This window comes from Methylobacillus caricis (genome assembly GCF_020532705.1).
Taxonomy (GTDB): Bacteria; Pseudomonadota; Gammaproteobacteria; order Burkholderiales; family Methylophilaceae; genus Methylobacillus; species Methylobacillus caricis.
The window spans coordinates 113,908-229,250 of the sequence record NZ_JAJAVD010000001.1 but is presented as its reverse complement, the minus strand read 5'-3'; the positions used below and the strand labels follow the sequence as shown (position 1 = coordinate 229,250).

Genomic DNA, 115,343 nt, shown 5'->3' with positions numbered 1-115,343 from the left:
CTAATGCGCGCGCCTTGTCCGTGATCATCGGGCGGATAGTCTGCTCCATGTATTCACGATGGAGGGCATCCAATTCGTTACGTTTGTGCTCGCTCAAAGGCTTGAGCTGGAAATCAAGAAAAGCATAGATATCGAGGTTGCCAGCCTTGTAATCTTCATAGAACCCGAGATTCTTGGCCAAGTGATCTTCAGCGTTAAGCAGTCCCTTCTTGATAAGGAACTGACCCCATTGAAAATCACTGTCTCCAGCCAGAAGGGTATTGTCGAGATCAAAGAGAGCGAGTTGCAAATTGTTTCTCCATCCACTGCAAAAATTGCTAGAGTTTAGCTTATGAAACCGAAGTTCGCGATGCTGAATATTGCTGGCTGGCAGATATCCGCCTGGAGACTCCGGTCATGAATCTGCCGGACTACCTGATTCCGGCAGCATGGCAATGGCCAGCCAACATCCTGGCATTAGTCCTGCTGGCATACGCCGTCACCAAGGCTCCATGGAAACATCTCGCTGACCCTGGCCTGCAACATGTTTTCCTCGGCTCTATCGTTACATTGCTCGTAATCTGGAATATCAAGGCAGGCATCAAGCCGGGGCTGGATATCCATTTGCTTGGCGCTACCGTGCTTTGCCTGATGTTCCGCTGGCAACTGGCACTGGTTGCCATGGCAACCATCTTCCTCAGCAATGCAGCATTCAGCATGACGGGCTGGCATGCGCTGGGGATCAACTTCCTGATTATGGCAGTCATCCCGGTAGCATTCAGCTATAACGTTTTCCGACTGGTGGACAGTAAATTGCCCAACCACCTGGTGATTTATATTTTTGTCTGCGGTTTTTTCTGCGCAGGAGTCACCATCAACGTTTGCGGTCTCAGTGCCGTGCTTGCCTTGGTCGGCATGGAGGCATACCCGGGGGCATATTTGCTCAGCAACTACCTGCCTTACTACATCCTGATTGGCTGGTCAGAGGCGCTATTAACAGGCATGGCCGTCACATTGATGACAGCCTTCCGCCCCCAGTGGCTAATGACTTTCAGTGATAAACGCTACCTGAAAACCAGGCATTAGCAGCCCTCACCTTACCGCTGATGACAGCAATAAACCCAACTCAAATGCCAAGGCATATATCCGGCGCGGCCTATCATCTCGTTGGAAAAAATGCCCCAGCATGACTCGCCGAATTTACAAACCTATAGCTGTAGCAAGTACCGGACGTACTGTCTAAAATAAAAAGAAGATCTATAAGCACGGCTTTGCTTTATATATCCAGCAATAACAAAAAAGGCGCCTAGATACAGGCGCCTTGGCACACGATTCAAATATTAAAGGTGAAAATCCCCAGCTGCTTCTGGCTGATAACTGATCTCAAGGATTTTGTATTGACGCACACCACCCGGCATTGCCCAATTCACCACATCTCCTACACGGTATCCAAGAATGGCCGTGCCCAATGGTGCCACCACGGAAATACGGTTTTCGGAAGCATTGGCATCTGCAGGAAATACCAAGGTGCAGAGCATGTCATGCCCGCTGGCTTCATCGCGCAATAATACGCGGGAGTTCATGGTGACCACATCTGCAGCCACCTGCTCTGCAGCCACCTCTTCGCTTCGCGCAAGCTCTTCCTCCAGCTTGCTCAGATTGCCATCTTCGCGGAAACCGCTCTTGCGCAACTGCTCTATCATGGAAAACAATCGGTTCATGTCGAAACTTGTAACCTGGATAGCACCTTGCAACATGGAAAACTCCTTTTTCATTTAACTTTTAAGTACGCTTAACCCAGCATTACCAAGTTAAGCGTTACTACATTCATTACCCTGTAATACACCCAGCAACAGCGATACTGATCGCGGGCGTCACCACTAGACTTGGGGATGTGCACGTTCTGCATTTGCATGCAGCTTGTTCAATCCATTCAGGTAAGCCTTGGCCGAGGCAATCACGATATCGGTATCTGCCCCCTGCCCATTGACGATACGCCCCCCCTTAGACAGGCGTACAGTCACCTCACCCTGTGCATCAGTACCGCTGGTAATATTGTTGACAGAGTAAAGCTGCAACTCGGCACCACTCGCTACAATCTGCTCAATGGCCTTGAATGCCGCATCAACAGGGCCGCCACCATCAGCTTCCGCCCGTCGCTCTACGCCGTTTTCTGTCACAGTGACTACCGCATGCGGGATTTCGCCAGTTTGCGAAGCCACTTGCAAATAAGCCAGCTTGAAACATTCCTCACTGATCACGTTATCACTCACCAGGGCCTGAATATCCTCGTCAAATATCTCGGACTTCTTATCAGCCAGTTCCTTGAAACGCGCAAAAGCTGCATTGAGTGCATCGTCACCTTCAAGCGTGATGCCCAGTTCGGTCAGACGGGTACGGAATGCATTCCGGCCAGACAACTTGCCCAGCGTCAGCTTGTTCGCTCCCCAGCCCACATCTTCTGCCCGCATGATTTCATAGGTTTCTCGGTGCTTCAGCACCCCATCCTGGTGAATACCGGATTCATGCGCAAACGCGTTGGCTCCCACCACTGCCTTGTTGGGTTGCACGGGATAACCGGTAATCGTGGAAACCAGCTTGGAGGTGGCCACAATCTGGGTGGTATCTATGCTGGTTTCAAGCTGGAAAATGTCACGGCGTGTCTTGACCGCCATCACGACCTCTTCCAGGCTGGCGTTTCCTGCCCGCTCGCCCAGCCCGTTGATAGTGCACTCCACCTGCCGGGCACCGGCCAGCACGGCAGCCAGGGAGTTGGCTACAGCCATCCCCAGGTCATTATGGCAATGGGTAGACCAGACCACCTTGTCAGACTCTTTCACGCGCGCAATCAGTTGCTGCATGCGCTCGCCCCACTGGACAGGCACAGAGTAACCCACGGTATCGGGCACATTAATCGTTTTGGCTCCAGCGGCAATCACCGCATCAAACACCTGGACCAGGAAATCCATATCGGAACGCACCGCATCCTCGGCTGAGAACTCCACATCTTCGGTATATTCCAGTGCCCACTTCACTGCCTGCACCGCACGCTCCAGCACCTGCTCAGGTGTCATGCGCAGCTTGTTCTGCATGTGAATGGGGCTGGTCGCAATAAAAGTATGGATCCGGCGTTTCTTGGCAGGAGCAACGGCTTCGCCGGCGCGGCGAATATCGTTTTCGTTGGCACGCGCCAGGGAACAGACGGTAGACTCGGTAATCACCTCGGCAATTGCGCGTATCGCATCAAAATCTCCCGGGCTGGCAGCCGCAAAACCCGCCTCGATCACATTGACGCCCAGCTTCTCCAACTGGCGCGCAATCCTGAGCTTTTCGTCCTTGGTCATTGCAGCACCAGGACTTTGTTCACCATCCCGCAAAGTGGTATCGAAAATGATCAACTGCTTATTTGTCATGGCCTTTGTTCCATCAACTAAATTTAATATGGGGGTTTAGGAGTGAGTTTGCGTCATGGTACAGATGACGACTGTATAACTGGCGAGAAGTCTTCTAGCGCGTAATACGCAGCAACAGACCAACCCGGGCCAGGCTGGCCGCTAGAACAGGAAAGTCAGTATTGTGTCTGGGGGATTGCATAGGGCTTTGAATATAATTCTTTTCCTCGACCAAGGCAAGTCAAGCAACATAACATCGCATGATATGCCGAAGAACCATCACATTTCCTTGAACTTTTGGCCCAATTTAAGGCAGGATGGTCAACATGAATTTAACGCCAGAACCCACTCCGATGAAAAAAATAAACCGCGCCTTGCACACTTTCTTTGTTCGCGGCTTCAGAAGTGCCTTTTTCCTCAGGGTATCAGCCACCGATCTTCATATCGGGCCACTGGCACTGTTGGTCATGGTGATACTTACCACGGTGGCTTCAATCCTGATGAGCCGCACGGTCATCGCCGGGCCTGCCGAGTTTTACCCCAAAGCCATTTTATGGGGCTGGCTAATTACCATACTCCTCATCTGGATCTGCTGGTATCTGACAGATTGCGCAAAGCGGCAAGGCCGAAATACCCAGGCAGCCTCGCTATTTGCCCTTGGCGTAGGACAGGTATTTACCCTGGACGTCATCAGCACACTGGCTTACCTCTTGTTCATCCAGCCTCAGGGACTTGACGGCTCAAACTGGCACTGGGCACTTTATATCGGCATGTCCGCATGGGGAGCCTTGGCTTACTGGTTACTGCTGACACGCGTCACCCAGTCCAGGGGAAGACTAATAGTACTTGCCGGGATTTTTGCCATTGGCATGCCTTTGCTTGTGCATTTTTCTCAAGCTCCCATGTTTTGGCTGCCCCAGCAGACGGACAATGCTGAAGTGGAGAACAGTTTGCAACTGACACAGGAGAAACTGGAAACCCAACTCCAACTGGCCATCAAGCAGCGCACAGCACTCAAGCCAGAGCGGCCAGGCGTGATAGATTTATTCAGCATTACCTATGCACCTTATGGTGAGGAAGCTGTATTCCTGCGTGAAAGCAGTATGGTCAACGCAGTAATCGAGGAACGATTTGACGCAGCTGGCCATATGCAAGAGCTGGTAAATCATCCTGCCACACTGGAAAATCTGCCCTGGGCCAGCCTGGAAAACCTGGAGCGTGCCATTAACCGTGCAGCAGACATCATGGACAGGGAGCATGACATCCTCTTTATATACCTGACCTCGCATGGCGCAAAAGATGGTGAGTTGAGTGCATCACTATGGCCGCTGGAAACTGATCCGCTAACACCGCAAACCCTTAACCTGTGGCTTGACAAGGCAGGCATCAAGAATCGCATCATTGCAGTATCTGCATGCTTTTCCGGCAGTTGGATAGAGCCATTGAAAACCCCCAACACCCTGATCATGACAGCAGCAGACAGCACACATACCTCGTATGGTTGCGGTAGTCGCTCCGAACTCACATTCTTTGGCCAAGCCGTATTTGATGAAGGCCTGCGCAACACATACTCTTTCGAGGAAGCCTTCAGGCAGGCATTGCCAAAAATACGCCAGCGTGAGCAAGAAGCTGGCAAGGATGATGGGTTCTCCAACCCGCAGATTTACCTAGGCGACGGCATCCGTCCATTGCTCAAGGAGCTGGCAAAAGAACGGTAACTCCATCCCTGCCCATCGGGCCAGTCCCTCGTGATTACTCGACAGGCTTGTCGCTCACACTGTCTTGCGGCGGCTGGCTCGCAGGTACCCTGGGTTTGCGTTTTTGCCATATCCACAGCACATAACCTGATATGCCATAGACCAGGAACACGGCAAAAAGAACCTCTGGCGGGCTATAGGAAATCAATACAAAGGCCAGCACTATCAGGAGAATCACGACAAATGGCACACTGCGACGCAGGTTGATATCCTTGCCACTGTAATAGCGCAAGTCGCTTACCATGGACAAGCCAGCAAACAAGGTAATGGTCCATGCTACCCATTGCATTTTGACCCAGCCAAAAAACACTTCAGCGCCACTTACACTGTTTTCATGCGCCACCCATACCAGGCCAGCCAGCAATGCCGCTGCCGCCGGACTGGGCAGACCCTGGAAATATCGCTTGTCACTCTCATCCAGCTTTGTATTGAAGCGCGCCAGGCGCAATGCTGCACCCGCACAATAAATAAATGCCGCAATCCAGCCCAGCTTGCCCAGGGGTTTCAATGCCCATACATAAAGCACCAAAGCCGGCGCAACACCAAAGGACACCATATCCGACAAGCTATCGTACTCCGCACCAAATGCACTCTGCGTATTGGTCATACGCGCCACCCGGCCATCAAGCCCATCCATGACCATGGCAATAAAGATAGCCACAGCGGAATACTCAAACTTTCCGTTCATTGCCTGAACAATCGCATAAAAACCAGCAAATAATGCAGCGGTGGTAAACAAGTTAGGGAGCAGGTAAATACTGCGCTCACGCAGCCCCGGCTCTATGAGCGAACCGGGACGACGCGGACGAAGAGGGGATTCAGCCATACCAGGATTTCCTTGATTGTCATGATGGCACAGGTCATCTGCGCACAATTGCGCACAGTATAACAAAGCGCATGGCTTACACTCCATGTCCATATTCAAGTCCAGTCCGTGATAGTATCGCGGCTTGAAATTTGGTTCAGAATCATGGAATTTACCCTAATCAATCAAGACGGTGCTGCCAGGCGCGGCACAGTTGGCCTCGCACATGGTGAGGTACAGACCCCGGCCTTCATGCCTGTAGGCACTTATGGCTCTGTGAAATCGCTGTCTCCAGTAGAGGTACGTGAGATCGGTGCGCATATCCTGCTTGGCAACACCTTCCATCTCTGGTTGCGCCCCGGGCTTGATGTTGTAGCTGCGCACGGCGGCCTGCACAAGTTCATGGGTTGGGATGGCCCCATACTCACCGACTCTGGAGGCTTTCAGGTCTGGAGTCTGGGTGATCTCCGCAAGATTACCGAAGAAGGCGTGCGTTTCCGCTCTCCCATCAATGGTGACAGCTGTTTTCTCACGCCTGAGGAATCCATGCGCATACAGAAAGTGCTGAATTCAGACATTGTCATGATTTTTGATGAATGCACACCTTATCCTGCTACTCATATAGAAGCCCGCGACTCCATGCGCCTCAGCCTGCGCTGGGCAGCGCGCAGCAAAGCCGCCCATGCCGGGAACCCCAATGCATTGTTCGGCATCATCCAGGGCGGGATGTACGAGGACCTGCGTGACGAATCACTACATGGACTGACCGAAATTGACTTTGACGGTTACGCCATTGGCGGCCTTTCCGTAGGCGAGCCCAAAGCAGACATGTTGCGCATGCTGGCCCACACCGCGCCGCGAATGCCGACCAATAAGCCGCGTTACCTCATGGGAGTTGGCACACCGGAAGACTTGGTCGATGCAGTTTCCCATGGCATTGATATGTTCGATTGCGTCATGCCCACCCGCAACGCACGTAATGGCTGGCTGTTCACACGCAACGGCGACATCAAGCTGAAGAATGCGCGTCATCGCCAGGACACCAGGCCACTGGATGAAGACTGTGCTTGTTATGCCTGTCGCAATTTCAGCCGTGCCTACCTGCATCACCTGCACCGGACTGGCGAGATACTGGGCGCCCGGCTTAACACCATCCACAACCTGCATTATTACCAGGAATTGATGGCCGGCATGCGCCTAGCAATTGAACAAGGCGAGTTTGCAGCTTTCGTCAACACGTTCAAGCAAAATCGTCAAAACATCCAGAAAGAAGCATAAATCACACTATGTTAGAATTTTGGGCTAATATTTTGCGCTTCAAGCAATTCACTCTATAAGTAAAGGAAGATTACCTGTGTTTATCAGTTCCGCTATCGCTGCAGAAGCAGCACAGTCTGCTCCAGACTGGACCAGCTTTATCCCCTTGGTCGTGATCTTTGTATTGTTCTGGTTCATGCTGATCCGCCCTCAAATGAAACAGGCCAAGGAACAACGCAAACTGATAGAAGCCCTGCAAAAAGGTGATGAAGTCACCACCACATCAGGCATCGTCGGCAGAATCACCAAGGTGGGCGAAGGCTATGTCAGCCTGGAAATTGCACCTGAAACCGTAATCACCGTTCAAAAGCACACCGTACAAACCTTGCTGCCCAAGGGCACCATCAAGGCCTTGTAACAGTCCGCTGCCACTATTGAAATCCGACTTTAAAAATATCGAAACACTGAAATGCGAGCTGCTTCATGAACCGCTACCCTTTATGGAAATACCTGCTAGTGCTGGTCGTTGTTGTGCTGGGGCTGCTCTATGCGGCGCCTAATCTGTTCGGCGAATCGCCAGCTGTCCAAATCACTGCAGCTAAGACCAATGCCAAAGTGGACTCTGCGTTGCTTGCCAACACGGAAAACATCCTCAACCAGGAAGAAATCCAGTTTGAGGCTTTGTTTCTCGACACCAACGGCGTCAAGGTGCGGTTTGCGAATACAGATACCCAGCTGAAAGCCAAGGATATCTTGCAAAGCCGCCTGGGCAAGGATTACGTGATTGCGCTCAATCTGCTTTCCCGCTCCCCGGAATGGCTGCGCAGCATCGGTGCCCGCCCAATGTACCTGGGCCTGGATTTGCGTGGCGGCGTACACTTCCTATTGCAGGTGGACATGAAGGCTGCGCTGGACCAGGCAGCTGAGCGCTATGTGGGAGACTTCCGCAGTGCATTGCGCAGCGCGCGCTTGAGTTACCTTGGAGTCTCGCGTGAAGGCCAAGCCGTCAAGATCCGCTTCAAGGATACAGCCCAGCTCACAAAGGCAGAAAAAACACTGTCAAAGGAATACCCAGACCTGACCTTCAGCACAGAAGATCATGGTGACGACAAGGTCCTGAAAGCTGTGCTGAGCCAGCCTGCGCAGAAGCGCATTCAGGAGTTTGCACTCAAGCAGAACATCCAGACCCTGCATAACCGGATCAACGAGCTGGGCGTTGCCGAGCCCGTGATTCAGCAACAAGGCCTGGATCGTGTCGTGGTACAGCTTCCAGGTGTGCAGGATACTGCCAAGGCCAAGGAAATTCTGGGGCGTACTGCTACCCTGGAAATCCGCATGGTGGATGAAGACAAGAGCAATGCATTGACACTGGAAAGTGCCGCCAAGGGTCAAGTCCCTTTCGGCACCGATTTCTACACCGATCGAAATGGCCAGCCCATGTTGGTGAAGAAAAATGTGGTCCTGACCGGTGACTACATCACCGATGCAGGACCAGGCATGGATCAACAGGGTGGCGGTGCCGTGGTACACGTGACCCTGGATGGCCGCGGAGCACGCATCTTCAAACAGGCCACCCGCGAAAACGTGGGCAAGCGCATGGCCATCCTGCTAATTGAGAAAGGCCAGGCCGAAGTCATTACCGCCCCGGTCATCCGCGAGGAAATCGGTGGTGGCCGCGTGCAGATATCCGGCATGGCCAATACCCAGGAAGCCACCGATATTTCCCTGCTCCTGCGCTCCGGTGCACTGGCAGCACCAATGGAAATCATAGAAGAGCGCACCGTGGGCCCAAGCATGGGTGAAGCCAATATTGAGCGCGGAATGCATTCCACACTGTGGGGGTTTGTCGCAATTTCCGCATTCATGCTGGTCTACTACATGCTGTTCGGTAGCGTATCGGTACTGGCGCTGAGCATCAACCTGCTGTTGCTGGTGGCCCTGCTGTCTCTGCTGCAAGCCACCCTGACCCTGCCAGGCATTGCTGCCGTCGCGCTGACATTGGGGATGGCGATTGATGCCAACGTACTGATCAACGAACGGATTCGTGAAGAAATACGCAATGGCAATACTCCGCAGGCATCTATCCATGCCGGCTATGACCGTGCGTTCGACACCATCCTGGATGCCAACGTCACTACCCTGATTGCCGGTGTCGCCTTGTTCATGTTCGGAACCGGTCCGATCAAGGGCTTTGCCGTGGTACACGTATTGGGCATTCTGACCTCGATGTTTAGCGCCGTGGTGATTTCAAGGGCTGTGATCAACTTGATCTATGGCTACCGCCGCAAGATCAACAAGTTGTCCATAGGCTAAAAGCCATACTGAACATTGCTATCAACCAGGCATAAAGACTAGAGTAAATATCATGGAATTTTTCAGAATCAAAAAAGATATACCGTTCATGAGTTATGGCCGTCTGACAACGACCATTTCGCTGGCAACCTTTCTGCTTGCGGTATTCTTCCTGTTCACTAGAGGTTTGCATCTGGGAGTCGACTTCACTGGCGGCACCATGATGGAAGTGAGCTACCCGCAAGCAGCCAATCTGGAAAGCATCCGCAAATCCGTGGACGAGATCGGCCTCAAGGATGCCACAGTGCAGAACTTCGGCACCAGCCAGGACGTACTGATCCGCCTGCCAATCAAGCCAGGCGTTTCCATTGCCCAACTGTCCGATCAGGTATTGTCGGCACTGGCCAAGGCAGACCCCTCAGTCAAGCTGCACCGCGTTGAGTCTGTAGGTGCACAGGTTGGCCAGGAGCTGTACGACAAGGGAGCACTGGCGATGCTGTTTGTCTGTGCCGGCATCATGGCCTATCTTGCCTTGCGCTTCGAATGGCGCTTTGCGGTGGCAGCTGTCATCGCCAATATGCATGACGTGGTCATCATTCTCGGCTTCTTCGCCTTTTTCCAGTGGGAATTCAACCTGACCGTACTTGCGGCAGTGCTGGCGGTACTGGGTTACTCGGTAAATGAATCCGTGGTTGTTTTTGACCGCGTGAGAGAAAACTTCCGCAAGATGCGCAAGGCCAGCGTACCGGACGTGATCAACAATGCGATTACCCGTACCATGTCACGTACCATCATCACTCACTTCTCAACCGAACTCATGGTCTTATCCATGCTCTTTTTTGGTGGTGAGGTGCTGCACAACTTTGCCCTGGCACTGACCATCGGCATCCTTTTCGGCATCTACTCCTCCGTGCTGGTGGCAAGCCCGATTGCCATGTATCTGGGTGTATCCCGTGAGAACCTGATTGGCGGCGGCGCTAGCGAAAAGAAAACCGAGGCAGAAGCACTGCCTTGACAAGGCGGGCGCTTCGCGCCGAAACTATCGGTATCTCTTAATCGATAGCTACCGTTGGACATTCCCTTATTATGGCAGCTGGGCATACTCGCCCTGCTGCTTTTTATTTCCGCATTTTTTTCCATGGCCGAGACCAGCCTGATGATGCTCAATCGTCATCGGCTGAAAATACTGGCAAAAGAAGGGCTACGCAGTGCCCACCTCGCCTCCAGGCTACTACATGAACGTGAACAGTTTCTTGGTGCCATACTGCTAGGCAACACCTTGGCCAATGCCGCTGCGTCAACTCTGGCGGCATTTATCAGCATCAGGCTTTTCAATCTCGGTGAGCTGCTCATGCCAGCCTCTACGCTCATCATTACTTTCGCCATCCTCGTGTTCAGCGAGATTACTCCCAAGGTAATTGCTGCGCGCCACGCAGAACCATTGGCGCTGGCATTCAGCTATGTACTCCTGCCCCTGGTAAAGGTTGGCTATCCCTTGATCTGGCTTGCCAACCTGTGTGCCAATAGCCTGCTCCGCCTGCTGGGTATGAAAGTCAGCTTTACCGAAAGCAGCCACACCGCCAGCATTGAGGAATTGCGCAGTATCTTCAGCGAATCTACCAGCCCCATCCCGCAGAAACATCGCGAAGTGTTGCTCAACCTGCTAGATCTGGAGCAAACCACGGTCGATGACATCATGACCGTGCACACACAGCTTGAAATTGTGGATTTTGATGCACCAATGGAAGATATTTTGCAGCAAATCACCCATTGCCATCACACCCGCCTTCCAGTACGCAAGGGACCGACTGAAGAAATTATCGGCATGCTGCACATCCGCAAGATTATCAATGCATTGCGCCAGCAAGACCTGACCCAACGTATATTGACCCAGAACATAGAGTCAGCTTACTTTATTCCTTCAGGCACACCGCTCTATACCCAGATGCAGGAGTTTCAGCAGAATCAGCAGCGCATTGCCCTCGTTGTTGATGAATATGGTGAACTCAAAGGCCTTGTGACACTCGAAGATATCATCAAAGCTATTATTGGTGATTTTGCCAGTGAATCCATGGTGCCGGAGCAGGCTTACCGTAAGGAAAGCAAAGGTAGCTGGCTGGTAGATGCCAGCAGCAGCTTGCGCGACATCAACAAAAAGCTTGGCATCAGCCTGCCTGTGGACGGCCCGCGCACGCTCAATGGCCTGATTATCGAGCACTTTGAAGACATTCCCGAATCCGGCATTGGTCTGAAAATTGGCGACTTCAAGCTTGAAATCATCAAAACCCAGGACAGGACAGTAAAAACTGTCAGGATTTATCCGTAACAGTACTGACAGGCAGAAATTTTGATTAAATCTAGAGTAGAGCAAATAACCCTACTCATTTCAGACTTGAAAAATTCTGCATTCGGCTCAAAATAGACTACAAGATATGGCTAGCATCAAACATCAGGACAGCATTGTCGAAAAGACCGGCGCCACCAAACCCAGGCCGCCCGCCATGTACAAGGTCATTCTGCTGAATGATGACTACACGCCTATGGAATTTGTAGTCGATGTTATGCAGCGCTTTTTCCAGAAAAATCGTGAACAAGCAACGCAAATCATGCTCCAAGTACATACTGAAGGTGCAGGCGTATGCGGCGTATATCCGCACGGCATCGCCGAAACCAAGGTGAATCAAGTTATTAGCTATGCCCGCGAGCACCAGCACCCGCTGCAATGCACGATGGAAGAAGCCTGAAGAAAGCTGAGGAAGCTTAAATGATTGCGCAAGAACTCGAAGTATCCCTACATATGGCGTTCATGGACGCCAGACAGAAACGACACGAGCTTATTACCGTGGAACATCTGCTGCTGGCCATGATCGACAACCCGACAGCAGCCGATGTACTGCGGTCTTGTGGCGCCAATCTGGACAATCTACGCAGCGAACTCAACAACTACATTGAAGAGCATACGCCGACTGTTGAAGGCAGCGAAGAAGTCGACACGCAGCCTACCCTTGGTTTTCAGCGTGTCATCCAGCGCGCCATCCTGCACGTCCAGTCCTCGGGCAAGAAAGAGGTCACTGGTGCCAATGTGCTGGTGGCCATTTATGGCGAGAAAGACTCACATGCCGTGTTCTTCCTGCATCAGCAGGGCATTACCCGCCTTGACGTGGTCAACTTCATTTCTCACGGCGTGGCTAAGGTGGCAGACGGAACCTCCAAGCGCAGCGAAACAGAGCAGGAAGTGGAATCCGAAGCCACACCAGCCAGCGCGCTGGAAAGCTACACGCAGAACCTTAACCAGCAGGTGCTGGCAGGCAAGATTGATCCTCTCATAGGTCGCGCCCAGGAATTGGAGCGCGTGGTGCAGACACTTTGCCGTCGCCGCAAGAACAACCCATTGCTGGTTGGCGAAGCCGGTGTGGGCAAAACCGCGATTGCCGAAGGCTTGGCGCGCCGTATTGTAGAAGGCACCGTACCCGACGTGCTGGAAAATGCCGTTATCTACTCTCTTGATATGGGAGCCCTGCTCGCTGGTACCAAATACCGTGGAGACTTTGAGCAACGGCTGAAAGCCGTGATGAAGAAACTGGCTGAGCAGCCTGACGCTATTTTATTCATTGATGAGATCCACACCCTGATTGGCGCAGGTGCTGCCAGCGGTGGTACACTGGATGCTTCCAACCTGCTCAAGCCGGCACTGTCCAATGGCTCGCTTAAATGCATAGGCGCCACCACATACCAGGAATTCCGTGGCATCTTCGAGAAGGATCATGCATTGTCACGCCGCTTCCAGAAAGTGGATGTAGTAGAGCCGACTATTTCCGAAACCGTGGAGATACTCAAAGGCCTGAAGTCGCGTTTTGAAAAACATCATAGTGTCAAATACACTGCCTCTGCCCTCAATACGGCAGCTGAGCTTTCTGCGCGCTACATCAACGATCGTCACTTGCCAGACAAGGCGATTGACGTCATAGACGAAGCAGGCGCCGCTCAGCGCATATTGCCCAAATCCAAGCAGAAAAAGGTGATTGGCAACAAGGAGATCGAAGATATCGTCGCCAAGGTGGCACGCATACCTCCCAAGAATATCTCCAGCGATGACAGGAATACCCTGAAAACCCTGGAACGGGATCTCAAGGCTACCGTATTCGGCCAGGACAAAGCTATTGAAGTACTGGCCAGCGCCATCAAGATGGCGCGTAGTGGCCTTGGCAGCAACAACAAGCCTATAGGCTCATTCCTGTTTTCCGGGCCTACCGGTGTCGGCAAGACTGAAGTTGCTCGCCAGCTCGCCTATACACTGGGTGTTGAATTGATCCGCTTTGACATGTCCGAATATATGGAGCGTCATGCCGTGTCACGCCTGATCGGTGCCCCTCCCGGCTATGTCGGCTTTGAACAAGGGGGCTTGCTGACAGAGGCTATTACCAAGACGCCTTATTGCGTATTGTTGCTGGATGAGATCGAGAAGGCCCACCCTGATATCTTCAACATCCTGCTGCAAGTGATGGATCATGGCACGCTGACAGACAACAATGGCCGCAAGGCTGATTTCCGTAATGTCACCATTATCATGACCACCAACGCAGGCGCTGAAGCCATCAGCAAAACCAGCATCGGCTTTACGCTGGCAAGCAGCTCCGGCGATGAAATGGCAGATATCAAGCGCCTGTTCAGTCCTGAATTCCGTAACCGCCTGGATGCCACAGTATCGTTTGCTCCGCTGTCACAGGACATCATCATGCGCGTAGTGGACAAATTCCTCATGCAGCTTGAAGACCAACTGCATGAGAAGAAAGTGGAAGCCACCTTCAGCGATGCACTCAAGGCTTACCTGGGCAAGAAAGGTTTCGATCCGCTCATGGGTGCACGTCCGATGGCCCGCCTGATCCAGGACACCATACGCCGTGCCTTGGCTGACGAGTTGCTGTTTGGCAAACTGGCCAATGGCGGACATGTACAGGTGGACCTTGATAAGGAAGACAATATCAAGCTGAGCTTTGACAAGGAAACCCCAGAAGACAAGCCCGCGCTCGAAGCTGACGTCGCAAATTAAACCACTGCGCAAGCAACTTGAAACGCCGCTGCGATCCATCCAGCGGCGTTTTTATTTGCCTCTCAACCCCTACCCTTGCTGATTCTGTCCGTCATACAAGGGCTGTTTCTGCATGATGTCCTTAAACAGTGGGGAATCAAGCAGCCCCGCCAGCCAGACTTTCAGTCTCGAATAGGCCGCCTGCTGAAACCAGGCCTCATCCACCATGCAGAACTGGCGGATGAAAGGAAAAATGGCAATATCCGTCAAGCCTATACCATGTGGCAACAGACTCAGCTGTTGTTGCAGGCGATCTTCGAGCTCATGGAGAAAGTCCTCTCCATGCTCGCGATAAGTTTCTGGTAGGTTTTCCGGGAAGCGACTGGCGTATTTATACTGATCCAATGCCTGCTTGAAAGGCCCGTCATTCCGTGCAATCAATGGCAATGAAGCCGCCTTGTTCTCAAGCCAGCCATCAGGATCATGCTGAAGAAGCGCCCACTCCATGATGTCCAGGCTTTGATCTATGACTGCTCCATCACCCAACACCAGCACAGGTACCGTTCCCTTGGGGGAAACCGCCAGCATATGGGCAGGCTTGGCCTTGAGTGAAATTTCTCGGACTTCAACCTTGATACCTGCATAATGCAGCGCCATACGTGCACGCATGGCGTAAGGGCAACGGCGATATGAATAGAGTATGGGCAGAGCCATACAAGCTAGCCCAGCTTACGACAGACTTCGTCGATCAGCACCGGACCACGATATACCAGCCCACTGTAGAGTTGTACCAGGCTGGCTCCAGCCTCAATCTTGGCGACAGCATCATCACCGCTCAAGATGCCACCGACCCCGATAATGGGCAAGGCACCCGCCAAATGGCCTGCCAATGCCCTGATCACTGCTGTGGATCTCTCCCGCACCGGCGCCCCGGAAAGACCGCCCGCCTCTTCCGCATGCGGCAAGCCCTGTACCTCATCCCTCGAAAGCGTGGTATTGGTGGCAATCACGCCATCAAAACGATACTGCATCAGAAGCCCGGCGATATCGGCAATCTGAATTGCGTCGAGGTCAGGGGCAATCTTGAGCGTAACCGGCACATATCGGCCAACCCGGTCGGCTAGTACCTGCTGTTCCAGCTTGAGCGCCTGCAAGAGGCCAGCGAGCGCCTCTTTTTCCTGTAATTGGCGCAGGTTTTTGGTATTGGGCGAAGAGATATTGACGGTAATGTAATGCGCGTGTGCATATACCTTGCGCATACAGACCAGGTAATCATCTAATGCCCGCTCGTTGGGCGTATCAAAGTTTTTACCTATATTGATACCGAGTACGCCTTGATACCTGGCGGCGGCAACATTCTGCAGCAGAGCATCCACCCCCAGATTATTGAAACCGAACCTGTTGATGACTCCCTCCGCCTCCGGAATACGGAACATGCGAGGCTTGGAATTGCCAGGCTGAGGACGTGGTGTAATCGTACCTATTTCGATAAAACCAAATCCCAGGGCTGCCAACCCATCTATATAAGCCCCATTCTTATCAAGGCCTGCTGCCAGTCCCACCGGATTGGGGAAGCTGATACCCATCACCTGGCGTGCCTTACACTTGGCAGGACGCGGATAAAGGTTCAACAGTCCGGACCTTTCAGCCCGCTTCAGGTTCCTGAGGGTGAAATCATGGGCGCGCTCCGCGTCCAGTTTGAACAACAATGGTTTGGCAAGTGAATAAAGCATGAGACGGATTTTACCGGAAAACCCCTCTCATGCCGCACCCATCCACTGCTGCCATTGGATAAATACTTAGAAAGCCTTGCCTATCAATACCGAGGCAGCCCAGATAAAACCCACCGTGGTTACGATAAAACTAAGCGCGGTGTAGACCTTGACCCACATTACCTGCCAAAAGTCAGGTTTAAATGCTGCAATGACAAATACACCAGGATTGGTAAAACCTCCAATCGCAATCAGCCAGCAGGCCAATACGGGAATCTCAACCCCTGCTGCTTTGGCAGCAGCATAGATGCCCAGACAATACAGCGACATCAGGACAAAATCGATATGCGCCTTGATCAACACGCCATAGTCCTTGACCAATCCGCCATCTATACCAGCAATCACAAACCAGCGCGCAAAGGTACCCAGCCATGCCATGCTCAAGACTGCAATGATCATCCCACCTGCAGCTACCAACAAGATATCCATATTTCCCCCTCAATTTTAATATCGGCCATATCGCCACACTCCATGCCTGAACCCACTGAGACTTGGGATCAAGCATCCAAATAATATACAGATCTGTATATTATTTCAATATTATTTAAGGGTGCTGATTTTACTTATTATTTCCTCTACTTTAGCGCTATCCACCTTGTGCCATATCTTTCCTTCCGGCAAAAGCCTCACATTAGGCCCTTGCTGACAATAAAGCAGACACTTGACTGGCTCGACTATGACCGGCACTGCCGCCGCACTAACAGCATCAGTCAAGACCGCCAGCAAATGATCGCCATGATACTTGCCGCAACTTGCGCCAGGGCCAGGCCTAGCCATTACACAAACCTGAAGCTTATGCATCACAATCCAATTACTTATACAATTAAGTATAATTTATACGAATTCTGTACAAAGCACCACCATAAAAAAAGGCTCCAGATGGAGCCCCTTAATTTTGCAAATAACGAATCGCCTTGATCAGCAATCCAGGACAATCACCTGCTCTGAAAGCCTGATCATACGTTCGACATTCGTCACCCAGACGATCCCGTCACCGATCTGGGCGGTATGGCCAACTTCCACCAGCACTTGCAGAATGCCCTCCACTAACTCGTCCGGCGCAACAATCTCCACTCGAACCTTAGGGCTGTAATCCGTCAGCTCTTCACGTATTCCCTGTGTAGGACGTGCCACATGGTGACCGCAGCCCTCCACCTTGCTGACAGTCATCCCGGGAAAACCCTTGATGTTACGCAGGGCTGAGCGAATTTTGGGCAAGCGTTGCGGCGGTATTACTGCTTTAATCTCTTTCATTTCAATTCCCTCAGGCTTCTATTCGTTTTTCTTCAAACTTGCGATACAAAGTAGGCACAACCACCAACGTCAACAACGTAGAAGTAATCAGGCCGCCAATCACCACAATCGCCAATGGCCGCTGAATTTCAGAACCCGGCCCGGTAGCAAACAAGAACGGCACCAGGGCCAGCAAGGCAACAGTTGCCGTCATCATCACAGGGCGGAAACGCTGCGTACATCCTTTCACAATAGCCTCGCTCTGGCTCATTCCCTCATCCCGCAGGCTGCGGATATAAGAGACCAGTACGACACCATTCAACACAGCAATCCCCCACAATGCAATAAACCCAACCGAAGCCGGCACCGAGAGATATTCACCGGTCAGGAATAATGCGATGATACCGCCGATGGAGGCAAATGGCAGCACCATGATGATCATGGCGGCATAACGCACGGAGTTAAACAGCAGGAACAGCAGGAAGAAAATTGCTCCTATGGTTACCGGAATAATCACCATCAAGTGCCCCATGGCACGCTCCATATTCTGGAACTGGCCGCCAAACTCCAGGTAATAGCTTTCCGGCAGCTTCAATTGCTTGGTCAATACCTGCTGCAATTCGGCTACAAAACCGCCCAGGTCCCTATCCTTCACGTTAATGCCGACCACAACACGGCGCTTGGCCAGTTCCCGGCTGATCTGTGCCGGACCGTCTTTCACCTCTATCTTGGCCAGATCTTCCAGCGCTACCCGTGAGCCATTGGGTGAAGTAATGAGGATATTCTTGATAGCTGCGATATTGTCACGGAAACTCGCCGGGAAACGTACCGCAGCGCTGAATCTACGTTGCCCTTCATAGATTTCAGTCGCAATCTTGCCCCCAATAGCGGTTTCGATCACGTCATGCACATCAGAAGCATTGATGCCATGGCGTGCAATCGCATGCCTATCCACCGTGATGTTGAGGTACTGCTGGCCCGAGACTTTCTCTACCTTGATTTCCGTCGCCCCTGTCACGCCGCCTGCAATACGCGAGATTTCATCGGCCTTGGCCTTGAGCAGATCCATGTCCTCACCAAAAATCTTCACTGCCACATCAGCACGAACGCCTGTCAACAGCTCATCAACACGGTCAGAAATTGGCTGGGCCATGACGATCTGCACACCTGGCAAGGATTCCTCCAGCACGGTACGCATTTTTTCCGCGATATCATCCTGGGTCCAGCCTTCCGGCCACTCATCACGCGGCTTGAGGCTGATAATGGGCGTAGACTCGTTCTGGCTTTGTGGATCAGCCGGGCTTTCACCACGGCCAACACCGGATACCGCTGATTTGACACCCGGCACCTTCTCCATGATCAGGCGCATGGCGTCGTTTTCCATCTTGATAGATTCCTCAAGCGAAATATTCGGCACCCGGTTGATCCCCGGCACAATCGATCCTTCCTTCATTTCCGGAATAAAAGACGTTCCCAGGAAAGGTACCAAAAGTATGGTACCGATAAAGACCAGGGTAGCCGTAATGATCGTCAGCTTGTCGTGCTTGAGCGCCCAATTCAGCATGCGCAGGTAGGGACGCTTGATCGCCTGGATCAGGCGGGTATCTTCTCCGCTGCCCCCCTTGAGAATATAGGAGCACAGGACAGGTGATAAGGTGAGGGAGATGATCAGCGAAATAAACAGGGCAATGGCAATGGTCAACGCCAACGGAGCAAACATCTTGCCCTCCATCCCTTGCAGGGTCATCAAGGGCAGGAACACCAGGATAATGATGCCTACGCCAAACAGCACTGGGGTGCCAACCTCGGTAGCAGCCTCCAGCACCACCCTGATTTTGCTTTCGCCAGGCCGATGCCCCAAATGGTGGAAGGCATTTTCCACCACTACCACGGAGCCATCAACCATCAGGCCAATCGCAATGGCCAACCCGCCAAGCGACATCAGGTTGGCAGAAATGCCGTAATAGTTCATCGCCATGAAGGTAATCAGCGGTGTCAGGATCAATGTGGACACCACGATCAGGCTTGAGCGCACATCACCAAGGAACAGGAACAGGATGATGATCACGAGGATAATGCCTTCAATCAGCACCTTGGTCACGGTCTTCAGTGACGCATCCACCAGCTCGCTTCTATCATAATAGGGCACGATTTGCAGGCCGCTGGGCAACATGCCCTGCTCGTTGATTTCCTTGACGCGCGCCTTGACCCGGCTTACAACCTCTTTCGCATTCCCGCCACGCATCATAATGACAATACCGCCGACAGATTCGGTATAGCCATTCTTGACCACAGCGCCGACACGCACTTCATACCCTAGCTGCACCTCGGCGACATCCCGCATGTAAACAGGTACGCCACCTTGCTCCTTGAGCACGATATTACGGATATCTTCCAGATTCTGGATCAGGCCAACACCACGGATCAAATACTGTTCGGCATAGTGTGGCAGAACCCCGCCGCCGCTGTTTGCGTTGTTACGTGCCAATGCCATATAGACGTCATGCAACTTGAGGCCATAGTGATTCATCCTGTCAGGATTGACCAATGCCTGGTACTGCTTGACATACCCCCCCTGGGAATTGATTTCAGCAATGCCGGGGATACCTCGTAACAACGGGCGCACTACCCAGTCCTGAATGGAGCGACGCTCGGTCAATTCCTCCTGGGATAACTCCTTGTTACCATCGCTTGGTTTTTCCAGCGTGAATTGATACACCTCGCCCAAGCCGGTTGCCACGGGCCCAAGAATCGGCGTCACGCCTTCAGGCATGCGTTCCATCACTTCCATCAACCGCTCCATGACCAGTTGACGAGCAAAGTAGACATCGGTCTTGTCGGTAAATACCAGGGTAATCAACGACAGGCCGTTACGGTTCAGCGAACGCATTTCCTCCAGGCCGGGCAAACCTGTCATGGCAATTTCCAGGGGTACCGCAATAAACCGCTCAACCTCCTCCGGGGAACGCCCGGTGGCCTGTGTAGCAATCAGCACCTGCACATTGGTAACGTCCGGAAATGCATCAACAGACAGCTTCTTCACAGCAAACACCCCCGCGGCCATCAGGGCAATTGCCACGACGACCACTATGAGGCGCTGCTTGAGCGCAGCTCTAATCAGGGATTCAATCATGGCTATTCCAATTCCTTGCGCTTGCGTTCGTTATTCAAGTGGAAAGCGCCTTCCGCCACGATCTTCTCACCTTCATCCAGCCCAGCAGTCACGGCAACAAACTCCTGGTACTCCGTTCCCAGCTCTATCTCACGCATGCGGAATTTGTTAGGAGCAATCTCGACAAACACATGATCCTTGTCATTCTCGCGTACCACGGCACGGCGCGGCACGGCAATTTGCGCAATTGCCTTGGATTGCACCAGCATGGAAACCAGCATATCCGGCTTGATAGTGTGGTCGGTATTGACCAGGTCGGTACGCACCGTTACCGTGCGGGTCAATGGATTAACCACATCTCCTACAAAGATGAGCTTGCCGGTAAATTTGCGATTGCTCAGTGCAGGGATTTCAATATCTACATCCTCCCCTTCTTGCACCAGCTCTGCCTGCTGCTCAGGCACCTCTGCCACCGCCCAGACACGTGACAGGTCGGCCACGATAAACAACTCTTCGGCTGGTTGCACCACTTGCCCCAGATTGACCTTGCGACTGATCACCGTCCCGGCAAGGCGTGCATAGACACTGCTATAGGAGCGCATCTGCCCGGACTTGGCGATCTGAGCAATCGCCTGGTCAGACATGCCCAGTACATGCAATTGCTCCTTGGCGGTATAAAGATCTGCCTGGGCAGAGCTCAGTTCAGCTTCACGACGCTGCAGTTCTGCAGCGCCAATTACATCTGCCTCCAATAATTGGCGCGCGCGTTCAACCGCCTTGGTTTGTAATGCAATTTGCTGCCAGGCCTTGATGTAAAGCAACTGATTCTGTGCCAACTCAGTACTATTCAAGGTAGCCAGCACTTGCCCCTGTTTCACATCCTGGCCAAGCATTACATCAATATCAGTAATTCGCCCAGTCACCGATGCTCCAATACGCGCAACGCGCTGATCATCCACCTGGATGCTGCCGGGTACCCGCAATATCTCGCGAATATCGGATTTACCCACTGTTGCCAGCTTGACCTGCTCCTGCAACAGCTTGGACAACTCGACCACATTAGGGTCATTAGGCTGCTTTTCAGCCTCATCCGCATTTTCTGTCGCAGGCTTGCAGGCAGAAAGGAACAGCGCCAGCATCACACCGGACAATACAAATTTGAATGGGATTGCGGCAGGGGATTTTTTATTCAAAGAATTCAGGAACATTACGGCTTAACCTCCAAAAGTTCAGTACCGAGCAGGCGCTCAATTTCCAGCATGCTGCTGACATAATCAAATCGGGCGGCAAGGTAATCCTTGCGCACTGCGCGGAAAGTCCGCTGCGCATCCATATACTCCAAGATGCCGCGTTCACCGAAACGATAAGCCGCCTCCGCCACTTTCAATACCGACTCGGCCTGGCTGAGCAGGCCATTTTCAAATGCAGACAATTGCTGCTGTGCGATCAAATAACGCTGATAGGCTGCCTCCATGTCACGACGCAACGCCAGTTCCCGGTCACTCAACACTGCCTGACTCTGCCTGACATCAGCGGCTGCTGCTGCAATCGGGCCTTTACGCTGATCCCACAACGGCAACGGAATCGCCACGCCAAAACGCATCTGGGTCAAGTCAGGATCTTGCTCTATGCTTGCCTTGAGGGTGAGGCCCGGATTACGCAAGCGCTCCTCCAACCGAAGCCTGGCATCTGCAGTCTCCGTGGCTGCACGCGCCTGTGACAATTGGGGGCTTTGCACGACCTGCGCACGCAGGCTATCCAATGACGGCAAGCTGTCCGACAGGGGAAGTTCCCCTTCCAAATCGTACTCAACCGGGATGCTGGAACCTACCAATCCACGCAAATAGGCCTTGCCCTCTGACACTCGCACCAGAGCGGACTGGTAATCACGCTCTGCAGCCAAGGCCTCTGTATCCGCCTTGATCAATTCATACCTGGGCGACTCGCCCACATCCACCCGCAACTTCACGCGCTCGCGGATCTGCTGCAGCAGATTACGGTCACCCTCAACCAACTTGAGCACGGCCTGCCGCTGCAATACATCGTAAAATGCATTCTTGACGCGGGTCCTGAGCTCAATCCGGATCAACTCCGTCCCGGCATCAGCAACCTTGGTGCCGGATTCGGCCACCGCCAGCCTGGCATTACGTACACCAGGAAAATCCAGAGGCTGCGAAAGACCTACATTCCAGTTACGGTCCCCGCCCTGCCCACCTGGAGTACGGTAACGGCTCGGCCCCATGACCGCCTCGATTTGAGGGTTGCTATAAGTGCCAGCCGTAGTGATGGCAGCTTCAGCAGCCTCTTTCTGGGCAGCCGCAATGCCCACTGCGGGATTATTTTGCAAGGCCCCCTCTATGATGTCAGACAGCGTATAAGCCGCCATTGCTGGCTGTATGCAGCAAAAGGTCAGCATAAGAGGCAAAACTTGCTTGGTAAGTATGCGCAGCACAGCAGCTCCTGCCAATGCACTACCTTTGTGCCGATATGAATCTATTTTTATCTTCATGTCACTCTAACTGATTGATTGAACGCAATCCTACGTGCGCACTGGACTATCTGACATATCCAGTACTCGCAGGCAATTCGAGCCTGAATATCAATACTGTTAAGACTATAGACTATGCCTTCGGTGTTAAAACCAAAATACTAAAGAGCAAAGGTCGGGCCAAGCAATGAAGAATATCCAGACTACAAAAACCGGTAAACCTCCCGAGTCGTATTAACATCACTGCTCATGAAGTCGCATGGTAGCAGCATGCCTCGGCAACAGTTTCCGGACGCAATCAGGCTATAGGGGGGCGCGTGATCAGGAAGAGATCTGGCTGGTGATAGGTTGGCGCCAGAATGGCAGCCTTGAGGTCAAAAAAGAAGGCAGGACGTACAAGCGGCAAATGCAATACCAAGATTGGCTCGCTAGCCTCCCGGTCATTATCCATCTCGAAATGCGTGTCGTGCGAGAAAGAAACGCCGTCAAACTCCATGGCATATGCCTGCTCTGCTTGTTGCGCAAACAAACACAAACAGACAACTACACTGAGCAAGGCAAATAGCCGCTTGGCAAAAGACATGGGCACATTATAGCCACAAAGCTTACTGCTGGGCAAAACTATGCGCGCCTCCAGTTGGTTCCTTGAGGCGTATCTTCCAGCACCACTCCCTGCTCTGAAAGCAATTGCCGGATGCGATCCGCTTCGGGAAAATTTCTGGATTTTTTAGCCTCAAGCCGCTGGTCAATCAACTGCTCAATCCCTTCAGCAGATAATCCTGTGGTGACATCACCTTGGAAAAACTCCTCAGAACTCCGCTCCAGCAACCCAAGCTGGGCCGCCAGGGACTTAAGAATGACAGCCTGCTCAAGAGAACGGCTGCGATTGACCTCATTGGCCAGTTCAAACAATACGGCAAACGCTTCAGATGTATTGAAGTCATCATCCATGGCAGCTTTAAAGCGCGCCGCCGCAGATTGCTGCCAGTCTATGGTTGCGGGCTGCACATCCAAGCCGCGCAAGGAAGTGTAAAGCCTGGTCAATGCCTGCTTGGCGTCATCTAGGTGCTGATCGGAATAATTCAATGGACTACGGTAGTGCGCGCGCAGGATAAAGAATCGCACGACCTCAGCATCGTACTGCTCCAGCACCTGGCGTATCGTGAAAAAATTGCCGAGAGATTTGGACATCTTCTCGTCGTCTACCCGAATAAATCCGTTGTGCATCCAGTAGTTCACGAACGTACAGCCATGTGCGCCTTCACTCTGGGCAATTTCATTCTCGTGATGCGGAAACTGCAGGTCCTGGCCACCGCCATGAATATCGAAATGCTTTCCGAGATGCCGCTCTCCCATCGCAGAGCACTCAATATGCCACCCTGGGCGCCCCTGCCCCCAGGGCGAATCCCAGCTTGGCTCGTGAGGTTTGGCCGCTTTCCACAGCACAAAATCCATGGGATCGCGTTTATGCACATCCACCTCCACACGCTCGCCCGCCCGCAGATCCTCCAATGACTTGCCAGAAAGCCTGCCGTAATTGGCAAAACTGGACACCGAGTAATAAACGTCCCCGTTATCGGCCGCATATGCGTGCCCTTTGCTGATCAAGGCGCTGATCATATTGATCATCTCATCAATATAAGCTGTCGCCCGGGGTTCTACATCCGGCCGCAGTACGCCCAGCCTGGCAGCATCTTCATCCATCGCTGTAATAAACCGATGAGTCAATGCAGTGATGGTTTCGCCATTTTCATTGGCCCGCGCAATAATCTTGTCATCAATATCAGTAATATTGCGCACGTAAGTCACATCAAAGCCCGAAGTACGCAACCAGCGGTTCACCATATCGAACACCACCATGACACGCGCATGCCCCAGGTGGCAATAGTCATATACCGTCATTCCGCATACATACATGCTTACCTTGCCAGCAATGATAGGAACAAATTGCTGCTTCTCGCGAGCGATCGAGTTATAGATTTTCAGCATGATATTGTGTGGAAGTTGATCAGAAATTGAGTGGGACGAATGTAATGTAATGATATTGTGTAATCCAAGAGCCTTTAATTATCAATAAAAGTCGTGAATAGCCACTACGACACTGGAGCTTGGATTAGCTTGTTGATAAAATTGGCGCCTGAATAATTTGCCAAAAAGTATATCACAATGCCTGTATTCCGCGCTTTAAGCCATGGTCTGCTCATACTGATCCTATTAGTTGCAACCAGTGCACAGGCTGACGAACTCAAAGACATTGCCCAACTCGCCAATCAGGGGCAGGCTTCACAGGCATTGGAACGCATCAATACCTATCTTGCAGCAAAACCCAAGGACATTCAGGCCATTTTCCTGCGCGGCGTATTGCTTGCTGAAACCGGCAAGCGCGATGAAGCCATCAGGATATTCACCGAACTGACGGAAAAACACCCCACTCTGCCAGAACCCTACAACAACCTGGCTGTGCTTTATGCAGAAAAAGGGCAATACGACAAAGCACGAGCCGCCCTGGATGCTGCCATCAAAACCCATCCGAGCTACGCCACCGCCCATGAAAACCTAGGCGACATTTATGCGCGCATGGCCTCAGACGCCTACGGCAAGGCGTTACAGTTGGATACTGGCAATACCCGGGCTAAAAGCAAGTTATCCCTGATCAAGGATTTGTTCGCCGCACCCACCTCTCCGGCACAGCCCACCGCCAAGGTTGATATCCAAAAAGAAGTACAAATTGCAGCAGCGCCAACTTCACCTTTACCTGCGAAGGCTGAGGTCAAGCCTGCGCCATCCCAGCCTGCCCCCGAGGGAACCAAGGCGATGCCTGCCACATCAAGCGCCGACCAGGCCATCAAGGATGCGGTATATCAATGGGCCCAGGCATGGTCGTCACAGCACGTGGATCAATACCTGGCCAGCTATGCCAGCGACTTTAAAACACCCAATGGCGAGAGTCGCAAAGCATGGGAGGCCTTGCGCCGGGACCGCGTCAGCAAGCCATCCAAGATTGAGGTCAGCCTGAACAAGTTAGAAATCAGCGTTGAAAATGAAAATAACGCCAAGGTTCGCTTCATGCAATCTTATCGATCTGGCAGCCTGTCTCAACGCACATCAAAACTACTGGTGCTGACGAGGCAACAAGGCAAATGGCTCATCCAGCAAGAACTGACCAACCGCTAACTGCCAGGCCATGAAGAAACGCATCATCAAGTTAGTGATAAGTGGCCTGCTGCTAAGTAGCCACCTGCTGCCATGGCATGCCACCGCTGACAAAACCGGCGCCATGCCCTCCGGCATCACGGCCTTTAGCAGCAACCAAGCCGAACTCCTGTTGGTGCAGAGCCTGCTGGAGATCAATGACGGCAAGCTGCAGCAAGCCCTGTCCACAATAGACCAGCTATTGCAGGCGGTGCCCAACTTCCGCCTTGCTCATCTGGTTCGTGGTGACCTGCTAATGGCCTTTGCCCAGCAATCGCCAAAACTGGATACCACCAGCGATCCGGCCCTGGTTGATTTCCGTGAGGAGGCCAAGGTCAGAATTGAGCGCCATCGCGCCAGCAACTATGCCGACAGGATTCCTGAACCCCTTTGGCAAATGGCACCTAATCAGCGTTATGCGATCGTAGTGGATGCAGCAAAATCGCGATTGTATGTCTATCAGAACCGTGACAATCAAATGCAATACCTGGTGGATTACTACATCACCATGGGTAAGAACGGCAATGAGAAGTTTGTCGAGGGGGATAAGCGTACTCCGCTAGGGGTATATACCGCCGGACAGAAAATGGCGCGAAAGCTCCCCGACTTTTATGGGGATGCAGCCTATCCACTCAACTACCCCAACCCCCTGGATCGCCAGCAAGGCAAGAAAGGTCATGGCATCTGGCTGCATGGCACGCCTAAAAACGTCTACAGCCGCCCTCCCAGGGCCAGTGATGGCTGCGTGGTGATTTCCAACCCTGACCTGCAAGCACTGGTTCCAGTATTACAGGATGGCAATACTCCATTTATCATCGCCAATGATTTGGCCTGGATAACCCCGGACAAGGCTTCCACTGCAAAATTGAACACACTGAAGGAGCAGATTGAAGAATGGCGCAAGGATTGGGAGTCACAAGACACCGAGCGTTACCTGAGCCACTATCACAACAATTTTTTCAGTGCGGATGCCGACCTGCAACGTTGGAGCACTGAAAAACGCCGCATTCAGTCTGCACGGTCAAAAGTCAACATCGGCCTATCCAACCTGAGCCTGTTCCGTTATCCTAGTAGCCCTGAAACAATGGTTCAGGTTACCTTTGATCAGGATTACAAAAGCAATGTCCTTGAAAACCGCATGCGGAAACAGCAGTACTGGATCTGGGACAAACAACGCTGGAAAATTATGTACGAGGGCCCTGCATGATAATAGGCCAGTTTTTGGAGGATTCCCAAATGCACATCATTAAACGTGGATTTTTATTGCCACTACTGTTTTTATCACTTGTATTGTCTCCCATGGTGGCTCAGGCGGCAGATAATTTGCCGCAACAAATTGAGATTCAGACCAATCAGGGCAGCTTCATCATCGAGCTTTACCCCGATAAAGCTCCCAAGACCGTTGCCAACTTCATCCAGTATGTCACCAGTGACTTTTACACAGGCACCACATTCCACCGCACCCTTGATCGCTTCATGATCCAGGGCGGTGGACTGACAGCAGAAATGCGGGAGAAATCCACATTCTCACCGATTGAGAATGAGTCGAATAACGGCCTCAAGAATGAATATGGCTCCATTGCCATGGCGCGTGCATTTGCGCCAAATTCAGCCACCTCACAATTCTTTATTAACCTGGCAGACAATAAATTCCTCAACTTCCACAAACCGGAAGCGGCCTATATCGGCTATTGCGTTTTTGGCAAAGTCATCAAGGGCATAAACGTTGTGGAACGCATAGGCAAGAGCCCCACCAAGGTGGTAGGAGCACACCTGAATGTCCCTGTAGAGCCGGTCGTCATTGAAAGCGTGGCGTTGCTTGACCAGCCAATCAATATTGCCGATCGCCTGGATTACAAGAAAAACAAGATCGCACAAACCGAGACAACCAAAACCAAAGGAAAGAAACCTTGATTAAACTTCACACCAATTTCGGCGAAATCACTCTGGAACTGGATGCCGAAAAGGCTCCCATCACTGCGGCCAACTTCCTGCAATACGTGCAGGAAGGCTTTTACGACAACACCATCTTCCATCGTGTGATTGATGGTTTCATGATCCAGGGCGGTGGCTTTACCAGCGACATGTCGCAAAAACCCACCAACCCAGCGATCAAGAACGAAGCCGATAATGGTCTGCAAAACAAAACCTATACCATCGCCATGGCCCGTACACCGGCGCCTGACTCTGCCAGCAGCCAGTTCTTCATCAATGTTGCCGACAATGACTTCCTGAATTTTACTGCGCCTACTTCACAAGGCTGGGGTTATGCGGTATTCGGCAAGGTAGTGGATGGTACCGAAGTCATCGACAAGATCAAGAAGGTCAAAACCGGCAGCAAGAACGGGCACCAGGATGTCCCACTAGAACCTGTTGTCATTGAACGCGCAGAAGTCGTTTAAGTTTCACGCATGGTTGCAGGTATCGGAAATACGCAAGCACACTCCCTGTTCATTTCCGACCTGCATCTATGTAGTTCAAGACCGGCTATCACTGCCCAATTCCTCGAGTTTCTCCAGCATATAGCCTCACAGGCGGAAGCGCTCTACATACTGGGCGACTTTTTCGAATACTGGGCTGGCGATGATGACCTGGCCCAGCATCAAACCATTATCAGGGCATTGCACACCCTTGTTGATAAGGGCACCCATACATTTTTTATGCATGGCAACCGCGACTTCCTGATTGGCAATGATTTTGCCAAGGCCGCTGGCATCACATTGCTTGAAGACCCCACATTGTTAGAAATATACGGCAAGCGGATACTACTCAGCCATGGCGATGCCTTGTGCACCGATGACGTTGCCTACCAGGCGTTTCGCCAGCAGGTACGCAACCACGACTGGCAACAGGCATTTCTGCAGCAAACGCTTGCCTCGCGTAAAGCGCAAATTGAAGCTTTGCGCAAACGCAGCGAAGAAGAAAAATCCGGCAAGCAGGAAAACATTATGGATGTGAACCAGGATGCAGTACATGCCCTCATCCGCCAGTTTGAATATCCCCAGGTGTTGATCCATGGACATACGCACAGGCCTGCATTGCACAAACTGGTAGTCGATGGCCATGAAGTTGAGCGCTGGGTGCTGGGTGACTGGTATGACCAGGGCAGTTGCTTGCGCCTGGATCATTCCGGATTGAGCAACCAGCTTCTATAAGCTCAAGCCAACCACTTGGCATACGGTATAGCTAGACTTGGGATAAGCCATAGCCAGGAATTGTCGCCTCATCGACCTCATCAATCTGGTCAGGCTGCAGATACTGTTTCGCATATCGCAAATAGACTTTCTCACGGATGAACACATCAAACAGATCTGGATCAACATGATGATCCAGCTTCATGTTGCCAAGTATGTGCAAGGCCTCGGACAAGGTCTTGGCTTTCTTGTAAGGCCTGTCGCCTGAGGTCAATGCCTCAAAAATATCGGCAATAGTCATCACTCGCGCCGGAATAGACATTTGCTCCCCTGTCAGGCCTCGCGGATAGCCTTTGCCGTCCATACGCTCATGATGCCCGCCGGCATACTCCGGAACACGCCTTAAATCGGGCGGATAGGGCAGAGACTCCAGCATTTCTATGGTCACCACGATATGGTGATTGATGATTGACCGTTCCTCATCAGTCAGCGTGCCTCGCTCTATGGTCAAGTTGTAAACCTCATCTTCGCTCAGGAATGAGGTCGGCTGTCCATTAGCATCCTCAAGTACATATTTCGCAATTTGACGAACCCGCTCTTGATCGTGCACGGGCATCAGTTCGCTGCCTATATTGGCATACCGCAGAAAAACACGGTCTTCTTCCAATTGCCGCATCAGGGCGGAAAACGCGCTTTCCAACTTAGGCTGATCGACCTCGTGCCCTTGCTGCAGAGAGGTCAACTGGTCTTTCAGGAGCCTGCATTCCGCCTGTTTTTTCAATAACTCGAAGCGCTGCTCGATCAACTCGATACGATCAAAAATCTTTGATAATTTGGTCGGCTTGTCCATGATCGCCTCTGGTGTCGTGACCTTGCCGCAGTCATGCATCCATGCTGCAATTCTGAGCTCATCCACCTCCTTGCTGCTCATGCTGAATTCGCGGAGCGGGCCAAAATTGGTCCGGCTTGCCGCTTCAGCCAACATCATGGTCAGTTCCGGCACCCTTCTGCAATGCCCTCCTGTATAAGGAGACTTGGCATCAATCGCGCCTGCAATCAATTGGATAAAAGCCTCAAACAAGCTTTTCAGCCCGGTTATCAACTGCTGATTGGTCAATGCAACTGCCGCTTGCGATGCCAGCGATTCCACCAGCCGCTGGCTGGCAAGGGAAAATGGCATAATTTCACCAGTATCAGGATGCTGCGCATTGATCAGCTGCAATATGCCGATAATCTCATTTTCATGATTTTTCATGGGAACAGTGAGAAATGAACGCGAACGATAGCCTGTAGATTTATCAAATTCGCGAGTTCCGGAAAAATCGAACCCATCAGCCGCGTAAGCATCCTCAATATTGACAGTGCAATCATTGAGGCTGCTGTAGGCAGCCACCATATGATGATTAGGACTTCCATCGGCAAGATAAAGCGGCAATGGGGGAAATGGGATTTCAATGCCAGTCGTACCGCCCATGGCAATATTGAGCGATTGGGTACGCATGATTTCAAAGCGCAGCTGCTGGTCCTCGGTCACCGTGTACAATGTACCGCCATCCGCATTGGTCATCTGCTTGGCGCTGACCACGATCATTTCGAGCAGGCGCTTGTGATCATGCTCAGAGGAAAGGGCAATGCCGATCACATTAAGTTGTTCTAACTGCTGCAGAAGAATGCTCTGATCCGTCATGCCCACCCCTTGAGGTAATCATTAGAAAATCTACAGGGTCAATGAAAACTCCATCTTCACCCCTGCCAGCTCTATAATATCTCCATGTCCCAATGCATGAGCCTGAACCCCTACGGCATTGCCATTGAGCACTGGACGCCCTTCGCCTTCCACATGGGCAAGAAAGTAGCCTTGAGGGCGCCTGGTGATGACGGCCACCTGCACGCCACTTTTGCCCAGCGTGGTCAATGTCTTGTGTATCACCAACTCCTTACCGGCACTCGCCCCGCTCAATACTTGTATCTTTGCAGCAATGGGCATGCTTGCTGGTTCAGGCGCCGGGGTTGACTCTGATGCCTGAGACTGATGCGCCTGATTATCCAGAGGTGTGAGAGCATGTTCAGCCTGCTCGGTTGGCAAGGCGGCAACCGTAGCCATCGTCCTGACTTCCTTCATCAATGGCATCACCATGATGGTTCTTTCAAAACCGCGGCTGGCAGCAATATCTTCTTCACGATATTCAATCTGGTGACGGCCAAGTCCTATTACATCCCCATCCTGCAGCAAATGCCTGTTGATCGCCTTACCATTAACCAGCGTACCATTGGTACTATTAGCATCTTCAATATACGATTCACCATCAGTGGTGCTAACAACGGCATGTTCACCACTGATTGCCAGATTTTCGAGGCGGATGTCGCTGTTAGGGCGCCGGCCTATCGTCAAGCGTCCCTGATCCAATGGAAACTCGGCAAGAAAATCGCCTTCCAGCGTCAGTACCAGTTTTGCCATAGATCCTACCTGCTTAAAAACCTCGAACAAGAACCACGATGTCCAGGTAGTTTAAAAACGGCTGCCATACACAGCCAGATGCGATATTTCATAAAAAAACCGATATTGTTATTTGTGGCTCATTACACGGAATATGACGAATCTTTGTCGATATTACAAGCAGTTACTGACAAAAAAATAGCCAGCACATAGCTGGCTATTCATCGCTCTGAACAATGACGAACTACCTCTTATTCCGCTGAAACTCATCCGGACGAGCCTCAGCCGCAATCTTGTCCAGCACCCCGTTCACATATTTGTGTCCATCAGTGCCGCCATAAAGCTTGGCCAGCTCCACCCCTTCATTGATCGCAACGCGATAAGGAATGGTGACGTCATAAATCAACTCATACGCTGCAATACAGAGAATAGCATGCTCGATCGGACTTAATTCTGATACCTGGCGGTCCAGTGAGCCCACCAGTCGCGCATCCAGCTCGCCCATATTGGAAGCTACGCCTTCCAGCAACTGACGGAAATACTCGTCATCCGCCTTGTCAAAATCAGGGTCATCTGCCAATTCACGCATGATGACACGCACTTCCTTCTGGTTCATCAGGCCGAGGTAAATTCCCTTGAGCACCAGCTCACGTGATTTCCGGCGACTGCGCGCCGCCTTCACTGGTTTCACCCGCCCAGCAGTCTCAGGCTGGTTCTTATCAATATCGCTCATAGCTGCTTCAGTAAGTTGATCATCTCGACTACCACATCAGCAGCTTCTGCACCCTTCACTGCCATGCGCTCTTCAGCCTGCTCATCATTTTCCGTGGTCAGGATGGCATTCGCCACAGGGATGCCAGTGCTCAGTTGTACATCAGAAATACCACGGGCGGACTCGTTGGAAACCACTTCAAAATGATAGGTCTCACCACGAATAATCGCACCCAGAGCCACCAGCCCATCAAATTGCTCGCTATCTGCCATTTGCAGCAGAATGGCAGGGGTTTCCAGCGCACCAGGTACAGTAGCGAGGGTAATATCCTCATCTGCCACACCAAGCTTGTGCAATTGTGCAACGCAGGCCTGCAGAAGGCCTTCGCCGATATTACTGTTGAAGCGCGACAGCACAATCCCTATACGCAAATCCTTGCCGTTCAAATCTACTGCTATTTTCTTCATGGTCTCGTTCCATCCGGTACGCGGCACCTGCCGCGTCATTGAAAATGACTCAGGGCCTTCCCTGATTAATCAAGGTATTTTACCACGTAGCGACTTCATGCATGTGCCGAGATTTCGGCATAACGAAAACAATCAATGGTGTGATCATTGACCATACCGGTTGCCTGCATGAATGCATAACAGATCGTGGATCCAACGAACTTGAATCCACGCTTGGCGAGCGCTTTGGACATCTGGTCGGACACTGCCGTCCTTGCTGGCACCTGGGAAACATCTGCCCATGTATTGTGCATGGGCTTTCCATCAACAAAACTCCAGAGATAGTGGCCTAGGCTTCCATACTGTGCCTGTATTTCCAGGGCAATACGGGCATTGCCAATTGCTGAAGCAACCTTGAGCCGGTTGCGCACAATGCCTGCATCTGCAAGCAGAGCATCCACCGTGGCCTGGTCGTAAGCCGCCACCTTGGCTATCTCAAAATCATCAAACACCTTGCGGTAATGTTCCCGCTTTTTCAGGATTGTGCTCCAGCTCAGTCCTGCCTGGGCTCCTTCCAGAGTGAGAAATTCAAACAAGGTGCGGTCATCATGCACGGGCACGCCCCACTCGTGATCATGGTAAACAATATCAAGCGGAGCCTTGGCCCATAAACAGCGTGGACGAGAGTGATCACTCACATCAATACCTCAAAGAACTCAATGGAACAGGATAAAGGCCTTCTGCAAGGTATTCCATATGCCATAGCTAATGGGAATACCAACCGCCACCCAGACCACGGTCGTCAGGAAGGCACTACTTTTGTGAGCGCCTTCCTGACTGGCAGCAGAGAGTGATTTCTCATGCGATATTCTCTTTTCAGCCTCAAGTTCAGCTGATGTCATGTAGTGTTTCTCCGCCACTGGCCGCACCAGCAAATTGCACACTAGGCCGATCAATAATAAAGCGGCCAGCACATACATGATTACGTTGTAAGCATGATCCGCAGGAACGCCGTGGTCCAGCTGGTAGTCGCGCAGGTAATTCACAGTAACCGGCCCCAAGACGCCCGCCGTAGCCCAGGCTGTCAGTAACCGGCCGTGGATAGCGCCCACGTGCTGGGTGCCAAAGATATCGGCAAGGTATGCGGGAATGGTGGAAAAGCCGCCGCCATACATGGTGAGGATAATGCAGAACAATCCTGCAAACAGGGCCACGCTGCCTATGCTTCCAGCCCATGGCGAGAGGATATAAAGCACGAAACCCAGCGCAAAAAAGATGATATACGTCAGCTTGCGGCCAAGAAAGTCCGAACATGAAGCCCAGCCTATACGGCCCAGAATATTGAAGAAAGACAGCAACCCTGCAAAACCAGCCCCTATGGCAGCCACCTGCAGTTTTTGATCCGGGCCCAAGTCAACCAGCTTGATGCCCTCTCCAATCAGCAGGCCGCCAAACACTTCCTGCAACATTGGCGAAGCCATGCCAATCACGCCAATGCCAGCACTGACGTTGAGGCAGAGTACACTCCAAAGCAGCCAGAACTGAGGGGTCTTGTGCGCTTCATTGACATGTACATGACGTGAAGTGATCATCGCCTTGCCATTATTGGCAGGGGGATTCCAGCCTTCAGGCTTCCAGCCGTTGGCAGGCACACGATATCCGAGCGAACCTATCATCATGGCGATGAAATACAACACCCCCATGGTAGCAAAGGTTTCCCAGACACCAATCGATACCGGCGTTGCAAAATAATTCATCAAGGTATTGGCCAGCGGGGCGCCTATCATGGCACCGCCGCCAAACCCCATGATCGCCATGCCTGTCGCCATGCCCCTGCGGTCAGGAAACCATTTGATCAGGGTTGAAACCGGAGAGATATACCCCAACCCCAAACCAATCCCCCCGATCACCCCCGAACCCAGCCACATCAGCCAGAGCTGGTGTGTATAGACCCCTATGGCCGAAATCAATAACCCGCCACCCCAACACAATGCTGCCACTGCTCCTGCCTTGCGTGGCCCGGCATGCTCCAGCCAGTGACCGAATACTGCCGCTGAGGAACCGAGAAAAACAAAAAACAGGGTATACATCCATCCCAGATCACTGACCTTCCAGTCACAACTGGTTGTAATGGCGCGCATCCAGAAACTGATGTCTTCGCCGCAAACAAGCGGCTCCGTAATACCAAGTGCTTTGGACAATGGCAACCAGAACACGCTGAAACCATAAGCCATGCCAATGGATAAATGCACTGCAAGTGCCGCTGGCGGCACCAGCCAGCGGTTATACCCAGGCGCAGCTGTAATGCGCTCCTTTGAAAAAAAACCAGACATCAGACTCCCCTCAATCCAATAAAAAATCAGCTGCCATTTATCGCCGCTGCCGAGATAGAAACAATTTGTTACAAATACTCATATAAATCGGGGAAAACTGCAATCCTAAAGTCTATTTAATCTTGTTCATCAATCTGTCATATTAGCGTCATATATTGCTCGTCATTCAACCACCCAAGGAAACCTCGAAATGCCAGCCAATATACTGGTAGTAGAAGACGAACCGGCAATCCAGGAACTGCTCGCCCTGAACCTTACCCAGGCGGGGCACAACCCAGTACGCGCATTAAGCGTGGAGCAGGCGCAAATGCTGATCCGCGAGACTCTGCCCGACCTGATCCTGCTCGACTGGATGCTGCCAGGCATGAGCGGCATTGAATTTGCCCGCAAGCTGAAAGGTGATGACCTGACAAAGTCCATCCCCATCATCATGCTCACTGCACGTGGCGAAGAGGCCGACAAGGTACGTGGACTGGAAGTGGGAGCAGATGATTACGTGACCAAACCATTCAGCCCGCGTGAACTGAATGCCAGGATAAAGGCGGTATTGCGTCGCCGCGCGCCGCAAATGACGGATGACCCCATTGAAGCTGGCGGTCTCAGGCTGGACCCGATGACACACAGAGTTTCCGGCAATGGCAAGACCCTGGAGCTGGGGCCAACAGAATTCCGTTTGCTGCATTACTTGATGTCCAATCCGGAACGCGTGCACTCACGCACCCAAGTACTGGATCGAGTATGGGGGGATCGTGTGTTTGTGGAAGACAGGACAGTGGATGTGCACATCCGCCGCCTGCGCCGCGCACTCTCGGAATCGGGCCATGAAGAATTTATCCAGACTGTGCGCGGTGTTGGCTACCGTTTCTCTGCTCAGTAGATCATAATAAGCACTGATTCTTACAAGACCACCTTTGTGCAAGATATTCGATGGAAAGCCCTGTGGCTTGGTTTGGCCACAGTATTCATCTGCCTGATCATCTGGGCAGCTACGGACGCCATGACTGCACTTGCAGTCTTTTGCGCAGCGATTCTTCTTTACCTGATCAGCCATTTGTTCTGGCTGCACAAACTATTGCAGTGGTTCAAGAAACCAGATCTCAACTCCATGCCTATGGGCGCCGGTATCTGGGAAGACGTGTTTGCCGCCATCTATTATGAGAAACGCCGGCATAGTCGCAGCCAGGCGCAAATCAGCTCGGCCCTGGATCGTTTCCGACATGCCGCCAGTGCATTGCCGGATGGCGTGGTATTGCTGAATGGTAACGACCAGATTGAATGGTGCAACCCGACAGCCGAACACCAGCTCGGCCTGTCCATGAAACAGGATGCTGGTCAGCCGATCAGCTACCTGGTCAGGCCTGTGGATTTCATTCAGTACCTGCATCGCCAGGATTACTCAGAACCCATCAAGCTCAAGTCATGGCGCAATGTAGGAGCTACGCTGGAGATACAGCTGGTTCCTTTTGGCGTCAATCAGAAATTATTGCTTTCCCGGGATATCAGCCAGGTGGAAAAACTGGAAACCATGCGCCGGGACTTCATTGCCAACGTTTCCCATGAGATGAGGACCCCGCTGACTGTAGTGGGCGGCTTTATTGAAACACTGATGGATATGGAAGGTGCCGTGCCTGAAAGCACCCGCAGTTACTTCGGCATGATGCAGGAGCAAACCAACCGTATGCGGCGCTTGATTGAAGACCTGCTTACCCTGTCTCAGCTGGAGAATAGCCCGGAGGCGCCACAGGAAAGTGAAATTGATCTTTCCGCGCTGCTGAACATGCTGCTGCATGAGGGCAATAGCCTGAGCCAGAACCGTCATCAGATAAGTCTGGAACCTGTAGAACCGGGTCTCTTTATCAAGGGGGCCCCAGAAGAGCTTCACAGCGCACTTGGCAACTTGGTCAGCAACGCTGTCCGCTACACCCCCAAGGGAGGTTCCATTTCGCTGAAACTGCTGCTGCGTGGGACAAATGTGATCTTCAGCGTATCTGACACCGGCATTGGTATTGAACAGCAACACATAGACCGCCTCACCGAACGCTTTTACCGGGTCGACCGCAGTCGCTCGCGCGAAACCGGCGGTACTGGCCTCGGGCTTTCCATCGTCAAGCACATACTGACACGCCATCAGGGCCATCTGGAAATAGAAAGTGAAGCTGGCAAAGGCAGCACCTTCAGCGCCGTTCTGCCGCAATCCCGCCTGGTCCGCAAACACGTCGAATCAGTTGCTTCCCAGCCGTGACTCCAGTTGCTCCCATCCCTGCCGGTAGACCCGTATATCAGCTCCCTTCATGCGGGCCGCATTGAATAACTTGCGCGCGCGCATTGAGTCCAGCCGGATACCGTAGCCGGCATACATGAAGTCTGCCATGGGCGCGCTACTTTTACGGAAAAATGTCCATTGAGGCGAGCTGCTGTAAAAACTTTCCACGAAACTGGTCACTCCCATCACTGCATAATGCCCATCTCCCAGATCAGCCAGCCACGGGCCGCCTGAATCGCCCAAAGTCGGCATGGGCAAATTGGGATTGTATTCATCGTCACCATCCAACCGATTCACGGCAAGCAGTGCATCCAGAGCTGAGACAGCACTGGCCTTGCTTTCGAACTGGGTACGATACCGGCCATAGAATAATGGATCCAGGCTTTCATAATATGCGGGCACAAACGAGGAAAACTCTGCTGTTGCCTCATGCAATTCTTTGCTGGCACACCGCAACACTTCTGGAGGGTTATCAGCTGCGCCGAAACCATAACCGCACAGCAATGCTTGACCTTGTGGACGATCGAGCAGGACTGGGGCAACCAGCCTGGTGTCGTTGAGCTGTAGATCAAACACCAGGATTGCCAGGTCATCGATCAGGTTGCCACGAACCTTGTCAAATTCAGGGAAGATAGCCTGCTTGAGCCTGGCAGACTCCATCGCCGGCTGGTCTGCCCGGGCAATACGTACCAGGGGCAGGCGATTGCCTTCATCCAGGCTAACCTCACGCAGGCAATGGGCGGCCGTCAGCAAGGTTAATGGGGAGATTCCAACCACCACCGCGCTACATTGGCTATGGCTGATTTTCCATTCCTGGGAATATTCACGCCAAGTTCGGTACTCAAACACCAGTTGAACCGTCGACACATCGGAAGCAGGCATACCATACATGATGGCATTTGCCCCCGCAAAAGGCAGCATCAAACCAGCCAAGACGCATATCCTTAGGACTGCCGAAGTAACCAACGCTTTCATTTCAATCTCCTTGCATTACCTGCCTGAAGACCACACCTATAACTGCTTTATTTCACTCCATTGCATCAGACCAAGCAAGCTATCGCGGTGCAAACATGATAATCATCATGCCAGTGATTGCCACTGCCACGCCGATAACATCCCATGCACTGGGCCGTATGCCATCCACCAGCCAGAGCCATCCCAATGCCACAAAAATATACACTCCACCATAAGCCGCATAAACCCGTCCAGCCGCGTTGGGGTGCAGGCTCAATAGCCAGGCAAACAGGGCAAGGCTGACTGCCGCAGGCAATAACAACCACACTGAACCGCCTTTCTTGAGCCACAGATAAGGCAGGTAACAACCCACAATCTCGGCCAGTGCGGTGACAACAAATAGGGCGAAAGTTTTAAGTACCATCATGACTAATCAATAAATATATTTTTAAATGCCATCATATCCTTAAGCACAGCCTTATCCACTCAAATGGCAATTAATTCCATAAAATGAGATCGGATAAAATCAAAAAGCCAGCAATGCTGGCTTTTTGATTGGGTGGAAGTCAAAACTCAAGGGCTTACAACAACACCTTCTCTATCCCGCCATTATTCGCCTTGTATACATAATCCTGCATCCAGTTCTCACCCAGCACATGCTTGGCCATCTCCACCACAATGTAGTCGGCCTCTATGCCGGTATCTTCCCCATAGCGCGACAGCCCTTGCAGGCATGACGGGCAGGAGGTAAGGATTTTCACATCCCGCTCAGGCGCACCTGGCGTCAATCCCAGCTTGGTCATGCCTTTTTCCAGCTCTTCCTGCTTGCGCATTTTGACCTGGGTGGCAATATCGGGACGGGCGACAGCAAACGTACCGGATTCACCGCAACAACGATCGTTGAGCGCAACATCGTTATCGCCCACAAGCGCCTGGGTCACCTTCATGGGCGCATAGGTCTTCATAGGGCTGTGACAAGGGTCATGATACATATAGCGCGTACCGGTCACGCCCTCAATCTTGAAGTTCTTCTCCATCAGGTACTCATGGATATCAAGCAACCTGGCACCAGGAAAGATGCGTTCAAACTCGTACTTCTGCAGCTGATCCATGCAAGTGCCGCATGAAACAATCACCGTCTTGATGTCCAGATAGTTCAATGTATTGGCCACACGGTGGAACTGCACGCGGTTATCGGCCGTGATCTGCTGTCCCTTGTCGTGATTGCCGCTGGATGTTTGCGGATAGCCGCAGCATAGGTAACCTGGCGGCAATACCGTAATGGCACCAGCTTCATACAACATGGCCTGGGTTGCCAATCCAACGGTGGAGAACAATCGCTCGGAGCCGCATCCTGGGAAGTAGAACACCGCATCTGAATCTTCATGCGTTTTTTGGGGATTGCGGATCACCGGCACAATGGTGTCATCCTCAATACCCAGAAGCGCACGTGAAGTCTTGGTTGGCATGGCCTTGGGCATGGGGCGATTGAGGAAATGAATCACCTGCGCCTTGATTTCAGGCTTGCCCAAAGTTGGCGGCGGATTTTTCTTGGTGCCATTCAACAAGCCCAGCTTCTTGAAAATCGTGTGTCCCAGCCGCTGCGCCTTATAGCCCACACCGACCATAACGCTGCGCATGGCACGTATGGTGGCTGGATCCTTGATATTGAGGAAGGTCATGGCCACAGTGGTGCCAGGATTAAAATGCTTTTTGCCCTGCTCGCGCAGGAAATTGCGCATGGCAATCGACACATCGCCAAAGTCGATATCAACCGGACACGGTTTTTCGCAACGATGACACACAGTGCAATGATCTGCGACATCATTGAACTCATCAAAATGCTTGAGCGATATCCCGCGACGCGTTTGCTCTTCATAGAGGAAGGCCTCGATCAAGAGCGAAGTACCAAGAATCTTGTTACGCGGACTGTAGAGCAAATTGGCACGTGGCACGTGCGTGGTGCACACAGGCTTGCACTTGCCACAACGCAGACAATCGCTGATGGAGTCCGCAATGCCACCAATCGCAGATTGCTCCATGATGATGGACTCCTGCTCCAGCAGGCCAAAGGAGGGGGTATAAGCCGAATGCAGGCCGGAACCGGCCATCAACTTGCCTTTATTGAAGCGGCCTTCAGGGTCAACCTGTTGTTTGTAGGCAGCGAATCTGGAAACGGTTTTCTCGTCCAGGAATTCCATCTTGGTGATACCGATACCGTGTTCACCCGAGATCACGCCACCCAGTCCGGTAGCCAGCTTCATGATACGCGCCACCGCTTCATGTGCGGCCTGCATCATTTCATAGTCATCGGAATTGACCGGGATATTGGTATGCACATTGCCATCACCTGCGTGCATATGCAGGGCGACAAATACACGACCCTTCAACACCTGCTTGTGGATTTCATCGCACTTTTCCAGAATGCGCCGATATTCACGGCCTGTGAAAATACGATGCAGCTCTTTCTTGACGTCCTGTTTCCAGGAGATACGCACCTGGTGCTCCTGCACCGCGCGGAAGATATTTTCCGCTGCAAGGTCACTGTAATCAGGCCCTAGCAACGAAAGCGCACCATCCAGGTTTTCCAGCGTGTTCTTCCAGTGTCCACGAGTAGCAGCGAACAGCTCCAATGCCATCTGGCGCTTGGTGACCAGCATGTCGGGATCAGCCTGGGTTTCATCATCCTCATACAAGGGCAGATCGCCCTGCATGAAACTTTCCAGGCTATCCAGCAGTTTCAGCTTGTTGCGTATGGAAAGCTCGATATTGATGCGCTCGATGCCATCCGAATAATCCCCCAGACGCGGTAATGGAATCACCACATCCTCGTTGATCTTGAAGGCATTGGTATGCTTGGCAATGGCAGCAGTACGTGCCCGATCCAGCCAGAACTTCTTGCGTGCATCGCTGGAAACTGCAATAAAACCCTCGCCACCACGGGCATTTGCCAAACGCACAACCTGCGAAGCCGCTTCACCTACCCCGGCCTCGTCATCACTAGCGATATCGGCAATCAGCACCATCTTGGGCCGCTCGCTGCGGTTTGCCTTGGTGGCATAGCCTACGGCACGCAGATAACGCTCATCCAGATGTTCCAGCCCGGCCAATATGGTATTGGGGTGGGCATCAAGGTAATCCTTGACCTCCACAATAGAAGGCACGGCCAGCGCCACATGGCCGAAAAACTCAAGACACACAGTGCGCACATGCTTGGGCATGCGATGCAGGATGAAGGTGGCAGACGTAATCAGGCCATCACACCCTTCCTTCTGGATACCGGGCAGGCCGGACAGGAACTTGTCAGTAACATCCTTGCCCAGGCCAACCGTACGGAAGCTGGGGCCGGGGATTTCCAGCAAGCGGGGCTCCCCGACCAGGGTTTTGCCATCCTCTTCGTAACGCGTGATGCGGAAACGTGCCATGTCGATATCGTGGATCTTGCCCCGATTATGTTCCAGGCGCTCCACAAACAGCCATTGTGCATCTGGCGTCACCATGCGCCACGACGCCAGGTTATCCAGTGCCGTGCCCCACAACACGGCCTTCTTGCCGCCCGCATTCATGGCCACGTTACCACCTATGCAGGAAGCATCTGCCGAGGTCGGGTCCACAGCGAATTCCAATCCGGCGCTGCTCGCAGCTTCCATCACGCGGCGAGTGACAACTCCCGCACCACAATGAATCACCGGTACTGGCTCACTGACCCCAGGCAATGCAACGTAATTGACTTCTGAATAATGATCCAGCTTCTCGGTATTGATGACCGCAGACAACTTGGTCAACGGCACGGCGCCACCGGTATAACCGGTACCACCGCCACGCGGGATGATCGTGAGGCCCAGCTCGATACAGATGCGCACCAGCGCAGCGATTTCCTCTTCAGTATCAGGATTGATCACGACAAAGGGATATTCCACGCGCCAGTCGGTCGCATCGGTGACATGGGAAACACGAGACAATCCGTCAAAACGGATATTGTCCTTGCGGGTATGGCGTGAGAGTTTAGCCAATGCCTGTTTGCGCAGGGTCTCGGTCTGGCGGAAGTCCTGCTCGAACTCGTTCACCGCCTTGCGTGCGGCCACTACCAGCTTAAGCACTTTCTGATTGCCAGCACTGCGCTCATCAATGGCCTTGATGCGATGGTTCAGCGCATCTATCAGCGCCTGGCGGCGTTTCTTGTTTTGCAGCAGGTCATCCTGCAGGTAAGGATTTCTTGAAACTACCCACAGGTCACCCAGCACTTCAAACAACATGCGGGCAGAACGGCCTGTCTTGCGCTCCTCGCGCAACTCATTGAGCACATCCCAGATTTCCTCTCCAAGAAACCTGATGACAATTTCACGATCGGAAAACGAGGTGTAGTTATACGGGATTTCGCGTAAGCGGGCAGTCATGCTTGTAGTGAAGGCTAAAGGCGCAATTATATCATGGAGATAATAGTAAAATTAAACGCAAATGCAGTACTGACGCGGCTTGCAGGAGAATGAGAATTATTCCAATGCCGTCCATGGACTACAAAATGCAATTCAGATGACAAAGCCTGTAAAAAGCACCACAATGACAACATAGACTTATCCTGATGCTGAATTGGCTGTGATCGAACAATGTCACCAAAATTGCGAAAAGTATTTATCCCTCTAGTCATACTCGGCTTACTGGCATTTCTCGGCTACTCCCTAACCCAGAAACCACAAGCACCCGCCATCACTTTCGTTACCCTTGAGGGCAAAACCATCCCCATATCCTCCCTGCAGGGGAAAATGGTATTGGTCAATTTCTGGGCAACAGATTGTCCAGGCTGCATTGCCGAAATGCCCGGCTTGATCGATACCTACAATCAATACAAAGACAAAGGTTTTGAAGTCGTCGCAGTTGCCATGTCTTACGATCCACTTCAGCAGGTCATCAATTACAGCCAGAAAAATGCACTCCCTTTCCCCGTCAGCCATGACAGCCAGGGCGAGGCAGCCCATTTATTCAGTGATGTCCGCGTAACACCAACTTCATTCGTTATCGACAAACAAGGCCGTATCGCCCAGAAGCTGATAGGCGAACTGGACTTCAAAGCCCTCCGCAGCCTGCTGGACAAACAATTATCGGGGAGCCACTAATCATGTTATGGGTCAAGGCTTGGCATATCGTCTTCATGGTGACCTGGTTCGCCGGTTTATTCTATCTGCCAAGACTGTTTGTATATCACGCCCAGTCTGAAGACAGCATCAGCACAGAACGCTTCAAAATCATGGAGCGTAAGTTGTTTTTCGGCATCATGACGCCTGGCGCCGTCCTTACCATTATTTTCGGAATGTGGCTCTGGCAGGGTTACGGCATTTCCGGAGCTTGGTTACATGCAAAACTGACGCTGGTCACAATCCTTGTGGCCTATCACCTGTATTGTGGCAAACTGCTGTTTGATTTCAAGCATGACCGCAACCGCCACGGTCATGTGTACTATCGTTGGCTGAACGAACTCCCTGTGCTTTTATTGGCCGGTATTGTCATACTGGTAGTCGTCAAGCCATTCTAGCCAGGACACGCATATGCTTACTCAAAACTCATCATGGCTGCTGCGCGCTCTGCAACAGTACAAAAACAAGCCTCAAGCAAGGCTATTGCGAGTTTTTGATATCCTGGCAAGCAAGTCGGCCCCTGCGGCCGAACTCGTGACCGAAATAGAAGCAAACAGGCAATCCCTGCTGCACTACCTTACCAGACAGGCCCGTTCCAGTGGGGCAGAGTTGCCCGAAGTACTGGCACAGCAAATTCTCATCATGCTTGAAAATGCCCTGCAAAGAGAGATCAAGCACCCTGGATGCCAAGCCCTGCATCATGCCCAAGTAGCCAGTGATGCACTGATCCATGCCCAATGCGATAGCAGTTATCGGAAGGTGCGTGAATTCAGCATGACCACAAGTTTTGCGAGCATCATTGGGATTGCCCTGTTCATGTCATGGTACATGCTGCGCGACTTGCCTTCGAGCCATCACAACAATTCCAGCCATCAGCTATGGAACAACAGTGCTCGAGAATCGGTTGCCAGCCCAGTCAAGGTTGCTGAGCTTTACAATATGCTGGAACGTATGCGCCAGGGCACATGCCACTTCCCCCAAGCCTTGATGCTGGACGAATCGGAGCGAGCCGTTTTCCTGAAAAATATTGTGGATGGCAATTTGTCCAGCCATGAAAATGAAATCAATCTGGCAAGCCAATTAATACAAAAGGTCAGTTGCGAATACCGGCCATTGATCACTTTATCCGAACCCGAACAAACCTATATCAAAACACAGGCAAGGACATCCAGTGGACCGAGCAATGCATCACATAACGCTTTGCAACGTAAACCGCCAATCACCGCATCCTGATGAAAAAAGCCGGCATACGCCGGCTTTTCTACGATACCTAATGAGCTAATAAAACTACTTAATGACCTTCTTTAAGTTAGCCAAACCAGACTGAAAAATACCAGTAATAGTCTCAGTTGCCGCTTTATCATCCTGACCGGCAGCTCCCGGATGTGCCGGATCCTTTCGTTTGAACATACTTTTCCAGACTACCTTGCTTTTTGCACCATCAGCCTGAACCGTCAAAGTAGCGCTGTAATCCCGCACCGGCAATACACTTTCAGTAATCTCATACTTCAGAGTCCTTGCTTCAGCATCTCTTCCAGTCAATACCTCATGGATTTTGCCGCCATCCTGCAAGGTCAATACCCGTGCCGCGCCAACCTCATCCTGCTTACCCTCGACAATTTCAGTAGACGCGATAGCGGGATGCCAGCTCATATCCCCAAAACTACCGATCTTTTCCCATACCACATCAGCCGGAGCATCAATCTCCACTACTTCCTTGACGCGCAAGGTTTCATCCAAGGCTGCCGACGCCATCAGCGGACAGCTCAGCAACGCGGCAACAGCAACAGCCAAAACACCCTTCATAAATACCTCCCTGTAAATATATGATGATTTCTAGACCTAGTTTTTGCATATATGAATTTACACTTTTTTATAATTTTGTAACAGTTTGTTTACACTTAACCTGAGCATAATTGACAGGCAGGGCTTATACTCGGGCGTTACTTATAGAATTTTCCAGCAGCTATTTTTATTCACATGCTATGGTAATTTTGAGTATATACTAATCTGTATATAAAAATGTGTGCCGCAAGGTGCACTACATTAGGGAATGAAGCCATGTCCTTGCTAAGGGAAAAAATATTGGATGTTGCATCTGACTTGTTTCAGACGCGCGGCATCAACTCAACTGGTGTAGATACTATTGTGGCAGTTGCCGGTACCACAAAAATGACGCTATACAAATATTTCCGCAGCAAGGAAGACCTGATCCTGGAAGTTTTGCAAAAAGGCCATGCAGACTTCAATACCTGGCTGCATCAGAAGTTAAACAAGAACACCAAGAAGCCTTCCGAGCGGCTGCAAAAATTGTTCGACTTTATTGAGGAGTGGGTAACCGCTCCTGATTTCCGCGGCATGGCGTTCCTCAAGGCCTCGGCTGAGTTTCCCAATGAAGAGAACCCGGTCCACCGCCTTTCTGCTGAACAATCCAAGCAGTTCCGCCAGTTTCTTGCTGAACTCGCTGTTGACGCCGGCGCTAAGGATGCTGACAGCCTGGCGCTCCAGCTTTCGATTCTGATCGAGGGCGCTATTCAGGCCGAACAGATGAAGCGCGGCTCTGGCGCGGTGAAATATGCCAAAAAAGCAGCCAAAATCCTGATTGAGAACGCGCTGGAAAACTAGGCGTTCCATATCAACCAACTCTCCCAAAGCCTGCTTCAAATGAAGCAGGCTTTTTTCATGCTTGCGAAGCATGGGCGCGCCCTAGATAATGCAGGCTTTACTCCATTTGCAATAGGCTAGACATGCGTATATTAATCTGTGGCTCCATGGCATATGACACCATCATGGTGTTTGGCGACCAGTTCAAGAATCATATCCTCCCAGAGAAGATTCATATGCTCAACGTATGTTTTTTTGTGCCCGAAATGCGTCGCGAATTTGGCGGCACTGCCGGCAACATCGCTTACAACCTGAAACTGCTGTCTGGTGAACCCGTGATCATGGCCACTGTTGGCGAGGATTTTGGCGTATACGACAAATGGCTGAGCGACCATCAACTTGAAACAACGCATATCAAGAAAATTGATGGCAGTTTTACCGCACAAGCATTCATCACTACTGATATGGATGATAACCAGATCACTGCCTTCCATCCCGGTGCGATGAGCGAGTGTCATCAGAACAGCGTGGCAGACACCAAGGATATTGCATTGGCCATCATTGCGCCTGATGGCCGTGAAGGCATGTTCCTGCATGCAAGGGAATGCCATGAGCAGGGCATTCCATTCTTGTTCGACCCAGGCCAGGGCTTGCCGATGTTTACCGGGGAAGAGCTCCTGCATTTTATTGAGCTGGCTACTTATGTCGCAGTGAATGACTACGAGGCGCAACTATTACAGGAAAAAACTGGTCTCACGCTTGATGGCATTGCATCAAGGGTAAAAGCATTGATTGTGACCAAGGGCGCTCAAGGCTCCATCATTTATGCTGATGAGCAACTGTACGAGATTCCATGTGTTGAAGCACTTGAAGTGGTTGATCCCACCGGGTGCGGCGACGCTTATCGTGCAGGCCTGCTGTATGGCATTTCTCAGGGCTGGGATTGGACAGTCTGCGGTCGGCTGGCTTCTGTCATGGGCTCAATCAAGATCGCCAGCCGTGGTGGACAGAACCACAAGCCAAGCCGCGATGAAATTCAGCACATTTACAGCCAGGTACTGGTCAATGAAACCCTGTCGCAACATACTGATGAACTAACCGCTTAAGGAGCAAGAAATGCGCACCACCAAATTATTGACTGCTATGACTGTACTCCTCGTCCTCACAGGATGCATGAGCTCCAACTCTGGCGATGTTTATAGCCGCGACGAAGCACGCAAGACCCAGACTGTTCGCATGGGCGTGGTGGAAAGCGTGCGCAACGTCAGGCTGGAAGGCACAAAGACTCCGATCGGCGGTGGTGCTGGTGCAGTAGTAGGCGGCATCGCGGGCAGCACGCTCGGCGGCGGCCGAGGCCAGGCAATTACCACTGTGCTAGGTGCACTGGTTGGCGGCTTGGCCGGCGCCGCAGCAGAAGAAGGCGTTACCCGCAAGGATGGGCTGGAGATTACGGTAAAACTGGACAATGGCACCATGCTGGCTGTGGTGCAGGAAGCCGATGTGCAATTTTCTCCTGGCGACAAGGTACGCCTACTGGACAGTGGCGGCGTTACACGCGTCAGCCATTAAATATTTCCGGGCCAAAACCCGGCATATTCACAAAAGCTTAAAGCTTATTTAACCATTCTGTCATTTGGCGCTTTTAAAGTCCTGACTGTCTAAACAGCAGTCAGGAAAGCACCATGCTTGATCGGCAGTCAGCTACCGGCACCCGGCCCGGTTCTAGCCAACTCTATGTCAGCCTTGCCCGTAACGCTTCTGAAATCGCAGAAGCCCAACGCCTCCGTTACAAAGTATTTGCTGAAGAAATGGGTGCCAATATCCCCAGCACCGATGGCTTGGACAAGGATGGCTTTGATGCATTCTGCGATCATCTGCTAGTTCGTGATCATAATACCGGCGAAGTAGTCGGCACCTACCGAATCCTCAGTCCCGCCATGGCCAATGAGGCTGGCGGCTATTACTCCGCTGGCGAGTTTGACCTTTCCCGCCTGCGTCACCTTTCATCCAGCATGGTGGAAGTGGGCAGGGCTTGCGTGCATAAGAATTACAGAATGGGCGGCACCATCACCATGTTATGGGCAGGACTTGCCAACTACATGAAGGTGCACCGTTACGAATACATGATCGGTTGCGGCAGTATCGGTATGGCTGACGGCGGCCATATGGCAGCCAGCCTGTATCACCAACTGCAGCAAGAACACCTTTCCCCGGCTGAGTATCGTGTATTTCCCAATTGCCCATTACCTCTGGAAGCGCTGAGAAACGACATTGAAGTCAATTGCCCGCCACTCATCAAGGGATACTTGCGCCTTGGGGCCTATATTTGCGGCGCACCGGCATGGGATCCTGATTTCAATACTGCGGACATGCTGGTCATGCTACCATTGTCGAGAATCAACAAACGCTATGCAGCTCACTTTTTCAAATAGGCTGTCCGCACATCCCAGCTTGCAGAATAAAAAGACGCCTCTTCCTACGCAAATCTATCGACTGACGCGCCTTTTTCTCCATACTGTTTACGGAGTTGCAATCGCGGCTACGATATTGCCCAGAGTCACGTATTTAAGGCGCGACCGCATCATTCGTCGCTGGAGTGGGCAATTCCTCAACATCCTGAATATTCGCGTGATAATCAAGGGCCATGCCCCCGATGAGCAGGTGCGTGGCACGATGTTTGTGGCCAACCATATCTCTTGGATAGATATACATGCTCTCAACAGCATTCACACTGTGCGCTTTATCGCCAAATCGGATATCCGTTCCTGGCCTGTCTTCGGATGGCTGATGGCTCAAGCCAACACCCTGTTTATCGAGCGTGATAAAAGACAAGAAGCTAACCGCATGGTGTCAGTAGCCACAGCAAGCCTGCAAGCTGGCGATTGCCTGTGCTACTTTCCTGAAGGTACCACCACAGACGGCAATGAGTTGCGCCCATTCAAGGGTAGCCTGATGCAAGCGGCAATTGATGCAGGGACCGATATCCGCCCTTTCTCCATCCGCTATCCCAATGCGGATGGAAGTGCGAATATTGCCATGGCATATCACAACGACACTACGATGTGGCAATCCCTGCGGATGATACTGAGCCAACGCCATCCTGTGGCGGAACTGGACTTTGCAATGCCAATTGCAAGCTCAGGGCATGAGAGACGGGGGCTGTGTCTGATGGCAAGGCAATCGATAGCAGCTAGGCTAGACTTGCATTAAGCGTACCCCATCAGAGAGCGAAGCAAGCTGGCCGAAGCCGATAGAACAAAGATTAAGCTAGGTTTTAATACGGCGCGGGGTATCAGCCGGATGGCATGGCACCTGGAAAGTTTTCCTGTCATCGAGTCGCAAAGCCGTTAACTGGCCACCCCAAAGGCAGCCAGTGTCCAGCGCATATAAATTGTCCCGCTGCTGCAAACCCAGTGCGGACCAATGCCCAAAGATAATAGTAGCATCAGCCGAATGCCGTGAAGGCACATCGAACCATGGCAAGTTTCCATCAGGAATGTCAGCCAACTCGCCCTTGAAATGGAAATCCATCTCGCCTGCAGGACTGCATATCCGTAAGCGAGTCATGGCGTTAGTAATCATGCGCAGGCGATCCATCCCCTGCAAACCAGCATCCCATTGCAAGGGGTAATTGCCATACATATGCGCCAGAAAACCCTGGTACTGATCACCCCGCAACGCCAACTCCACCTCACGCCCTAGCTCCAGCGCCTCTTCTGCCTGCCATTGCGGCAACAGTCCGGCATGCACCATCACCAAGTCACCATCGCCATGAATCATCGGACGGAACCGCAACCAATCCAGCAACTCCTGCCGGTCTGGCGCCTCAAAAATGGATTGCAAAGTGTCGCTGCGATGCGCGCGGACATAGCCCTCAGCCACAGCCAGCGCATGCAAGTCATGATTCCCCAGCACCATGGTCACGCATGACTCATGCGCCTTGGCCCAACGTAGTGCTTCAAGGGATCCGGAACCACGATTGATCAGGTCGCCAACCAGCCAGAGCTTGTCTTTGGCAGGATCAAACTGGATAGCATCCAGCAGGGAAAGAAAAGAATGGTAGCAGCCCTGGATGTCACCTATTGCATATGTAGCCATGAGGACCGCTATTTCAACAAGAAATCGAGACGAATAAAGCTAAGCCTTATTCGCCCTTTTCGCCTTCATCGGCAGCTGGCTCTTCAGCCGCTGGTGCCTCCGCATCAGCCTGACCTTCATCTGCCGCGTCTTCGTCATCTTCAGCAGGTTTGGCTGCCTCAGCCGCAGCGGGCTGCTTCACTTCCGGGTCATCAATATGACCGGCCTGGATACCAAAGAACAAGCGGGCAACCAGAAAAAGCACCAACACAGGGGCAAACAAGCCACCTAACACCGCCAGGATAAATTCTTTTTTAGTTGTTTTCGGAAAATCGTACTCGTACGCGCTCATGCCAACCATATCCTTGATACATGGGAAAATGAACCTGATTATACTGAATAACCCGCGACAGGGAAAAGGTTACTAGCAAGGACAATTGCCCCGCCATTTGATATAATTCGGGGCTGCCTCAAAATGCGCCCGTAGCTCAGTTGGATAGAGTGTTGGTTTCCGAAGCCAAAGGTCACAGGTTCGACTCCTGTCGGGCGCACCAATCAAGCATTAAGGCTTTGATTTTATATCCTAGCCTCCTCAACGGTTCAAAAGTTCGCGTAGTTACTTTTCTGGATACTTTCCAGCAATATCCACAGGATGGCATCCAAGGAATTGGCTTATCCTCCTGGCTCCGTATTACACGGTAAAGGCTAGAATCCACAAAAAGGATACCTAAGGATGAAAGGAAAATATCTCAGAGATGGCTTCCTTCCAATACAACATACTGAAGCAGCAAAGTCCAAAGCTGGTTTAATCAATTTTTGAATGCCTTATCGTTGAATTAAAAAGCCTGGACCCAGAACTCTCGCCTTGTGTGCATCATGATGCGAATGTGATGAATACTAAGCAAAATGTAAGCATTTTTATATTTCATTGCTAATGCGATTACTCAAGATAACTACTGTATATTGGTACAAGCGGCTCAAGTCTGCACCCATTTCCCGTTCCCCCCTCCCGATATGAGTTCACACTTTTTTCGCACATGATGATAACCATCATTATGAAAATCTTAAAAGGAACTCTCATGAAACATCCATTGATTGTGAACGGTTTAAAAGAACCCACATGGTTTGCCAAATCCAAAGTTATCAGTGTTGATTTTGGAGGAGAACAAGGGCCCGAAGAGGCAAGAAAAGCCCTTCAGAAAAAAATGCACGTCTTAACTTTCCAGAACAAAAAGCAAGCAGCCATGCGGGCACAAATAAATTCTGAGAAGGTATACAAGAATCTAGACAACGGCGACCTTGAGCATAAGTAGACAGCTTATTTCAACCAACCATTCACCCGCCTTGCGCGGGTTTTTTGTTATTGCTGCTGAAGAATTCAGGCCCGATTGAACTATCGATTACACAGCATCGGTCTAGCCACTCGAGCTTCTGGTGCCTTAAGCTGCTTGTAGCGGCTCAGCATTGCCCTCGTATTAACCTCTTTAAGCGCTTTTACCTCGGTGAGCACACTATTTGTCCATACAGCAACAACATGTTGATTATAATAAATTAATATCTGCAATCAGTAAAAATCCAGCCAAGCGTATCAATCGTATTTCAAGGCTTTGATTTTTATAGAAGTTCAAGCTCCCAAAGATTTCAAAAGTTCGCGTGGTTACTTTTAGCGAATGCATCTGCCCTAATAGTATTGGTGCTTATACACCCCTCTCAGCGCAATCAAACCCATAGAGTGCATGTGTCTGCGGCAATTTGTCGCATTATCTTTTCCCACAGATATTGATAAGGTTCAGGGCTTTGATAGATCTGCACCCAATTCACAATCATTATGACAAAACAACAATCCATCCTCATCAGAACAATGATTGCTGGTCTCTTTTCCTCATCGGTACAAATTGCTTATGCAGAAAATTCGGCGGAGGAGACAAGCACGCCAAACGATATCAAAAAACTGGATACCATTACGGTCAAGACAAGCTCCATCAAGGACCAGAAAGGGCTCAATATAGACAAGCCTTCGGAAGCAGGATCCAGGCTGGGACTCACTATCCGCGAAAATCCAGCCTCTGTAGCAGTAGCAGACAGGCAGAAAATGGAAGAGATTGGCGCACGCAATTTCCAGGATGCCGCCAACAGCTTGCCTGGCGTCAATGCTTCGGCACCGCCGGGTTGGGGTGGCTTCATTGCCTATCGCGGTTTTACCGGCGCGCAGGTCAATCAATTGTTCAATGGTATCAGCCTGCAATACAACAGTGCCAACCGCCCGGTGGATGCCTGGGTATATGACCGAGTGGAACTGGTTGGCGGCCCTTCCTCATTTTTATACGGTAGCGGTTCAATAGGCGGCAGCCTCAATTATGTCACCAAGCTTGCAACACGCGACGAGGACATCAAGGAAGCACGCATCAGCTATGCACGCTATGACACGATGGAAACTGCGGTCGGACTCAACCATGCATTGAATAGCAGCAATTGGATACGTCTGGATTTCAGCCGCAACAGCAGCAACGGCTATATTGACCGACAGGAGCGTGAAGCGAATAGCCTTGCAGTTTCGTGGCTGGCTGACGTTACTCCGCGCCTTTCGCACACGCTCGCGCTGGAACACCACGTAGAACGCGAGGACAGTCCTTACTGGGGTACGCCCACGCTCAATCCACAAGCGGGCACACTGAAAATCGACAAATCCAACCGTTTTGAAAATTACAACGTCAAAGATGGCGTGTATGAACAGCGTGTGACCTGGGCTCGCTCCATCACCGATTACAAGGTCAGTGACAACACATCCTTGCGCAATACGTTCTACCATTACCAGGGGCAACGCGATTATCGCAACCTTGAGGTGTATACATATAGCGCCAACAATTCTTTGATCACCCGGTCAGATGCTTACATGCAACGCCATGACCAGGAACTGACCGGGAACCGCATTGAGTTGTTGCACAATGGTGAGCTGTTTGGCCTGAAAAGCGACTGGTCATTTGGTGCTGACTACAGCATCAATCGGCAAACGGTATACCCGACCTCGCTCCTCTCCAAGAGCCGCGGCCAATTCTTTGATGTTGTCACTCCTGAAAACTTCGATCCTGGCTCGTTCAGCGACATTCCCGGCATGAATAACGGCTTGGTAAAAGGCCGCAGCACCAAGGTGAAAACGCTATCCGCGTTTATTGAAAACCGGCAATATTTGAGCCAGCACCTATCCCTGGTCACAGGTTTACGTTATGACCATATTGATTTTCTCTTTGACAATACGCCAGGTGTCAGCCCTGCAACGTTTAACCGGCAATGGGATGCCTTCACGGGCCGGGCAGGCATGGTGTTTGATGTTAACGATAATGCCAACATTTATGCGCAATACAGTACATCTGCAGAACCACCAGGAGGCACACTCACAAGCTCCAGCAATACGACTGTCAGAAACTTCAGTCTTTCGACAGGCTATCAAATGGAGATCGGGAGCAAGATGAATTACCTGGATGGCCGTGGCACCGCCACATTGGCTGCCTATCGTATTGTCCGCAGGGATTTCCCGGTCACAGATCCGCAAAACTCCAGCAATACAATCCAGGCAGGGCAACAAACCTCCAAAGGCATTGAGCTTGCATCTTCTCTGCAAATCACACCGAAGCTGCGCGCCGAGGGCAATATCGCCTGGATTAACGCCGAATTTGATGACTTCAACGAGACAATAGGCTCAACCGTCATTTCCCGCAAAGGGAAAACCCCGGTGAATGTACCTGACCAGGTCGCCAACTTGCGCTTTGTCTACGAGATTACGCCAGCCTGGCAGGCAGGTATCGGTGCACGGTATGTATCCTCTGTTTATGCCAACAATGCCAATACCATGTCGGTACCCTCATATACATTGTTTGATGCACATACCAAATATCGCCTGAGCAAGAACGCAGACCTGACAGCCCGTGTACGTAACCTTACGGATGAAGTCTATGCACGCTTCATCCACCAGAGCAATCCACAATATTATGTTGGCGAACCACGCAGCCTGGAGGTGGCTTTACACATCCGCTTCTGATACAACCTGCATTGCCACAGGATTTTTTCTAGAATGTACGCTTGATATAGGCAAGCGTTGGTCACATACCCCAGGAACAAGCCACTGTCATGCGAATAATCGACAAAAGCCTGGATAGCCCCGCGCCCTGCCAAACTACACGCAAGAATAATGAACATATAGATTGCATCGTGACTCCCTTGGTAGCGATCACAAAAACAGTAGCTACGACAATAAAGAATCACTCATCTCCTTTAAATTCTCTTTAAGGAGCATTTCATAGAAAGTACTTACTATGGCGGAACCCTTTTGATTGACTTGATGTTGTTTCAATCATCTCGAGAACTGGAACAAAAAAAGAAGGAGCCATATCCAACCGACAAGGTGGCGGATATACACTCCTTCATGATGCTCCATGATTGCGGAAGAGAGCAGGCATCGCTCGATTAAAGCCCACCTATTCTGCATGCTGATGCAGCCTCATGCCATTCCTCTTAAGCACTACTTCCAAGGAAGTAGTGCACCCTGTTCACTATCGGCCCTGCCGCAGATCGCCCGAACGAAAAAGGGGATACGCAACATGAGGCATGTCTGTATTTCACAGTATCACATCATCTTTACGTATCCCCAGGGGACAACACACAACATCAGTACAACAATAAATCCATCAAGTTAGAACTGGCTGACTCCTGGAATCCAGCTGGTACCTGCCAATGGCACCTTAGCCATGGCCGAAGCCTCTAAGGTAAGCGCCACTAGGTCTTCCGGTTCCAGGTTATGCAGGTGCGATTTGCCGCAGGCGCGCGCAATCACCTGGGCCTCCATAGTCAGCACCGAGAGGTAATTAGCGAGACGGCGGCCGGCCTTGACCGGATCCAGGCGCTTCATCAGCTCAGGATCCTGGGTGGTGATGCCAGCCGGGTCCTTGCCTTCATGCCAATCGTCATATGCGCCAGCAGTGGTGCCTAGCTTGTTGTACTCTTCTTCCAGGTGGGGATCGTTGTCGCCCAGCGCGATCAATGCGGCCGTGCCAATTGCCACGGCATCCGCGCCCAGCGCCAGCGCCTTCGCCACATCGGCGCCGTTGCGGATGCCGCCGGAGACGATGAGCTGGACCTTGCGGTGCATACCCAGATCCTGCAGCGCCTGCACTGCGGGACGGATTGCCGCGAGGATGGGAATGCCCACGTGCTCGATGAACACTTCCTGCGTCGCTGCGGTACCGCCCTGCATGCCGTCCAGCACCACGACGTCGGCACCGGCTTTCACGGCCAGCGCTACGTCGAAGTAAGGACGGGTCGCGCCGACCTTGACGTAAATAGGCTTCTCCCAATCGGTGATCTCGCGGATTTCGGCGATCTTGATCTCGAGGTCGTCCGGGCCGGTCCAGTCAGGGTGACGACAGGCAGAACGCTGGTCTACGCCCTTGGGCAGGCAGCGCATCTTGGCGACGCGGTCGCTGATCTTCTGGCCCAGCAGCATGCCGCCGCCGCCCGGCTTGGCACCCTGTCCGATCACGACCTCGATCGCATCGGCCTTGCGCAGGTCGTCCGGGTTCATGCCATAGCGGGAAGGCAAATATTGATAGACCAGGATGGATGACTGTCCGCGCTCTTCCGGCGTCATGCCGCCGTCGCCGGTGGTGGTGCTGGTGCCGACGGCACTGGCGCCACGGCCCAATGCTTCCTTGGCCGGGCCGGACAGTGCACCGAAGCTCATGCCGGCAATCGTCACCGGGGTTTTCAGGTGAATGGGCTTCTTGGCAAAGCGATTGCCCAGGATCACGTCCGTGCCGCATTTTTCACGGTAGCCTTCAAGCGGGTAGCGGCTGATGGAGGCGCCAAGGAACAAGAGGTCGTCAAAATGCGGCAGCTTGCGCTTGGCACCTGCGCCGCGAATGTCATAAATACCCGTAGCAGCGGCACGGCGGATTTCAGACGCGGTGTTCTTGTCGAAAGTCGCGGAGTAGCGCGGCTCGGTTTGCGGGATTTTTGGTGCGTCGCTCATGATTAATAGGCTCCTGCGTTATCTACGTGGAAGTTGTACAGCGTGCGGGCGGAGCCCAACAGCGTGAAGCTGTCAGGGTCGACATCGGCATGGCCTGATTCTTTCAACAGCTTGACCAGTATCTGGCGTGCCTCTTCATCCATGGGCTTGACCTCGCAGTCGGCCCCCAGGCTCTGGATATTGCCGCGCACGAAGATGCGGGCTTCGTAGAGGGAGTCGCCCAGCGCTTCGCCGGCATCGCCCAGGATCACCAGGTTGCCTGCCTGCGCCATGAAAGCTGAGAAACTGCCGACAGAGCCGCCGACAACAATATCGACGCCCTTCATGGAAATGCCGCAGCGCAAACCAGCATCGCCGTCGATGACCAGCAGGCCGCCCTGTGCAGTGGCACCTGCCGCATTGGAGGCGAAGCCCTTCACATGCACGCGGCCGGACATCATGTTCTCGGCCACGCCGGTCCCGGCGCTGCCCTCGATCACTACGTTGGCGACCTGGTTCATGCCGGCGGCGTAATAGCCTGCGTGCCCGTCGATCACCACATCGACATCAGCCTTGAGGCCGACGGCAATGTTGTGTGCGCCGCCTGGGTTGGTGATGGTGACCGTCTTGCCATCAAGCTCGGCAGCATCGCTGTGCAGGTACTGGTTCACCTCGCGCAGCGGGGTTTTTTCCAGGTCAAATGTTACAGTTTCCATACGTACATCTCCTTTGGTGCAGGCTCGAATACCTTGGCGTTCTTGATATCGGGCAAGTGGGCCAGCGAGCGGAACTCGGAAGCGATTGCGACATAGTCGTCGTGCTCGGCCACAATCGCGGGCTTGCAGGCGAATGGGTCGCGCACCAGTGCCAGTTGGTCCTTGGTGCCCATCAGCAGGGTGTAGAAACCATCCAGCTCTTCAAAGCCATGCTCAAGCGCGGTCTTAAGGTCGTCGCCCTCGCGCATGCGCCATTGCAGGAAGCGGCAAGCGGCCTCGGTGTCGTTGTCGGTCTCGAACGAGATGCCTTCGTGCTCGAGTTTGCGGCGGATACTGTGCGCATTGGACAGCGAGCCGTTGTGCACCAGGCACCAGTCCTCGCCCGCGGTGAACGGGTGGGCATGCGACGGGGTGATCGCGGACTCGGTCGCCATGCGGGTATGGCCCACCAGGTGGCTGCCTGACAGCTTGGAGAAGTCATAGCGGCTGGCCACCTGGGCCGGGGTGCCGGTGTCCTTGTAGATGTCCATGAGCTGGCCCACGGACAGCAGGTGTACCTGCGGATAATGTTCATTGAGCCAGGCCTTGACGCTCTCTGGGCTGGTGTTGGTCGTCACCACGGCGTGGTTGACCTTCACTTCCACCTTGGCATCGGCCTTGAGGCCGTTGTTGAGGTCGACACTGAGCTTGGCCCAGTCGAACTCGGGAGAAGCGCAATACAGGCTGAACTTGCGCTCGCTGTTGTCCACGGGCGCGCCGAAAATCGCCAGGCCGGCGGAATCAGGGCCGCGTTCGGTCATGCCGATCAACATAGGCAGCATCAGTCCGCCAATATTGGCCCGCATTTTCTGGTTCTTTACCAGCAATCCAACGATTCCACACATGATGTTCTCCTTCAGAATCCAAATTTTTAGAAAAACTCGATGTAGCGGTTGATTTCCCAATCCGATACATGTCGTTGATAGTCGATCCACTCGGCGCGCTTGAGCTTGATGAATTCCTCGGTAAGGGAATTGCCCAAGGCATCGCGCAGCACCTGGTTGTTTTCAAGCTTGTCCAGCGACTCGTTGAGGTTTTGCGGCAGGATGCCGATACCCTGCTGCTTCATTTCCGCGAATGACAGGTCGAACAGGTTGATGGCGTGGCCCGCGCCGGGGTCGAGCTCACGCTTGACGCCATCCAGGCCAGCCGCGATCACGGCAGCCGTGGTCAGGTAAGGGTTACAGCTGCCATCTGGCAAACGCAGTTCCAGGCGGCCATAAGGGATGCGCACCATGGTCGAGCGGTTGTTGTTGCCGTAGGAAATATAAGCAGGCGCCCAGGTGGAGCCGGTGAGCGACTGGCTCACCACCAGGCGCTTATACGAGTTGACGGTAGGCGCGGCCAGCGCGGTCAATGCCGGGGCATGGTGCAGGATGCCGCCCAGGAAGTGATAGGCCAGCTGCGAAAGCCCGTGGTCGGTCTTGTCCGCGTCGTCATGGAACAGGCTCTTTTTGCCGTCGCCTATGGACATATGCATGTGCATGCCGTTGCCGGGGCGGTTGCCGAAGGGCTTGGGCATGAATGAGCAGATCATGCCCATCTCATTGGCGATGTGGCTGGCCGCCATCTTGAACAGGATGTAGTCGTCCGCGCTGCGCAGGCAGTCCGCATAGGTGTAGTTGATCTCGAACTGGCCGTTGGCGTCTTCATGGTCTATCTGGTACACATCGAGGCCCGCCGCGATCAAGGCCTCAGTCAGGCGCTCAAGGAATTCCGCCTGCCGCGTCATGCCCTTGTAGTCATAACAGGGCTTCTGCAAGGTGTCGCTATCGTCACAGGGATGAATGCCGCCCTTCTCGTCCTTCTTGAGGAGGGAGAATTCAGGCTCCAGGCCGGTATACAGCGTCCACCCGTTCGCGCTCAGGCGCTCGATCTGTTTTTTCAGCACCACGCGCGAGTCGTACTCGTAGGGCTTGTCTTCCACATGGCCGTCGCAAATGATGCGCGCGTATCCCGGCTGCCATGGAATCAGGCTGAGGGTGGACAGGTCCCCCACTGCCATATAGTCGGGGCCGTTGGGCAATATGCCCATGCCCCAGATGGCACCGCCGGCAAAACCCGCGCCACCCTTGAGGATGGAGCGCAAATGGGCGGCAGGCACCGACTTCACCTTGGCTACGCCGTGAATGTCCACAAACTGCGCCAGTACGTATTTCACATTGTTTTCCGCCAGGAACTGCTCTGCTTCAGCCAGCTCCTGGGCAGGAGTGCTTGGTTGGTATGTGAACTTTCCGTCTACTGTTTTCATATAACTCTCCGAGTCCGATTTATTCATTGATAGGCACTGAAATAGTTGCCTATCCCAATTGGTCCGCCACTGTGCTCGTTAGCTATGCCTGCCATTACTTCCCACAAATATGGACCGTACGAACTATCGCACCACACCCTGTAGCGGGCCTCCCCCTCCAGGTCCTGGTGCATCAGGACTACGCTTACCCCGGCAAATTGAGTCATGACGACTTCTTGTACGCCCAGGGCAGCGCGAGTTAAATCAATTGAACATACTTCCGCAAACAACTCCTGTACCGCGTTGCCGCTCAACACAAACGACGCTTCAACATGCGGTACCAGGTATACACCTGCCGGCTTTGCATCTGCTTTAAGCAGCTTTTCGCAAAGATTGCCGCCCGGCGCATCCTCGATCAGGAATTCACTGCCGCCCAGCCGCAACACCAGGCTGCCATCAGCGTTACCAGCCCAGCTGTTGGGCTGCTCGGGAACAACAATGCCCTGGTCTTGCAACCACTGCGCTGCGTTACGTCCCTTGACGCCAAACTTGCCAAGAAAACTGGCGTCGGCAATTCCCAAAAACTCTTTCCTGGCTTCTTCCTCATCACTACCCACAAACCGTGTCACCACCTGCATGCCGTTGATGACACCCCACGTCACTGATCCAACCGGAAAAGCATGGGCAATCGGGGTAATTAACTTTTCTGTCTGCATTTCACTTCTCACTTTTGCATTGCAAGAAATTGGGAGGAAACCACTGTGGCATTGACCAGCGCCCCACTGTCGGCACGAATCTGGAATCGTGATCCCAGCGCGCTATGTTCAGGCGCCACGTAGGCAAAACCGATCACACGGCCTATCGTCCCGGAGTAGGCGATACTGGTCACGCGGCCTTCGATTTCACCTTGGCGTATCACCAGGTTGCATTCAAACGGCATCTCGCCGGCATAGCCTGCCTCCAGCGCAAACGCCACCAGAGTTTTCTTCACTGGCCGCTTGGCGATAATCTGCAGGCTGCGCTTGCCGATGAAGTCAGGCTTGTCCATGCCGATAGCATGCTGCGCATTGATCTCGTAGGGATTGGTCAGGCCGTCGGTATCAATGCCAGGCATGGCGTGGCCCATTTCCAGGCGCAACAATCGCTGCGCATCGGTACCGAAAGGCTTTAGCCCCAATGCCTGACCTGCCCCCATCACGCGCTCCCAGACAAAGGCTGCCTGCGGCGTGGGGATATGCAATTCGTAAGTAGAATCCGAGACAAAAGCCACGCGTATCAGGCGTACCGGCACGCCGGCAATTTCAGTCTCGCGTATGCTCTGGGCGGGCAGTGCGCTGTCATCCAGGCTGATATTGACCAGCCCGGACAAGACCTGCCTGGCGAGCGGCCCGGCGACATTGATGGCCGCATAGGCGCCGGTGACATTGACCAACCCGATATCCAGCTGCCATATCTGCTGCCAGCGCTGCATCTCGCGGTAAACCGCGGCTGCATTGGATGTGCCGGAAGACAGGTAGAACAAATCTTCTGCCAGGCGGTGCGCCAGGCCGTCGTCCACCACCACGCCGGACTCGTCCAGCAGCATGGTGTAACGGGAGGAGCCGACTGCCTGAGAGATGTAATTGCCGGTGAAGAAGCGCTCCAGGAACAATGCAGCATCCGGGCCGTGCACTTCGATCTTGCCGAAGGAGCTGCTGTCGATGATGCCTGCCTTGGTCCTAACCGCCTCGACTTCGGCCAGCACGGTGTCCGCCACGCCGAGGCCTGCCACCTTGTAATAAGCCGCGCGCTTCCAGGCGCCGACATCGGTAAATACGGCGCCAAGCTTATGGTTCACGTCATGCAATGGCGTGAGGCGATGCGGATGGAAACCGCGGCCGCCCAGATGACCTATCGGTGTTGGGTGGAAGAACGGGCGCGATGTCGTGGTGCCGATCTGCTCCACCGGCACGCCGCGCACGCGCGCCAGGATGCGGATGGCGTTCATGTTGGAATGCTTGCCCTGGCTAGGGCCCATGCCGACCGTGGTGAAGCGCTTCATCAACTCAATATTGTCAAAGCCCTCTTTGGCGGCATTGATGAAATCCTTGACCTGGATATCCTCGTCGAAGTCGACGAAATTCTTGCCCTTGGGGTGCGGCACAATAGGATAGGCATGGCTTTGGGCGCGGGTAGAAGGCTGTACGGATGGCAGCTCAGGCACATCAAGGCCAATGTGAAGCAAGGCTTGTGCAGCCGCACGCGCACCATCCTGGACTTTTTGAGCCAGCTCATACACCCCATTGACACGTCCAGCGGCGAAAATGCCAGCAGGCAGCCTGTTGGGCACGAACTGGTGCACGCCATAGTCGTAGCGCATGGCGGTGCCGGCTTGGTACAACAGGTTGGCGGCAGGCGCCCACCCGGCGCACATGGCAACCCCGTCACATTCCAGGGTGACCTTGTCGCGGGTCAGCGCTTCATTGGTTTTTTCGTCATATTCGGTGACAGTCACGGACTTGACGCCGGTCTTGTCCGCATTGGCCTGTACTTCATAGATACAGCTGCCAGCAATGGTCTTGACGCCACGGCGCGCAAGCTGCGCAGCCAGCGGGCCATCCTTGGCATCGCTGCGCAAATCCACCACCGCCGCCAGCTTGATTCCGGCTTCCAGCAAATCCTGCGCGACGCGGTAGCCGTAATCGTTGGCGGTAAATACCACGCCATTGCTGAACGGCTTGACGCTGTAGCGGTGCAGCAGGCGCTGGGCGGCCGAGCCCAGCATCACGCCGGGAATGTCATTGTTGCGGAACACCGGCGGCTGCTCAAATGCGCCGCTTGCCATAATGACCGAACCGGCGCGCACCTTGGTGATACCCTCGCGCGTCACCACCGGAATCAAGTGGTCAGGATAGTACCCGGCGGCATAAGCCCCGGCTATCAGGCTGACATTCGGCAGGCTCTCAAGCTTGGCCAGCAATTCCTGCAATAGATTGGCCGACTCCTGGCTGCCGCCCCAGTCAAAACCGAGGCTGCCGCCAAGTTGGGCATTCTCGTCCACCAGCACCACGCGCAAGCCGCTCTTGCCTGCCTCATAGGCCGCGGAAAGGCCTGTAGCCCCGCCGCCGATCACCAAAACATCGCAGTGGGCATGAAGCTTGCGCTTGAGAATGCGTGGATAGTTGAAGTTGACGACACCGAGTCCGGCTGCCTTGCGGATGATGTTCTCCCAGAACGGAAACATCTTCTTCGGCGTATGGAAAGCCTTGTAATAGAAGCCTACCGGCAGTAATGGCGAGATGGAGTCTATCAGCCGGCTGCGGTCCTTCTTCACGCCACCGTCAGTGTTCACCGCTGCCAATGCCATGCCTGCTGCCACAGGCACCACATCGCCGCGGATATTGGTGTCCATGCCGTCGGTCACCATCACGTTGATGTCATGGTTGGCAAGGCTCAGGATGCCGCGCGGGCGATGGTACTTGAAGCTGCGGCCCAGCACTTGCTCGCCGCTGGCCCAGAGGGCGCTGGTAATCGAGTCACCTTCAAAGCCGCTGAACTCCTTGCCTTCAAAGCTGAACTTGATGGTTGAGGCACGGTTGACCCATTCGCCCTTTTGCCTGGCTAAACGCGCGCTCATTGCTTGCCCTCCTGGCCTTTCAGAAATGTGCGTATCACTTGATCGGTTAATGTATTGCGCTCGGCGATAAACCAGGTGCCGCTAGGCGCGTGGTACCACCACTCCTGCTTGATGCCGGGGGCGCCGTGACGGTTGTGCACGTAATCGGCCCATACCTTGTCACTGCAATCGGCGGCGGGAGGCACGCGGTACTCGCCGCCAAACACAAACTCGCTCAAAGGCCTGGTGCCATTCACTGGGCATGTCAGTAGTTTCATGGTGCTTGTCCTCTTAATGGCCGACCGACGCCGCGCCTTTTTCACCCGTGAGCTCGTAATCCTCAAAGCGTGACAGGCGGAAGGAATGGATAAGGTCTGGCGCATGGTCGCGCGCGATGGTTTCCGCCATGGTCTTGCCGCTGATGGGCGTGGCCTTGAAACCCCAGGTGCCCCAGCCGGCATCCAGGTAGAAACCCTCTATTGGCGTCTTGCCCATGATGGGCGCGAAATCCGGCGTCATGTCCGCCATGCCGGCCCACTGGCGCACCACCTTGATATTGGAAAGAAAAGGGAACATGTCCAGCATGTGCGAGGTAAGTCCCTCGACGAAATCCAGGGTGGAACGGGTGGAATGCACTTCATAAGGGTCCAGCGAAGATCCCATGACCAGTTCGCCGCGCGAAGACTGGCTGACATATACGTGCAGGCTGCCAGAGACCAGAATGGTATCCAGCCAAGGTTTCATCGGCTCTGTGACGCAGGCTTGCAATGGGTGAATGACGATCGGCGTATCCATCCCCACCATCTCGCAAATGCGCGGGGTAAAGCCCGCTACGGCTGACAGCACCTTGGTGGTGGCAATATAGCCCTTGCTGGTCTTGACCCCTGCCACCTTGCCGCCTTGGACATCGATGCCTAGCACTTCGGTATTCTGGAAAATCTCCACGCCGAGGCGGTCCGCGCCGCGGGCATAGCCCCAGGCCACGCCGTCATGGCGGGCGACCGAGCCAGGCGCGTGATACAGCGCGCCAAGGATGGGCGCCTGGCCGCTACAGCTCATGTCGAGCTGAGGACAGGCCTTGGAGATTTCCTCGGGACCAACCACATAGCTTTCAACGCCGACATGCTTGTTGACCTCGGCGCGCCAACGCATGGTGCGCATGGCGGATTCGGTATGCGCCAGCGTGAAGTGGCCGCGTGTGGAGTAGAACAGGTTGAGGTCCAGTTCTTCGGAAAGGTCCTCATAGATCTTGACGCTGGCATCGTAGAACTTCACGCCTTCAGGCGTCAGGTAATTGGAGCGCACGATAGTGGTGTTGCGTCCGGTATTGCCGCCGCCGATGTAGCCCTTTTCCAGTACCGCCACATTGGTGATGCCATGCTCCTTGGCCAGGTAATAGGCCGCCGCCAGGCCATGGCCACCGCCGCCGATGATGACTACGTCATACGACTTCTTGGGGGTTTCATGTGCCTTAAAAAACCGCGTTCCGGGATAGTTTTTACTTAACGCGTATTTAAGCAGTCTTAACGGCATTGATTTGACTCCAACGGACTGAGCGATCCAATCCAATAATTAGATTATTAATAAACTTTTTTTCTTAACAAGAAACTCATAAAGTGTATTTATACCGATGCAAAAAAACAGTGTCAATCAATTTATGAAACTTTTATTCATAATAAGAAACAAGGTCGGCAGGTCAATACTTCCAAGGGAGTACTTGCCCGGTTTTCGCACGCACTAGAGACAGAATTCAGCACACAATCCTGAGCCGACACTTCGCGCCAAGCTCAAGAGTGAAATATTTATCAGTCGACTCTCAGTACCAAGCAGGGCCTGTACCAATTAGTTATTAGAAGATGGATTTATCAAGCCGAAACGGCTAGGGAATTAAAGATAGAGGGCTGCCAATGAGTAGTGGACGATACGGATAAGGAGTTGGCGCATAATGTTTTGCACCAAAATCGAGCATGGATGCAAAACATCCCCTAAATTGCACGCTAGTTGATCATTCAACAAAACATTGATGAGGACCATGATCGAATGATCCCTACCACCTTGCCCGCCAGGTTTAGACGATCAGGGAGGTTTTAACAAATACTTGGCATATCTTGAATAGATATAAAGCTTTACAGCTGGGCGTCGTAAAAACTATGTTGACGCTAAAAAATACCGGTATGAACAAACTCTCTCCTACCAGCCCTGCATATATTTCTGAACTCGTCTCCCAGTTCAATGGCATTGTCAAACCTGCAGACGCTAATGCCAGCCTGCCGTCAAAGCGCGCAGAAGTGAAGATATCCACCTTGGGGCAATTACTCTCGTCCATTGCCCCGCAACAGCTCAACCAGTCTAAAAGCAATCATGACATTGATGACAGCGACCTGCCGGACCTGATCAAGACCATACTCAAACAGATCAGGAAACTGCAGGAACAATTACGTGAGCAGCAACAACGGCTGCAAGCCATCATGGCCAATCAGAGCCTCACTGCCGATGAGAGAAAAACGCAGCTACTGCAGGTGCAGGCTGCCATCAGCACATTACATACGGGCTTGTCAGCCGCCATGAAAACATTGCATAAAACCATGTCTGACCAAAAGCTCAGCAAAGAGCAGCTAGCCACCGTAGCTTCACTATTGAGTAAGTAGGCATGCGGCAAGCATAATAGGCTGGCCTCTTGCTTGGAAAAATCACGCTTAATCGCGACCGTTTACAAACCGAGTCGACCTATCAAAAAGCGAGCGCCATGAGGCTGTGTCGCTATACCTATTGGATATAGAAGAAAACAGGAAGGTCTGCATGAGCATACTGGAAGTACTTAAATACATTTCAATCGTGGTAGTTGGCCTGTTGCCTATCATGAATCCACTGACCACCACCCCTCTGTATATGGCGCTCACAAACCGGATGACGGCAGCCAATAAAAAGCTTCAAGCCAGAAAAGCCTGTTTTTATGCATTCTGTATCTTGAGCGCATTTTTGTTGTTAGGGAACGGCATCATTGCTTTGTTTGGCATTTCAATGCCAGGTATTCGCGTTGCTGGTGGCATCATCATTTTGATTCTGGCGCTGCGAATGATCTTCTCTGGAGAGGACTCATCATCAAGCGTGGATACCGAAACTACGGAAATCAAGCATGCCAATCTGGACTACTCGTTTTCCCCATTGGCCATGCCCAGTTTAGCGGGACCCGGTTCAATCGCAGTGGTAATGGGCTTTGGATCCCAAATCCCTGACGGGGCTTATATGATCGGCTACAGCATTGTGATCATTGGCATTCTTATCACTATCAGCGTGGCCTATCTCGCACTTGCTTCAGCGCACATCATCGAAAAGTTTCTTGGTAATCATGGGGTACAGGCTGTCACCAAAATCATGGGTTTCTTGCTGACGTGTGTGGCTGTCCAGTTCTTGGCCTCGGGAATAAGGGATTTTTACATCGAATTTTCTACGATGTAAAAATCAGGATCAGTATTTTTAAAACAGCAGCGCATCGCGGGTGTACTAAAAGCATCAAGCCTCACTTAATGAGGCTTGATGCTTTTACAAAGCTCTATTGGCTATAACTGCTGCATGCCAATCACGATGAGAATCGCCACGGCAATCGCGATGAACGGGAGTATGCCAGCGCGTTTCTTTACGCCATCTTCATCTCCTACATGCATATCTTCAACCATGGCCTTGGGGAATATGCCTTTGTCCTGCACATAATGGCGGAACAGGAACACGGGCAATATCAGCGAGGCACAGATCACGCCAGACCAGAGTGTGCCCTCACCCCAGATATTGGCTCCCAATCCCATCAGAGCAACATTCACAAAGCTGAGAATAGTACCCAGCACCAGCAGGATCACCGGCGCTTTGTAAGGGCGAACCCAGTTGGGCCTATCCAAGCGGTGTATCCAGCCAGAGTTGAGGTTGAGGAAATTGAAGATGATGTAGCAGACATTCGACACAGCCAATACAAACACGTAGTCCGACATCAGCAATAAAGCCAGGTTGAAGCAGAGATCGGTCCACATGGCACGCGTGGGTGCACCATGCTCATTGGCATGTGAAAGATACTTGGGCAACCAGCCATCTACAGCCCCCTGGTACAAAGTGCGGGAGGAACCCGCCATGGAGGTCATGATGGAGAGCAACAGTGCCAGCACCAGCATGATGACGATGATATTACCGATCTGCTGTCCGCCACCCAGCATGGCCGCCAATACACTGGCTACACCCATGCCGCTGTATATGTCTGGTGCCAGCATACCGTCATAAACGGCTGGTGTAACCACGTTACCCGCAGCATCCAGCACAGCTGGCGTTACCAGGTGCCCCAGGCCAAGATCCGCCTGGAAAGCGATGGGCACCAGGGTAAATACGGCGATACACAGCAGGCCTGAGTAGAAAATGGCCTTGAAGGTATCCGTCTTGGGGTTGCGGAACTCGCGGGTATAACAGACCGAGGTTTCAAAGGCATAGGTGGACCAGGCAGCGATGAACATGCCACCAGCCATCAGCTTCCATCCTTCTATGTCCCAGACTCCATTCACCACATTGCCGACATCGTCATACGCCAGTGGCGCAATCGGGAAAAAGTTGGCAGCAGTGACGTCACCGGTGAGAATGGGGACAATCCCTATCAACATGAGCGGAATCAGCGCAGCCAGGCCCAAAATCATGGTGACCTTGGAAGAACGCAATATGCCACCGTGCTGGATGCCAAAGACGCCAAGCAGGACGGCTGCCCCGAGGATAAAAGTGGCATTGATACGCAGGGCCAGGCCTGTCTTGATGAAACCAAGGTCAAACAAGGTGATTTGCCAAGTGTTAATCACCGCATCAGCCGGGAATGAGGCGATGAGGATATAACCAGCTGCCAGCCCCGACCCTATCGCCAGCACGGGGGTCCAGGCCAGCCAATTACACCAGACCGAGATAGGAGCAATGAACTTGCTGTATCGCACCCAGGCAATGGCCCCGTAGACAGAAGCCCCGCCAGACTTATGCGGGAACATCCCGGCAATTTCGGCATAGGTGAATGCCTGGATAAAGCCGAAGCTGATGGAAAGCATCCAGGCCAGCCATGCAGGCTTACCTACCGTGGAGGCGATCGCCCCGATGGAAAAAAGCACCAAGGCGGGTACCCCACTGGCAACCCAAAACGCGCCTTGCCATCCTATCTTGCGATGCAGGCTACCGCGTGCGGATTGATCTGTGACTGGTACATTGATAGCCGTGGCATCTAACGATGGTGTCGCGCTCAATTTGAAGTCTCCCGAAAATAATGAATTGGATGCGGACGGCATCCACTCTCAGGACTCCATTGGATAACGGATGAGCTCATCGCCACAATTCCCACTACGGATTACTTCTTTATAGGTATATAAGCACTTACTTTTGCCTGTGTGCCCACACAGCAGCTTCCAGCCGGCTTGTGAGCCTCAACTTGCTCAGCAGGTGTTTTACATGCACCTTCACTGTGGTATCGGATATCCCCAGTTTTCGGGCAATCGCCTTATTGCTCAATCCATCAGCGAGACACTGCAGGATTTCGTGCTCGCGTTCGGTCAACGACACCTGATCTGGCGAGACCGGTGCAGGTTTCGCGGCTAGCTCTTGCAACGCCTGCTTAAGGACTTCAGTCAGCCTGTCCTGGATTACGGTCATCCCGCCCAGGATCTTCTTCAAACTGTCACAGAGCTGCTCCGGGTCCATATCTTTCAGCAAGTATCCGTCAGCGCCGGCACGCAGGGCCTCCAGCAAGTCATCTTCCGCATCTGATACCGTCAACACGACAAAACGCGCGGGCAGATCGCCACTTTTGAAACGGCGCAAGGTTTCAAGCCCATCCACCCCTTTCATGTTGAGATCAATCAGCACGATATCAGGCACGATCTGGGGAGCAAGTTCAAGGCCCTCAAGCCCGGAGGATGCCTCTCCCACCACCTCGAAGGCAGGATCAGCGCTGATCATCTGGCTCACGCCCTTGCGAAACAATGCATGGTCATCAATCAGGAATACCTTGAATTTCTTGTCCACTTGCCCGCCCTATCTCTGTCAATCAATTAAACCTATAGCAATAAGTACGCCTAAGATTGGCCTTTCCCCGCTACTGCATCAATTTCGGAGTAAATACCAACCTCACCCGTGTACCGCCTTTTCTTCTTGAGGTCACTGCAATCTCGCCTCCCAGGCTATAGGCGCGATCCCGCATAATGCTCTGTCCATAATGGCCATGTTCGTCAGTCGCCCCTGCCATCCCTATGCCATCGTCATCAATCGTCACCACCACGGTGCTACCTTGCGTATAGGCCAGTGCCACCACCACATTCTGCGCACCGGCATGACGGATGATATTGGAAAGCGCCTCGCGGATCACATGCAGCATATGGAACTCTTCATTCACGGTCAGGCGACAATTTACCAAGCGGTTATCCAGTGTGATGGCAACTGCAGAGCGATGGGAAAACTCATCAATGGCAGACTGAATGGCAAACCCAAGACCGCGTACATCCATATGCATACGGAAAGTGGACAGTAACTCTCGCAACTCACGATAAGCGTTATCCAACCCTTCTCGCAATTCGCTGGTGATTTCATTGGTCTCGCCCCGTTGCAATTCCTTATGCGTTTGCAAACGGGCAATCTGGATCTTCATAAAGGAAAGCGACTGCGCCAGCGAGTCATGCAGCTCCCGTGCAATCGCCGCACGCTCTTCAAACAACGCCAGGCGTCGCGCCTGTTCCTCACGGCTTTGTGCCCCCATCACCATGGACAGCAACTGGGCCGTAATTTCAGCCAACGTCACATCCGACTCGTAAAACTCCTGTTCCAGCTTGGCCTCAAGGATCAACAGGCCAAAACTATCCCCGGGGCAGGTGAAGCTGGCGACTATGCATTCGGCACCACTGGAGAGGTTGAACTTGGCAGACCGCTGGGTGGCCAGGTCGCGCAATATGGCATCGGGGAAAAGTTCTGGTGCATATTGCGAGAACAGCATCTTTTCCCCTTGCGAATCCAGCCCACCAAGGACAAAACGTATGGCGACATTACGCAAGTCCAGGCTGCTTTCCATGGAGTAGATGATGGTGCGGATGGCAGATTCGTTGAGCTGGCTATCCTGCAGTGAGAGCACCAGCCCGTGGACAAAGGTCCTGGCACGCAACAGGCGGCGCAAGAGCTCGCTCTTGGTACGGTTGAACCATTCGGTCTCCGCCTTGAATCCCTGACTCTGGGCTGCCAACTCATGCACCATGCTTTCCAGCAGAGAGAACTCATCCATGTTCCGTCTGTCCTGCTGTCGCCCCTCTTCGCCAGCAGGCAATAATGCGACCAGATTGGCCACCCGGTCGATCAATACCTGTTTAGCCATATAAGCGGCAGAAGCAAGACAAAACAATAGCAAGACCAGGCCCATCAATTGCAGCATCGCCAGCACTGTCTGTTTTTCTTCCACGTCCCGGCGCAAGGCTTGGATGACCTCGTCATGGTCATCCAGTATTTTCTGCGAAAGATGGTACGTCTCTGTGGAAACCTGTCCTTGCAATGCCCGGAATGCCTGCTCATCATTATTAAGTGTAGCGACCAGTGTTGCCAGCTTGCCTGCCTGATGATCTGCATACCACCCATACAGCGCCTGGCCACCCGCCAGGTCGGAGGCGTTCCACTTGGAGGGTTGCTTTCCCAGGCTTGAATTGCTGAATACAAGACTCCACTCAAGCTTTCTCTGGCTGATGTCCTGGATTGCAGATTGACTGGCAGGTATGTAATCTAACAGGAAGAACGAGCCAACCTGCATCATCACGCTCAGGATGGCCACGCATGACAGCAACATGGTCAGCCGCAGATATAGGGTATGCCTCAACACCCTTTCTGCAAGCAGCACACCTCGCTGGCGCAACCCAGCATATATTTTTTTTATCGCAAGCACTTTTAACCTTTTAACCTTTTAACCTTTTAACCTTTTAACCTTTTAACCTTTTAACCTTTTAACCTTTTAACCTTTTAACCTTTTAACCTTTTAACCTTTTAACCTTTTAACCTTTTAACCTTTTAACCTTTTAACCTTTTAACCTTTTAACCTTTTAACCTTTTAACCTTTTAACCTTTTAACCTGAGCCCGCCATGAGCCTATACCTGTTCAGCACCATGATACTCAGCCTGATTTTCCTGCTGGTGTTCAACAGTTGGTGGACGGCCAGCGCGCCTTTTGCCACCCACTTGACCGGCATGTTGATTGCAGGCAGCACGCTGCTATCACTATTGCTCATGACCGCCCTTATTCCGGTTTTGACACGCCAACGGCTTGGCAAGATACAGTCGCATTTGCATAGCCCGAACTGGGAAATGGAAGTGTCATCCCGCTTATCCTCTCCTGCGGCCGTGATAGAAGGCCACACCGTCACTTTTGCCAACAAGGCTTTCCTCAATGATCTCGGCATGGCCGGCATGTCAGACCAGATTGTCGGCATGCCGCTGACCAATGTCGTCTATCCGGGCGACCACGCGCGGCTGGCAGCCTTGCTGACCAATCTTGACGAGCCTGCCAAAGAGGATACCACCCTGCGCCTGCTCTGCGTTGATGGCACCATCCTCTCAGCAAAACTCTCGCTATCCCCCATTGGGGATGCTGCCATGAGTGACAGGTTCTTGCTGCAGTTTTCACTGATTTCCAATAGCCCCACGACCGGCATCAGCTTTAATGAGCAATTCAATTACCACTTGCTGATCAACCGCATTGAGGAGGTCGTATTCCAGCTACAACGCGGCAACAAGATCACATTTCTCAACCCCAGCTGGGAAGCGCTACTTGAATATACGGCGGAAGAGTCATTGGGAAAATCCTTTATCGATTTTGTCCATCCAGAAGACAAGCCACTCACCATCGCCAGGCTGGACTCCATTTCCAAAGGCAAACGCCTGCGCTGCAATGAACAAATACGCCTGATCCGGCGCAATGGCGAATCCTGCTGGGTGGAGCTGCGCGCCAAAAGTTCATCTGCCATGCCGAACGAAGGAACCAGCGTCATCGGTACCATGACCGACATCAACGAGGCGCGCCAGGTTGAAGCCAGTATCAAGAGCAACCGGCACTCACTCAGCAGCCTGCTCAACAATGTGCCTTGCATGATTTACCGACGCAAAGCTGATGCAGGCCTCAACTTCGAGTTTGTCAGTGATGGTTGTGTTGATCTCACCGGTTATGATGCGCATGAATTAATTGGCAGCCCTTCCCTTGTGTTCAAGAAACTCCTGCATCCCCAGGACAGGCACACCTGGGAAGTTGCACATGAAAAGCTCATGCAGCAGCAACAGCTGCAGGTGGTATACCGCCTTCATTCACGCAATGGCACTTACCAATGGGTGTGGGAACATGGCACCGGCATCTATGCCAGCACCGGTGAGCTGCTTGCAGTAGAGGGCTTTATCGCCACCTTGGATAGAGAAAACGGTGACATCATCAGCGCAGATATCCTGCAGCAGCTCCAGACGCAATTCGCTCATTCGCAGTGATCTCACCCACGACAGGCATACCAGAGACTACAAAGCCCCTCGTATTGTCCAGTGCCTTAATCAGGATGGGTGCCTACTGCAATTTCAGCGCCATCATCATGCTGTGACAGCCATGCCAGCACGGCTTCGTGATAAACCTTGATACCTTTATACTCCAGTAAATCAGGATGCAAACCCTTTAACACGCGGTGAAAGCGTTTGGCCCAGCGCGGATAAGTCGCCAGTTCCTCCAGGCTGATCAGGTAGCAGCGTATGCTGAACAGAATGGCATTGCTGCGCGGCAAACGGAACATGGTTTGCAGCTCCACGCGCAAATGGGCTTTTTCGCCCGCATTCTGTGGCGTAACCGTGAGCTTGGATGGACCCCACTCAGGAAAATGCTCGGGAGAGGTATCCAGGAGCGGGTTGATGGTCATGGTCCAGTTTAGCCTGCGTACCGGGCTGCCTTGTTGCAGGCTCATGAGAAACTTGAGCGCCCGATCCATGATGCCCATTTTTTCCACCTGCGGCACCGGCCCATGCCACTCATGCCATGACATGCCGATATCAAATGCCAGTGACCAGTCTGCCTGGCTGGTGATAAAACCGGCATCGGCAAACAGCGTACCCTCGCGCTGGTCCAGCAGCACAAAATCCCCCTGGGTCTGCCTGCCCATGTAATCAAAAGGCTCTAGCGGCAAGGTGGATGCATCACCAAAGACAAAGCTGTCTTCTATCTCCAGGGGACGGTTACGCCAGGTCCAGCGGTCGCCATCCTTGGCAAGGGTAAATAAGTGCGGATAATCACGGGCCAGGCTTTCCATGGTCAGTTCAAGGAAGTCCCACTGCGCATCCATCATATGCGGCAAGGCGGCATAACGGCCCTTGTCCTGCGCCAAGGTCAGCAATTTGTCCTCACACTCGGAGACATAGTGCTCGTCTATATCAAAGGCATGTTCAACAATGGAGCCTGGTGCACCAGGCTGATGCGGCTCGATATTGACCGAGTACATATATTGGTCTTCGGCAAACGGAAATGGAAAACGCCTGATGGCGGCAGGAGAGTTACGATAGGTGTAATCGTTGCGGAAGGTTTCGCGTTTATAGGCTAGATTATTCATGATTCACCTCAAAGATTGAGTTCTATAAAAGAGCACTTGGCCCTTGATACACAAGGCATGATCTTCTTGCCCGAACCTTTTTCTGCGTCGGAAAGATAATGATCGTGATGTTCTATCACGCCATCTGTCGCCAGCACCTCCAGTTCGCAACGCCCGCATGCACCACCACGGCAAAGGTACGGGGCATCTACGCCTGCCGCTTCCATGGCCTCCAGCATGCTGATCTCCGCACCTACCTCCACAGATTTCTGAGATTGCTTCAGGCGCAATGTGAAAGGCTCGCCAACTGGCGGTGCCAGAAACTCTTCATGATGGACATGGGCATCGGGCCAGCCCAGCTCATATGCCGTTGAGAGCAGCGCATCCACCATGCCAGCAGGACCACAGACATAGACATGCGTCCCCAGGGGCTGTTGGCTTAGCAGTGCTTGCATGTTCAAAACCTGGCCCTGGCTTTGGTCGTGACAAATCAGGTTTTTGCCCAGCAACCGCTTTAGGTAATCTACAAACCCGGCATGCTGTGGAGAACGAAAAGCGTAATGCAGCTCAAAATCCGCACCCGTACGCAGCAAGCCATGCACCTGGGACATAAACGGCGTAATCCCTATGCCCCCGGCCACCAGGATGTGCTTGTGCCCAACGCGTGAAATAGGGAACAGGTTCACCGGCCAGGAAATATCCAGGCTGCGCCCCACCTCGACCTGCTCATGCATAAACCTGGAACCGCCGCGTGATTGCTCCTGCAAGCGCACGGCAATCTGGTAATGACTACGGTCAGCAGGCGAACCCAGCAGGGAATAAGCATTGCGATAGGTACGATTGCCTGCAGGCATGGAGACCACCACATGGCTACCACCGGAAAATCCGGGTAATTCCCTGCCATCAGCCGCGACAAAAGTGAAATGGCGTATCCCGTCTGCGACCTGATCAATCGCAGAGACGATGACTTTGAGCGCGTTCATGGATAAATCTCTTCTGCTTCGGGCACATTGCCGGGCTCTTCGGCGTCAATCATCAACCCCATGTAAGCGCCAAGCCGGCGTGAAAAGTGATCACGCACGAATAGGTGGCGCTGACACCCTGAGCAGGCCGCAATATTGGTAGTCACGCCATGGGTCGTGGTCTTGCAATGCACACAGTAAACCGAACGCGCCAGCGAAGCTGGCTGCTCACGCATCACATCTGCATTCAGCACACCATGCCTGGCCGCCAGCGTTGTTGCCTGCCAGAGAAAATTCTCTGCACCGGCAGCATAAAGCCTGGTGCCCATGGTGGAATGCTGGAGAATATGTTCGAAACGCTGCCATAGCCCGGCTTCATCTTTGAACACTTGCAGCCCTGCTCCCAGCAACGTGGAGAGCGCTTGGCTGTAATCCGCCCCTGCCGCGGGCTGATAAAGAACGATGACTGGTTGATCTGGCAAACGCTGTTGATGTAAACGCAAGACGGACCGCCCGCCCTCTCCGTCAGCCACCAGCACATGGGCTTGTGCCTTGTATTGCCAGCTCAGGCTGTGATAGACAGGTTTACTCCTGATCCAGTATCCATGCTGCATGGCTAGACTCCGGCACGAGGATGGGTACGCAGGCGCAAGGGATCATAGAAAGGTGTCGGTGCCACATAGGCGTCACAACTGACCTGTTTGCCACTGACTTGGACAGCGGTACCATTCCCCGAATACTCAGGAGCGATATGGGCAAGGGCCAGTGACTGCATCAGGTAGCGGCTATAGGAGGCGCTGGTGATCACGCCCACCTTCTTGCCCTGATAGATGATATCCGCCCCAGCTTCCACTGCCACGGCTGAACGGCAAACCAGGCCCACCTGGTGAATGCGCTCCTTGCCCTTGAGGGCCAGTACAGCCTCCTTGCCGGTGTAACTACCTTTCTTGTCGAGATCCACCCCCCATCCCATATTCACTTCCCATGGGGTGGTGTCACCTTCCGGCATTTCAAACGGGAAGAACAGCAAGGCAGCCTCTATGCGTGTCAGCTCCAGCGAATTCCAGGAGGCAGGGATAACACCGGATGGTGTACCTACCTTGAGTATTCCATCCCAGATCAGGACAGCATCTTCAGCACGGCAATAGACTTCGTAACCAAGTTCGCCGGAGTATCCGCCACGCGCAATATAGACCTGCCTGCCGAATATGCTGGCAGGCTTGTGCTGGAAATACTCCAGGGATGCAAGGTCAAAATCCAGCAATGGTTTAAGCACTGCCAGGGACTTGGGGCCTTGCAATGAAAGAATGTGCGAGCCAAGATCGGGTTCCACCCTGACATCGAGTCCGGCAGACAACCGGGCAAGGTTCTCCTGCGTCTGCCCGCTGCCATGTGAAAGGCGGAATTCCGTGGCTGAATCGCGTATCACCATAATGTCATCACAGATGGCACCAGCTTCATTAAGCTCTGCGGCCAGCAATGAACTGCCCGGCTTGAGCCGGGTAATATCTCTGGCTACCAACTGGTCCACCAGCTTTTCCGCATCAGGGCCCGTGACATTGACAATATTCAACGCAGACACGTCATACAGACCCGCCTTGGAACGCACTGCCACCACCTCGTCATTCACATCTGAATCATAGCTCCATGGAATCGGCATATCATTCCAGGTCTCTCCATCCAGCCTTGAACCTAGGGCACGATGGCGTTCGTTCAGAATAGAGTTTCTTGACATATGCATATCCTTAAAATGATGTGATTTCAAGGCTAACGATAGTCAAAACGCGACACGGGGAAAATTCTCTCGAAGGTGTACTTCCAAGGGAGTACGTCCAGCGAGAGATTACTGCCAGCAGGATATGGGAAGCCGCGAGCAGACGGGGATCCAAAGTCACAATCAACGTGGCGTCGCTGCGCCCGCTCTTTTACTCAACCAGGATGAAGCACTGGATTACACAAGCTTCAAGCCTTTGATCCAACGCGAATAAACATGCTCGGCCAACCTATTGAGCTGCAGTATCTTTGCATCAAGATCAGTGAGAATCTCGGCGGCAGACTGGATTGCGGGCTGGGAAGATTGGCCTTCACCGTCCCCTTTCAGCTCATCTGGCGATAGGCTGCACCACTCACTTACCATGTCCGCCTGCATTTCGATGTGGCATTGAAAACCGATATGCAAGTCATCCACCACATAAGCCTGGTTGTCGCAATACTCGCTGCGCAATATGCGCACTGCCCCTTCTGGGATGGAGAAAGTCTGGTAATGCCACTGGAACAGGGCAAGCTCCCGCCATTGCCCCAGCCATTCCACTGCTTGAGGAGCATCGATGCTGAGCGCAGGGATCCAGCCGATTTCTGCCACGCGGCTATCCGTGATCTGTGCACCAAGTGCCTTGGCCAGTATCTGCCCTCCCAGGCAATGGCCAATCACCGGAATCTGGTTATGCACTGCTTCACGCACCAGCTCCAGCAATGGCGTCATCCACGGCAGGTGGTCGTTGGCGCTCATGGGGCCGCCCATCATGGCAACCCCACTGTACCTATCCAGGCTGGCCGGCAATGAATCGCCACGGTATATCTGCACAACATGCATGGCAATATGGTGACGTGCAAGGAAATCCGCAAGATAGCCGGGACCTTCAGATTCAGTGAATTGGAACACAATGACTGGTTGATTATTCATATATTAAAAATTAACTTTTTTTCTCAAAAAGAAACTTTAAGTGATTTAACCCGTCCATAAACCCGAAGTCAACCATTCCTAAAATTTACTATCAGGAATCTTTTGATAGTCCCTTTAAAAATCTTGAATTACACTGATACGCTAATCTGGCAAGCAAGGCACTCACGTTAAATAATGGCTGAAAGTACAAAAACTGCTGGCGCCCCGGCAGAAAACGATGCAAAACCTTTAGGGAAGCACCTGGGCAATATCATCAAGCAAATCCGGCAGCAGCATGGACTGACGATTGCAGAAGTTTGCGAACGTGCCAATATCAGCCGCGGCATGTTGAGCAAGATAGAAAACGGGCTGGTTTCCACCAGTCTGGATACCCTGGAGCAACTGGCCAATAGCCTGGGAGTGACCATTTCACGCCTGTTCCAGGGTTATAACCAGCCCACAGGCGGAGCGCAGTTGGTCAAGAGCGGCCAAGGCATGGAAGTCGTGCGGCGCGGCACCCGCAACGGTCACACCTATCATCTACTGGCTTACGACCAAGGACCAAAAAAACTGTTTGAACCTTTCCTGATCACTCTGGAAGACCCGGGTGAGGAGTTTCCTTCCTTTGAGCACGCGGGCACTGAGTTCCTCTACATGCTGGAGGGTGAACTTGGCTATCGGGTAGGGGAAGAAGTCTATTTGCTGCAACCGGGGGATTCACTCACTTTCCGCGGTGAAATTCCGCATCGCCCGGAAGTGCATGCCAAGCTGCCGATCAAGTTCCTCGCCATTATTCACTATGATCATGAAGAGCCTGCCGAGCATGAGTAACGCCAGCGGCGCAGTTCACATCGACAGCGCCAACCTGGAAGACATCCCTGCGCTCTGTGATTTGCTGCACCAGCTATTCAGCATAGAACAGGATTTCACTCCTGATCTGGAAAAACAGCGTGCCGGATTAACATTACTCATCCAGCAGCCGGATCGCGGCACCATCATGGTAGCTCGCGATGCAAAGGGCCACGCCATTGGCATGGTCAGCGCTCAGTTAGTCATCTCTACCGCCCAAGGCGCACCCTCGGCCTGGATAGAGGATATGGTGATAAACAGCGCATGGCGAAATAAAGGCCTGGGAAAATCCCTCCTACAGGCCATTCTGGATTGGGCCAGTCAACAAGGCGCCACGCGTGCACAACTGCTGGTGGACATGGACAATGCACCAGCGATTGCATATTACGACCACCTGGGTTGGCACACCACACGACTGCAAGCACGTTCGCTATTGCTATAACCTTCACGCCCCAATCTCCTGGGCTATCCAGCCGCACAGCCATCCCCTAGACTAGCGTTCGGTGATGCTCGCTACGATAGATTCCAGTGAGTGTTTTCTATACAAGCTCGGTATTGCCACAATAATTAAAAATCAAATTTTCCAGTTTTTTAAAGGGGATTTCCATGTCTGCGTTTACACGCGCACGCCTTGCTATGTCTGCAATGGCAACACTTCTTGTACTGTTATCCGGCTGTGCCCTCAATATGCCAGTGCCCGTCAAAGATCCAGCGACTTCCAATCTGGCGTACCAGCAACAAACAACCTCTGCCGCAGTTCAATTGACATTCCAGGATGAGCAGGCTGATGGTGACAAGAGTAAACTCTTGAGCGGCACCATTCCCATGAACATGATGTATCAAGGTAAATCCTTTGATGCCGTGCCATGGCTAGCTCGCCACACTGTCAGTGAAATGACGGCACGTGGCTTGCCAGTCAAACTAGCCAGCGCCGGTGATAGCAGCACTGCGGTATTGATCAAGCGACTGCATATTGAAAATCATCGCGTGAGTGGTTTCTCACCATTTGTGACGCTCACTTCCCTGCGGGCTGATGTGGTGACACCTCAAGGTACCAAGCGTGTCACTGCCTATATCAAACGAGGCAAGGTGCCGGTATGGAGCTTCGACGAAATTATCGATCCTACCTATAACGAACCACTGGCACTGGCTACCAAAGAGTTGGCCGCCAAGCTCAATCAGCGCCTGTTTGGGCAAGTGCTCAGCAATGACAATGTCAACCAGTTGATTGCCAAGATCAATCAAGACAGTGTCCGCGGTGACGCATATATGGATGTATACCAGCTGGGATTTAGTAACAATCCAACGGCCATCCCTGAACTGGTCAAGTTAAGCACTCACACCAATGAATATATCCGCTTAGCCGCCATTTCCTCGCTGGGTATCTTGCAGGCCAACGATCAATTTGACCTCCTGGCGAAAATTTATGAAACATCTTCAGGCCTCTGGCAAGATCGCGCTATGGCGTTGAAGGCCATAGGCGATCTTGATACGACACAATCACGCAGCTACCTGCAAAGCCAGTCAGCCAAGTATGAAAGTCGTAAAGACAAAGAAGCAGTATGGACCAAGGAAATCCTCAGCCTTTACCTGCAACCCTAATCATCTTCATCCTTAATGAAAAAGCCCGACCTGTATTACAGGCCGGGCTTTTAACTTTCTACTGCCAGACTATTTAACTGTGATAGGCACGTTCACCATGCGATGCGGTATCCAGGCCTTCACGTTCATCATCCTCTGTCACACGCAGACCGATGACCAAGTCCACGATCTTGAAGAGAATGTAGCTGACCACGCCGACATACACCAGGGTAAAGCCAACCGATACTGCCTGTACGTAAAGCTGGTGGCCCATGGTTACGCCCTCTTCGTAGCCAACGCCGCCCAAAGTCGGGGCCATGAAGATACCAGTTCCCAGCGCGCCAACGATACCGGCGATGCCATGGATGCCGAACACATCCATGGTGTCATCGTAACCCAAGGCAATCTTGAGCTTGGTGACAGACCAAAGGCTGATGAAGCTGGCAATGAAGCCAAGGATGATTGCACCCATCGGGCCCACGAAACCGCAGGCAGGGGTAATGGCAACCAAACCCGCAATTGCACCGGAAACTGCACCCAGCATGGAAGGCTTGCCCTTGAACAACCATTCGGCAAACACCCAGCCTATAACGGCTGCAGCAGTTGCCAGCTGTGTATTGACCACGGCAAGGCCGGCCGTGCCGTCAGCGGCGAGTTCACTGCCGACGTTGAAGCCGAACCAGCCAGCCCACAACAGGGAGCCACCTATCATGGTCATCACCAGGTTGTGTGGAGGCATGGCTTCCTTGCCGTAACCGATACGCTTGCCGAGCACCAGGGCACCCACCAAGGCCGCAATACCGGCATTCATGTGCACCACGGTACCACCAGCGAAGTCGGCTGCACCCATCTCACCGATCCAGCCGCCGCCCCATACCATATGCGCCATTGGCAGGTAGGAGAACGTCATCCACAAGGCCATGAACAACAGGACTGCGGAGAACTTGATGCGCTCGGCAAAACCGCCCACGATCAGCGCCGGTGTAATGGCAGCGAACGTCATCTGGAAAGTGACAAACAACAGTTCAGGAATCGTGCCCTCAAGGCTATCCGGGGTAATTCCGGCCAGGAAAGCCTTGCTGAGGCCTCCGATAAAGGCGTTGCCTTCGGTAAACACCAGGCTGTAGCCATAAACGGCCCACAGCACGGACAGCAACGAAAATGTCACCATCACCTGCATCAATACAGAGAGCATGTTTTTGGCGCGCGCCATGCCGCCGTAAAAAATGGCCAGCCCCGGCACCGCCATGATAATGACGAGCACTGTGGCCACGATCATCCAGGCAGTATCCCCGCTATTCAGCACTGCGGGCGCTTCTGCTGCAACCTCTTCTGCCATACAGGAGCCCGTTATGGCAAACATACCGGCGCCCAGAAGCCCCAGCAAGGTGGAAATAGATAAAAGTCGCTTCATGACATCCTCCGTTAAAGCGCATCCGAACCGGTTTCACCGGTTCGAATACGATAGGCCTGCTCAAGATCAAACACGAAAATCTTGCCATCCCCGATTTTTCCGGTGCTGGCTGATTGCTCGATTGCATCAATCACCTGGTCCAGCAAGCTTTCCTCGATTGCGACTTCCAGCTTTACCTTGGGAAGAAAATCCACTACATATTCGGCACCGCGATAAAGTTCGGTATGTCCTTTTTGACGGCCAAACCCTTTCACTTCAGTCACGGTAATACCCTGTACGCCGATAGCGGAAAGAGCTTCCCGCACCTCGTCAAGCTTGAACGGCTTGATGATAGCGGATATGAATTTCATACATGCTCCTTACATCAAAGTTTGTTGATCTTCGCCAGTTGTCCTGGCCCATAACGTTTATTACGTTGGAACAGGCGAACATCAGCAACTCTCATGCCACGGACACTTCACTTTATTTTTCAATAAGATAAAATCATTTACCAGCAATGCAATCCTCAAATCTATGGAATAATCTCCCATTTTTACGCACCAAAATAATTCACTGCACCAATGTTGTGCAATTGCTTATCAATGATGCAATTAACAATTGTTGACAATTCCCCAAGGGGAAAGCTAATACATTAGCCATAGTGGTGCATGCCGCATGGAAGCCATTCTTCCAGCAATGTCACCTTTGAACCGACAGACAAAAAAAGAAAAGAAAGGTGAGAGATGCGTTTTGCTGCTTTGGATGACGATAATTCAGAGCTGGAGTTGATTCAAAAAACAGTCACGGCACTAGGCCACGACTGCCACACGTTCAGCAACGGCAAATCACTGTTACGCTCCTTGCAGTACGAGACCTTTGATTTTCTGGTGCTGGACTGGGAGCTACCGGACACATCCGGCCCCGAAATTGTAAAGTGGGTGCGTGAAAACATTCAGGAAGCCGTCCCCATCCTCATGATCACCAACCGTAGCGATGAGCGGGATGTGGTACACGGGCTTACAGCCGGTGCAGATGACTTCATGAGCAAGCCCGTTCGTGTACGTGAGCTCATGGCGCGCATCAATGCACTGCTTCGCCGGCTTTACCCCAAGGCAACACAGCAGGAATTCACCTGGGGCAATTATCATTGCAATGTCGCTACCCAGACCTTCGAGCATAATGGCGCGGTATTGGCTTTAAAGAATAAAGAGTTTGAGTTGGCGCTGTTCCTGTTCCAGAACCTGGGACGCCTGCTATCGAGGCAGCACATTCAGGAACAAGTATGGGGAATGCAATCGGTAGAATTGCAAACGCGTACACTGGACACGCACATATCATCGGTGCGTACCAAACTGAAACTGCATCCAACCAACGGCTATCGCCTGACAGCCGTGTATGGTATTGGATATCGGCTTGAAGCCGATACACCGGAAATATTAATAAAAGAAGATTCATAGAGAATATATTTGCAGGGGTCACATGAAAGCCATCAGTCACAATCAATCAATTCGCCACGGACAAGTACTGTTCCTGATATCGTCAGGGCTTGCACTCACGCTCTCCGTCATGGTGGCTTTCAACGCAAGGGCCGAGACTATCAGCCACACCGTGGTCAATGGCGATAACCTGTACAACCTCGCCAACCAGTACCTGGGAGATGCCAATGCGTGGCGCCATCTCCAGAAACTCAATGGTGTACGCAATCCCTACAAACTGGAGCCGGGTAGCATACTCACCATACCGCGCATCGGTACCACGGTGAATGCCAGCTTTGTTTATGGCAAAGTCACCATCCTGGACGAACAGGGAAACCCCATTCGCCAAATTGAGCACGGCGAAAAGCTGGCCGAAGGCACCACCATCAGCACAGGTGACAACAGCTATCTTTCACTGGAGTTTGCAGACCAATCAATTGCCCGCGTCCTGGCCAACTCGACCATACGCCTGAACAGCATTAAAGAGGGCGAACAGCCGACTACCCCTCAACGCGTGATTTACCTCAAGCAGGGCAACATAGATGTCTCTGTCACGCCTGCACCCGCACGCAAACAACCTCATTTCAAGGTCATCACGCCAATGGCTGTAGCAGCCGTACGGGGCACCCGCTTTGTTATCAACACGCAAGAAGAAGCAATGACCAGCAGCGTGACGCAAGGACGAGTTGAACTGAATCACGCATCAGCACGCACCACCAGAGGAAAGAAAAAGAATACTGACGCGCTTTTGGCCGCTGGCCAGGGCGTAACTGCCAGCCTGACAGGACTGGGGACCGTACAAAACCTGTTGCCCGCCCCCACGCTGGACCACTTGCCGAGCAAACTCGAACAAGAAGAGCTGCTGAATTTTTCATGGCCTGCACTTGAAAGTGGTACCAGCTACAGCTACCGGGTTGCACGTGACGAAAACATGGAAGAAGTATTCCATAACGGCAACTCCAGCTCGCCTGAACTGCAGTTGCTTACATTGCCTGATGGCGATTACTTCCTGGGCATCCGTGGCCTTGATGACCAAAGCATTCCAGGCTTTGAATCCGTGCACCATTTCAATATCTACGCCCATCCGTCCAGTCCGCTATTGATTTACCCGCTGCAACAGCAGGCCATCACTGGCAATAGCCAGTTTTCCTGCACACCCGTTTTGAACGCCACTGCCTATCATCTACAGATCGCCAGCGATATGCCGTTTGAGCATATCGTCGTTGATGCCAATGACCTGAAAACTTGCAGTTACCAGGCTGAAACCCTGGCAGCGGGCAATTATTTCTGGCGTGTTGCCACCATTGTCCATGATGAAATCGGCAATACGCAGCACGGGCCGTTCAGCCAGGCCAGTGCCATCATTGTCGATGAAGACGCACAAACTGCAACCGCCTCTGGCAGCAAGGCATATTGGGTCAGCCAGCGTCCAGATATTCAGTACCATGCGCAGATCAGCAAGGATCAAGATTTCTCCAGCCTGGTCACAGAAAAAATCCTGGAAACACCGCAGCTGGATATTTCATCCCTGCCCGACGGACGTTACTACGTCAAACTGGCCACACAGCTTGAAAACGGCACCGGGCCATATTCTGATGCACGGATTCTTGAAGTCGAACATGTAGACAACGACTTTGACCGCACCTGGTACGACAAGCCCAAGCAATAGATATCCATACGGACTGCATGAAACCCTTCCCCCTGCTTACAGACAACCACCTGCGCAGCCAGGCATCCTGGTTGCTCATCTCCTTGGGGATACTGCTCCTGGTGGGGCTGCTGGCACCACAACGCCAATTACTCCAAGCCAACCATCTGGTTCAGGATTTTGTTACTGCCAAACAGCAACAGGAATTGAGTGACAAAGTCATCATCATCGCGATTGATGACGACAGCGTGCAATCACTGGGGCGCTGGCCCTGGCGACGCAGCCTGCATGCAGAGCTGATCAGGCGCGTCACGGCAGACCAGCCGGCCGCCATTGGCCTGGATATCCTATTTACCGAGGCCGATAGTCGCTATCCCGGGGATGACGATATTCTTGCAACTGCCATCCAGGAAAGCAGTGTAGTCACCCTGCCCTTGCTGATACAACAAGCCGGGCCAACCGCAAGCCTGCTGCAACCACAACCCATATTGGCACAAAGTGCTGCCAATATGGGCCACGTGCATATCAAGGTAGACCACGATGGCACGGTACGCTCGACTTATATTCAGGATGAAGTCAATGGCGCCCTGGTCAACCATTTCAGTATCGCAGTGCTCGCTACCGCCATGCATCAAGCCGATATCAGTGCAATGCTGACGCAACAGCCAGCTCCCAGCTTTATTCCCGGCAGCTCCAGCAGTTTGCGTGACCGTCACGAAATGCTTATTCCCTATGCAGGCCATACCGGCTATTTTCCGCGCATTTCCTACAGGGATGTCATTGAGGATAAAGTGGCGCCAGGCACCTTCACTGGCAAAATTGTACTGGTCGGGGCCACCGCTACGGGGATTGGTGATCAATATGCCACTCCTGTATCGGCTGAAGATCACCTGATGCCTGGCGTGGAAATTCTGGCCAACCTGGTGGAAGGCCTGCTCAGTGCGCGCGCAGTCAACCTTGCCCCAGACTGGCTGAATACGCTGTTCAATCTTGGGTTTGTCACTCTTGCACTGCTTGGCTTCAATGTGCTCAGCCCGCTGCTGGCCTTGTTGCTCACCATCACGCTGCTGTCATTGCTGCTGGTATCCACTTACGCCATTTCCATCTTCAGCGGACTACTGATGGCACCAGCAGCCGGCACTATTGGGCTGATCATGATCTATCCGCTCTGGAGCTGGCACCGCCTGGATACTGCCACTCGATTTCTGACGGCAGAATTCGAATCCTTCAAGAACCGGTCACATCTGCTGTTCGGCTCACAGAAAAGTCCACTCTTCAAGGATTTCCTGGACAGGCGTATCAGCGCCCTGGAAGGTGCGGCCAATGAACTGCAAAGTGTATACCGCTTTGTAACTGATAGCGTCAACGGCCTGCCTGACCCCACATTGATATGCGATACCGCGGGTATCGTCCGGATTGCCAACCATTCAGCAGCACGCTATTTTGAAGCTACAGATGCCGAAAGCCTGCACCAGCAGCAATTGACCCATCTGGTGGCAAATATCCAGAGCCCACAAGAACAACGAGCACTGATCACACCACTTACACTGCAAGAAATACCTACAAAACTCGAGGCTGAAGCACGTGACCTCAAACAGCGTGACCTGCTCATCAAGTTTGTTCCCTGCATGAACGCCGCTAACCAGCATATAGGCTGGATACTCAGTATTATTGACGTTTCCCAGCTTTGGCAAGCAGAACGGGATCGTGACGAGGCCTTTCGCTTTATCACGCATGATATTCGCTCACCACTTTCCTCCATCATTTCCCTGGTCGAACTACAGAAATTCAACCCTGGAGAAAACGAGGAGCGTCTGCTCAACATGATAGAAAAGCATGCAGACAATGCACTGGAACTGGCAGATAACTTTGTGCAACTGACACGCGCCAAATCTGGTAATTATCAACTGCACGACCTCAATCTGACAGACATGTTGCATGAAATGATTGATGAATTCTGGATCAAGGCATATTCGCGCGATATCACGATCAAACTGCAAGAAGCCCCCACCGAAGCACGTGCCATGATAGACCGGACCCTCTTCAAGCGCGCTATCGCCAACCTGCTGAGCAATGCCATCAAGTTCAGCCCGGACAGCACCAGCATTCTTTGCAGTATTACAAGGAGTGGTAACGACTGGAGGATATCCGTCAGGGATTTCGGCATTGGCATAGACAAGAATGCACAATCGCAGCTATTCCAATCATTCAGCCGGGTACATCAACAGAGCCACCCGCAGATAGAGGGAACCGGGCTCGGGCTGGCCTTTGTCCATACCGTGGCGATCCGCCACCAGGGGCATGCATATGTGGAAAGCGAGCCCGGACAAGGCAGCACTTTCTACATTACGATACCGCGCGTACAAGACAAAACTGTCTAAATCCGCAACGATCCAGCGCCACTGCAACTGTCAACAATTGTCAAAACCATATGCCTGGGCAGTACTGTCCTGCATGATTGGAACCCATAAATAACGTTTCAGTCATCAAGGGGTGGAGATAATGAGCTCCATATTGCATCAGGCCACATCTTCCAGACAGCTCTGGATTTCGCGCATACTTATGCTGCTGCTAGTTGCGGCAGCCCTGTTCATCATGCCGCATGCAGCAGAACCATGGCCAGCCATGGATGCATTCCTGCCTGCAATTGCGCTAACCGTCGCCTTCAGCGCCGCAATCACCTCGTACCTGTTACTGGTGCAGTTCAACATCCACAAGAAATTTTTCCTGATCCCATTGGCAGGCGCCTATGCATTCTATGGAATGGCAGCATTGATTGAACTGCGATTACAACCTGCAACCAATGCATCGCTCCTCACTATCGAATCCATCGAACAGCCAGCAAACTGGATCTGGCCATGCTGGCACATTGGCTATCCGCTATTCATTATCGCTGCCATGCTATTCCGCAAATATGGGGAACGCGCTATAGAACTCAACCGCCTCAGCCTGACCAAAGGCATGATGTTGTTCATGCTGGCACCTCTGTTGGGGATTATCATGTACATGGTGGCAGTGAGCTCTGGTCACCTGCTGTCTTCACTGGTGACGACTCACCCCATGCCGGACCCAGTCATTGAGATGATTGGTTGGGGAGCGTGGGTCGTGGCAGCCCTGACATTCTTCATGGTGCGGTATTGCGATGGTGATGACCATGTAATTACCACTTTCCTGTCAGTGTCGGCACTCGCCTACCTATGCCAGACCTCGCTGATGATGGTGGACAATACCCAGTTCAGCAACGGATGGTACATGGCAAAAATTCTCAGCCTGCTTTCCTCATCCGGTTTGCTTGCAGTCCTGATCCTGCAGATCAGTCGCCTTAATAGCGATCTGGCCGATGCGCACTCCCATCTTCTGGAAAAAGCCTGCAAGGATGGCCTGACCGGTATTTTCAACCGGGGTTACTTCGATGAGGTCTCTGCCACGGAGTGGCGTCGCGCTCAGAGAGTTGGGGGAGCGATATCGGTCATCATGCTGGATATAGACTACTTCAAGGATTTCAACGATAAATTCGGCCATCTCAAGGGTGACCAATGTCTGTGCAGGATTGCTAAAACCTTGCAGGAAAATCTGTTACGCCCTGGTGATTTCATTGCCAGATTCGGTGGAGAAGAATTCATTGTCCTGTTGCCAAACAGCACCCCTGAAGGCGTCAGGCTGGTAGCCGAGAAAATGCGCACTGCAATCTACCAGCTGAAAATACAATCGGTGTACGGCAGACCTATTTCGATCAGTGCTGGTTATGCCACATGGAAAGAATCCTATGAAAACCGCAGCATGAATGAACTGCTGGCCCAGGCTGACCTGGCACTGTATGCAGCTAAAAGCCAGGGGAGAAATCGCGTGGTAGGTTACGAGGAATTAATATGCAGCCGCTACATTGGCCGTAGCAAATACCACCAACAAATACCGGTTAATGTATAAGTTTTGCATGCCTGACATCCGTCCAGCCCCCGCTCTGTCTGGGTCAGGCATGCCTTTTTATTCAAATCGACACAGGCCTAATAGATATCGCGTCGATACCTGCCAGCTACCGTCATGGCAGTGAGCATAGACTCACCCAGGATATCTGTCAGGACATGGTGCACAGCTGGCGCCATTCCTGTAGCACTGCCACACACATAAACCGCTGCTTGCAGATCCAGCACCCAACGCCTGATTTCCGCCGCTTGTACTGCCACGGCATCCTGTACATAACGCATGTCGGTCTGATCACGCGAAAACACGGTATCCAGCCTGCTCAGCACTCCTTGCCTCTGCCAGTTGCTTAAATCATCAGCAAAATGCAGGTCATGCAAGGCATTGCGCTCCCCGAAAAACAACCAGTTCTGATGATGATTTTTAACCACACGCGCCTTGAGATGCGCGCGCAAACCGGCAATGCCGGTACCATTACCGATGAGGATAAGCGGGACATCGCTTGCTGGCGGATGAAATCCTGCATTTTCCCTGATGCGCAGGGCGACAGGCCCGCCATGCTCTACATATTTTGTCAGCCAACCCGATCCCAGGCCCAGCCTGCCATCCGCATAACTGGTTTGCCGCACCAGCAGTTCCAGCTGTCCATCCTCCGGCAATGAGGCAATCGAGTACTCACGATGCGGCAATGGCTTGAGCTCTCCTACCAGCGCCTGTACATCCAGTTGTTTCAAAGCCTGCAGGGCAAGATCGTCATGCGGTAGCAAACATTGACTCAATATCTCACTGAGCATTTTGCCTTCCACTCGTGTTTCTCCTGCCAGGCCCAACTTCCGTAGCACAAGCTCCACCTCATTGGGGGAGTTACGCGGACCAATCTCGGCAATATCTCCCGCCTGCCAACTGACATCAGGCTCAGTCGTGCTCAGTGCCAGGTGGTATACGGGGGCACCTGCGCTACCCGGGTTCAAGTGCTGTCGCTGCACCAAGCTCCACTCCCGGTAATGAGGTGCCTGCCAATCGAGAATTTCATGATTATCCGCAAGCAGTCCCAGCTGGTATTGCCAGTGGCGTAATGCACCCGCGTCGCCATTGTCCACCTCAATCAGGTCAAACAGGGGCAGGGCATGTACATGCTGCAGCCAGCCATCCAGGCGATGGCCAAATCCACAGTAATTGGCGTAACTGCTATCGCCCAGGGCCAAAATACCATATTCCAGGCTAGGCAAGGAAAGCTCCTGACTCATCAGGTGCTGCAGGAACACGACGGCATTATCCGGCGCATCCCCCTCGCCTGTGGTACTTACAAGGAATAATGCACGGCGGCATTGTTGCAGCGTAATGGCATCCAGTTCATTCAAGGACAGGCTGTAAGCCGACGTTCCTGCTCCCCTCAGTGTATCGACAGTCTGTTGTGCAAGCTGGCGGGCGAACCCGCCCTGACTGGCATAGGCTACCAATATGGCTTGTGGAGGTATAGCAGCTGAGTGTTCATCAGCTTGCGAACATGCCTTGTGACGTTTATATATCCAGGCACACAACAGGAGATAGGCAACAATAATAGAAAGTGCCGTCACCCAGCGGTTGAATGCGAGATTGTTGACCGCAGCATGGGCGTGACCGACAAGCAGGAAGCTCCCAATGAGTTGCATCAGAAGATGAACCATCTCTTACTCCAGCATTTCTGCCAATGCCGAGGAGTCATGCGCTGACACTTTCCCGTCTTCATTGACAATAAACAATGCCGCAATGCTATGGGTTTCTGCGTAGGCCATGCCCCGATGCAGACCCATCACAGTCAGCGCAGTTGCCAGAGCATCCGCTTCCATGCAGCTTGACCGCAATACCGTCACAGAAACCGGTGCATGCGCCACCGGATAACCAGTTTTTGGATCAATAGTATGTGCATAGCGGATGCCATCATGCTCGAAATAACGCCGGTAATCACCAGAGGTCGCTACGGACAGGCCATGAAGGGCTACTACATTCTCATCCAGGCTGGATTCATGCTGGGGACGCTCCAGCGCTACCCACCAGGGATGACCATCAGGCTTGATGCCCTGGCCATGGAGCTCACCTCCCACCTCTACCAGGTAATGCTCCAGCCCTAAGCCACTTAAAGCTGCCACGACCTGATCTACGCCATAACCTTTGGCAATGCCCGAGAAATCCAGGTAAAGGCCTCCTGTTTGCAACACACGTTGACTGGCATGATCAAATTGCAATTTTTGCCAGCCGCAGAGATCAAGCCTAGCCAGGATATCTACCTCAGCGGGTGGCTGTGTCGCCTGGCCATCAGGGCCGAATCCCCAGAGATTCACCAGGGGGCCAACAGTGGGATCAAAGGTACCATCCGTGCGTGCCGCCACTTCAAGCGCTTTTTGCAATACTGTGGAAAAGCCTTCTGGCAAGGAGTGCCAGCTTCCAGGCTCGGCAAGATTGAACCGAGTGATGACGGAATGCTCGAGCCAAGTACTCATTTCATGGTTCACCTGGTCAAGCGCTGCCTGTATGGCATCAGACACCTGCTCGGCAGGCAAGCCATCTACATCAACATAGCGCACAGTCCAGGTAGTGCCCATGGTATGGCCGCTCAAGCTCGCAATACGCCCATCCGGCAACTGGCGTGGAACATCAGCCAGTTGCGGCGGTATCAGGACACGACGCATGCTTATTTAAGGCAATACTTCCAGTGTCAGCACATAGGCCAGGCTACGCTCCTTGGCCTGCTTGATGCTCACCTTGTTATCGCTGTAATCAGCGTCCAGCCAATACATGCCTGCTTCCGGTAGAGTGACGGTAATATTGCCATCCTTGTCAGATTTGAATTTCTGCCCGCTCTTCTGGTCACGGTAACGCGTCTGCCCCTTGACCACTTCCACTTCGACACCTGCCGTCGGGGTACCATCAACAAGGAACTGCAGGGTCAATGGCTCACCAGCCACCAGGTCATTCGGATGCGTGGATGCCACCACTTCCAAGCCACGGCCACTGGTTTTCAGCTTGCTTGGCGATCCCACGGTGACAAAGGTTTCCAGCCGATTCGCTATCTCTGATACCTTGAGCTCCGCGGCGCTTTCGGGCACTTGTTTGGCAAAATCCGCTGCCTTGCCCATAAAACGCTTGGATTGGCCGCCCTCTTTCCATGAGGCACGCACCCCTTCCCGGTAAATGGCAAGGCGATAAGTGCCTTTTTGCTCGAAATTGGCGTCAAAGGTGGTTCGCAACTCACCCTTTCCCACATTGACAGGAGCCACTCGGCTGCCATCCGGGGCAATAATCTGCAGCTCATCAATTGCCAATGGTCTGTGGTTGAAATGGAAAGGGTCGTTAGACACGGCGGCATCAAAGGTGACAAACTGCGGAGCAGAAAGCACCGTGCTGGAAGGTAATATCCAGTAGCCATGGCCATAGGCCGCCGTTGTCATCATCCCGGCAGTCATTGCCAGCACTGTCATCATTCGTTTCATATCATGTCATCCAGTCAAAATCAGGGTTTAATATCCAGGCTTATGGTACCAAGCTCATGCTCACCACTCGCATTCAGCGATGTCGCCTTAGTCACCGGCCAAGTAAAGGGAATGCGTACCAGTTCACGATCGCCTTTTTCACGGGCAGCCTCCACCACCAACCGGTACTCGCCAGGGGCAAGCTTGTTCAACGGCGCCTTGCCTTCAGTATATGAAAGCGTGTGCTCACCTACAGGTTTGGTTGCACCAGACACTCCATCCAGCGGCATCTCCAGATCCCTGCCGCCTTTGCGCCACCATTGGCGAATATCCTTGAGCCACTTGGTGCCCTTGCCCTCTCCCTTATCCTTGCCGTACCACACCGAAAGCGTGGTCGCGATATCCTGATTGGGCGTTTCAACCCATATCGCCACATATGGACGATGATATTCTGCCGCATTGATGCGCGGCACCGTTACTTTAACATCCAGTCCGGCGGCATGGCTGGCACCGGCAAACAAGGCCGCCAACAAGGCCGGAATCACTGCAAGTCGCATCAACTTCTCCTTAATGAATAAACAATATCACTAGCAACAATGGCAATACCATGCCAAGCGCAACCAAGGGCCAGGTAAAAGGCCGGTTGCCCGCATGCATATGCAGCAGACACAAGCCTGTAATGGAAAACACCAATGCCATGACAGAAAACACATCAAGGAACCAACTCCAGGCAAGCCCTGTGTTACGCCCCTTGTGCAGGTCATTGAAATAAGACACCCAGCCACGCTCGGTCAACTCATAATTTAGGTCGCCACTTTCACGATTGATCACCAGCCAGGCGTCACCGCCTGGGCGTGGCATGGAAACATAGACCTCATCCTCTGACCATTCCCCGGCTACCTGCTCCACTTCAACACCGAGAGCGCCTGCCACCCAGTCGGCCAAGGTCTTGGGCAATGGCGCATTCTCCGCTTCTTGCTTGCGCAGCTGCGGCAACAATAATGCCGGCACTGTCGCCTGCTTCTTTGTTACAACGGCATTACCTTCGATCCGGCCGGCGTTATTCAACGTCAACCCTGTTGCGGCAAAAAGCAGCATGCCGATCAAGCAGATCGCCGAACTGATCCAATGCCAACGGTAGAGATGTTTAAGCCAGAATGAACGGTTTTTTTGAGACTGTGTGTTTTGCATGAAATCATGGCGGTGCGTCAGCAGAGCCCACCAAATGAGAATTGCTCTCACTATAGCAAAAAACCGCATGACAAGGCAGGGTGTTGCTTAAAAAACTCTGGCATACCATCAACACGGATGGCAGGCGTCACAAGCCTTGGCATATACACAAAAGAAAAGGGATATTAAGAAAAGCTCCGGTATAATCCGGCTCCAGCCGTTGAGCAAATATCAGCTAACGCTGGGATTTTAAAGAGAATAACCAGGAAATTTTTGAAGAATACTATCTAGATGATGGTGCCGGGGGGGGGACTCGAACCCCCACACCTTGCGGCGGCGGATTTTGAGTCCGCTGCGTCTACCAATTCCGCCACCCCGGCAACAAGTCGGGCATTATATAGCAATCCTTATGACTATGCGTACTACTGATTTCAACTTTTTATTACCTGATGAATTAATTGCCCAATTTCCAGCCAAGGAACGACATGGGAGCCGCCTCCTCCACTTGGATGGCAATACGGGAAATCTGCAGGACAAAGCCTTTCTCGACCTGCCTAACTTACTGAATCCAGGCGATTTGCTGGTATTCAATGACACCCGTGTCATCAAGGCCAGGTTGCACGGTGAGAAGCTCAGTGGCGGCAAGGTTGAAATCCTGGTGGAGCGCGTACTGGATACACATCATGCGCTCGCTCATATAAAAGCCTCGCGCTCACCAAAGCCAGGCAGTCGCCTGCTGATTGCTGGTGAGCTTGAGGTTGAAGTCATCGCGCGGCAAGATGATCTCTTCCATCTGCGCTTTGACAACGACAGGCCATTGCTGGAGCTCTTGGATCGATACGGGGCGCTACCCTTGCCACCCTATATTACGCATAACGCAGATGCGACTGACGAAGACCGCTACCAGACCGTTTATGCGCGCGAACCTGGTGCGGTCGCTGCGCCCACTGCGGGCCTGCACTTTGATGAAGCCATGCTGGAAGAACTGCGCAACCGTGGCATCAACATCGCCTATGTCACATTGCACGTTGGCGCAGGTACCTTCCAGCCTGTACGGGTAGATGATATCTCGGAACACAAGATGCACAGTGAGCTTTATTCCGTGCCAAATGAAACCGTGACACTGATTCGCCAGACCCAGGCGGCAGGCGGCAAGGTGACGGCTGCTGGCACCACGGCTTTGCGCGCACTGGAAAGCGCCGCAAAATCGGGAGAACTGATAGCCGGACAAGATGAAACCGATATATTTATCACTCCTGGTTATCGCTTTCAGGTAGTAGAGCGCCTGTTCACCAATTTCCACCTGCCCAAGAGCACGCTGCTGATGCTGGTATCGGCTTTTGCAGGATTTGAGCACATGCACAAGGCCTATGAACATGCAGTGCAACAACGTTATCGTTTTTTCAGCTACGGCGACGCCATGCTGATTGAACGTCAGAATTAATCCATGTTGCTGGATAACAAGCCCGGCAGCCTTGCCAGGACATGCTCGTCAATTATCAAGAAAATCCCTGCCTGACATATTCACAAATATGTCATAATTCGCACGCATAATGCTGGCACGACCCAGTACAGACCATACAGAATGAACATAAACAGTCACGTTCTAGATCACAACCAGCACGCTCAAGGGCGTCCAGACCTCCACAAAAAGTCCGGCATTTTCACCAAGATCCTGTTTTTCGGCGTGTTACTGGCCGGACTGCTGTTTACCGTTTTCAGTGTCAGCTCTGACATGACAGAAGCTGGCACCACCAGCAAAACCTGGCTGCCATTCATCTTGTTAGGCGTGGCCCTCCTGATTGCCCTGGGGTTTGAGTTCGTCAATGGCTTTCACGATACCGCCAATGCGGTCGCCACCGTGATATACACTCACGCACTGCCCGCCAACGTGGCTGTGATCTGGTCGGGCATTTTCAATTTCCTCGGCGTCATGGCCTCAAGCGGTGCCGTGGCATTCGGTATCATTTCCCTATTGCCTGTTGAGCTCATCCTGCAGGTCGGCTCGGGCGCAGGCTTTGCCATGGTATTCGCCCTGCTGATTGCCGCCATTCTCTGGAACCTGGGCACCTGGCTACTGGGATTGCCCGCCTCATCCTCCCACACGTTGATCGGCTCTATCATAGGCGTAGGCGTTGCCAATGCACTCATGCACGGCCGCGATGGCACCAGCGGCGTGGATTGGGCACAGGCCACCAAGGTCGGATATTCCCTGCTGCTTTCACCGCTGGTTGGCTTTATTGCCGCCGCGTTGGTATTGATCACCTTGCGCGCCCTGATCAAGAACCGTGAACTGTTCCGTGAGCCCAAGGGCAACAAGCCACCGCCTCCATGGATACGTGGCCTGCTCATCCTCACCTGTACTGGCGTATCATTTGCCCATGGCTCTAATGATGGCCAGAAAGGCATGGGGCTGATCATGCTGATTCTGGTTGGCACCGTACCAATGGCTTATGCCCTCAACCGCACCATGCCCGCAGACCAGGCTGTACAATTTTCTGCAGTGGCACACGTGACCCAGAATGCCCTGATCAAGGCCTCGCCAAATCCCGCACCCGCCCAACCGCTTGACACCCTGTCCACGTATATCCGCACCAAGGAAGTCACAACAGAATTGTTGCCCGCACTGGCTGCCGTCGCAGGCAATATCGGCAGCCAGGTTCGAAGCTACGGCAGCCTCTCCATGGTGCCTGCCGATGCTGTCGCCAACGTGCGAAATGATATGTACCTGACTTCCGAAGCCATCAGGCTAATAGACAAAAATCCCGCCATCATCCTGGATGAAGATGCCAAGGCCAACCTCATGGCTTTCAAGAAGGAAATCGACAAGGCCACCAAATTCATTCCACTGTGGGTGAAAATTGTCGTTGCCATTGCACTAGGCCTGGGAACTATGGTGGGCTGGAAGCGCATTGTGGTGACGGTGGGTGAGCGCATAGGCAAGACACACCTGACCTATGCGCAAGGCGCATCAGCTGAAACTGTCGCCATGCTGACCATAGGCGCGGCCGACATGTACGGCCTGCCGGTCTCTACCACACAGGTGCTTTCCTCCGGGGTGGCAGGGACCATGGCCGCAAACAAGTCAGGCTTGCAGGTATCCACTATACGCAACCTGCTCATGGCCTGGGTCATGACCCTTCCCATGGCGATGCTGCTTTCCGGCTCACTTTACTGGCTGTTTTCGCAATTCATTTAAGTATCAGCCAGACCGGTATTGGCGATGATAAAACGCGCTGCTTCTTGATTGCCGGTGGCTTCCACTGGGGTTGGCTTGGGCAATGCCAGCAAGTGCTGTAGCTCCGCAGCAAAATCCCCTTTCAGCAAAGCCTGCTCCAATAATTGACGGCATAGTCCATGCTGCTGCAGCCAGGTAATCAGGCAATCCTGCTCTGGCCAGCCATCCCGCTCAACATACAGCACTGGCACGCCATGACAGGCAGCCTCGACAAAGGTGCCATATCCAGGCTTGGTGAGCACCAGGTCGCAACTGGCCAGGATGTCGGAAAAATTCTCTCCCAGGCTTTCCGTGACATGAAAATCCTTGCGCTGCAGGCCACGCAACCAATTTTCCGGCAATAACCACTGGACATTTTCCAGGGCAGGAAAATGATCCGGACGGATATCGGTACTGATTCCCCCCATGCTCACCAACACCAGGTGCTGCCGGGTGTGTTGACTGAGGTTCAGTGTATTGAATATACGAGCGCGCTGCGGACTGGCCAGATCAGCCACAGGACCACACTCATGGCACTGGGCAAGCCAGGGCATGGTCATGGCAGGCGTGGTGCGCAAGAATGTGTGCACACCGGCATACGCATGTCGTATCTGTTGCAATACTGCCTGGATTTGCGGCCTATTCCCTGCGTAGTGTTGCAGCACATCCGCCCAATTAAGCGAACATATGGCAAACGCTGTAATCCCTAACTGCCTAGCTGCAGCCAATGGCAAATAAGCCACATTGCTGAGAATGGCATCCGGCTCAAGCATTTCTATCCAGGCCACCTCCTGAGCCACCTTCCGGTCCCAGTCAGCGTGAAACTCCAGATAGGCATCCACACTGGCATCCGTGTCCACCTCAAGGGCAGACTGCATCAACATGCCGAAATCAGCAACTCTCTGAATATAGTCAAATCTGGCAAATATGCGTGATCTGAGGAATTGTTCGGGAACTGCACTACAAATAGTCAATCTGGTAGCAGGGGCCAATAAAGCCAGCTGATTGAGAACCGGGGCCACTTGTGCCACATGTCCATAGCCATGCCCGGAAATGTAAACCAGCAGGTGCTGGCCCTGGGTCACCGAGATTCCGGCCATCGCACTACTTCAGTGCCGCTTCACTGACTGGCCTCAACGGCGGCCGATAGGTCCAGGACTTGCGCCAGGCGCCTACCACCAGGTTGGGGTATTGCGGCTGCCCAAGGCTACCGTTATAGCGGCCCAGTGCACGGTAAAGATCACCTTTTTCCACATCAAGATAATGGCGCAGTATCGTGCAGCCGTAACGCAGGTTGAGGCGCAAGTGAAACAGGTTATGCTCGCTGGAACCTATGCTCTTGACCCAGAACGGCATGACCTGCATATACCCCCGGGCGCCGACTGAAGAAACTGCGTATTTATTGAAAGCACTCTCGACCTGGATCAATGCCAAAACCAATTGGGGGTCCAACCCGGCGCGAGTGGCTTCATAATTGACGGTCCGCAGAAAATCCTCACGAAACCTGTCGTCAGGGATGCGCTTTGCCAATCGTGCCGACATGGCATTGAGCCAATCCTGGCCTTCAGCCTCACTGGCAAATACCATGCGCGGTGCCGCACTATCGCTGATTGAGCGCTGCATCAGTGCCCTGACACTGTTTGAAAGCGGCTCTTCCCTTTGTGCGCCAGCCATCACGCTACCCGCATTCACAAGTAGCAAGCAGGCAAGAAGGAAGTTGACCGCCTTATTCATTGGGCCGTTTGCAATGCCTGCTTAACCACGCCGATAATCTCTGCCAGCCCAATATTCTGGGCTGCAGCATCAGTACGCGCCTGGTACTCAACCAGTCCATCCTTGAGGCCACGGTCGCCAATCACGATGCGATGCGGAATGCCGATCAGTTCCATATCGGCAAACATCACGCCGGGGCGCTCCCTCCGGTCATCCAACAAGACATCCACGCCTGCAGCCCGCAGCTCGGCATACAATGCCTGCGCTGCTGCCTGCACGGCCTCACTCTTATCAAAACCGATAGGTGCAATCACCACCTCAAAAGGAGCCATCGCCTTGGGGAAGATAATGCCGCGCTCGTCATTGCCCTGCTCGATCGCAGCGCCGACAATGCGTGAAACCCCTATGCCGTAACAACCCATTTCCATCACTTGTTTCTGGCCGTTCTCATCCAGGTAAGTTGCGTCCATTGCCGCCGCATACTTTGTACGCAACTGGAAGATATGGCCAACTTCAATGCCGCGACAAAGATTGATGGCGCCCTTGCCATCCGGGCTCGGATCGCCAGCCACCACATTACGGATGTCAGCCACTACCAAGGGCTCCGGCAAGTCACGGCCAAAATTGACGCCAGCCAGGTGGAGCTTGGGCTTATTGGCGCCGCAAACAAAATCACTCATGACGGCTACAGAGCGGTCGGCAACTATCTTGACCTTATCGGAAACTGCGACCGGGCCGATAAATCCGGGCGGGCAGTTGAGATGGTCTCGGATTTCCTGCTCGGAAGCGAAACGGAAGTTCTCCAGGCCGGACACCTTGGCGGCCTTGATTTCATTCAGCGTATGGTCTCCACGCAACAGTAACAGGTAGAACTGGGTAGCACCTTCCGCACCTGTAGCAATCAGGGCTATGGACTTCACAGTCTGCTGTAGCGTAATGCCGAGTAGAGCCGCCACATCCTCACAACTGGTCTGCCTGGGCGTATCCACCTCGTGCAGGGTTTCTGTCGCGGCAGCGCGTGCCTGCGCAGGCGCCAGCGCCTCTGCCAGCTCCACATTGGCTGCGAAATCAGAATCTTCGCTATACGCCAACGCATCCTCGCCAGAATCAGCCAGCACATGGAACTCATGCGATCCGTCGCCACCTATTGCGCCAGTATCGGCACGCACGGCACGGAACTTCAGGCCAAGGCGGTTGAATACATTGCTGTAAGCCTGGTACATGGTCTGGTATGTCTGCTCCAGGGATTCCAGGCTGGTATGGAAGGAGTAAGCATCCTTCATCATGAATTCGCGCGCGCGCATCACGCCGAAACGGGGGCGGATCTCATCACGGAACTTGGTCTGGACCTGGTAGAAGTTGAGCGGCAGTTGCTTATAGGAGCGGATTTCACGACGCGCAATGTCGGTGATCACTTCTTCATGCGTTGGCCCGAAGCAGAAATCACGCTCGTGGCGGTCACGAATCTTGAGCATCTGGGGGCCAAATACCGCCCAGCGACCGGTTTCTTCCCACAACTCCTTGGGTTGCACCGCAGGCATCAGAAGCTCTAGCGCCCCGGCGCGATTCATTTCCTCGCGCACGATCGCCTCTACCTTGCGCAAAACGCGCAAGCCCAGGGGCATCCAGGTGTAAAGGCCCGAGCCCAGCCGTTTGATCAGGCCGGCTCGCAGCATCAGCCTATGGCTGGCAAGCTCGGCTTCTTGTGGCGCTTCTTTTTGTGTTGCTATGAAAAACTGTGACGCACGCATGTCTTGGATTCGTTCTTTAAAATCTTGGATGCTGCGGATTTTATAGTGAAACGTGCCCCGCGTCAGCCTGAACAATACTCAGGCAACCGTCGCAGGCGTGTGCCCCAATGCATAAAGCTTGTCTCGCAGCTCAGCAAACTCTGGCTCCAGGTCCACTACGTAATAATTGGCCGTATGACCAAAACTGAGATTGACCGCATATCCCAAGGCAATAGAGCGCGCAGGGAAAGGGCCGCGTGCCACAATGCCGCGTGTAAGGCTACCGGAAACCAGTATGTTTCTTGATGCCGGCGGTATCTCACCATACTGTGCGGCCTGGGAAGAGGGGATCAGGTCTATGAACTGGTAGAACTGCTTCTCACCATTCGGCAGCACCTGCCCGAACTGCTCAGCCATATAGGCTTCAATCGCGGCGACGTCTTCATCTTCATAGACACCTACCAGCCGCACCCCTTGAATTACATTACCCTTGAACAAGGCTTTCATCTTGACGCCCCTCTCTGGAATAAATCCATATTAAATATATCGTCACGCTGCCGTTAAAACTGAGGTACAAGTCATCTTTTTTTACTCATCTGCAAAAAATTGAGCAAAGTCCATTCCAGTTGCCTTTTGATGCTTTACCCACAATGATGAAAAACTGTTATAACCTTATTCCCGCAAGGATTATGAAAACCGCATAGACATGATTGACCGCAAAATGACCCAACTTTGTTTTCCAGATCAATTTAATGACGTTTCATCCGCAAGCATATGACCCAAATCACCAGTACCGAATGGGCCGCCTGGGTACAGGCAATAGGCTCGATAGTTGCAATCCTGGCCGCTATCGGCATTTCCGCGTGGCAAAACCATGTAGATACCAACCGCAGACGCATGGAACAACGTGGTTATTCCAAACGCCTGATGTCAGTGACGCATAAAATCGCCTACGATATCTATCTGACTCTGCATAACATTGAACAGTTGCGTAGCAATCCACTAAAAAATGAAACACGGATAATGCGCGACTTCAACCGCAGCAAGCTGGGACGGCTGGAAATGGCCTTGCATGCCATCCCCATCCACAACCTTGGCACTATTACGGCGGTAGAACAGGTGATGATCATCTTTTCGCAGCTGGAAGCTGCCAATGAATTGCTGGCTCCGGAGCCAGCCGACATGAAGCATCATATCGACCATGTCCCATGTAGCGAGATATATGGCCGCTCCTGGCGACCCATCGTGGAAGCTTGCCGGGTGGCCAGCTATACGCTGCGCGGCGAAGTCCTGAATTACACATAAAAGGTACTGAAGGCGTGTGGATACTGTTCACACATCCGCTCACGCCATGGTATCAATGTGCACTGCATGGTGCATGTGCACATTGCCATACCTTCTATATCAGAGGACTATCGGCCTGTTCGACAATTCGTTTTTGCCCTCACCAGCCGAGGGGAAATGCTGTTGCAATGATTTACCGATTTCAGTGATGCCGTAAATCACGCCCTCTTCAAACTTGCCCTGCCTGAACCGTGCCTCCATTGCCTTGCAAATGGATTCCCAGCCTTGCGGGCCGAGGTGGCGGTTAATGCCCCTATCCGCCAGAATTTCGACATCATGGTCTGCCAACAACAGGTAAATCAGGACCCCATTATTCTGCTCGGTGTCCCAAATGCCCAGTTGTGAAAACAAGGTGATGGCACGTTGACGAGGCGTCACCCCGCGCAGGATATCCAGAGGGTGCAGGTCCCCTTCTACGACAAACCGTATTTCGCCGCTGTGGGTCGACTCGCTGGTAGTAATCGCCTGTTCGATATGATGCAGGGCAGATTTGGGAAAATGCCTGCGCACATGCCAGGGCGTGCTGAACAAATGACTAAAAAATCTCAATATGGGATGACGCTTCTTCATGATTCACCAATCGCCTGAGGCGCCACCTCCCCCAAAACCACCACCGCCGCCAGAAAAGCCGCCGCCCCAGCCGCTTCCGCCGCCAAATCCTCTTCCATAACCGCCGCCAGGAATAGCCAGTCCACCCATCAGGGTGATAAAAAACGCCACAACTGCCAGCACAATGGCAAACAGCATGCCTCCACCCAGCGCCATGACAGCGACGCCCACCAAACCGGCATTGATGGAACCTCCAAGGAAATTACCGAAGATGGCGCGCAGTACTCCGCCCAGAATGAGGCCGCCAAACAGCAGCAATGGCAGCATTTCACCAAAGCCGCCTGTCCCCTGTCCGCCTTGCTTAGGAGGCGCAGGCAGTCCTTCACCGGAAATAAGGCGCGTCAGGTAGTCCAGCGCATTATTGATACCGGTATAAAAATCCCCCTGGCGGAACGCAGGCGCCATCACGTCAGAAACAATGCGCTTTGCAATCACATCCGGCACCGCGCCTTCAAGACCATACCCAACCTCAATGCGCATTTTCCTGTCATCCTTGGCCACCAGTACCAGCACGCCGTCATCAACCTTGCCGCGCCCCAGCTTCCAGGCTTCCGCCACCCGTAGTGAATATTGCTCTATCACCTCAGGTTGCGTAGTAGGAACAATCAGCACCACAATCTGGCTGCCTTTTTCCTGCTCAAACTGTGCCAGACGGGACTCAAGCGCTGACTGCTGCTCAGGGCTGAGCGTATTGGTGAGGTCAGTCACTCGATGCTGCAGATCAGGGATGGCAACCTCATCCGCCGCCTGCGCCAGGCTGGCAAACGCCAAGCCCAGCAACAGGATGAACGCGCTAACCTTACCGGAAAGTGTCTTGATCAAACTGGTTGGTCTTTCCACTTATTTATCAAAACTGACGGCGGGCGCCTTGGAAATTTCGCTCTCGTTTTCCACCGAGAAGTTTGGCTTGGTCTTATAGTCAAACAGCTTGGCTGTCATATTATTCGGGAACTGGCGAATGGCAGTGTTATAGGCCTGTACCGACTTGATGTAGCGGTTGCGTGCCACGGTCACGCGGTTTTCTGTGCCTTCCAGCTGGGCCTGCAAATCGCGGAAATTGGCATCAGCCTTCAATTGCGGATAGTTTTCCGCCACCGCCATCAGGCGCGACAATGCAGAAGTCATCTGGCCCTGCGCGGCTTGGAAGCGTGCAAAGGCCTGCTCATCGTTCAGCAACTCGGGCGTTGCCTGGATGCTGCCCACCCTGGAGCGCGCATCAGCCACCTGAGTAAGCACTTCCTGTTCATGCGAGGCATATCCCTTGACGGTATTCACCAGATTGGGCACGAGATCGGCACGGCGCTGATACTGGTTAAGTACTTCCGACCAGTCTGCCTTGACCTGTTCATCAAGGGTCTGGAATGTGTTATAGCCGCAGCCGCTCAGTGTCAGCACCATCAGCAAGGCTGTCAGCTTCAACCAGATTTTTTGCATTTTTTCTCTCCTAGCGAGTAAATTCAGTCAACAGGTTCACCAGTCGCCTGGCAAACCAAAATCTATTCCACAGATGGGGTCGCCACTGCTGATTGCAAGCCCCGCATGGTATCAAGGGCAAAACACAAATCATCCCAGGCCCGCGCCTTATCGGGCAAATTACGCAGCAGGTATGCCGGGTGATAAGTCACGATCACAGGTACCCCATGAAAGTCATGCAGCCTGCCTCGCAATCCTGCAATGCTGCTTTGGCTTGCCAGCAGCGACTGGGCGGCAAACTTGCCCAGGGCCACAATCAGCTTGGGCTTGATCAGTTCCACCTGGCGCTTGAGGTAGGGGTCGCACTTGACGACCTCCTCACCCTGCGGATCACGGTTGGCCGGGGGACGGCACTTCAGTACATTGGCGATATAGACATTCTCGCCGCGCTTGAGTTTAATTGCTGCCAGCATATTGTCCAGCAACTTGCCTGCCGGACCAACGAAAGGCTCGCCGCGCCTGTCCTCTTCAGCGCCTGGCGCTTCGCCGATAAACAGCCATTCAGCGTGGGGATCCCCTACCCCAAACACTGTCTGGGTACGCGTGGCTGCAAGACTGCAGGCAGTACAGGTCGGCACATCCGCTTGCAATGCCTGCCAGTTCATTTCCATAATGCCAGCGCGCCTGTCCCTGACCGGCTCCAGCAACCCTGGCTGCGGTGCTAAAGCTGCCGGGAAAGTGCTGGATTCTTCATCAAAATATCCCAGCTGCTCAGTTGTCGGCATACCGGCCTCTTCTGCAAACTCCGTCTGCAATACAGGGGCATCATCAGCTTGACTAAATGCAGGCGCAGGCTCGGCAACCTCATCTTGCACCGACTGTACTGGCTCATCATGCTGTTGGGCTGCTGAAGACACTTCTTGGACCTGCGCCTGGGATGGCGTCTCTGCCAGCGAAGGATGCTCTCCTGACTGAACGCGCAAATGCCAGACCGGCAGCAGCTCCAGCTCCCTTAGCATGTCTTCACGGCCAAGGCTCATAATGCGACTCCCATCAATACCGCATCTTCACGGCCATGTTTTGCCGGATAGTAGCCGCGACGTATGGCCATTTCATTAAACCCCATGCTTTCATACAGGCTTATAGCCGAGATATTGGAAGGCCGCACTTCGAGAAACATATTGAGCGCGCCATGGCGGCGGGCGGTATCCATCATGTGCTGCAGCAGGCTCCGGCCCAAGCCCCTGCCCTGCCATGGCGCAGCTATGCTGATATTGAGCAGGTGCGCTTCATCCAGCACCATCATGAGTACGGCATAGCCGAATACCTCACCATTTTGTTCATATACCCAGCAGCTATACCCCGAGTCGAGCGAATCTCTGAAATTGCCGCGAGTCCAGGGATAAGGAAAGATTGTGGGCTCTATACGTGCCACTTCATCCAGGTCATGCTGCTGCATGGGGCGCAAGCTGGCTTTAACATTGAGGACGGCATTCATGCTGCGTTCGCCTTGGCCAAGCGTTCACTGGTTTTCAGGGCGACCTTGTTGCGGATATATACGGGGGCCGCCTCATCCGCAATCCGTCCTTCACCCGCCAGGAATCCCGGCAAAGCCAGGGCCGCGATCGCGGCTGCACGCGGATAGGCCTCTGGCAGGAGGTTGCCCGCCTGGCCTACATAACACTGCTGCAGGGCCTCTGCATAGCTTTGCCAGCCGCTGCCTGCCCCTGTCCAGCCGCTTCCTTCCACAGCAGGCACATCTTCCGGCTTGTATAAGCCGGGCGCGACTACCTCCTTCCATCCTGCTCCCTGCTTGATATAAGCCGCGTGATAGACCTCGCCCATACGGGCATCCAGGCACGCGATCACCTTGTCAGCACCTTGGGCATCCTCGGCTAGGGCCAACAAGGTGCTGACACCAACCACGGGCAAATCCGCACCAAGCGCCAACCCTTGCGCTACACCGCAACCAATGCGCAAACCCGTGAAAGAGCCTGGCCCTGCGCCAAAGGCAATGCCATCCAGATCGCTCAGCTCCACACCAGCCTCATCCAAGAGCTCGCGCAGCAATGGCAATATGCGCTGCGAATGGCTCTGTCCCGCCAGCATTTCGCGCTGGATCAACCTGCCGTCCAGCAGCAAGGCCAGGGAAAGATATTCAGTAGAGGTGTCTAAGGCGAGAATATTCATGCAGGATCTGTGGGAGTTGAAGCAAAGAATTCTACTACATCTGCCACCTCCCGCGTCCGGCGCATGGGCGGCAAGCTTTGCCAGATGCGTCGCCCGTAAGGCTTGCTGATCAAGCGCGGGTCACAGATCATGAGCACGCCGCGGTCCGCCTCGTCACGGATCAGCCTGCCGGCTCCCTGCTTCAGGGTGATCACGGCATAAGGCAACTGATATTCCATGAAGGCATTCTTGCCTTCGGCATTCATCTTGTCGATGCGCGCAGACAGTACCGGATCATCTGGAGGTGCGAACGGCAGCTTGTCTATAATCACCGCGGAAAGCGCCTCGCCCCTGACATCCACGCCTTCCCAGAAGCTTTGCGAACCCACCAGCACGGCATTGCCCAACTTGCGGAAACGCTCAAGCAACTCGCTACGCGCAGTATCCCCCTGCATCAGCAACGGATAGTCAAGGCCCCCGGTTTCAAACGCATCCTTGAGCAGGGCATGGACATCTCGCATCGCACGCAGGCTGGTGCACAGGACAAAAGCGCGGCCGCGGCTGGCCTTGATCACCGGCAATGCCATTGCCGCCACGGCTGAGGCATAACCGGGGCTGTTGGGTTCCGGCATACCCTGCGGTACATAGAACAGGCCTTGGGTGCCGTAATCGAACGGGCTGTTCCAGTAGCCGGTCTTTGCCTCCTCAAGACCCATTTGGCCGAGGTAATGGCTAAAGTCGCTTTTCACCGCCAGCGTAGCGGAGGTAAATATCCAGGAACGCGGCTGGGCATTGAGCTGCTTGCTGAATCCTTCAGCGACAGACAGTGGGGTAGCATGCAGTTGCACAGACTGGGTAAACACTTCCACCCAGCGTACCAGGTTGGCATTTTCAGCGCTTTGCCAGCGCTGCAGCATCACCTGCAAGGCCAATGCGCGCTGCCAGCAATTTTCCACCGACGGCTCCCGTTCCGCCTGGCTTTCCAATATCGCGGCAAGCGCTGCCAATTTTTCCTGCATCAGGGCATACGCGCTGTCAAAATTGCGTAAGGCCAGCGCCTTTTGCACCGGCAGGCGCACGCCCTCGTAAGCAAAGATCAGGCGGAAGTCGCGCACGGCCTTTTCCAGGGCAGCAGTAGCGTCCGGCAATGCCGTGCAATCCTTGATGGTAGTAATGTATTCAGCATGCGCATCTCGTGCCAGCTCCATGAGCTGGCTGGTGGAAAACCCCTCGCCAAAGAAAATGCCCGCCACTTCGGGCAATTGGTGCGCTTCATCGAAGATCACGGTATTGGCGGAAGGCAGCAACTCGGCCACGCCTTCATCCCGCAGCATGACATCGGCAAAAAAGAGGTGATGGTTGACCACCACAACATCAGCCGCCAAGGCACGTTTGCGTGCCTCCATGACAAAACAGTCTTTGTAGAACGCACATTCCTGTCCCATGCAATTGTCACGGGTGGAAGTCACAGCGGGCCAGATCGTGGCGCTTTCCGGAACGGAAGTCAGCTCGCTCTTGTCGCCGGTGCCGCTGTTCTCGGCAAAAGCCTGGATTTTATGGACATAGGCGGCATCTTCCCGTGAGTAGAACTTGCCCTCATTCATGGCGCGCTGGAGGTGGAAATGGCAGACGTAATTGGCACGTCCCTTGAGCATGGCCACCGTTACCGGCACCTTGAGTGCATCGCGCACCGCTGGCAGGTCACGATTGAACAGCTGGTCCTGCAAGGTCTTGGTGCCGGTGGAAATAATCACCTTGCCGCCGGAAAGCAGCGCGGGAACCAGGTAGGCAAAGGTCTTGCCAGTGCCTGTGCCGGCTTCGGCCACCAGCTGGCGATTATGCTTGATGGCATCGGCAATGGCCTGTGCCATTTCCTGCTGCTGGATGCGCGAGCGATAGCCAGGGATGGTCTCCGCAAGCGGACCTTCCGGCGAAAAAACATGGTCTAGATCACTCAAGAATGGCTTTCAAATCAGGCAGGAAATACCCAGCCATTATACTTAAGTTGAGGAGAATGACGCCCAGCAAATGATGATGAAGCCAAGACTGCCAGGTAAAACACTGGAGACAAGGTGTTAGTAAAATTCCCGGTGATTCTTAAAGGTTCCCGGCACAATGACCATCGAAAAATGATCGCAACGCTATTGCAAGCAACTCCACTTAAAGAATTGCGGCAATCAACACCAGTCTGGGTTAGGCAACCCGGCAAATACCTGCCTCAGGCCATCCGACCAGCCCTGCCTGACCATGGTGTAATAAGGATCGCTTTCGGTAAGGCGCTGCTTGCAATCCGCATTGAAACTGTTGCTGCGGTAAATCAGCAAATCAATCGGCGCGGCAACGGAGATATTGCTGCGTATGGTGGAATCAAAGGAAATCAAGACACACTTCACCGCCTCCATGATGTCGCTGTCATTGGTGATAACGCGGTCTATGATGGGCTTGCCATACTTGGTTTCGCCAATCTGGAAATAAGGGGTTTCATGGCTGCTCTCAATGAAATTACCGGCAGCATATACCGAAAACAGGCGCGGCTGCTCTCCCTTGATTTGTCCGCCCACCAGGATGCTGGCACTGAATTCGGTATTGTGGTTCTTCAGGTGCTCATTATCCTGCTCATACACTGCGCGCAATTGATCCCCCACCAGCTGGGCAGCATCGAACATATTGGTGACATTGTGCAGATTGACACCTTCGCTGAGTTTCAGCGCCTCTCGCAGGCGGTTGATCACGGCCTGCGTAATTGCCAGGTTGCCAGCAGTCATTAGGGTGATCACCCGCTCGCCGGGCACTTCAAACACATTCATCTTGGGGAATATTGCCACCTGGTCCACGCCGGCGTTGGTACGGGTGTCAGAAGCTAGCACAAGTCCCTGGTCAAGCAATAAGGCAACGCAATATGTCATGCTGGAAACATCGTCAGTGAAGGTGGATCAATCATACGCATGCAAGAATGCCTCGACAATACCACGCTTGGAGTAGTGTCACTTTTAGCCAAGAAATCGCGTAAACTTGATTTTTAGCCGTCATTTTCAGGTACAACATATGGAATATCGCAAGCTGGGAAAATCAGACCTCAACGTTTCCGCCATCTGCCTGGGCACCATGACCTATGGTGACCAGAACACCGAGGCCGAAGGCCATGAACAGATGGACTATGCCTTGGCGCAAGGCATCAATTTCATCGATACCGCAGAGATGTACCCGGTGCCGCCCAAGGCCGAAACCGTGACCCGCACCGAGACCATCATAGGCAGTTGGCTCAAGAAACAAGCGCGCGACAAGGTCATCCTGGCGAGCAAGGTGGCAGGCGGCAACCGCAAGATGGAATGGATACGCAGCGGCCCAAAAGCAGTGGACCGCGCCAACGTGCGCGCTGCCATTGAAGGCTCGCTCAAGCGCCTGCAAACTGATTACCTGGACTTGTACCAGATCCACTGGCCAGAACGCAACGTGCCTATCTTCGGCCAGTATCAGTTTGATCCCGGCAAGGAAAAGGAATGGGTCTCCATCCATAACCAGCTGGAAACGCTGGCGGAACTGGTCAAGGAAGGCAAGGTACGTTATATCGGCGTTTCCAATGAGCAGCCCTGGGGCGTGATGGAATTCATCCGCCTGTCCAACCAGTACAACCTGCCGCGCATTGCCTCCATCCAGAACAGCTACAGCCTGCTCAACCGCGGGTTTGAGTTCGGCATGACAGAGATCGTCTACCGGGAGCAAGTCAGCCTGACGGCTTATTCCCCGCTGGCGTTCGGCCATCTCACTGGAAAGTACATAGACAATCCGCAAGCCCAAGGCCGCGTCAACCTGTTCCCTGGCTACGCGCAACGCTATACAAAACCCAACGTCGCGCCCGCAAGCGCAGCCTATGCTGAACTTGCCCGCAAGCACGGCCTCACTCCAACCGAGCTCGCACTTGGCTTTGTCTATAGCCGCTGGTTCGTCACCAGCACCATCATCGGCGCCACCAGCATGTCCCAATTGCAGGAAAATATCGCGGCCTGGCAAAAACCACTCAATGAAGAAATCCTGCAGGAAATAGAAGCCATCCATTTACGCTATATGAACCCCGCCCCTTGAGCCTCCCAGGCCATTGGACCATCCAGGAATCTCCTCCATCCGTCCTTGTTGATACTTGCAGTATTAACAAGGATTTACAGCCGATTCTCTTTGCCACATAATCATTTAATGATATTGCTTATCATTAAATGATTGTGGATTCAGTACGGCTATTGCCTGAAGTCCATAAAACATCACAACGGGGAGAGGACAAATGCATCAATATTCCTTCGGTAGGCTCAAACTTGCCATTCACCTGCTGCTCATGGCAGGACTGTACCAAGGTCACCATTTGGCTTATGCGGACGAAAATTCCGAACAGGAATCAAATCCGGCCTCGCTTCCTGTCGTGACCGTAGTAGGCTCCGCAGACAAGACCGGTGATAACTTTAAATCCACGGCCCAATCGGTTTCTATCATTAATGAACAAGACATCAAGGATATCGGCGCTAATAGAAAATTAGATGATTTATTGTTATACGAAGCTGGCGTAGTCAGCCAACAATATGGCATGGACAATAAGTCTAATTGGTTCAGGATCAGAGGCTTCAATGCCAATACCACCCTGGACGGAACCGCGATTTCCAATAATGGTTTCTTTGTGTGGGAGCAGGAAATCTACGGTTTGGAAAATGTTGAAGTCCTAAAGGGTGCCAATTCGTTCAATTACGGCGCCACCGACGCGGGCGGCACCATCAACCTGGTGTCGAAGCGTCCTAAAGACATAGAGCAAAGCGAGATCAACTTCAGCGTCGGCAACTTTAGCAGGCGTACTATCAGCGGTGATTACAATGGAATATTAAGTCAAGAACATGGGGTGCGCTACCGCCTTGTGGGTCTGTATTCCAAAGGCAACTTCCCCCAAGATCACACTGGGATGGAACAGTACTATTTTGCCCCCAGCATTTCTTGGGATATCTCTGATCGCACCAGCCTTACGATCCTAGCCAGCGCTATGAAGAAACAGGGAACACCCACTAGCGGATTTATGCCGGCCTATGGTTCGCTTATCCGTACCCCTTACGGCAAGATAGGTTATGACACCTATCTAGGCGAGCCTAATCGGGACTACTTTGAACGCCGTCAGTATTCCTTGGGCTACGAATTCAGCCATGATTTTGGTGAGCACCTCAAATTCACTCAAAATTATCGTTACGGCAAAATGGACCACGACTTTCTGACGACCTTTGCTTTTGACTCAGATAGCGATAGATTAGGCAGTCGCGGCTATTCTCTCCTAGATGGAGATTCCACCGTACATAGCGTGGATAACCGTCTAAGCAAAACTTCCGTTTTTGGAAATTTCGAAAATACCTTGATGGTAGGTTTAGATTACAAACGCAGCAAGGCTGATGCACAGCATAATGGGTTTGGTGGCGCATCTCAGATTGACTTGTTTAATCCAGTTTATGGGACTCCATTTTCGGTTGTAAGCAATCCCTATGAAATTAGGCTAAAGCAAGAAGGGATTTATGCTTTCAACAAACTCAACTGGAACGACATTGTGCTGTTCAGTATAGGTATTCGGCGAGATAACTACGATACCAGTTCCTTAACCGGAGCCAGTCAGACTTATAACGCTGACAAGGGTGATAAGAATACGCATAACATTAGCCTCATGGTGAATACACCCATTGGCCTGTCTCCCTATGTAAGCCATTCAACTTCCTTCAATCCTCAAGTTGGGGCTGATGGCAATGGTCGTCCATATCAGCCCTTAAGTGGCAAACAACTAGAAATTGGTTTCAAGTATGAACCTACTTGGATGAAGGGAAGCTTTAATCTGGCGTTCTTCGACCTCAAGGAAGACAATGCTCTAGTGCAAGACTCTCTCACCTTCGTTCAGGCTCAGATAGGCGAGCGCAAGAACCGTGGTATCGAACTTCAATCTGATTGGCGCATTAATGACAATTTGAATGCGAAACTGAGTCTTACCCACAATAATGCTGAACAGGACTACGATAGAACAGGTGATTTAATACGCTCAGGCAGAGCGCAGCTTATTCCAGATCATCAAGCAGCTGTCAAACTCAACTACAAACATACTCAAGGCACAGTGCTGAATGGTCTCAGATTAAGTCTAGGAGTCCGTTACAATGGCAGCACCGAAGATAAAGCCAACCATCCGGGTTACACAGTGCCTTCCTATACTTTGGTGGATGCTACGGCAATTTACCCAATCGCAAAGAACTGGAGCTTACAGGTGAATGCCACCAATTTGCTTAACAAGGAATATCTCAGTGTATGTGAAGGTACTTGCTTCTATGGCACCTCCCGCACCGTGGATGCCCAGCTCAGCTACCATTGGTAGTCTAGCAACTGGATGGCAGTCCAATCATGCCTGATGACTGCTGTCCAGCCTAAACTAGCCTTGTGACTCTTTAATTTCTTTCACCCAGACGACTTGGCATTGAGCGGTACTGATCCATTATCCATGCCATGCAGTTTGAAACGGCCAACCGTTTGCGCCAAGTCATCCGCCTGTTGCTGCAAGGCAGCTGCGGCAGCCGCAGCCTGCTCTACCAGGGCTGCATTCTGTTGGGTTACTTCATCCATCTGAGAAATGGCGATATTCACCTGATCAATCCCACTGCTCTGCTCCTGGCTTGCGGTGCTGATCTCGGACATGATTTCGGTCACGCGCTTAACGCTATCGACGACCTCCTGCATGGTCGTTCCAGCTTCTGTCACCAGCTTTTCCCCAACGCCGACCCGCTCCACTGAATTGCCTATCAGCTCCTTGATCTCCTTGGCAGCGACCGCAGAGCGTTGCGCCAGCATCCGTACTTCGGAGGCCACCACCGCAAACCCGCGCCCTTGCTCCCCAGCACGTGCCGCCTCGACGGCCGCATTCAACGCCAGGATGTTGGTTTGGAAAGCAATGCCGTCAATCACAGCAATAATGTCCACAATATTTCTTGATGCCTCATTGATCGACCCCATCGTCGAAACAACCTGTGATACAACACCACCGCCACGCAAAGCGATCTCTGACGCCAATACGGCAAGCTGATTGGCCTGGCGGGCATTGTCGGCATTCTGCCTGACCGCAGACGTAATCTCTTCCATGGAGGAGGCTGTTTCTTCCAGGGCGCTTGCCTGCTGTTCTGTACGCGATGACAGGTCCAGGTTGCCGGAGGCAATTTCACTGGAGCCAGTCGCAATCGCATCGGTTCCCTGACGCACCTTGGCTACGATGTTGGTCAGGCGATCGTTCATATCCTTCAGGGCAAGCAGCAACTGTCCGGTTTCATCGCGCGAGGATGCTTCAATGTTGGCAGTCAGGTCGCCTGAAGCCACGGTCTTTGCAATAGCGATCGCACTATTGAGCGGACGGGTGACTCCCGTGATGATCCAATATGTAAGAATCGCCCCAAATGCCGTCAACACCGCCAGGGTTAGCAAGATCGCAGCCGCTGCGAGATCATGGTATCTCTGCGCTGCGGCCTGGTTTTCCTCGCGGATGCCAGCCGAACGCTCCTCCACAAATGCCACAATCTGGTCAATCTGCTGTGTAGGCACCCGGTCCATGCCTTTGACCAGCATGTCCACCGTCTGCGGGCTTTCTAACTTTTGGTGATTAAATCTATTTAAAGCTTCCAGATAGTTGATCTCCAGCTGCGACAATGCCTGCTTGGCATCACTCACTATCGGTGTATCCAATCCCATTTTTTCAAAAATTGTCATGAGCCTGTCTAGGCCATCCTGGGTTTCCTTGCCGCTCTTGATAAAGGCGTCCCGGTATTTGTCGAATGCCTCGGGATCATGACCGCGTAGCAGAATATTCTTCCACTCCTGTATCTGGATCTTGAACGTGACCTGAGTCTTGCGTGCGGTATTGATAGCATCTTGCGCCATTGATGCCTGCTCAATCGTAAGCTGGAGCAGATCGTTTGTTTTGGAGAGCGTCGTCCACCCCACCATGCCCAGAATCAAAGAGCCAATAAGTAAAAGCGCGCTCAATCCGATCAGGCGCGTGGATATTTTAAGATTGCTAAGTTGCATGGCGGTACTCAATATGAATGGAATAAGGTAAGCAGAAATTGCGCTGTTGAGAAAATACGCCAGCAAAAATGAAGAAGCAGCAACAAGACATTTTGCGCATAATATTGGGAATTTATGACAAATTGATGTCACTTTTGCTGCATTAGGACTAGGTAGGTGCGCCTCGCTTGCATTCATGCATGACATCAAAACAAAAAATCATCATAAACAGTGGGTTATAAAATATCTTTGTCACACGAGTGTCCTTTTTTCGTTCTCGCGTGTCATTACTAATAGAAGACCTGTATTTTTTAAGGTTTTACGGAATAACAATTCGAAGCGAGTCTATTCGCCACGCACATTTCCCTGATTTCTGGATTTATCCACCCTTCCCCGTAAGGGGAAGGTTTACTTTTAATCTGTATACCAAGTTTTTCAGGTTCTCAATCCGCCACCGTATGCCTTATCATGGGTTCTATTCCCCCGTTGCCCCACAAAGGCTGACAAGGGGCACCATTGCACTTTCCCCGTCAACCCACAAGGAAACTCGATGCGTATCGTTTTTTTCAGCACCCAGGCTTATGACCGTGAAAGCTTTCTCGAGCACGACAAACCCAACGATGCAGAATTTGTATTCCAGCAACCCAAACTGACTTTGGAAACGGCGGTTCTTGCCGCTGGGGCTGAGGTAGTTTGCGCATTCATCAATGACGATCTGTCCGCTCCCGTTCTGGAACAACTTGCAGCCAACGGTACACGCTTGATCGCCCTGCGTTCAGCCGGGTACAACCATATTGACCTGGAAGCAGCCACACGACTTGGCCTGGCAGTAGCACGAGTACCATCCTATTCGCCGCATGCCATTGCAGAACATACTGTCGCCTTGATACTGGCACTCAACCGCCACCTGACACGGGCTTATAATCGCACGAGGGAGGGCGACTTCAGCCTGCGCGGCCTCACGGGCTTCGACCTGGTAAACAAGACAGTGGGTATCATCGGTACGGGCCAGATAGGAGCTGCATTTGCCAAGATCATGGCAGGGTTTGGCTGCAAACTGCTGGCATATGATCCTTATCCCAACCCTAAGGTAGTAAAGTTGGGTGCGCAATATCTGGAGCTGGATGAACTTTTTGGCCAGGCCCAGATTGTCAGCCTGCATTGTCCATTGAGTCCCAGCACTTATCACCTGATCAATGCGAGCACACTAGGCCGGATGCAGTCTGGCAGCATGCTCATCAATACCAGCCGTGGCGCACTGGTGGATACTCCTGCAGTAATTGAGGCGCTGAAAAGCGGCCACCTGGGTTACCTGGGCCTGGATGTCTATGAAGAAGAGGCCGATCTGTTTTTCGAGGATTTGTCAGATTTTCCTTTGCAGGATGATGTGCTGGCACGCCTGCTGACTTTTCCTAACGTCATCATCACTGCCCATCAGGCATTCCTCACGCGCGAGGCCCTGAATGCGATTGCAAGCACAACCCTAGCCAACATCAGCGCATGGGCCGAGGGATCACCGCAAAACCTGGTCAACATAGAAGGATAGGCGCTCCATCATGAAAACACCCATGAGTCATATCCCGCCCCAGCTTCCCAGTGGGCTGGAGGCCTACAAACGTACCCCGGAATTTACACCTGACAACCTGCCTCCAGCCTTGCAAACCTCACACTCCACAAAACCTGGCGTTTGGGGTTTGCTGCATGTACTGGCAGGCCAGGTCATCTACCGCCTGGCCCCGCCATATGAACAATCCACCATTGCCAATGCAGGAGATTCCATCGTGATATTGCCGGAAATTGTGCACTCGGTGGAATTCGGTAGCCCCGGCAGGTTTTATGTGGAATTCTACCGGGCGCCCACTTCTGATTGATTTTACCTCACTCTCATCAGAGTAGATTTCAAGATGAGCACTGCTCCCTTACCAAAGCCATAACTGGTGGTAATCAGGCTGGCAAAAAGATATATCTGGAACACATGCTGAGCCAGGCTCTGGGGCGGCTCAGCCGTATCCAGCACAGGAAACATCCCCATCAACAGGAACAGGCTGGAATTGGTAAAAGCCCCTACCACCATTGCCCAGCGTACATGCCAGGGCAGTGGCACCCTCGCCGCATAGAACCCCAATATCAGGGCAGACATAAGCAGAAAATCGATATGGGCCTGCAGTACCCTGGTTTGTTTTCCTGGAAAAACGTCAGGTAGCCCCGGTACGCCAAAATTCAGCCCGACCATGCACCAGGCCAGTATCAATGCCATGATGATCCAAAGACAGGCGCCACGGATCATGACCAGATTCAGGGCTTTGTCATCTTGTTGCTGCATATTCACACTCCATCGTCATCAAACGCACCATTATGTGAACAAGCAGGTGATCGCACTTGATTGCAGGAGCGCAAAAACTTGATCCAGACGGTGGTTTTCTGATTT

The 115,343-nt window shown here is 52.8% G+C and carries 105 protein-coding genes and 2 tRNA genes (1 of these 107 running past the window's edge); 44 read left to right on the top strand and 63 right to left on the bottom strand.

Annotated features, from left to right (window positions below; genetic code table 11):
* A protein-coding gene (locus tag LG200_RS01155; protein ID WP_226755772.1) for a histidinol-phosphatase crosses the window boundary here: on the bottom strand, positions 1-289 show its 5' end (the start). Its footprint begins 374 nt before the window's first position; the window shows 289 of its 663 coding nt (coding positions 1-289); its start codon is at positions 287-289; its stop codon lies off the left edge, out of view.
* 107 nt (positions 290-396) lie between these two features.
* On the opposite strand from LG200_RS01155, the gene LG200_RS01150 reads away from it, so the two are divergent.
* Positions 397-1,065, top strand: a complete 669-nt coding sequence (locus LG200_RS01150; RefSeq protein ID WP_226755771.1) for an energy-coupling factor ABC transporter permease — start codon at positions 397-399, stop codon at positions 1,063-1,065.
* A gap of 254 nt (positions 1,066-1,319) precedes the next feature.
* Here LG200_RS01150 and rnk read toward each other — a convergent pair whose 3' ends face one another.
* Together rnk and LG200_RS01140 are read right to left on the bottom strand one after the other, a co-directional pair.
* On the bottom strand, positions 1,320-1,736 hold the full coding sequence (gene rnk, locus LG200_RS01145; RefSeq protein WP_226755770.1) for a nucleoside diphosphate kinase regulator: 417 nt from the start codon (positions 1,734-1,736) through the stop codon (positions 1,320-1,322).
* Positions 1,737-1,859: 123 nt separating this feature from the next.
* Positions 1,860-3,392 carry a 2-isopropylmalate synthase gene (locus LG200_RS01140; protein WP_226755769.1) on the bottom strand — a complete coding sequence of 511 codons (1,533 nt, stop codon included), beginning with the start codon at positions 3,390-3,392 and terminating at the stop codon, positions 1,860-1,862.
* A gap of 305 nt (positions 3,393-3,697) precedes the next feature.
* Between LG200_RS01140 and LG200_RS01135 the strand changes: the two genes are divergently transcribed.
* Positions 3,698-5,089: a C13 family peptidase gene (locus tag LG200_RS01135; RefSeq protein ID WP_226755768.1), complete on the top strand. Its 1,392-nt coding sequence runs from the start codon at positions 3,698-3,700 to the stop codon at positions 5,087-5,089.
* Positions 5,090-5,123: 34 nt separating this feature from the next.
* On the opposite strand, the gene pssA is transcribed toward LG200_RS01135, so the two are convergent.
* Positions 5,124-5,954, bottom strand: a complete 831-nt coding sequence (pssA, locus tag LG200_RS01130; protein WP_226755767.1) for a CDP-diacylglycerol--serine O-phosphatidyltransferase — start codon at positions 5,952-5,954, stop codon at positions 5,124-5,126.
* A gap of 144 nt (positions 5,955-6,098) precedes the next feature.
* Here pssA and tgt point away from each other — a divergent pair, with 144 nt between their 5' ends.
* The 7 genes from tgt to clpA all read left to right on the top strand — a co-directional run bounded on the left by tgt (position 6,099) and on the right by clpA (position 14,532).
* The gene (tgt, locus tag LG200_RS01125) at positions 6,099-7,211 is read left to right on the top strand and encodes a tRNA guanosine(34) transglycosylase Tgt (RefSeq protein WP_226755766.1); all 1,113 of its coding nucleotides are present in this window, start codon (positions 6,099-6,101) and stop codon (positions 7,209-7,211) included.
* Between the two features lie 76 nt (positions 7,212-7,287).
* Positions 7,288-7,608, top strand: coding sequence for a preprotein translocase subunit YajC (yajC, locus tag LG200_RS01120; RefSeq protein WP_226755765.1), 321 nt, complete (start codon positions 7,288-7,290; stop codon positions 7,606-7,608).
* A 65-nt stretch (positions 7,609-7,673) separates the two neighbouring features.
* Positions 7,674-9,503: a protein translocase subunit SecD gene (secD, locus tag LG200_RS01115; protein ID WP_226755764.1), complete on the top strand. Its 1,830-nt coding sequence runs from the start codon at positions 7,674-7,676 to the stop codon at positions 9,501-9,503.
* Positions 9,504-9,555: 52 nt separating this feature from the next.
* On the top strand, positions 9,556-10,497 hold the full coding sequence (gene secF / locus LG200_RS01110) for a protein translocase subunit SecF (RefSeq protein ID WP_226755763.1): 942 nt from the start codon (positions 9,556-9,558) through the stop codon (positions 10,495-10,497).
* Between the two features lie 54 nt (positions 10,498-10,551).
* Positions 10,552-11,808 carry an HlyC/CorC family transporter gene (locus LG200_RS01105; RefSeq protein ID WP_226755762.1) on the top strand — a complete coding sequence of 419 codons (1,257 nt, stop codon included), beginning with the start codon at positions 10,552-10,554 and terminating at the stop codon, positions 11,806-11,808.
* Positions 11,809-11,914: 106 nt separating this feature from the next.
* Positions 11,915-12,226, top strand: coding sequence for an ATP-dependent Clp protease adapter ClpS (gene clpS, locus LG200_RS01100; RefSeq protein ID WP_226755761.1), 312 nt, complete (start codon positions 11,915-11,917; stop codon positions 12,224-12,226).
* Positions 12,227-12,246: 20 nt separating this feature from the next.
* The gene (gene clpA / locus LG200_RS01095; protein WP_226755760.1) at positions 12,247-14,532 is read left to right on the top strand and encodes an ATP-dependent Clp protease ATP-binding subunit ClpA; all 2,286 of its coding nucleotides are present in this window, start codon (positions 12,247-12,249) and stop codon (positions 14,530-14,532) included.
* A gap of 69 nt (positions 14,533-14,601) precedes the next feature.
* On the opposite strand, the gene LG200_RS01090 is transcribed toward clpA, so the two are convergent.
* From LG200_RS01090 to cysS, 9 genes are all read right to left on the bottom strand, one after another.
* The gene (locus LG200_RS01090) at positions 14,602-15,225 is read right to left on the bottom strand and encodes a glutathione S-transferase (protein ID WP_226755759.1); all 624 of its coding nucleotides are present in this window, start codon (positions 15,223-15,225) and stop codon (positions 14,602-14,604) included.
* 5 nt (positions 15,226-15,230) lie between these two features.
* Entirely contained in the window at positions 15,231-16,244 is a 1,014-nt protein-coding gene (locus LG200_RS01085; protein WP_226755758.1) for a quinone-dependent dihydroorotate dehydrogenase, read from the bottom strand.
* Positions 16,245-16,310: 66 nt separating this feature from the next.
* Positions 16,311-16,712, bottom strand: a complete 402-nt coding sequence (locus LG200_RS01080; RefSeq protein WP_226755757.1) for a hypothetical protein — start codon at positions 16,710-16,712, stop codon at positions 16,311-16,313.
* A 489-nt stretch (positions 16,713-17,201) separates the two neighbouring features.
* Complete coding sequence (locus LG200_RS01075) at positions 17,202-17,537, bottom strand: P-II family nitrogen regulator (protein WP_226755756.1); 336 nt, start codon at positions 17,535-17,537, stop codon at positions 17,202-17,204.
* A 10-nt stretch (positions 17,538-17,547) separates the two neighbouring features.
* A complete protein-coding gene (locus LG200_RS01070; protein ID WP_226755755.1) occupies positions 17,548-20,649 on the bottom strand; it encodes an efflux RND transporter permease subunit in 3,102 nt (1,033 codons plus the stop codon).
* 2 nt (positions 20,650-20,651) lie between these two features.
* Positions 20,652-21,836, bottom strand: coding sequence for an efflux RND transporter periplasmic adaptor subunit (locus LG200_RS01065; RefSeq protein ID WP_226755754.1), 1,185 nt, complete (start codon positions 21,834-21,836; stop codon positions 20,652-20,654).
* Entirely contained in the window at positions 21,836-23,137 is a 1,302-nt protein-coding gene (locus LG200_RS01060; RefSeq protein ID WP_226755753.1) for a TolC family protein, read from the bottom strand. Before LG200_RS01060 ends, LG200_RS01065 begins: the two co-directional genes overlap by 1 nt.
* A gap of 277 nt (positions 23,138-23,414) precedes the next feature.
* On the bottom strand, positions 23,415-23,699 hold the full coding sequence (locus tag LG200_RS01055; protein ID WP_226755752.1) for a hypothetical protein: 285 nt from the start codon (positions 23,697-23,699) through the stop codon (positions 23,415-23,417).
* Positions 23,700-23,737: 38 nt separating this feature from the next.
* Positions 23,738-25,105, bottom strand: a complete 1,368-nt coding sequence (gene cysS, locus LG200_RS01050; RefSeq protein ID WP_226755751.1) for a cysteine--tRNA ligase — start codon at positions 25,103-25,105, stop codon at positions 23,738-23,740.
* A gap of 177 nt (positions 25,106-25,282) precedes the next feature.
* Between cysS and LG200_RS01045 the strand changes: the two genes are divergently transcribed.
* From LG200_RS01045 to LG200_RS01025, 5 genes are read left to right on the top strand one after another with little or no spacing between them, the layout of a single operon-like run.
* On the top strand, positions 25,283-26,290 hold the full coding sequence (locus LG200_RS01045; RefSeq protein WP_226755750.1) for a nuclear transport factor 2 family protein: 1,008 nt from the start codon (positions 25,283-25,285) through the stop codon (positions 26,288-26,290).
* Between the two features lie 10 nt (positions 26,291-26,300).
* Complete coding sequence (locus tag LG200_RS01040; protein WP_226755749.1) at positions 26,301-27,515, top strand: L,D-transpeptidase family protein; 1,215 nt, start codon at positions 26,301-26,303, stop codon at positions 27,513-27,515.
* Between the two features lie 29 nt (positions 27,516-27,544).
* On the top strand, positions 27,545-28,222 hold the full coding sequence (locus LG200_RS01035) for a peptidylprolyl isomerase (RefSeq protein WP_226755748.1): 678 nt from the start codon (positions 27,545-27,547) through the stop codon (positions 28,220-28,222).
* Positions 28,219-28,710, top strand: a complete 492-nt coding sequence (locus LG200_RS01030) for a peptidylprolyl isomerase (RefSeq protein ID WP_226755747.1) — start codon at positions 28,219-28,221, stop codon at positions 28,708-28,710. The genes LG200_RS01035 and LG200_RS01030 overlap by 4 nt, the downstream gene beginning before the upstream one ends.
* 9 nt (positions 28,711-28,719) lie before the next feature.
* A complete protein-coding gene (locus LG200_RS01025; RefSeq protein WP_226755746.1) occupies positions 28,720-29,463 on the top strand; it encodes a UDP-2,3-diacylglucosamine diphosphatase in 744 nt (247 codons plus the stop codon).
* Positions 29,464-29,494: 31 nt separating this feature from the next.
* On the opposite strand, the gene LG200_RS01020 is transcribed toward LG200_RS01025, so the two are convergent.
* The 6 genes from LG200_RS01020 to LG200_RS00995 form a co-directional block, all read right to left on the bottom strand.
* Entirely contained in the window at positions 29,495-31,129 is a 1,635-nt protein-coding gene (locus tag LG200_RS01020; protein WP_226755745.1) for an HD family phosphohydrolase, read from the bottom strand.
* A 30-nt stretch (positions 31,130-31,159) separates the two neighbouring features.
* Positions 31,160-31,900 carry an FHA domain-containing protein gene (locus tag LG200_RS01015; protein WP_226755744.1) on the bottom strand — a complete coding sequence of 247 codons (741 nt, stop codon included), beginning with the start codon at positions 31,898-31,900 and terminating at the stop codon, positions 31,160-31,162.
* A 223-nt stretch (positions 31,901-32,123) separates the two neighbouring features.
* Positions 32,124-32,612, bottom strand: a complete 489-nt coding sequence (nusB, locus tag LG200_RS01010) for a transcription antitermination factor NusB (protein ID WP_226755743.1) — start codon at positions 32,610-32,612, stop codon at positions 32,124-32,126.
* On the bottom strand, positions 32,609-33,058 hold the full coding sequence (ribH, locus tag LG200_RS01005) for a 6,7-dimethyl-8-ribityllumazine synthase (protein ID WP_226755742.1): 450 nt from the start codon (positions 33,056-33,058) through the stop codon (positions 32,609-32,611). The genes nusB and ribH overlap by 4 nt, the downstream gene beginning before the upstream one ends.
* Before the next feature lie 95 nt (positions 33,059-33,153).
* Entirely contained in the window at positions 33,154-33,735 is a 582-nt protein-coding gene (locus LG200_RS01000) for a DNA-3-methyladenine glycosylase I (RefSeq protein WP_226755741.1), read from the bottom strand.
* Positions 33,736-33,753: 18 nt separating this feature from the next.
* Entirely contained in the window at positions 33,754-35,370 is a 1,617-nt protein-coding gene (locus LG200_RS00995) for an OFA family MFS transporter (RefSeq protein ID WP_226755740.1), read from the bottom strand.
* 190 nt (positions 35,371-35,560) lie between these two features.
* On the opposite strand from LG200_RS00995, the gene phoB reads away from it, so the two are divergent.
* Both phoB and phoR read left to right on the top strand, forming a co-directional pair.
* Positions 35,561-36,247 carry a phosphate regulon transcriptional regulator PhoB gene (gene phoB / locus LG200_RS00990; protein WP_226755739.1) on the top strand — a complete coding sequence of 229 codons (687 nt, stop codon included), beginning with the start codon at positions 35,561-35,563 and terminating at the stop codon, positions 36,245-36,247.
* Between the two features lie 36 nt (positions 36,248-36,283).
* Positions 36,284-37,612 (top strand): phosphate regulon sensor histidine kinase PhoR, encoded by a 1,329-nt coding sequence (phoR, locus tag LG200_RS00985; protein ID WP_226755738.1) that lies wholly within the window; start codon positions 36,284-36,286, stop codon positions 37,610-37,612.
* Here phoR and LG200_RS00980 read toward each other — a convergent pair.
* From LG200_RS00980 to LG200_RS00970, 3 genes are all read right to left on the bottom strand, one after another.
* Positions 37,592-38,608 carry a trypsin gene (locus LG200_RS00980; RefSeq protein ID WP_226755737.1) on the bottom strand — a complete coding sequence of 339 codons (1,017 nt, stop codon included), beginning with the start codon at positions 38,606-38,608 and terminating at the stop codon, positions 37,592-37,594. The genes phoR and LG200_RS00980 overlap by 21 nt on opposite strands.
* A gap of 79 nt (positions 38,609-38,687) precedes the next feature.
* Entirely contained in the window at positions 38,688-39,014 is a 327-nt protein-coding gene (locus LG200_RS00975) for a YnfA family protein (protein ID WP_226755736.1), read from the bottom strand.
* Between the two features lie 154 nt (positions 39,015-39,168).
* Complete coding sequence (locus LG200_RS00970) at positions 39,169-42,984, bottom strand: DUF3683 domain-containing protein (protein WP_226755735.1); 3,816 nt, start codon at positions 42,982-42,984, stop codon at positions 39,169-39,171.
* A gap of 210 nt (positions 42,985-43,194) precedes the next feature.
* Here LG200_RS00970 and LG200_RS00965 point away from each other — a divergent pair, with 210 nt between their 5' ends.
* Genes LG200_RS00965 through LG200_RS00955 form a run of 3 tightly spaced genes read left to right on the top strand, consistent with a single transcriptional unit; the run spans position 43,195 to position 44,952 of the window.
* Entirely contained in the window at positions 43,195-43,701 is a 507-nt protein-coding gene (locus LG200_RS00965; RefSeq protein ID WP_226755734.1) for a peroxiredoxin family protein, read from the top strand.
* 2 nt (positions 43,702-43,703) lie between these two features.
* Positions 43,704-44,117, top strand: a complete 414-nt coding sequence (hemJ, locus tag LG200_RS00960; protein ID WP_226755733.1) for a protoporphyrinogen oxidase HemJ — start codon at positions 43,704-43,706, stop codon at positions 44,115-44,117.
* A 13-nt stretch (positions 44,118-44,130) separates the two neighbouring features.
* A complete protein-coding gene (locus tag LG200_RS00955) occupies positions 44,131-44,952 on the top strand; it encodes a hypothetical protein (RefSeq protein ID WP_226755732.1) in 822 nt (273 codons plus the stop codon).
* 54 nt (positions 44,953-45,006) lie between these two features.
* On the opposite strand, the gene LG200_RS00950 is transcribed toward LG200_RS00955, so the two are convergent.
* The gene (locus LG200_RS00950; protein WP_226755731.1) at positions 45,007-45,525 is read right to left on the bottom strand and encodes an SRPBCC family protein; all 519 of its coding nucleotides are present in this window, start codon (positions 45,523-45,525) and stop codon (positions 45,007-45,009) included.
* Positions 45,526-45,780: 255 nt separating this feature from the next.
* On the opposite strand from LG200_RS00950, the gene LG200_RS00945 reads away from it, so the two are divergent.
* From LG200_RS00945 to LG200_RS00925, 5 genes are all read left to right on the top strand, one after another.
* Positions 45,781-46,344, top strand: coding sequence for a TetR/AcrR family transcriptional regulator (locus tag LG200_RS00945; RefSeq protein ID WP_226755730.1), 564 nt, complete (start codon positions 45,781-45,783; stop codon positions 46,342-46,344).
* 122 nt (positions 46,345-46,466) lie between these two features.
* Positions 46,467-47,429, top strand: coding sequence for a carbohydrate kinase family protein (locus LG200_RS00940; protein WP_226755729.1), 963 nt, complete (start codon positions 46,467-46,469; stop codon positions 47,427-47,429).
* A 10-nt stretch (positions 47,430-47,439) separates the two neighbouring features.
* Positions 47,440-47,892 (top strand): outer membrane lipoprotein, encoded by a 453-nt coding sequence (locus tag LG200_RS00935; RefSeq protein ID WP_226755728.1) that lies wholly within the window; start codon positions 47,440-47,442, stop codon positions 47,890-47,892.
* A 113-nt stretch (positions 47,893-48,005) separates the two neighbouring features.
* Complete coding sequence (locus LG200_RS00930) at positions 48,006-48,755, top strand: GNAT family N-acetyltransferase (RefSeq protein ID WP_226755727.1); 750 nt, start codon at positions 48,006-48,008, stop codon at positions 48,753-48,755.
* A gap of 115 nt (positions 48,756-48,870) precedes the next feature.
* Positions 48,871-49,533, top strand: coding sequence for a lysophospholipid acyltransferase family protein (locus tag LG200_RS00925; RefSeq protein ID WP_226755726.1), 663 nt, complete (start codon positions 48,871-48,873; stop codon positions 49,531-49,533).
* A 57-nt stretch (positions 49,534-49,590) separates the two neighbouring features.
* Here the strand turns inward: LG200_RS00925 and LG200_RS00920 are convergent, their stop codons facing one another.
* Complete coding sequence (locus tag LG200_RS00920; RefSeq protein ID WP_226755725.1) at positions 49,591-50,421, bottom strand: symmetrical bis(5'-nucleosyl)-tetraphosphatase; 831 nt, start codon at positions 50,419-50,421, stop codon at positions 49,591-49,593.
* A gap of 46 nt (positions 50,422-50,467) precedes the next feature.
* Positions 50,468-50,752 carry a hypothetical protein gene (locus LG200_RS00915; protein ID WP_226755724.1) on the bottom strand — a complete coding sequence of 95 codons (285 nt, stop codon included), beginning with the start codon at positions 50,750-50,752 and terminating at the stop codon, positions 50,468-50,470.
* A 125-nt stretch (positions 50,753-50,877) separates the two neighbouring features.
* Here LG200_RS00915 and LG200_RS00910 point away from each other — a divergent pair.
* The 3 genes from LG200_RS00910 to LG200_RS00900 all read left to right on the top strand — a co-directional run bounded on the left by LG200_RS00910 (position 50,878) and on the right by LG200_RS00900 (position 54,436).
* Positions 50,878-50,954 (top strand) — tRNA-Arg (locus LG200_RS00910).
* Between the two features lie 525 nt (positions 50,955-51,479).
* On the top strand, positions 51,480-51,713 hold the full coding sequence (locus LG200_RS00905; protein ID WP_226755723.1) for a hypothetical protein: 234 nt from the start codon (positions 51,480-51,482) through the stop codon (positions 51,711-51,713).
* Between the two features lie 515 nt (positions 51,714-52,228).
* Positions 52,229-54,436 carry a TonB-dependent receptor gene (locus LG200_RS00900; protein WP_226755722.1) on the top strand — a complete coding sequence of 736 codons (2,208 nt, stop codon included), beginning with the start codon at positions 52,229-52,231 and terminating at the stop codon, positions 54,434-54,436.
* A 651-nt stretch (positions 54,437-55,087) separates the two neighbouring features.
* Here the strand turns inward: LG200_RS00900 and LG200_RS00895 are convergent.
* Genes LG200_RS00895 through LG200_RS00860 form a run of 8 tightly spaced genes read right to left on the bottom strand, consistent with a single transcriptional unit; the run spans position 55,088 to position 64,514 of the window.
* On the bottom strand, positions 55,088-56,422 hold the full coding sequence (locus LG200_RS00895) for an FMN-binding glutamate synthase family protein (protein ID WP_226755721.1): 1,335 nt from the start codon (positions 56,420-56,422) through the stop codon (positions 55,088-55,090).
* 2 nt (positions 56,423-56,424) lie between these two features.
* Positions 56,425-57,117 carry a GltB/FmdC/FwdC-like GXGXG domain-containing protein gene (locus tag LG200_RS00890; protein WP_226755720.1) on the bottom strand — a complete coding sequence of 231 codons (693 nt, stop codon included), beginning with the start codon at positions 57,115-57,117 and terminating at the stop codon, positions 56,425-56,427.
* On the bottom strand, positions 57,105-58,001 hold the full coding sequence (locus LG200_RS00885; RefSeq protein ID WP_226755719.1) for a class II glutamine amidotransferase: 897 nt from the start codon (positions 57,999-58,001) through the stop codon (positions 57,105-57,107). The genes LG200_RS00890 and LG200_RS00885 overlap by 13 nt, the downstream gene beginning before the upstream one ends.
* A 26-nt stretch (positions 58,002-58,027) precedes the next feature.
* Positions 58,028-59,407, bottom strand: coding sequence for a type III glutamate--ammonia ligase (glnT, locus tag LG200_RS00880; protein WP_319004550.1), 1,380 nt, complete (start codon positions 59,405-59,407; stop codon positions 58,028-58,030).
* 23 nt (positions 59,408-59,430) lie between these two features.
* On the bottom strand, positions 59,431-60,102 hold the full coding sequence (locus LG200_RS00875; protein WP_226755717.1) for an aminomethyltransferase family protein: 672 nt from the start codon (positions 60,100-60,102) through the stop codon (positions 59,431-59,433).
* Between the two features lie 8 nt (positions 60,103-60,110).
* Positions 60,111-63,002: an FAD-dependent oxidoreductase gene (locus tag LG200_RS00870; RefSeq protein WP_226755716.1), complete on the bottom strand. Its 2,892-nt coding sequence runs from the start codon at positions 63,000-63,002 to the stop codon at positions 60,111-60,113.
* Complete coding sequence (locus LG200_RS00865) at positions 62,999-63,259, bottom strand: sarcosine oxidase subunit delta (RefSeq protein WP_226755715.1); 261 nt, start codon at positions 63,257-63,259, stop codon at positions 62,999-63,001. Before LG200_RS00865 ends, LG200_RS00870 begins: the two co-directional genes overlap by 4 nt.
* A 13-nt stretch (positions 63,260-63,272) precedes the next feature.
* On the bottom strand, positions 63,273-64,514 hold the full coding sequence (locus tag LG200_RS00860) for an FAD-dependent oxidoreductase (protein WP_226755714.1): 1,242 nt from the start codon (positions 64,512-64,514) through the stop codon (positions 63,273-63,275).
* A 641-nt stretch (positions 64,515-65,155) separates the two neighbouring features.
* Here LG200_RS00860 and LG200_RS00855 point away from each other — a divergent pair.
* Positions 65,156-65,629, top strand: coding sequence for a hypothetical protein (locus LG200_RS00855; protein ID WP_226755713.1), 474 nt, complete (start codon positions 65,156-65,158; stop codon positions 65,627-65,629).
* Positions 65,630-65,780: 151 nt separating this feature from the next.
* Positions 65,781-66,440, top strand: coding sequence for a MarC family NAAT transporter (locus tag LG200_RS00850; RefSeq protein WP_226755712.1), 660 nt, complete (start codon positions 65,781-65,783; stop codon positions 66,438-66,440).
* 101 nt (positions 66,441-66,541) lie between these two features.
* Here LG200_RS00850 and LG200_RS00845 read toward each other — a convergent pair whose 3' ends face one another.
* The 3 genes from LG200_RS00845 to LG200_RS00835 all read right to left on the bottom strand — a co-directional run bounded on the left by LG200_RS00845 (position 66,542) and on the right by LG200_RS00835 (position 70,902).
* Positions 66,542-68,236: an APC family permease gene (locus LG200_RS00845; protein ID WP_404809784.1), complete on the bottom strand. Its 1,695-nt coding sequence runs from the start codon at positions 68,234-68,236 to the stop codon at positions 66,542-66,544.
* A gap of 127 nt (positions 68,237-68,363) precedes the next feature.
* The gene (gene narL / locus LG200_RS00840; protein ID WP_226755710.1) at positions 68,364-69,011 is read right to left on the bottom strand and encodes a two-component system response regulator NarL; all 648 of its coding nucleotides are present in this window, start codon (positions 69,009-69,011) and stop codon (positions 68,364-68,366) included.
* 70 nt (positions 69,012-69,081) lie between these two features.
* Complete coding sequence (locus LG200_RS00835; protein WP_226755709.1) at positions 69,082-70,902, bottom strand: histidine kinase; 1,821 nt, start codon at positions 70,900-70,902, stop codon at positions 69,082-69,084.
* Between the two features lie 194 nt (positions 70,903-71,096).
* On the opposite strand from LG200_RS00835, the gene LG200_RS00830 reads away from it, so the two are divergent.
* Complete coding sequence (locus tag LG200_RS00830; RefSeq protein ID WP_226755708.1) at positions 71,097-72,485, top strand: PAS domain-containing protein; 1,389 nt, start codon at positions 71,097-71,099, stop codon at positions 72,483-72,485.
* A gap of 56 nt (positions 72,486-72,541) precedes the next feature.
* On the opposite strand, the gene LG200_RS00825 is transcribed toward LG200_RS00830, so the two are convergent.
* The 5 genes from LG200_RS00825 to LG200_RS00805 form a co-directional block, all read right to left on the bottom strand.
* On the bottom strand, positions 72,542-73,585 hold the full coding sequence (locus tag LG200_RS00825; RefSeq protein WP_226755707.1) for a heme-dependent oxidative N-demethylase family protein: 1,044 nt from the start codon (positions 73,583-73,585) through the stop codon (positions 72,542-72,544).
* Between the two features lie 8 nt (positions 73,586-73,593).
* Positions 73,594-74,547 (bottom strand): PDR/VanB family oxidoreductase, encoded by a 954-nt coding sequence (locus tag LG200_RS00820; protein ID WP_226755706.1) that lies wholly within the window; start codon positions 74,545-74,547, stop codon positions 73,594-73,596.
* Positions 74,544-75,140: a dimethylamine monooxygenase subunit DmmA family protein gene (locus tag LG200_RS00815; RefSeq protein WP_226755705.1), complete on the bottom strand. Its 597-nt coding sequence runs from the start codon at positions 75,138-75,140 to the stop codon at positions 74,544-74,546. Before LG200_RS00815 ends, LG200_RS00820 begins: the two co-directional genes overlap by 4 nt.
* Before the next feature lie 2 nt (positions 75,141-75,142).
* Positions 75,143-76,261 (bottom strand): aminomethyltransferase family protein, encoded by a 1,119-nt coding sequence (locus LG200_RS00810; protein ID WP_226755704.1) that lies wholly within the window; start codon positions 76,259-76,261, stop codon positions 75,143-75,145.
* Positions 76,262-76,477: 216 nt separating this feature from the next.
* Positions 76,478-77,209, bottom strand: a complete 732-nt coding sequence (locus LG200_RS00805) for a type 1 glutamine amidotransferase (RefSeq protein ID WP_226755703.1) — start codon at positions 77,207-77,209, stop codon at positions 76,478-76,480.
* Between the two features lie 174 nt (positions 77,210-77,383).
* Between LG200_RS00805 and LG200_RS00800 the strand changes: the two genes are divergently transcribed.
* From LG200_RS00800 to LG200_RS00790, 3 genes are all read left to right on the top strand, one after another.
* Entirely contained in the window at positions 77,384-78,019 is a 636-nt protein-coding gene (locus LG200_RS00800) for a helix-turn-helix domain-containing protein (RefSeq protein ID WP_226755702.1), read from the top strand.
* A complete protein-coding gene (locus LG200_RS00795; protein WP_226755701.1) occupies positions 78,012-78,479 on the top strand; it encodes a GNAT family N-acetyltransferase in 468 nt (155 codons plus the stop codon). The genes LG200_RS00800 and LG200_RS00795 overlap by 8 nt, the downstream gene beginning before the upstream one ends.
* A 164-nt stretch (positions 78,480-78,643) precedes the next feature.
* Positions 78,644-79,639: a HEAT repeat domain-containing protein gene (locus LG200_RS00790; protein ID WP_226755700.1), complete on the top strand. Its 996-nt coding sequence runs from the start codon at positions 78,644-78,646 to the stop codon at positions 79,637-79,639.
* A gap of 73 nt (positions 79,640-79,712) precedes the next feature.
* Here LG200_RS00790 and LG200_RS00785 read toward each other — a convergent pair whose 3' ends face one another.
* Together LG200_RS00785 and LG200_RS00780 are read right to left on the bottom strand one after the other, a co-directional pair.
* The gene (locus LG200_RS00785; RefSeq protein WP_226755699.1) at positions 79,713-81,032 is read right to left on the bottom strand and encodes an ammonium transporter; all 1,320 of its coding nucleotides are present in this window, start codon (positions 81,030-81,032) and stop codon (positions 79,713-79,715) included.
* A gap of 11 nt (positions 81,033-81,043) precedes the next feature.
* Complete coding sequence (locus LG200_RS00780) at positions 81,044-81,382, bottom strand: P-II family nitrogen regulator (protein ID WP_226755698.1); 339 nt, start codon at positions 81,380-81,382, stop codon at positions 81,044-81,046.
* A 372-nt stretch (positions 81,383-81,754) separates the two neighbouring features.
* Between LG200_RS00780 and LG200_RS00775 the strand changes: the two genes are divergently transcribed.
* The 4 genes from LG200_RS00775 to LG200_RS00760 all read left to right on the top strand — a co-directional run bounded on the left by LG200_RS00775 (position 81,755) and on the right by LG200_RS00760 (position 88,061).
* Positions 81,755-82,468 carry a response regulator transcription factor gene (locus LG200_RS00775; RefSeq protein ID WP_226755697.1) on the top strand — a complete coding sequence of 238 codons (714 nt, stop codon included), beginning with the start codon at positions 81,755-81,757 and terminating at the stop codon, positions 82,466-82,468.
* 22 nt (positions 82,469-82,490) lie between these two features.
* Entirely contained in the window at positions 82,491-84,155 is a 1,665-nt protein-coding gene (locus LG200_RS00770; protein ID WP_226755696.1) for a FecR family protein, read from the top strand.
* A 17-nt stretch (positions 84,156-84,172) separates the two neighbouring features.
* Positions 84,173-86,515: a CHASE2 domain-containing protein gene (locus LG200_RS00765; RefSeq protein WP_226755695.1), complete on the top strand. Its 2,343-nt coding sequence runs from the start codon at positions 84,173-84,175 to the stop codon at positions 86,513-86,515.
* Positions 86,516-86,636: 121 nt separating this feature from the next.
* A complete protein-coding gene (locus tag LG200_RS00760) occupies positions 86,637-88,061 on the top strand; it encodes a sensor domain-containing diguanylate cyclase (protein WP_226755694.1) in 1,425 nt (474 codons plus the stop codon).
* 77 nt (positions 88,062-88,138) lie between these two features.
* Here the strand turns inward: LG200_RS00760 and LG200_RS00755 are convergent, their stop codons facing one another.
* From LG200_RS00755 to LG200_RS00730, 6 genes are all read right to left on the bottom strand, one after another.
* Positions 88,139-89,722 (bottom strand): sulfite reductase subunit alpha, encoded by a 1,584-nt coding sequence (locus LG200_RS00755; RefSeq protein ID WP_226755693.1) that lies wholly within the window; start codon positions 89,720-89,722, stop codon positions 88,139-88,141.
* Between the two features lie 3 nt (positions 89,723-89,725).
* Positions 89,726-90,724 carry an FAD:protein FMN transferase gene (locus LG200_RS00750; protein ID WP_226755692.1) on the bottom strand — a complete coding sequence of 333 codons (999 nt, stop codon included), beginning with the start codon at positions 90,722-90,724 and terminating at the stop codon, positions 89,726-89,728.
* A gap of 6 nt (positions 90,725-90,730) precedes the next feature.
* Positions 90,731-91,525, bottom strand: coding sequence for a DUF4198 domain-containing protein (locus tag LG200_RS00745; protein ID WP_226755691.1), 795 nt, complete (start codon positions 91,523-91,525; stop codon positions 90,731-90,733).
* A gap of 20 nt (positions 91,526-91,545) precedes the next feature.
* Positions 91,546-92,061, bottom strand: coding sequence for a DUF2271 domain-containing protein (locus LG200_RS00740; RefSeq protein WP_226755690.1), 516 nt, complete (start codon positions 92,059-92,061; stop codon positions 91,546-91,548).
* A 10-nt stretch (positions 92,062-92,071) separates the two neighbouring features.
* Positions 92,072-92,764, bottom strand: a complete 693-nt coding sequence (locus LG200_RS00735; protein ID WP_226755689.1) for a PepSY-associated TM helix domain-containing protein — start codon at positions 92,762-92,764, stop codon at positions 92,072-92,074.
* A gap of 205 nt (positions 92,765-92,969) precedes the next feature.
* A tRNA-Leu gene (locus LG200_RS00730) sits at positions 92,970-93,054 on the bottom strand.
* Positions 93,055-93,089: 35 nt separating this feature from the next.
* Between LG200_RS00730 and queA the strand changes: the two genes are divergently transcribed.
* The gene (gene queA / locus LG200_RS00725; RefSeq protein WP_226757266.1) at positions 93,090-94,118 is read left to right on the top strand and encodes a tRNA preQ1(34) S-adenosylmethionine ribosyltransferase-isomerase QueA; all 1,029 of its coding nucleotides are present in this window, start codon (positions 93,090-93,092) and stop codon (positions 94,116-94,118) included.
* Positions 94,119-94,259: 141 nt separating this feature from the next.
* Positions 94,260-95,873 carry an inorganic phosphate transporter gene (locus tag LG200_RS00720; RefSeq protein ID WP_226755688.1) on the top strand — a complete coding sequence of 538 codons (1,614 nt, stop codon included), beginning with the start codon at positions 94,260-94,262 and terminating at the stop codon, positions 95,871-95,873.
* Here LG200_RS00720 and LG200_RS00715 read toward each other — a convergent pair.
* The 4 genes from LG200_RS00715 to LG200_RS00700 all read right to left on the bottom strand — a co-directional run bounded on the left by LG200_RS00715 (position 95,870) and on the right by LG200_RS00700 (position 99,841).
* Complete coding sequence (locus LG200_RS00715) at positions 95,870-96,991, bottom strand: hypothetical protein (protein WP_226755687.1); 1,122 nt, start codon at positions 96,989-96,991, stop codon at positions 95,870-95,872. The two genes, LG200_RS00720 and LG200_RS00715, sit on opposite strands and share 4 nt — an antisense overlap.
* 4 nt (positions 96,992-96,995) lie before the next feature.
* Entirely contained in the window at positions 96,996-97,625 is a 630-nt protein-coding gene (locus LG200_RS00710) for a lytic transglycosylase domain-containing protein (protein ID WP_226755686.1), read from the bottom strand.
* Positions 97,622-99,355, bottom strand: a complete 1,734-nt coding sequence (locus LG200_RS00705; RefSeq protein ID WP_226755685.1) for a proline--tRNA ligase — start codon at positions 99,353-99,355, stop codon at positions 97,622-97,624. The genes LG200_RS00710 and LG200_RS00705 overlap by 4 nt, the downstream gene beginning before the upstream one ends.
* A 78-nt stretch (positions 99,356-99,433) precedes the next feature.
* Positions 99,434-99,841, bottom strand: coding sequence for a hypothetical protein (locus LG200_RS00700; protein ID WP_226755684.1), 408 nt, complete (start codon positions 99,839-99,841; stop codon positions 99,434-99,436).
* 267 nt (positions 99,842-100,108) lie between these two features.
* Here LG200_RS00700 and LG200_RS00695 point away from each other — a divergent pair, with 267 nt between their 5' ends.
* Complete coding sequence (locus LG200_RS00695) at positions 100,109-100,639, top strand: hypothetical protein (protein ID WP_226755683.1); 531 nt, start codon at positions 100,109-100,111, stop codon at positions 100,637-100,639.
* Between the two features lie 99 nt (positions 100,640-100,738).
* Here LG200_RS00695 and LG200_RS00690 read toward each other — a convergent pair whose 3' ends face one another.
* The 8 genes from LG200_RS00690 to LG200_RS00655 all read right to left on the bottom strand — a co-directional run bounded on the left by LG200_RS00690 (position 100,739) and on the right by LG200_RS00655 (position 107,775).
* Positions 100,739-101,248 (bottom strand): TPM domain-containing protein, encoded by a 510-nt coding sequence (locus LG200_RS00690; RefSeq protein ID WP_226755682.1) that lies wholly within the window; start codon positions 101,246-101,248, stop codon positions 100,739-100,741.
* Positions 101,249-101,251: 3 nt separating this feature from the next.
* Positions 101,252-102,127 (bottom strand): TPM domain-containing protein, encoded by an 876-nt coding sequence (locus LG200_RS00685; RefSeq protein ID WP_404809783.1) that lies wholly within the window; start codon positions 102,125-102,127, stop codon positions 101,252-101,254.
* Positions 102,128-102,721, bottom strand: a complete 594-nt coding sequence (locus LG200_RS00680) for a LemA family protein (protein ID WP_226755681.1) — start codon at positions 102,719-102,721, stop codon at positions 102,128-102,130.
* A gap of 62 nt (positions 102,722-102,783) precedes the next feature.
* Positions 102,784-103,740, bottom strand: a complete 957-nt coding sequence (locus LG200_RS00675) for a uracil-DNA glycosylase (RefSeq protein ID WP_226755680.1) — start codon at positions 103,738-103,740, stop codon at positions 102,784-102,786.
* Positions 103,737-104,198, bottom strand: a complete 462-nt coding sequence (gene rimI / locus LG200_RS00670; protein ID WP_226755679.1) for a ribosomal protein S18-alanine N-acetyltransferase — start codon at positions 104,196-104,198, stop codon at positions 103,737-103,739. Before rimI ends, LG200_RS00675 begins: the two co-directional genes overlap by 4 nt.
* The gene (tsaB, locus tag LG200_RS00665; protein ID WP_226755678.1) at positions 104,195-104,890 is read right to left on the bottom strand and encodes a tRNA (adenosine(37)-N6)-threonylcarbamoyltransferase complex dimerization subunit type 1 TsaB; all 696 of its coding nucleotides are present in this window, start codon (positions 104,888-104,890) and stop codon (positions 104,195-104,197) included. The genes rimI and tsaB overlap by 4 nt, the downstream gene beginning before the upstream one ends.
* The gene (locus LG200_RS00660; RefSeq protein ID WP_226755677.1) at positions 104,887-106,827 is read right to left on the bottom strand and encodes an ATP-dependent DNA helicase; all 1,941 of its coding nucleotides are present in this window, start codon (positions 106,825-106,827) and stop codon (positions 104,887-104,889) included. Before LG200_RS00660 ends, tsaB begins: the two co-directional genes overlap by 4 nt.
* Before the next feature lie 219 nt (positions 106,828-107,046).
* Entirely contained in the window at positions 107,047-107,775 is a 729-nt protein-coding gene (locus tag LG200_RS00655) for a proteasome-type protease (protein ID WP_226755676.1), read from the bottom strand.
* A 139-nt stretch (positions 107,776-107,914) separates the two neighbouring features.
* Between LG200_RS00655 and LG200_RS00650 the strand changes: the two genes are divergently transcribed.
* Both LG200_RS00650 and LG200_RS00645 read left to right on the top strand, forming a co-directional pair.
* Complete coding sequence (locus LG200_RS00650) at positions 107,915-108,952, top strand: NADP(H)-dependent aldo-keto reductase (protein ID WP_226755675.1); 1,038 nt, start codon at positions 107,915-107,917, stop codon at positions 108,950-108,952.
* Between the two features lie 193 nt (positions 108,953-109,145).
* Positions 109,146-111,242 carry a TonB-dependent siderophore receptor gene (locus LG200_RS00645; RefSeq protein WP_226755674.1) on the top strand — a complete coding sequence of 699 codons (2,097 nt, stop codon included), beginning with the start codon at positions 109,146-109,148 and terminating at the stop codon, positions 111,240-111,242.
* Between the two features lie 80 nt (positions 111,243-111,322).
* Here the strand turns inward: LG200_RS00645 and LG200_RS14105 are convergent, their stop codons facing one another.
* Positions 111,323-112,936 carry a methyl-accepting chemotaxis protein gene (locus LG200_RS14105; RefSeq protein ID WP_319004522.1) on the bottom strand — a complete coding sequence of 538 codons (1,614 nt, stop codon included), beginning with the start codon at positions 112,934-112,936 and terminating at the stop codon, positions 111,323-111,325.
* Positions 112,937-113,465: 529 nt separating this feature from the next.
* Between LG200_RS14105 and LG200_RS00630 the strand changes: the two genes are divergently transcribed.
* Entirely contained in the window at positions 113,466-114,461 is a 996-nt protein-coding gene (locus LG200_RS00630; protein WP_226755673.1) for a 2-hydroxyacid dehydrogenase, read from the top strand.
* Positions 114,462-114,471: 10 nt separating this feature from the next.
* On the top strand, positions 114,472-114,786 hold the full coding sequence (locus LG200_RS00625; protein ID WP_226755672.1) for a DUF1971 domain-containing protein: 315 nt from the start codon (positions 114,472-114,474) through the stop codon (positions 114,784-114,786).
* 2 nt (positions 114,787-114,788) lie between these two features.
* Here the strand turns inward: LG200_RS00625 and LG200_RS00620 are convergent, their stop codons facing one another.
* Positions 114,789-115,238 carry a hypothetical protein gene (locus tag LG200_RS00620; RefSeq protein WP_226755671.1) on the bottom strand — a complete coding sequence of 150 codons (450 nt, stop codon included), beginning with the start codon at positions 115,236-115,238 and terminating at the stop codon, positions 114,789-114,791.
* Between the last annotated feature and the right edge of the window lie 105 nt (positions 115,239-115,343).

Bases quoted from the DNA above. Each gene is read 5' to 3' on its own strand.
- rimI (WP_226755679.1), bottom strand. From the start codon at position 104,198: ATGAATGCCGTCCTCAATGTTAAAGCCAGCTTGCGCCCCATGCAGCAG.
- LG200_RS00850 (WP_226755712.1), top strand. From the start codon at position 65,781: ATGAGCATACTGGAAGTACTTAAATACATTTCAATCGTGGTAGTTGGC.
- hemJ (WP_226755733.1), top strand. From the start codon at position 43,704: ATGTTATGGGTCAAGGCTTGGCATATCGTCTTCATGGTGACCTGGTTC.
- LG200_RS00795 (WP_226755701.1), top strand. From the start codon at position 78,012: ATGAGTAACGCCAGCGGCGCAGTTCACATCGACAGCGCCAACCTGGAA.
- LG200_RS01140 (WP_226755769.1), bottom strand. From the start codon at position 3,392: ATGACAAATAAGCAGTTGATCATTTTCGATACCACTTTGCGGGATGGT.
- LG200_RS00700 (WP_226755684.1), bottom strand. From the start codon at position 99,841: ATGAAAGCCTTGTTCAAGGGTAATGTAATTCAAGGGGTGCGGCTGGTA.
- LG200_RS00680 (WP_226755681.1), bottom strand. From the start codon at position 102,721: ATGCAAAAAATCTGGTTGAAGCTGACAGCCTTGCTGATGGTGCTGACA.
- LG200_RS00860 (WP_226755714.1), bottom strand. From the start codon at position 64,514: ATGCCGTTAAGACTGCTTAAATACGCGTTAAGTAAAAACTATCCCGGA.
- LG200_RS00890 (WP_226755720.1), bottom strand. From the start codon at position 57,117: ATGGAAACTGTAACATTTGACCTGGAAAAAACCCCGCTGCGCGAGGTG.
- LG200_RS00825 (WP_226755707.1), bottom strand. From the start codon at position 73,585: ATGAATAATCTAGCCTATAAACGCGAAACCTTCCGCAACGATTACACC.
- LG200_RS00895 (WP_226755721.1), bottom strand. From the start codon at position 56,422: ATGAGCGACGCACCAAAAATCCCGCAAACCGAGCCGCGCTACTCCGCG.
- tgt (WP_226755766.1), top strand. From the start codon at position 6,099: ATGGAATTTACCCTAATCAATCAAGACGGTGCTGCCAGGCGCGGCACA.
- LG200_RS00710 (WP_226755686.1), bottom strand. From the start codon at position 97,625: ATGAATAAGGCGGTCAACTTCCTTCTTGCCTGCTTGCTACTTGTGAAT.
- pssA (WP_226755767.1), bottom strand. From the start codon at position 5,954: ATGGCTGAATCCCCTCTTCGTCCGCGTCGTCCCGGTTCGCTCATAGAG.
- LG200_RS00770 (WP_226755696.1), top strand. From the start codon at position 82,491: ATGAAAGCCATCAGTCACAATCAATCAATTCGCCACGGACAAGTACTG.
- LG200_RS14105 (WP_319004522.1), bottom strand. From the start codon at position 112,936: ATGCAACTTAGCAATCTTAAAATATCCACGCGCCTGATCGGATTGAGC.
- LG200_RS00980 (WP_226755737.1), bottom strand. From the start codon at position 38,608: ATGAAAGCGTTGGTTACTTCGGCAGTCCTAAGGATATGCGTCTTGGCT.
- LG200_RS00870 (WP_226755716.1), bottom strand. From the start codon at position 63,002: ATGAGCGCGCGTTTAGCCAGGCAAAAGGGCGAATGGGTCAACCGTGCC.
- LG200_RS00765 (WP_226755695.1), top strand. From the start codon at position 84,173: ATGAAACCCTTCCCCCTGCTTACAGACAACCACCTGCGCAGCCAGGCA.
- queA (WP_226757266.1), top strand. From the start codon at position 93,090: ATGCGTACTACTGATTTCAACTTTTTATTACCTGATGAATTAATTGCC.
- LG200_RS00785 (WP_226755699.1), bottom strand. From the start codon at position 81,032: ATGAAGCGACTTTTATCTATTTCCACCTTGCTGGGGCTTCTGGGCGCC.
- LG200_RS00740 (WP_226755690.1), bottom strand. From the start codon at position 92,061: ATGCGACTTGCAGTGATTCCGGCCTTGTTGGCGGCCTTGTTTGCCGGT.
- LG200_RS00750 (WP_226755692.1), bottom strand. From the start codon at position 90,724: ATGCGTCGTGTCCTGATACCGCCGCAACTGGCTGATGTTCCACGCCAG.
- LG200_RS00855 (WP_226755713.1), top strand. From the start codon at position 65,156: ATGAACAAACTCTCTCCTACCAGCCCTGCATATATTTCTGAACTCGTC.
- LG200_RS01070 (WP_226755755.1), bottom strand. From the start codon at position 20,649: ATGATTGAATCCCTGATTAGAGCTGCGCTCAAGCAGCGCCTCATAGTG.
- LG200_RS00865 (WP_226755715.1), bottom strand. From the start codon at position 63,259: ATGAAACTACTGACATGCCCAGTGAATGGCACCAGGCCTTTGAGCGAG.
- LG200_RS00780 (WP_226755698.1), bottom strand. From the start codon at position 81,382: ATGAAATTCATATCCGCTATCATCAAGCCGTTCAAGCTTGACGAGGTG.
- LG200_RS00885 (WP_226755719.1), bottom strand. From the start codon at position 58,001: ATGTGTGGAATCGTTGGATTGCTGGTAAAGAACCAGAAAATGCGGGCC.
- LG200_RS00975 (WP_226755736.1), bottom strand. From the start codon at position 39,014: ATGATGGTACTTAAAACTTTCGCCCTATTTGTTGTCACCGCACTGGCC.
- LG200_RS00705 (WP_226755685.1), bottom strand. From the start codon at position 99,355: ATGCGTGCGTCACAGTTTTTCATAGCAACACAAAAAGAAGCGCCACAA.
- LG200_RS00950 (WP_226755731.1), bottom strand. From the start codon at position 45,525: ATGAAGGGTGTTTTGGCTGTTGCTGTTGCCGCGTTGCTGAGCTGTCCG.
- LG200_RS01150 (WP_226755771.1), top strand. From the start codon at position 397: ATGAATCTGCCGGACTACCTGATTCCGGCAGCATGGCAATGGCCAGCC.
- LG200_RS00800 (WP_226755702.1), top strand. From the start codon at position 77,384: ATGGCTGAAAGTACAAAAACTGCTGGCGCCCCGGCAGAAAACGATGCA.
- LG200_RS01055 (WP_226755752.1), bottom strand. From the start codon at position 23,699: ATGTCTTTTGCCAAGCGGCTATTTGCCTTGCTCAGTGTAGTTGTCTGT.
- LG200_RS00905 (WP_226755723.1), top strand. From the start codon at position 51,480: ATGAAACATCCATTGATTGTGAACGGTTTAAAAGAACCCACATGGTTT.
- LG200_RS01075 (WP_226755756.1), bottom strand. From the start codon at position 17,537: ATGAAAGAGATTAAAGCAGTAATACCGCCGCAACGCTTGCCCAAAATT.
- LG200_RS01085 (WP_226755758.1), bottom strand. From the start codon at position 16,244: ATGCTTTATTCACTTGCCAAACCATTGTTGTTCAAACTGGACGCGGAG.
- LG200_RS00815 (WP_226755705.1), bottom strand. From the start codon at position 75,140: ATGCAGCATGGATACTGGATCAGGAGTAAACCTGTCTATCACAGCCTG.
- LG200_RS01060 (WP_226755753.1), bottom strand. From the start codon at position 23,137: ATGAAGATAAAAATAGATTCATATCGGCACAAAGGTAGTGCATTGGCA.
- LG200_RS00735 (WP_226755689.1), bottom strand. From the start codon at position 92,764: ATGCGGTTTTTTGCTATAGTGAGAGCAATTCTCATTTGGTGGGCTCTG.
- LG200_RS01090 (WP_226755759.1), bottom strand. From the start codon at position 15,225: ATGGCTCTGCCCATACTCTATTCATATCGCCGTTGCCCTTACGCCATG.
- LG200_RS00775 (WP_226755697.1), top strand. From the start codon at position 81,755: ATGCGTTTTGCTGCTTTGGATGACGATAATTCAGAGCTGGAGTTGATT.
- LG200_RS00915 (WP_226755724.1), bottom strand. From the start codon at position 50,752: ATGAGCGCGTACGAGTACGATTTTCCGAAAACAACTAAAAAAGAATTT.
- LG200_RS00955 (WP_226755732.1), top strand. From the start codon at position 44,131: ATGCTTACTCAAAACTCATCATGGCTGCTGCGCGCTCTGCAACAGTAC.
- LG200_RS00650 (WP_226755675.1), top strand. From the start codon at position 107,915: ATGGAATATCGCAAGCTGGGAAAATCAGACCTCAACGTTTCCGCCATC.
- LG200_RS01045 (WP_226755750.1), top strand. From the start codon at position 25,283: ATGCCTGTATTCCGCGCTTTAAGCCATGGTCTGCTCATACTGATCCTA.
- LG200_RS00810 (WP_226755704.1), bottom strand. From the start codon at position 76,261: ATGTCAAGAAACTCTATTCTGAACGAACGCCATCGTGCCCTAGGTTCA.
- LG200_RS01020 (WP_226755745.1), bottom strand. From the start codon at position 31,129: ATGACGGATCAGAGCATTCTTCTGCAGCAGTTAGAACAACTTAATGTG.
- LG200_RS00720 (WP_226755688.1), top strand. From the start codon at position 94,260: ATGAACATAAACAGTCACGTTCTAGATCACAACCAGCACGCTCAAGGG.
- LG200_RS01135 (WP_226755768.1), top strand. From the start codon at position 3,698: ATGAATTTAACGCCAGAACCCACTCCGATGAAAAAAATAAACCGCGCC.
- LG200_RS01040 (WP_226755749.1), top strand. From the start codon at position 26,301: ATGAAGAAACGCATCATCAAGTTAGTGATAAGTGGCCTGCTGCTAAGT.
- LG200_RS01080 (WP_226755757.1), bottom strand. From the start codon at position 16,712: ATGGATATCTTGTTGGTAGCTGCAGGTGGGATGATCATTGCAGTCTTG.
- LG200_RS00715 (WP_226755687.1), bottom strand. From the start codon at position 96,991: ATGGCCGGAATCTCGGTGACCCAGGGCCAGCACCTGCTGGTTTACATT.
- LG200_RS00930 (WP_226755727.1), top strand. From the start codon at position 48,006: ATGCTTGATCGGCAGTCAGCTACCGGCACCCGGCCCGGTTCTAGCCAA.
- LG200_RS00935 (WP_226755728.1), top strand. From the start codon at position 47,440: ATGCGCACCACCAAATTATTGACTGCTATGACTGTACTCCTCGTCCTC.
- clpA (WP_226755760.1), top strand. From the start codon at position 12,247: ATGATTGCGCAAGAACTCGAAGTATCCCTACATATGGCGTTCATGGAC.
- LG200_RS00675 (WP_226755680.1), bottom strand. From the start codon at position 103,740: ATGAGCCTTGGCCGTGAAGACATGCTAAGGGAGCTGGAGCTGCTGCCG.
- LG200_RS00620 (WP_226755671.1), bottom strand. From the start codon at position 115,238: ATGCAGCAACAAGATGACAAAGCCCTGAATCTGGTCATGATCCGTGGC.
- ribH (WP_226755742.1), bottom strand. From the start codon at position 33,058: ATGAAGAAAATAGCAGTAGATTTGAACGGCAAGGATTTGCGTATAGGG.
- LG200_RS00760 (WP_226755694.1), top strand. From the start codon at position 86,637: ATGAGCTCCATATTGCATCAGGCCACATCTTCCAGACAGCTCTGGATT.
- LG200_RS00645 (WP_226755674.1), top strand. From the start codon at position 109,146: ATGCATCAATATTCCTTCGGTAGGCTCAAACTTGCCATTCACCTGCTG.
- tsaB (WP_226755678.1), bottom strand. From the start codon at position 104,890: ATGAATATTCTCGCCTTAGACACCTCTACTGAATATCTTTCCCTGGCC.
- LG200_RS00820 (WP_226755706.1), bottom strand. From the start codon at position 74,547: ATGAACGCGCTCAAAGTCATCGTCTCTGCGATTGATCAGGTCGCAGAC.
- LG200_RS00655 (WP_226755676.1), bottom strand. From the start codon at position 107,775: ATGACATATTGCGTTGCCTTATTGCTTGACCAGGGACTTGTGCTAGCT.
- LG200_RS00945 (WP_226755730.1), top strand. From the start codon at position 45,781: ATGTCCTTGCTAAGGGAAAAAATATTGGATGTTGCATCTGACTTGTTT.
- cysS (WP_226755751.1), bottom strand. From the start codon at position 25,105: ATGCTGAAAATCTATAACTCGATCGCTCGCGAGAAGCAGCAATTTGTT.
- LG200_RS00630 (WP_226755673.1), top strand. From the start codon at position 113,466: ATGCGTATCGTTTTTTTCAGCACCCAGGCTTATGACCGTGAAAGCTTT.
- LG200_RS00875 (WP_226755717.1), bottom strand. From the start codon at position 60,102: ATGCAGACAGAAAAGTTAATTACCCCGATTGCCCATGCTTTTCCGGTT.
- LG200_RS01065 (WP_226755754.1), bottom strand. From the start codon at position 21,836: ATGTTCCTGAATTCTTTGAATAAAAAATCCCCTGCCGCAATCCCATTC.
- LG200_RS00790 (WP_226755700.1), top strand. From the start codon at position 78,644: ATGTCTGCGTTTACACGCGCACGCCTTGCTATGTCTGCAATGGCAACA.
- LG200_RS00965 (WP_226755734.1), top strand. From the start codon at position 43,195: ATGTCACCAAAATTGCGAAAAGTATTTATCCCTCTAGTCATACTCGGC.
- LG200_RS01015 (WP_226755744.1), bottom strand. From the start codon at position 31,900: ATGGCAAAACTGGTACTGACGCTGGAAGGCGATTTTCTTGCCGAGTTT.
- LG200_RS00940 (WP_226755729.1), top strand. From the start codon at position 46,467: ATGCGTATATTAATCTGTGGCTCCATGGCATATGACACCATCATGGTG.
- glnT (WP_319004550.1), bottom strand. From the start codon at position 59,407: ATGAAAACAGTAGACGGAAAGTTCACATACCAACCAAGCACTCCTGCC.
- LG200_RS00970 (WP_226755735.1), bottom strand. From the start codon at position 42,984: ATGACTGCCCGCTTACGCGAAATCCCGTATAACTACACCTCGTTTTCC.
- LG200_RS00995 (WP_226755740.1), bottom strand. From the start codon at position 35,370: ATGTCTGGTTTTTTTTCAAAGGAGCGCATTACAGCTGCGCCTGGGTAT.
- LG200_RS00745 (WP_226755691.1), bottom strand. From the start codon at position 91,525: ATGAAACGAATGATGACAGTGCTGGCAATGACTGCCGGGATGATGACA.
- rnk (WP_226755770.1), bottom strand. From the start codon at position 1,736: ATGTTGCAAGGTGCTATCCAGGTTACAAGTTTCGACATGAACCGATTG.
- phoB (WP_226755739.1), top strand. From the start codon at position 35,561: ATGCCAGCCAATATACTGGTAGTAGAAGACGAACCGGCAATCCAGGAA.
- LG200_RS00920 (WP_226755725.1), bottom strand. From the start codon at position 50,421: ATGGCTACATATGCAATAGGTGACATCCAGGGCTGCTACCATTCTTTT.
- LG200_RS01025 (WP_226755746.1), top strand. From the start codon at position 28,720: ATGGTTGCAGGTATCGGAAATACGCAAGCACACTCCCTGTTCATTTCC.
- secF (WP_226755763.1), top strand. From the start codon at position 9,556: ATGGAATTTTTCAGAATCAAAAAAGATATACCGTTCATGAGTTATGGC.
- LG200_RS00830 (WP_226755708.1), top strand. From the start codon at position 71,097: ATGAGCCTATACCTGTTCAGCACCATGATACTCAGCCTGATTTTCCTG.
- LG200_RS00755 (WP_226755693.1), bottom strand. From the start codon at position 89,722: ATGGTTCATCTTCTGATGCAACTCATTGGGAGCTTCCTGCTTGTCGGT.
- secD (WP_226755764.1), top strand. From the start codon at position 7,674: ATGAACCGCTACCCTTTATGGAAATACCTGCTAGTGCTGGTCGTTGTT.
- LG200_RS00690 (WP_226755682.1), bottom strand. From the start codon at position 101,248: ATGAAGAAGCGTCATCCCATATTGAGATTTTTTAGTCATTTGTTCAGC.
- LG200_RS00625 (WP_226755672.1), top strand. From the start codon at position 114,472: ATGAAAACACCCATGAGTCATATCCCGCCCCAGCTTCCCAGTGGGCTG.
- LG200_RS00695 (WP_226755683.1), top strand. From the start codon at position 100,109: ATGACCCAAATCACCAGTACCGAATGGGCCGCCTGGGTACAGGCAATA.
- LG200_RS00900 (WP_226755722.1), top strand. From the start codon at position 52,229: ATGACAAAACAACAATCCATCCTCATCAGAACAATGATTGCTGGTCTC.
- LG200_RS01035 (WP_226755748.1), top strand. From the start codon at position 27,545: ATGCACATCATTAAACGTGGATTTTTATTGCCACTACTGTTTTTATCA.
- nusB (WP_226755743.1), bottom strand. From the start codon at position 32,612: ATGAGCGATATTGATAAGAACCAGCCTGAGACTGCTGGGCGGGTGAAA.
- clpS (WP_226755761.1), top strand. From the start codon at position 11,915: ATGGCTAGCATCAAACATCAGGACAGCATTGTCGAAAAGACCGGCGCC.
- LG200_RS00805 (WP_226755703.1), bottom strand. From the start codon at position 77,209: ATGAATAATCAACCAGTCATTGTGTTCCAATTCACTGAATCTGAAGGT.